At 32.6% G+C, this 115343-nt stretch carries 95 protein-coding genes, 2 tRNA genes and 2 pseudogenes (1 of these 99 running past the window's edge); 35 read left to right on the top strand and 64 right to left on the bottom strand.

Annotation, left to right across the window (positions count from 1 at the left end; translation table 11 throughout):
- Window positions 1-271, bottom strand: partial view of a GH3 auxin-responsive promoter family protein gene (locus DKT72_RS10710; RefSeq protein ID WP_111308735.1) — the 5' portion only. The gene continues 1232 nt to the left of window position 1, outside the view; only the first 271 of its 1503 coding nucleotides appear in the window; it begins with the start codon at window positions 269-271; its stop codon lies beyond the left edge, outside the window.
- Window positions 271-1140, bottom strand: a complete 870-nt coding sequence (locus DKT72_RS10705; protein WP_111308734.1) for a M23 family metallopeptidase — start codon at window positions 1138-1140, stop codon at window positions 271-273. The genes DKT72_RS10710 and DKT72_RS10705 overlap by 1 nt, the downstream gene beginning before the upstream one ends.
- Before the next feature lie 119 nt (window positions 1141-1259).
- On the opposite strand from DKT72_RS10705, the gene tatA reads away from it, so the two are divergent.
- On the top strand, window positions 1260-1445 hold the full coding sequence (gene tatA, locus DKT72_RS10700; protein ID WP_111308733.1) for a twin-arginine translocase TatA/TatE family subunit: 186 nt from the start codon (window positions 1260-1262) through the stop codon (window positions 1443-1445).
- Between the two features lie 62 nt (window positions 1446-1507).
- Here tatA and DKT72_RS10695 read toward each other — a convergent pair whose 3' ends face one another.
- From DKT72_RS10695 to DKT72_RS10685, 3 genes are all read right to left on the bottom strand, one after another.
- The gene (locus DKT72_RS10695) at window positions 1508-2485 is read right to left on the bottom strand and encodes a DUF4837 family protein (protein ID WP_111308732.1); all 978 of its coding nucleotides are present in this window, start codon (window positions 2483-2485) and stop codon (window positions 1508-1510) included.
- A gap of 23 nt (window positions 2486-2508) precedes the next feature.
- Window positions 2509-4041, bottom strand: coding sequence for a lytic transglycosylase domain-containing protein (locus tag DKT72_RS10690; protein ID WP_111308840.1), 1533 nt, complete (start codon window positions 4039-4041; stop codon window positions 2509-2511).
- A 114-nt stretch (window positions 4042-4155) separates the two neighbouring features.
- On the bottom strand, window positions 4156-5343 hold the full coding sequence (locus tag DKT72_RS10685) for a phosphoglycerate kinase (protein ID WP_111308731.1): 1188 nt from the start codon (window positions 5341-5343) through the stop codon (window positions 4156-4158).
- Between the two features lie 305 nt (window positions 5344-5648).
- Between DKT72_RS10685 and DKT72_RS10680 the strand changes: the two genes are divergently transcribed.
- Entirely contained in the window at window positions 5649-6794 is a 1146-nt protein-coding gene (locus tag DKT72_RS10680; RefSeq protein WP_111308730.1) for a DNA polymerase III subunit, read from the top strand.
- 151 nt (window positions 6795-6945) lie between these two features.
- Here the strand turns inward: DKT72_RS10680 and DKT72_RS10675 are convergent, their stop codons facing one another.
- From DKT72_RS10675 to DKT72_RS10645, 7 genes are all read right to left on the bottom strand, one after another.
- Complete coding sequence (locus tag DKT72_RS10675) at window positions 6946-7197, bottom strand: carboxypeptidase-like regulatory domain-containing protein (protein ID WP_111308729.1); 252 nt, start codon at window positions 7195-7197, stop codon at window positions 6946-6948.
- 196 nt (window positions 7198-7393) lie between these two features.
- Complete coding sequence (locus DKT72_RS10670; protein WP_111308728.1) at window positions 7394-8293, bottom strand: LytTR family DNA-binding domain-containing protein; 900 nt, start codon at window positions 8291-8293, stop codon at window positions 7394-7396.
- A gap of 119 nt (window positions 8294-8412) precedes the next feature.
- Window positions 8413-8928: an OmpH/Skp family outer membrane protein gene (locus DKT72_RS10665; protein WP_111308727.1), complete on the bottom strand. Its 516-nt coding sequence runs from the start codon at window positions 8926-8928 to the stop codon at window positions 8413-8415.
- Between the two features lie 224 nt (window positions 8929-9152).
- Window positions 9153-10007: a class I SAM-dependent methyltransferase gene (locus DKT72_RS10660; protein WP_111308726.1), complete on the bottom strand. Its 855-nt coding sequence runs from the start codon at window positions 10005-10007 to the stop codon at window positions 9153-9155.
- 60 nt (window positions 10008-10067) lie between these two features.
- Window positions 10068-11939 (bottom strand): tRNA uridine-5-carboxymethylaminomethyl(34) synthesis enzyme MnmG, encoded by a 1872-nt coding sequence (gene mnmG / locus DKT72_RS10655; RefSeq protein ID WP_111308725.1) that lies wholly within the window; start codon window positions 11937-11939, stop codon window positions 10068-10070.
- Between the two features lie 89 nt (window positions 11940-12028).
- Window positions 12029-12439: an rRNA maturation RNase YbeY gene (gene ybeY / locus DKT72_RS10650; RefSeq protein WP_111308724.1), complete on the bottom strand. Its 411-nt coding sequence runs from the start codon at window positions 12437-12439 to the stop codon at window positions 12029-12031.
- A complete protein-coding gene (locus DKT72_RS10645) occupies window positions 12426-15833 on the bottom strand; it encodes a DUF4175 family protein (RefSeq protein ID WP_111308723.1) in 3408 nt (1135 codons plus the stop codon). The genes ybeY and DKT72_RS10645 overlap by 14 nt, the downstream gene beginning before the upstream one ends.
- Window positions 15834-15936: 103 nt before the next feature.
- On the opposite strand from DKT72_RS10645, the gene gltX reads away from it, so the two are divergent.
- Window positions 15937-17448: a glutamate--tRNA ligase gene (gltX, locus tag DKT72_RS10640; protein ID WP_111308722.1), complete on the top strand. Its 1512-nt coding sequence runs from the start codon at window positions 15937-15939 to the stop codon at window positions 17446-17448.
- A gap of 209 nt (window positions 17449-17657) precedes the next feature.
- A complete protein-coding gene (locus tag DKT72_RS10635; RefSeq protein WP_111308721.1) occupies window positions 17658-18587 on the top strand; it encodes an SPFH domain-containing protein in 930 nt (309 codons plus the stop codon).
- Between the two features lie 39 nt (window positions 18588-18626).
- On the opposite strand, the gene DKT72_RS10630 is transcribed toward DKT72_RS10635, so the two are convergent.
- The 4 genes from DKT72_RS10630 to DKT72_RS10615 form a co-directional block, all read right to left on the bottom strand.
- Window positions 18627-18848 (bottom strand): hypothetical protein, encoded by a 222-nt coding sequence (locus DKT72_RS10630; protein ID WP_111308720.1) that lies wholly within the window; start codon window positions 18846-18848, stop codon window positions 18627-18629.
- Between the two features lie 71 nt (window positions 18849-18919).
- Window positions 18920-20083 (bottom strand): GNAT family N-acetyltransferase, encoded by a 1164-nt coding sequence (locus tag DKT72_RS10625; protein WP_235841693.1) that lies wholly within the window; start codon window positions 20081-20083, stop codon window positions 18920-18922.
- A gap of 66 nt (window positions 20084-20149) precedes the next feature.
- Window positions 20150-20632, bottom strand: coding sequence for a DUF1761 domain-containing protein (locus DKT72_RS10620; RefSeq protein WP_111308718.1), 483 nt, complete (start codon window positions 20630-20632; stop codon window positions 20150-20152).
- A gap of 82 nt (window positions 20633-20714) precedes the next feature.
- Window positions 20715-22712 (bottom strand): glutamine--tRNA ligase/YqeY domain fusion protein, encoded by a 1998-nt coding sequence (locus tag DKT72_RS10615; protein WP_111308717.1) that lies wholly within the window; start codon window positions 22710-22712, stop codon window positions 20715-20717.
- 102 nt (window positions 22713-22814) lie between these two features.
- On the opposite strand from DKT72_RS10615, the gene folB reads away from it, so the two are divergent.
- Window positions 22815-23177, top strand: coding sequence for a dihydroneopterin aldolase (folB, locus tag DKT72_RS10610; RefSeq protein WP_111308716.1), 363 nt, complete (start codon window positions 22815-22817; stop codon window positions 23175-23177).
- Window positions 23178-23227: 50 nt separating this feature from the next.
- A tRNA-Cys gene (locus DKT72_RS10605) sits at window positions 23228-23298 on the top strand.
- Between the two features lie 41 nt (window positions 23299-23339).
- Here DKT72_RS10605 and DKT72_RS18670 read toward each other — a convergent pair.
- Window positions 23340-23459: an Lrp/AsnC ligand binding domain-containing protein gene (locus DKT72_RS18670; RefSeq protein ID WP_317048435.1), complete on the bottom strand. Its 120-nt coding sequence runs from the start codon at window positions 23457-23459 to the stop codon at window positions 23340-23342.
- A 106-nt stretch (window positions 23460-23565) separates the two neighbouring features.
- Here DKT72_RS18670 and DKT72_RS18730 point away from each other — a divergent pair.
- Both DKT72_RS18730 and DKT72_RS10585 read left to right on the top strand, forming a co-directional pair.
- Window positions 23566-23658 (top strand): annotated as a pseudogene (locus DKT72_RS18730) (hypothetical protein); the annotation flags it as partial.
- A 124-nt stretch (window positions 23659-23782) separates the two neighbouring features.
- Window positions 23783-24380, top strand: a pseudogene (locus DKT72_RS10585) (5-methyltetrahydropteroyltriglutamate--homocysteine S-methyltransferase); the annotation flags it as partial.
- A 49-nt stretch (window positions 24381-24429) separates the two neighbouring features.
- Here DKT72_RS10585 and DKT72_RS10580 read toward each other — a convergent pair.
- The 11 genes from DKT72_RS10580 to rnr all read right to left on the bottom strand — a co-directional run bounded on the left by DKT72_RS10580 (window position 24430) and on the right by rnr (window position 42686).
- The gene (locus DKT72_RS10580) at window positions 24430-25110 is read right to left on the bottom strand and encodes a LysE family translocator (RefSeq protein WP_111308713.1); all 681 of its coding nucleotides are present in this window, start codon (window positions 25108-25110) and stop codon (window positions 24430-24432) included.
- Between the two features lie 121 nt (window positions 25111-25231).
- Window positions 25232-27529, bottom strand: coding sequence for a beta-glucosidase BglX (gene bglX, locus DKT72_RS10575; protein ID WP_111308712.1), 2298 nt, complete (start codon window positions 27527-27529; stop codon window positions 25232-25234).
- A gap of 1 nt (window position 27530) precedes the next feature.
- Window positions 27531-28619: a glycoside hydrolase family 16 protein gene (locus DKT72_RS10570; RefSeq protein WP_235841692.1), complete on the bottom strand. Its 1089-nt coding sequence runs from the start codon at window positions 28617-28619 to the stop codon at window positions 27531-27533.
- Between the two features lie 90 nt (window positions 28620-28709).
- The gene (locus DKT72_RS10565; protein WP_111308710.1) at window positions 28710-29600 is read right to left on the bottom strand and encodes a ricin-type beta-trefoil lectin domain protein; all 891 of its coding nucleotides are present in this window, start codon (window positions 29598-29600) and stop codon (window positions 28710-28712) included.
- Window positions 29601-29611: 11 nt separating this feature from the next.
- Window positions 29612-31699 carry a PKD domain protein gene (locus tag DKT72_RS10560; protein ID WP_111308709.1) on the bottom strand — a complete coding sequence of 696 codons (2088 nt, stop codon included), beginning with the start codon at window positions 31697-31699 and terminating at the stop codon, window positions 29612-29614.
- An 11-nt stretch (window positions 31700-31710) separates the two neighbouring features.
- Window positions 31711-33192 carry a RagB/SusD family nutrient uptake outer membrane protein gene (locus DKT72_RS10555; protein WP_111308708.1) on the bottom strand — a complete coding sequence of 494 codons (1482 nt, stop codon included), beginning with the start codon at window positions 33190-33192 and terminating at the stop codon, window positions 31711-31713.
- A 9-nt stretch (window positions 33193-33201) separates the two neighbouring features.
- Window positions 33202-36231 (bottom strand): SusC/RagA family TonB-linked outer membrane protein, encoded by a 3030-nt coding sequence (locus DKT72_RS10550; protein WP_111308707.1) that lies wholly within the window; start codon window positions 36229-36231, stop codon window positions 33202-33204.
- 228 nt (window positions 36232-36459) lie between these two features.
- Window positions 36460-39270 (bottom strand): helix-turn-helix and ligand-binding sensor domain-containing protein, encoded by a 2811-nt coding sequence (locus tag DKT72_RS10545; protein WP_111308706.1) that lies wholly within the window; start codon window positions 39268-39270, stop codon window positions 36460-36462.
- A gap of 146 nt (window positions 39271-39416) precedes the next feature.
- A complete protein-coding gene (locus DKT72_RS10540) occupies window positions 39417-40091 on the bottom strand; it encodes a head GIN domain-containing protein (protein ID WP_111308705.1) in 675 nt (224 codons plus the stop codon).
- A 48-nt stretch (window positions 40092-40139) separates the two neighbouring features.
- Window positions 40140-40448 (bottom strand): YbjQ family protein, encoded by a 309-nt coding sequence (locus DKT72_RS10535; RefSeq protein ID WP_111308704.1) that lies wholly within the window; start codon window positions 40446-40448, stop codon window positions 40140-40142.
- 48 nt (window positions 40449-40496) lie between these two features.
- Window positions 40497-42686 carry a ribonuclease R gene (rnr, locus tag DKT72_RS10530; RefSeq protein ID WP_111308703.1) on the bottom strand — a complete coding sequence of 730 codons (2190 nt, stop codon included), beginning with the start codon at window positions 42684-42686 and terminating at the stop codon, window positions 40497-40499.
- A 680-nt stretch (window positions 42687-43366) separates the two neighbouring features.
- Between rnr and DKT72_RS10525 the strand changes: the two genes are divergently transcribed.
- From DKT72_RS10525 to DKT72_RS10515, 3 genes are all read left to right on the top strand, one after another.
- Complete coding sequence (locus DKT72_RS10525) at window positions 43367-43801, top strand: RpiB/LacA/LacB family sugar-phosphate isomerase (protein WP_111308702.1); 435 nt, start codon at window positions 43367-43369, stop codon at window positions 43799-43801.
- Window positions 43802-44713: a cation diffusion facilitator family transporter gene (locus tag DKT72_RS10520; RefSeq protein ID WP_111308701.1), complete on the top strand. Its 912-nt coding sequence runs from the start codon at window positions 43802-43804 to the stop codon at window positions 44711-44713. It abuts the gene before it with no gap.
- 70 nt (window positions 44714-44783) lie between these two features.
- A complete protein-coding gene (locus tag DKT72_RS10515; RefSeq protein ID WP_111308700.1) occupies window positions 44784-45239 on the top strand; it encodes a GNAT family N-acetyltransferase in 456 nt (151 codons plus the stop codon).
- Here DKT72_RS10515 and DKT72_RS10510 read toward each other — a convergent pair.
- The 9 genes from DKT72_RS10510 to DKT72_RS10470 all read right to left on the bottom strand — a co-directional run bounded on the left by DKT72_RS10510 (window position 45228) and on the right by DKT72_RS10470 (window position 56410).
- Window positions 45228-46571, bottom strand: a complete 1344-nt coding sequence (locus DKT72_RS10510; protein WP_111308699.1) for a T9SS type B sorting domain-containing protein — start codon at window positions 46569-46571, stop codon at window positions 45228-45230. The genes DKT72_RS10515 and DKT72_RS10510 overlap by 12 nt on opposite strands.
- A 6-nt stretch (window positions 46572-46577) precedes the next feature.
- Window positions 46578-47438, bottom strand: a complete 861-nt coding sequence (locus tag DKT72_RS10505) for an OmpA family protein (RefSeq protein WP_111308698.1) — start codon at window positions 47436-47438, stop codon at window positions 46578-46580.
- 45 nt (window positions 47439-47483) lie between these two features.
- The gene (locus DKT72_RS10500; protein ID WP_111308697.1) at window positions 47484-49118 is read right to left on the bottom strand and encodes a S41 family peptidase; all 1635 of its coding nucleotides are present in this window, start codon (window positions 49116-49118) and stop codon (window positions 47484-47486) included.
- 13 nt (window positions 49119-49131) lie between these two features.
- Window positions 49132-49506, bottom strand: a complete 375-nt coding sequence (gene rnpA / locus DKT72_RS10495; RefSeq protein ID WP_111308839.1) for a ribonuclease P protein component — start codon at window positions 49504-49506, stop codon at window positions 49132-49134.
- Between the two features lie 96 nt (window positions 49507-49602).
- Window positions 49603-50601: an SMP-30/gluconolactonase/LRE family protein gene (locus DKT72_RS10490; protein WP_111308696.1), complete on the bottom strand. Its 999-nt coding sequence runs from the start codon at window positions 50599-50601 to the stop codon at window positions 49603-49605.
- A gap of 320 nt (window positions 50602-50921) precedes the next feature.
- Window positions 50922-51824, bottom strand: coding sequence for an NAD-dependent epimerase/dehydratase family protein (locus DKT72_RS10485; protein ID WP_111308695.1), 903 nt, complete (start codon window positions 51822-51824; stop codon window positions 50922-50924).
- Between the two features lie 253 nt (window positions 51825-52077).
- Window positions 52078-53904 (bottom strand): M1 family metallopeptidase, encoded by a 1827-nt coding sequence (locus DKT72_RS10480; RefSeq protein WP_111308694.1) that lies wholly within the window; start codon window positions 53902-53904, stop codon window positions 52078-52080.
- 13 nt (window positions 53905-53917) lie between these two features.
- Window positions 53918-55522: a S8 family peptidase gene (locus DKT72_RS10475; protein ID WP_111308693.1), complete on the bottom strand. Its 1605-nt coding sequence runs from the start codon at window positions 55520-55522 to the stop codon at window positions 53918-53920.
- A gap of 27 nt (window positions 55523-55549) precedes the next feature.
- Window positions 55550-56410: an MBL fold metallo-hydrolase gene (locus tag DKT72_RS10470; protein ID WP_111308692.1), complete on the bottom strand. Its 861-nt coding sequence runs from the start codon at window positions 56408-56410 to the stop codon at window positions 55550-55552.
- A 230-nt stretch (window positions 56411-56640) separates the two neighbouring features.
- Here DKT72_RS10470 and DKT72_RS10465 point away from each other — a divergent pair, with 230 nt between their 5' ends.
- The gene (locus DKT72_RS10465; RefSeq protein ID WP_111308691.1) at window positions 56641-58464 is read left to right on the top strand and encodes a cation:proton antiporter; all 1824 of its coding nucleotides are present in this window, start codon (window positions 56641-56643) and stop codon (window positions 58462-58464) included.
- Window positions 58465-58512: 48 nt separating this feature from the next.
- Here the strand turns inward: DKT72_RS10465 and DKT72_RS10460 are convergent, their stop codons facing one another.
- The 4 genes from DKT72_RS10460 to DKT72_RS10445 all read right to left on the bottom strand — a co-directional run bounded on the left by DKT72_RS10460 (window position 58513) and on the right by DKT72_RS10445 (window position 65647).
- On the bottom strand, window positions 58513-60918 hold the full coding sequence (locus DKT72_RS10460; RefSeq protein WP_111308690.1) for a glycoside hydrolase family 31 protein: 2406 nt from the start codon (window positions 60916-60918) through the stop codon (window positions 58513-58515).
- 136 nt (window positions 60919-61054) lie between these two features.
- Window positions 61055-62965: a 1,4-alpha-glucan branching protein GlgB gene (gene glgB, locus DKT72_RS10455; protein ID WP_111308689.1), complete on the bottom strand. Its 1911-nt coding sequence runs from the start codon at window positions 62963-62965 to the stop codon at window positions 61055-61057.
- A 3-nt stretch (window positions 62966-62968) separates the two neighbouring features.
- Window positions 62969-64234, bottom strand: coding sequence for a glucose-1-phosphate adenylyltransferase (locus DKT72_RS10450; RefSeq protein ID WP_111308688.1), 1266 nt, complete (start codon window positions 64232-64234; stop codon window positions 62969-62971).
- Between the two features lie 6 nt (window positions 64235-64240).
- Window positions 64241-65647, bottom strand: a complete 1407-nt coding sequence (locus DKT72_RS10445; RefSeq protein WP_111308687.1) for a glycogen synthase — start codon at window positions 65645-65647, stop codon at window positions 64241-64243.
- A gap of 295 nt (window positions 65648-65942) precedes the next feature.
- Between DKT72_RS10445 and DKT72_RS10440 the strand changes: the two genes are divergently transcribed.
- Window positions 65943-66230 carry a hypothetical protein gene (locus tag DKT72_RS10440; RefSeq protein WP_111308686.1) on the top strand — a complete coding sequence of 96 codons (288 nt, stop codon included), beginning with the start codon at window positions 65943-65945 and terminating at the stop codon, window positions 66228-66230.
- Between the two features lie 207 nt (window positions 66231-66437).
- Here DKT72_RS10440 and lepA read toward each other — a convergent pair whose 3' ends face one another.
- The 5 genes from lepA to DKT72_RS10415 form a co-directional block, all read right to left on the bottom strand.
- The gene (gene lepA, locus DKT72_RS10435) at window positions 66438-68234 is read right to left on the bottom strand and encodes a translation elongation factor 4 (RefSeq protein ID WP_111308685.1); all 1797 of its coding nucleotides are present in this window, start codon (window positions 68232-68234) and stop codon (window positions 66438-66440) included.
- Between the two features lie 98 nt (window positions 68235-68332).
- On the bottom strand, window positions 68333-68527 hold the full coding sequence (locus DKT72_RS10430) for a hypothetical protein (protein ID WP_111308684.1): 195 nt from the start codon (window positions 68525-68527) through the stop codon (window positions 68333-68335).
- A gap of 10 nt (window positions 68528-68537) precedes the next feature.
- Window positions 68538-68747: a hypothetical protein gene (locus DKT72_RS10425; RefSeq protein WP_111308683.1), complete on the bottom strand. Its 210-nt coding sequence runs from the start codon at window positions 68745-68747 to the stop codon at window positions 68538-68540.
- Complete coding sequence (locus DKT72_RS10420; protein WP_111308837.1) at window positions 68744-70138, bottom strand: radical SAM protein; 1395 nt, start codon at window positions 70136-70138, stop codon at window positions 68744-68746. The genes DKT72_RS10425 and DKT72_RS10420 overlap by 4 nt, the downstream gene beginning before the upstream one ends.
- Window positions 70128-70871 carry a prolipoprotein diacylglyceryl transferase gene (locus DKT72_RS10415; protein ID WP_111308838.1) on the bottom strand — a complete coding sequence of 248 codons (744 nt, stop codon included), beginning with the start codon at window positions 70869-70871 and terminating at the stop codon, window positions 70128-70130. Before DKT72_RS10415 ends, DKT72_RS10420 begins: the two co-directional genes overlap by 11 nt.
- Window positions 70872-70950: 79 nt before the next feature.
- On the opposite strand from DKT72_RS10415, the gene dusB reads away from it, so the two are divergent.
- Window positions 70951-71946: a tRNA dihydrouridine synthase DusB gene (gene dusB, locus DKT72_RS10410; RefSeq protein ID WP_111308682.1), complete on the top strand. Its 996-nt coding sequence runs from the start codon at window positions 70951-70953 to the stop codon at window positions 71944-71946.
- Window positions 71947-71954: 8 nt separating this feature from the next.
- Here dusB and DKT72_RS10405 read toward each other — a convergent pair whose 3' ends face one another.
- Window positions 71955-73169: an ABC transporter permease gene (locus DKT72_RS10405; protein WP_111308681.1), complete on the bottom strand. Its 1215-nt coding sequence runs from the start codon at window positions 73167-73169 to the stop codon at window positions 71955-71957.
- Window positions 73170-73574, bottom strand: a complete 405-nt coding sequence (gene rbfA / locus DKT72_RS10400; RefSeq protein ID WP_111308680.1) for a 30S ribosome-binding factor RbfA — start codon at window positions 73572-73574, stop codon at window positions 73170-73172. It abuts the gene before it with no gap.
- A gap of 103 nt (window positions 73575-73677) precedes the next feature.
- On the opposite strand from rbfA, the gene mce reads away from it, so the two are divergent.
- Together mce and DKT72_RS10390 are read left to right on the top strand one after the other, a co-directional pair.
- Window positions 73678-74079 (top strand): methylmalonyl-CoA epimerase, encoded by a 402-nt coding sequence (mce, locus tag DKT72_RS10395; RefSeq protein WP_111308679.1) that lies wholly within the window; start codon window positions 73678-73680, stop codon window positions 74077-74079.
- Between the two features lie 55 nt (window positions 74080-74134).
- Window positions 74135-74208 (top strand) — tRNA-Ile (locus DKT72_RS10390).
- Between the two features lie 160 nt (window positions 74209-74368).
- Here the strand turns inward: DKT72_RS10390 and DKT72_RS10385 are convergent.
- Window positions 74369-75415 carry a hypothetical protein gene (locus tag DKT72_RS10385; RefSeq protein WP_111308678.1) on the bottom strand — a complete coding sequence of 349 codons (1047 nt, stop codon included), beginning with the start codon at window positions 75413-75415 and terminating at the stop codon, window positions 74369-74371.
- Between the two features lie 220 nt (window positions 75416-75635).
- On the opposite strand from DKT72_RS10385, the gene DKT72_RS10380 reads away from it, so the two are divergent.
- From DKT72_RS10380 to DKT72_RS10335, 10 genes are all read left to right on the top strand, one after another.
- The gene (locus DKT72_RS10380; RefSeq protein ID WP_111308677.1) at window positions 75636-76148 is read left to right on the top strand and encodes a helix-turn-helix domain-containing protein; all 513 of its coding nucleotides are present in this window, start codon (window positions 75636-75638) and stop codon (window positions 76146-76148) included.
- Complete coding sequence (locus DKT72_RS10375; RefSeq protein WP_111308676.1) at window positions 76145-76837, top strand: hypothetical protein; 693 nt, start codon at window positions 76145-76147, stop codon at window positions 76835-76837. The genes DKT72_RS10380 and DKT72_RS10375 overlap by 4 nt, the downstream gene beginning before the upstream one ends.
- A 118-nt stretch (window positions 76838-76955) precedes the next feature.
- A complete protein-coding gene (locus tag DKT72_RS10370) occupies window positions 76956-79748 on the top strand; it encodes a type I restriction endonuclease subunit R (protein WP_111308675.1) in 2793 nt (930 codons plus the stop codon).
- 10 nt (window positions 79749-79758) lie between these two features.
- Complete coding sequence (locus DKT72_RS10365; protein WP_111308674.1) at window positions 79759-80760, top strand: nucleoid-associated protein; 1002 nt, start codon at window positions 79759-79761, stop codon at window positions 80758-80760.
- Window positions 80753-82045: a hypothetical protein gene (locus tag DKT72_RS10360; RefSeq protein WP_111308673.1), complete on the top strand. Its 1293-nt coding sequence runs from the start codon at window positions 80753-80755 to the stop codon at window positions 82043-82045. Before DKT72_RS10365 ends, DKT72_RS10360 begins: the two co-directional genes overlap by 8 nt.
- Window positions 82046-82063: 18 nt before the next feature.
- Entirely contained in the window at window positions 82064-82651 is a 588-nt protein-coding gene (locus tag DKT72_RS10355) for a hypothetical protein (protein ID WP_111308672.1), read from the top strand.
- A 5-nt stretch (window positions 82652-82656) separates the two neighbouring features.
- Window positions 82657-83868 (top strand): restriction endonuclease subunit S, encoded by a 1212-nt coding sequence (locus DKT72_RS10350; protein ID WP_111308671.1) that lies wholly within the window; start codon window positions 82657-82659, stop codon window positions 83866-83868.
- Window positions 83869-83882: 14 nt separating this feature from the next.
- Complete coding sequence (locus DKT72_RS10345; protein ID WP_111308670.1) at window positions 83883-85955, top strand: AAA family ATPase; 2073 nt, start codon at window positions 83883-83885, stop codon at window positions 85953-85955.
- A gap of 14 nt (window positions 85956-85969) precedes the next feature.
- Window positions 85970-86785: a hypothetical protein gene (locus DKT72_RS10340; protein WP_162623294.1), complete on the top strand. Its 816-nt coding sequence runs from the start codon at window positions 85970-85972 to the stop codon at window positions 86783-86785.
- Between the two features lie 30 nt (window positions 86786-86815).
- Window positions 86816-88291 carry a class I SAM-dependent DNA methyltransferase gene (locus DKT72_RS10335; RefSeq protein ID WP_111308668.1) on the top strand — a complete coding sequence of 492 codons (1476 nt, stop codon included), beginning with the start codon at window positions 86816-86818 and terminating at the stop codon, window positions 88289-88291.
- 587 nt (window positions 88292-88878) lie between these two features.
- Here DKT72_RS10335 and DKT72_RS10330 read toward each other — a convergent pair.
- Both DKT72_RS10330 and DKT72_RS10325 read right to left on the bottom strand, forming a co-directional pair.
- Window positions 88879-89232 carry a hypothetical protein gene (locus DKT72_RS10330; RefSeq protein WP_162623293.1) on the bottom strand — a complete coding sequence of 118 codons (354 nt, stop codon included), beginning with the start codon at window positions 89230-89232 and terminating at the stop codon, window positions 88879-88881.
- Between the two features lie 22 nt (window positions 89233-89254).
- Window positions 89255-90127: a hypothetical protein gene (locus DKT72_RS10325; RefSeq protein ID WP_111308666.1), complete on the bottom strand. Its 873-nt coding sequence runs from the start codon at window positions 90125-90127 to the stop codon at window positions 89255-89257.
- Window positions 90128-90243: 116 nt separating this feature from the next.
- Between DKT72_RS10325 and DKT72_RS10320 the strand changes: the two genes are divergently transcribed.
- Window positions 90244-90462, top strand: coding sequence for a helix-turn-helix domain-containing protein (locus DKT72_RS10320; RefSeq protein WP_111308665.1), 219 nt, complete (start codon window positions 90244-90246; stop codon window positions 90460-90462).
- Window positions 90463-90829: 367 nt separating this feature from the next.
- Window positions 90830-91372 carry a BfmA/BtgA family mobilization protein gene (locus tag DKT72_RS10315; RefSeq protein ID WP_111308664.1) on the top strand — a complete coding sequence of 181 codons (543 nt, stop codon included), beginning with the start codon at window positions 90830-90832 and terminating at the stop codon, window positions 91370-91372.
- A 393-nt stretch (window positions 91373-91765) separates the two neighbouring features.
- On the opposite strand, the gene DKT72_RS10310 is transcribed toward DKT72_RS10315, so the two are convergent.
- Window positions 91766-92989, bottom strand: a complete 1224-nt coding sequence (locus DKT72_RS10310) for a site-specific integrase (protein WP_111308663.1) — start codon at window positions 92987-92989, stop codon at window positions 91766-91768.
- Window positions 92990-93079: 90 nt separating this feature from the next.
- On the opposite strand from DKT72_RS10310, the gene DKT72_RS18905 reads away from it, so the two are divergent.
- Both DKT72_RS18905 and DKT72_RS10305 read left to right on the top strand, forming a co-directional pair.
- A complete protein-coding gene (locus DKT72_RS18905; RefSeq protein ID WP_502243703.1) occupies window positions 93080-93184 on the top strand; it encodes a hypothetical protein in 105 nt (34 codons plus the stop codon).
- Between the two features lie 235 nt (window positions 93185-93419).
- Window positions 93420-95003 (top strand): aldehyde dehydrogenase (NADP(+)), encoded by a 1584-nt coding sequence (locus DKT72_RS10305; RefSeq protein WP_220628113.1) that lies wholly within the window; start codon window positions 93420-93422, stop codon window positions 95001-95003.
- 58 nt (window positions 95004-95061) lie between these two features.
- Here the strand turns inward: DKT72_RS10305 and DKT72_RS10300 are convergent, their stop codons facing one another.
- The 7 genes from DKT72_RS10300 to DKT72_RS10270 form a co-directional block, all read right to left on the bottom strand.
- Complete coding sequence (locus DKT72_RS10300) at window positions 95062-96426, bottom strand: GH1 family beta-glucosidase (RefSeq protein ID WP_111308661.1); 1365 nt, start codon at window positions 96424-96426, stop codon at window positions 95062-95064.
- A 66-nt stretch (window positions 96427-96492) separates the two neighbouring features.
- Complete coding sequence (locus tag DKT72_RS10295; protein WP_111308660.1) at window positions 96493-97482, bottom strand: glycosyltransferase family protein; 990 nt, start codon at window positions 97480-97482, stop codon at window positions 96493-96495.
- 8 nt (window positions 97483-97490) lie between these two features.
- Window positions 97491-98363, bottom strand: coding sequence for a UDP-2,3-diacylglucosamine diphosphatase (locus tag DKT72_RS10290; RefSeq protein WP_111308659.1), 873 nt, complete (start codon window positions 98361-98363; stop codon window positions 97491-97493).
- 351 nt (window positions 98364-98714) lie between these two features.
- Complete coding sequence (locus DKT72_RS10285; RefSeq protein ID WP_235841691.1) at window positions 98715-99329, bottom strand: DNA alkylation repair protein; 615 nt, start codon at window positions 99327-99329, stop codon at window positions 98715-98717.
- A gap of 131 nt (window positions 99330-99460) precedes the next feature.
- A complete protein-coding gene (gene cysK / locus DKT72_RS10280; protein ID WP_111308657.1) occupies window positions 99461-100372 on the bottom strand; it encodes a cysteine synthase A in 912 nt (303 codons plus the stop codon).
- Between the two features lie 81 nt (window positions 100373-100453).
- Window positions 100454-101362 carry a sialate O-acetylesterase gene (locus tag DKT72_RS10275; protein ID WP_111308656.1) on the bottom strand — a complete coding sequence of 303 codons (909 nt, stop codon included), beginning with the start codon at window positions 101360-101362 and terminating at the stop codon, window positions 100454-100456.
- Between the two features lie 102 nt (window positions 101363-101464).
- A complete protein-coding gene (locus DKT72_RS10270) occupies window positions 101465-102355 on the bottom strand; it encodes a LysR family transcriptional regulator (RefSeq protein WP_111308655.1) in 891 nt (296 codons plus the stop codon).
- 85 nt (window positions 102356-102440) lie between these two features.
- On the opposite strand from DKT72_RS10270, the gene hutH reads away from it, so the two are divergent.
- From hutH to hutG, 4 genes are read left to right on the top strand one after another with little or no spacing between them, the layout of a single operon-like run.
- Entirely contained in the window at window positions 102441-103931 is a 1491-nt protein-coding gene (hutH, locus tag DKT72_RS10265) for a histidine ammonia-lyase (protein WP_111308654.1), read from the top strand.
- 14 nt (window positions 103932-103945) lie between these two features.
- Window positions 103946-105943, top strand: coding sequence for a urocanate hydratase (hutU, locus tag DKT72_RS10260; RefSeq protein ID WP_111308653.1), 1998 nt, complete (start codon window positions 103946-103948; stop codon window positions 105941-105943).
- On the top strand, window positions 105943-107181 hold the full coding sequence (gene hutI, locus DKT72_RS10255; RefSeq protein ID WP_111308652.1) for an imidazolonepropionase: 1239 nt from the start codon (window positions 105943-105945) through the stop codon (window positions 107179-107181). Before hutU ends, hutI begins: the two co-directional genes overlap by 1 nt.
- Window positions 107182-107193: 12 nt before the next feature.
- Window positions 107194-108189, top strand: a complete 996-nt coding sequence (gene hutG, locus DKT72_RS10250; RefSeq protein ID WP_235841690.1) for a formimidoylglutamase — start codon at window positions 107194-107196, stop codon at window positions 108187-108189.
- 37 nt (window positions 108190-108226) lie between these two features.
- Here the strand turns inward: hutG and nadD are convergent, their stop codons facing one another.
- The 4 genes from nadD to DKT72_RS10230 all read right to left on the bottom strand — a co-directional run bounded on the left by nadD (window position 108227) and on the right by DKT72_RS10230 (window position 112393).
- Window positions 108227-108805, bottom strand: coding sequence for a nicotinate (nicotinamide) nucleotide adenylyltransferase (gene nadD / locus DKT72_RS10245; RefSeq protein ID WP_111308650.1), 579 nt, complete (start codon window positions 108803-108805; stop codon window positions 108227-108229).
- 7 nt (window positions 108806-108812) lie between these two features.
- Window positions 108813-109385 (bottom strand): guanylate kinase, encoded by a 573-nt coding sequence (gene gmk / locus DKT72_RS10240; protein WP_111308836.1) that lies wholly within the window; start codon window positions 109383-109385, stop codon window positions 108813-108815.
- A 75-nt stretch (window positions 109386-109460) separates the two neighbouring features.
- Window positions 109461-110318: a YicC/YloC family endoribonuclease gene (locus tag DKT72_RS10235; RefSeq protein WP_111308649.1), complete on the bottom strand. Its 858-nt coding sequence runs from the start codon at window positions 110316-110318 to the stop codon at window positions 109461-109463.
- A 68-nt stretch (window positions 110319-110386) separates the two neighbouring features.
- A complete protein-coding gene (locus DKT72_RS10230) occupies window positions 110387-112393 on the bottom strand; it encodes a protein-disulfide reductase DsbD family protein (protein ID WP_111308648.1) in 2007 nt (668 codons plus the stop codon).
- 265 nt (window positions 112394-112658) lie between these two features.
- Between DKT72_RS10230 and DKT72_RS10225 the strand changes: the two genes are divergently transcribed.
- Window positions 112659-113453: a universal stress protein gene (locus tag DKT72_RS10225; protein WP_111308647.1), complete on the top strand. Its 795-nt coding sequence runs from the start codon at window positions 112659-112661 to the stop codon at window positions 113451-113453.
- A gap of 166 nt (window positions 113454-113619) precedes the next feature.
- Here DKT72_RS10225 and DKT72_RS10220 read toward each other — a convergent pair whose 3' ends face one another.
- Window positions 113620-115257 (bottom strand): SIR2 family protein, encoded by a 1638-nt coding sequence (locus DKT72_RS10220; protein ID WP_111308646.1) that lies wholly within the window; start codon window positions 115255-115257, stop codon window positions 113620-113622.
- Window positions 115258-115343: the final 86 nt, after the last annotated feature.

Here is a 115343-nt window from a genome sequence, read left to right as displayed (position 1 = left end):
TCCAAAGTATATGCTCCTCTCCCTCAACCACCTTCTCTACATAAGGCTTTAATAATTCATAATCCCTAATAGGAACTCGACTCACAAAATCATCATGCGATTTTATGTTTTCAAAATCATGATCCTTTCCAAATTGGGTGTTTTTAGCTTGATAAATTAAATTTTTAAAAATATTTTCTTGAGTTCCAATGGGGTTGTTTGCCCATTTTTGAACCCTGTTATAAACACGTTTTGCAAACGGTTTTGCTAAAGCAGATTTTATTGATAGCATTATTTAAAATCTATAAAGTTAGTTGGATTTATAGGATACCCATTGTTCCAAAGTTCGAAATGTAAATGGGGTCCTGTGGTGAAATCTCCTGTGTTTCCAGATGTAGCAATTACTTCTCCTGCTTTAACCAAATCGCCTTGCGATTTAGTTAATGATGCATTATGTTTATATACAGACAACAGCCCTTGGCTATGCTCTAAAATAATAACATATCCTGTTTCTGCTGTCCACTCTGCAAAAATAACAGAGCCATCTGCCGTGGCTTTAATGGGCGTGTTTTTAGCAACCACCAAATCTACCGCATAATGCTTTTCCTTTAAATTATAAGGCTCGCTTATTGTCCCATTTACCGGTGGAAATAAAACGAAATTTGTTCCTGATTTAGCAGATTCAAATAAATTATATTTATCTTCTTTATCCACTTTTTCACGTAAAACAGAATCTTCTTGAATGGGTCTTAAATCTACATCATTAACCTCTAATTTTACGGCTTGAATAATGGAGTCTTTATTAAAATCTACTTTACTAACATCGCCTTGCAACACTTTCTTAATAGACGCATAATACTTATCGTTCATGGCTATAACTTGTTGTAATGAATCTGCTTGAAAGGTTAGCTCGGTCGCTTGCTTTTTTAATGCCGTAGAAGAATACCCGGGTATGTATTCGCGCAAAGGTGTAAAAGCTATTAAGAGAAGGGTTGCCAAAACCAATAAGATAGCCGACAAAGAAACCAAAACAAAAACATTTAGCCTTGTAAGTTTTATTGATATACGTTCTTCAAACGTATCTTCATTAAGAACTACTAAACGATATTTATCTAGTAGTTTCCTCTTTAATTTTTTTGGCTTTTTTTTTCTTTCATCCATGTTAAAAACAAAATTAAATAAAATTATATCAAAGCTTAGCCTTTCTTTTTGCTAAAGTTATGTTAGAAACGATATAATTAAAGTTAAATTATTAACTTTGTTCTTTAAATATATTCATTATGAACTTATATATGTTACCATTGGTTATCGGTGCTCCGCAAATTATTTTAATTGTGGTGGTGGTTTTGTTATTATTTGGGGGTAAAAAAATCCCTGAATTAATGAGAGGTCTTGGAAGTGGCATTAAAGAATTTAAAGATGCCAGTAAAGGTGACGATGAAAAAAGTGAGGATAAGAAAAAATAGTATTTAATTTTTTAATACAAAAAACCCAACATACTTCGTGTTGGGTTTTTTGATTAAACATATTACTGAATTTTAATCGAACGTATTATTGCTTCTAGTTCAAACATAAAATCTCGTTTTTCTACAGAAGGTGCAAAAGCAAAACCTTCTGCAATAACCCATCTTTTGTTTGTTTTATCTTCTATCGCATAATTGATAAAAGGACCCGCCATAACCGCATTTTCTACATCCCACATGCCTTTTGTTTCCAAGGTTGGTTTATTATCTAAAATAGTTTCTGTATTAAATGGCGTATAAGCGTTTTCTGTAGTCATATAAGATCCTTCAACGGGACCTTCTATATATTTTTTAGCTATAGAGTCTCTTATTTTGATTATTTGATTTATGATGCTATCGTTTCTTTGAATAGCACTATAAGGTAATTCGTAAAGCATAATATTCAAACTACCCGTATCAGTATCTCTTCTTATCCAAAAAAATTCATTCTCGTTTTTTGCAATTCTATATGCCGTAGTAAAATCTATATTTAATTTCAATTGATCTTGGATAGATTTCGTGTTGAATAATACTTTTCTAATTTGTTGTTGCTTATGAAATATTTCAATGTTTTTAAACGTGCTAATTATTTTAGGCGCATTTTCATTAAGTTGGTCTATAATATCTTGCTTGTTTTTTCCTGAAATAGTAATCACTCGCTGAGGTTTTGCATACACATTATTATCAAAAGAAATGGATGATTCTTTATCCATTTTTATTATTAGAACAGTCCTATTCTTTGTTACAAAACCAGAAAATACTTGTGTTGGTATTTGATTGATATTAAATAAAGGTTCGTCTTGTGGTAATCCATAAACAGGTGCTGCTAATATATTTCTAATGGCTCCTCCAATGGCACCACTCCATAAATCGTTGTCAATAACAACAAATACATCGTTTATTTTTCCTGTGGAATCTAAAAGCATTTTTTCATTGGAAGACTTACCGTCTTTGCAAGACAAAGCGAGTAACAATATACCTGTAACTAAAAGAAATTTTTGCATAATAAATATAAGGTTAGAAGGAATTATCCTTTAGATATTTTAAGTTTCATTCCTGGTTTTAATTTACTACCACTAATATCGTTCCATTCTTTGATATTTTGAACAGAAACTCCAGGAAATTTTTGAGAGATACTCCAAAGAGAGTCTCCGCTTTTTACTATATATGTTATCATGTCACTAGAAATATGGCTTTTTAGTGATGTATTTGCTACCGTTGTTGAAGATGTTGCAGTGGTGGTTGGAGCCACATAATTACTAGGATAAATGGTTAATCGTTGGCCTATTTTTAGTTCATTACTTCTTAAACCATTCCATTGCTTTATTTGGCTCACTCTGACACCAAATTTCCTTGACAATCTACCCAAATAATCTCCTGACCTAACCACATAGGTTGTTTTATCTTTTGCTTCAAAAAACTGAGGCAATGGTTTTTCCCTCTTGTCAAATTCAGCTTTAGCATAGGCATATATAGCATCCTCATTACTTACAAAGTTACCAATAACATCTCTTGGTAAACGAAGCGTATAATCTTCACCCTTAACATAAGGAATGATATCAAGTTTATAAGAAGGGTTTAAAAACTGTAATTCTTCAATATCGACATCGGTTACTTCAGAGACCTGATCGAGCGTAATCATTTGTCTTACTCTAATGGTATCTGTTTCGATATAAGCAAATTCTGGCTTAAGCTTTTTAAAACCATGCTGTTCTGCATATTCAAAAATGTACATATTGGCCAAAAATGCGGGTAAATAACCAGCCGTTTCACGTGGTAAATTATGTCTTATGTTCCAATAATTCTGATATCCACCTGAACGACGAATGGCCTTTGTTACATTGCCTGGACCTGAATTATAGGCAGCTAAAGCCAAATCCCAATCCCCAAATATTTCATATAATTTTGATAAATATTTTGATGCTGCTTCCGTTGATTTAATGGGATCACTTCTTTCGTCTACATAACTGCTTACATCAAGTCCATACAGCTTACCCGTGCTATACATAAACTGCCACAGACCAGTTGCTCCAACTCTTGATTTTGCCCTTGGTTTCAAAGCCGATTCTACAACTGCCAAATATTTAATTTCTAAAGGGATATTGTGGTTATCTAATTCACGCTCAAACATCGGGAAATAATAAGCGCTCAAGGTAATAAGTCTTTGTAAAGTCTCTCGTCTGTTTTTTAAATACGACTTTATTACACTTTCTAAAGCTGGATTATACTCTACATTAAATGGAGTTCTCGCATCGAGTTCTTTTAATCTGGCTTTAAGAGTATCTGTTGGAAGCTCTGGATAGTCTACATTTTCAAATGTAAGTTCTGTAACAGATTCATAAATACTATCAAAAAGTGTATTACTATATAAATCTTCTAACCACTTCTTATCCAACGAAGCGGCATGTTCATTGTCAAAAACAGCTTTGAATATGGTAGAATCTTGAACGGATTTTATATCATTCACAATTTTATTTGTACTATCAACCAATGTATAATTAGAGGTTTGTTCACTAATAGGAATGGGTTTTTGGATTTGTGAGTTACAAATCCAAAACATGAACAAAAAAATTGTTGAAAAAAATTTAGCCATATATATCGTATCTTTAAGTTGATGAACGCTAAATATGGCTAAAATCGTATTTTTTAAGTTAATTTAAAAACTTAATTTAAATTATTCGATGATTGCAGCTATTCCGGGTAATACTTTTCCCTCTAAACTTTCTAACATAGCACCTCCACCTGTACTTACATAGCTTACTTTGTCTTCAAAACCGAATTGTTTAACAGCCGCTACAGAATCTCCTCCCCCTACTAATGAGAATGCGCCGTTTTTAGTCGCCTCTGCAATAGAGTTTCCTAAAGCTATGGTTCCTTTGGCAAAACTTTCCATTTCAAAAACACCTAATGGTCCGTTCCATAATATTGTTTTACATTTCATCACCACATCATGAAATTGTTTTACAGATTTTGGACCAGCATCTACACCTTCCCATCCGTCTGGAATCTTATCTATATCTACAATTTGTGTATTAGCATCATTGCTAAAAGCATCTGCAGCAACAACATCAACAGGAATATGAACTTGCACATTTTTAGCTTTGGCTTGTTTTAATATATCTAAGGCCAAATCCATTTTATCATCTTCACAAATGGAGTTACCAATTTTTCCGCCTTGTGCCTTAATAAACGTGAAAGACATGCCTCCTCCAATTATTAAGTGATCGACTTTATCTAAAATGTTTTCAATAATAGTAATTTTAGAAGATACTTTTGCTCCTCCCAGCACCGCTAAAACTGGCTTTTCACCTGTTTTCATGACTTTGTCTATACTTTCTATTTCTTGAGCCAATAAATCTCCAAAACATTTATTGTTTGGGAAAAAATCGGCAATGATGGTTGTAGAAGCATGAGCTCTATGCGCTGTACCAAAAGCATCATTCACATAAATGTCTCCTAGTTTCGCTAATTTTTCTGAAAAAGCTCTATCACCAGCCTCTTCTTCTTTATGGAAACGTAAATTTTCTAATAACAAAACTTGTCCTGGTTGTAAATCTGAGGCAGCCTTTTCTGCTTTTTCTCCTATGCATTCATCAACAAACTTGACTTCTACACCTAAAATATCTTCAACGTCTTGAACAATATGACGTAAAGAAAACTCATCTTGAACCCCTTTTGGTCTTCCTAAATGGGACATTAAAATACAGCTTCCACCATCTTCTAAAATCTTTATTATAGTTGGTTTCGCAGATACTATTCTAGTAGCGTCTGTCACTTCAAATTTTTCATTTAAAGGCACATTAAAATCCACACGTATTAATGCTTTTTTATTTTTGAAATTAAAATCGTTTAGCGTTTTCATAAAAGCTTTTATTTGTTTTTAAAGGTTATATAGAATCGCTTTTTTACCACTACATTAAAAATAATATAGTTAGCTGCGATTTCATTTTTATAATTTAACGAATTAGATTCACAAATGTAATTAATTAAACACAGCTAAAAAATGAGTTTTTAAACGAAAACGATTGAGCCTAAAAAGAATTATAAAAAAACGATATTTCTATTTGATATATTAGATTTTATTCCATTTGACTAAGGCGACCTACAAACCATCTATACATTCCCATTTCATTCTATTAATAGCAAAAAATTATGTAGGTTTGCGCTATGCTTTTTGAAGATATTTTAGGCCAAGAACACATAAAAAACCATTTAACACAAAGTGTTGACAATGGAAGAATCCCTCACGCTCAATTATTTGTGGGAAATGAAGGTTGTGGAACACTACCGATGGCTATTGCGTATGCTCAGTATATTTTATGCCATACTAAAAATGATATTGATAAAACGGATTGTATTTCAAAATTTACTAATGTTTCACATCCAGACTTACACTTTGCGTTTCCTGTAACAACAAGTGATAAAGCTAAAAGTCACCCAGTATCCAGTCATTATTTAGAAGAATGGCGCCAATTAATAAAAGAACAGCCTTATGGTAATTTGTTTGATTGGTATAATTTATTAGGCGTAGATAACAAGCAAGGCCAAATTGGGGTAGACGAAGCTCAGGATATCGTAAAATCATTATCATTAAAAGCCTATGAGGGCGGTTATAAAGTGATGATTATTTGGATGGCAGAAAAAATGAATACTGCTTGTGCCAACAAACTCCTAAAACTTATTGAAGAACCACCCAGTAAAACGGTTTTTATTCTCATTACAGAAGATGAAGAACAAATTATAAATACTATAAAATCGCGTTGTCAAGTATTACATTTTCCGCCTTTAGCTGAACAAGTCATTAAAGAAGCATTAATTAAAAATTACAGTTTAGATGTATCAGTAGCGACAAAAATTGCGCACCAATCTAATGGGAATTACAATAAAGCCTGCGATTTAGTTTATCAAGATTCTGAAGATTTACAGTTTGAAGAATGGTTTATATTTTGGATTAGAAGTGCGTTTAAAGCAAAAGGAAATAAAACAGCTATCCATGATTTAATTTCTTGGAGTGATGATATTTCAAAAACCGGAAGGGAAACCCAAAAACAGTTTTTAAACTATTGCCTAGATTTTTTTAGACAAGCCCTATTATTGAATTATAAAGCTGAAGATTTAATTTACTTAGAGCCTAAAACCGAATCCTTTAAACTGGAAAAATTTGCACCTTTTGTACACGGCAATAACATTTTAGAAATTAGTGATGAATTACAAGATGCTATTTATCATATTGAGCGTAATGGTAATTCGAAAATCATACTAACAGATTTGTCCATTAAACTTACACGACTTTTACATAAAAAATCTGAATAAAATTATTGAATGGTATAAGTGGCACTTACAACCTCTGTAGCTCTAAAATTCCCTAAAGGATAATTTTCCGCATTCGTTGTATTAATACAATTCCTTTTTATTTTAGCTGGGGTTGATGAAAATGGGTTCCCACCATTATCTTATTGTTCAATTAACTGTCGAATGTAATTGTATAACTAACATATGAAATCACCAAGGTATAAACACCCTTTTTGGCGGTTAAAGAGAAAAAACCGTACTCATTTGTTATTACCCCACTTGGTGTTCCTTTTAAATAAACACTAGCTCCAAATAAGGTCTCTCCATTTTTTTTATCTTTTAATGTGCCCCTAATACTATAGGATTCTTGAGCAATGGTGTGCAGACTAAAGAGCAAACTTAAGGCTATTAAAATATGCTTCATTTTTTGATTTGTTCGTTTTTTAATTGATCTATGCTTTTATTAAGACAACACTAAAACTAAAAGGTTGCACCTATAGAGGATTTAAATGCAAAATAAATTCTAATAATTGTGTAAAAACAAGAAATAGTAAAGTTTGGAGCGAAATTTATGGTCTTTGGAGTGAAAAAAGCGAATCATCAACATTTTTACCAGCATATTAAGCCTTTTGCATGCGCTTTTTTATTGAATCTAGGTACGATTTAGAAACAGGTATATGTACTTCCTTTAATTTATTCATAATTAAAAAAGTCTTTCCTTCTTTTTTAATCAGAGTTTTTACATGTAGCAAATTTACAATAAAAGACCTATGACATTGTTCCACGGGGAACCCTTTAAAAGTTTCTATAATAGTTTTTAAGCGAGCACGTACCAAGTGCTTTTTTATTGCATTAGTCTCTAAATAGTAAATCAAAACATATTGATTGCTCGATTCTGCAAACAGAAAATTGTTAAGACGGAGTTCCAAATCCAAATTTTCATTTTCATTATAAATTAAAAGAGGGGTTTCTCTATGCGGATTTGAAAATTTGTAACTATTTTGAAACCTGTGTATTTCATTTTCAAGAGCCTGTATTTCATGATTTAAGTCTTTTATTAATGAATAAATTATTGTTCCAAAAAACGGAAAAAGCAACACAATTAACGCTCTAAAATAGTTTTTTAGTTGAAATAAAATATTCAATTCATTTTCAAAATCGTTTCCTAGATCAGGAATAAAAAAAGAAAACAGAAAATAGGTTAAAGTAATTACTAAGGTTTCAAATAGCAGAAAAAAAACATATTTACCATTAGAAATGTTGTAAAATTTAAAAATAGGTCTTAAAACAAACTGGGAAAAACTTAAACCTAAAAAGGCGGTTAAAAAAATGGTTAAAAAAAATAAAAATATGTTTTCGTTGGAATTAATAGGATTTGCTATCTCTTCTGAAAGACTATAAGGCTGAAATAAAAAAAGAAAAAGCAAAACAAAAACCGATGACCCTATTATGTATATCCATTTACTTTTTAAACTATCTAAATAAAAAAAGGGCTGATTTAAAAATACTTGAAACTTCATTGGTTTGCGATATTCAATCTTACAAAAACTATATAAAATAACTTTTCTTACAAAATATTATTGCACAAAAAAACCAGCTTAAATTAGCTGGTTTTTATATTATTTCATTGAATTGAATGTTACTTTTTTGCTTCACTATTTAAAGCCTCTAAAATCGTTTTTGTTAAATCATTTTCTTCTGTACCATATAATACGGTTGCTGCAGCATCACTTGTCCCTAAAATGTAAGTGTATCCGTTTTTCTTACCATAATCTTTAACAAATTTCTTTACAGCGACAATTAAAGTATCGATTTCAGTTTGAAACTCTTGTTGAAATTGTTGCGCTTCAACTTGTTTTTGCTGATCGTTTATTTGCTTTTGTTGACCAAGTTGTTGATACTTTTCTTGAGCTTTAGCCTGTCCCATTTTATTGGCTTCAGTTTGAAATTTTTGAACTTCAACCTGAAACGCATTATCAATGCTGTCAAATCTTTTTCTAAAATTTTGTTCTTTTATTTGAAACTTCGCTTCAAGATCTTTCTTTTTTTGATAATCGTTAATTAATGTGCCATTATCCACAAATCCAATTTTAGCTTGTTTTTGACAAGAAGTGAAAGCTACCACTAATACAACGATATAAAATATATTTTTCATTTTTGTTTGGTTTTTTATGATCCGGACAAATGTAAGAAAGTAAACTAAATTTAAAACAGAATTTAGATTGATTTTAATATATCACTAAAAATTATTGATTACCGAGAATTCTATAAGTAATTGCTATTAAAAAAGAATGATTTTCAGCCCATTTAACGCATTAATAAAATTAGGCTAGGTGTTTCTACATTTCTCGCCCTAAAAAGCATCAAAAGCCCTTAAATTTATTTTTTTGTGTTTTTAACGATATAGATTAAGGAAGAAGTCTCTTTTGTTTTTATAGATTTTAAATTTGAAAGAAATCCGATCCAAAATCCTCTAAAAAAATTCATTTTTCCAAATTTATATTTCTCTGAAAGCAGACTTACATAAAACGCATCAAAACACATTGGTTTCACTTTAACAACGTCCATTGAAACGTTTGAAAATAATTTAGAAATAGATTGTTTATTAAAATGCCAAAGATGTCTTGGCACATCATAAGCCGCCCAATACGCTTTATAAAATTTAGCATCATAACTTTTATAATTAGGAACCGCAATTATTAAGGTTCCGTTAGGCTTTAGAAGTTTTTTAAAAAGCGGTATTTGCTCTTCAAGATTTGGTAAATGTTCCAAAACATGCCAAAGTGTAATGACATCAAAACTAGACGGATTAAATTCCAAAAGTTTATCTACATTAAAAACAGAATGCCCGGTTTTTGCGTTGGCTATGCTCCTCGCCTGCTCATTAGGTTCAACACCAAAAACATCCCAATTATTATTTTTTGCTATTTGTAAAAAATCACCCGTTCCGCAACCAATATCTAACAACTTCTTTTCTGAAGAAAAAGAATTAATAAGTTTTAATTTTTTGTTTAAAGAAAAACGTCTTACTAAATGATATATGTTCTCGAAAAGATTTCTCTTGGAATTAGTATGCGAAATATAGTCTTCGCTTTTGTAGTAATCTGGCAATTTTTCTGAAGAAGGTTGAGGATATGTTTCTAAAAAACCGAATTCTGTGTTTTCAATCAAATCAAATTTCTCTCCAGAAACTGTATAATCTGTTGTCGTTATATATAATTTTTGTTTGCTCATTAACGTGATTCAGAATTCAAAAAACACTCTTTTTTTGTTGTTCCACGTGGAACAACAAAATCATCTCCCCATATAGACCAGCAAAACAGAAATATCATTTGGAGACACTCCGCTAATTCTGGAAGCTTGCGAAACTGTTACTGGTTTAATCTTTTTTAGTTTTTCTCTCGCCTCAAAACTCATCGATTTAATTTGGGAATAGTCAAAATTATCAGGGATTTTTACATATTCTAATCTGGTTAGTTTATCTGCGTTATTCTTTTCTTTAGAAATATATCCTGAATATTTAACTTGTATTTCCGCCTGCTCAATAACCTCATCATCCAAATTGTTTTCTTCTATATATTCTTCAACCACCTGAAGCTTCCGCATATCATCTATAGTAACATTTGGTCTTGAAAATATTTTAAAAATCTTATCTGATTGCTTAATCAAGGATGATTCTTTAGACTCCAAAATAGGATTTACATCTTCTGGCTTAACACTTGTAGCCGCAAAAAACTCAACAAATTTTTCAGCATCATTATGTTTTTGTTCCATTCTCCGCAATCGCTTTTCACTCGCTAAACCAATTTCAAAACCTTTTGGGGTTAGCCTTAAATCAGCATTATCTTGACGCAATAACGTTCTGTATTCAGCCCTAGACGTAAACATTCTATATGGCTCTTCTGTGCCTTTGGTAATTAAATCATCTATCAAAACACCTATATACGCTTCGTCTCGTTTTAAAATAAAAGAATCCTTTTCTTGAACCTTCAAGCTAGCGTTTATACCCGCCATTAAACCTTGCGAAGCAGCTTCCTCATACCCTGTAGTTCCATTAATCTGACCTGCAAAATAAAGCCCTTCAATAAGCTTGGTCTCTAAAGTGTGTTTTAGTTGTGTTGGTGGAAAATAATCGTATTCAATCGCATAACCGGGTCTAAAGAATTTCACTTGCTCAAAACCAACAACCGAACGTAATGCTTTAAACTGAACGTCTTCTGGAAGTGATGTTGAAAAGCCGTTTACATAAACTTCAACGGTGTTCCATCCTTCTGGTTCTACGAACAATTGATGCCTATCTTTGTCCGCAAAGCGATTGATCTTATCTTCAATAGACGGACAATACCGCGGTCCCAAACTTTTAATTCTACCATTAAACATAGGCGATCTATCAAAACCTTCTCGAAGCAAATCATGAACCAACTCACTAGTATAAGTCATGTGACAAGACCTTTGTTTTTTTAAAGGCTTAGTAATATCTAAATATGAGAATTTCTCCGGCTTATCATCTCCTGGCTGCTCTACCATCTTAGAATAATCCAACGATCTTCCATCAACTCTTGGAGGTGTTCCCGTCTTCATTCTGCCTGAATCAAATCCTAAACCAACCAATTGTTCTGTGATTCCAGTAGCCGCTTTTTCACCTGCTCTTCCCCCACCAAAACTTTTATCTCCAATATGGATCAATCCATTTAAAAAAGTACCATTCGTTAAGACCACAGATTTAGACTTAATCTCAATTCCAAGAGATGTTTTCACGCCCGCCACTTTACCATTCTTAATTAAAAGACCAGCAACCATTTCCTGATAAAAATCAAGATTCGGCGTGCGCTCTAAAAGCAAACGCCAATCCTCAGCAAAACGCATTCTATCGCTTTGAACCCTCGGGCTCCACATAGCAGGTCCTTTAGACTTGTTAAGCATCTTAAACTGTATAGCGGATGTATCTGAAACGATCCCACTATAGCCTCCAAGCGCATCAATCTCTCTTACAATTTGACCTTTAGCAATACCTCCCATAGCGGGATTGCATGACATTTGCGCGATGTTTTGCAAATTCATGGTAACAAGCAATGTCTTACTCCCCATATTAGCAGCAGCAGCAGCAGCCTCGCTGCCAGCATGGCCAGCACCTACAACAATAACATCATACACCTCGTTAAACATAAATCTAAAAATTAAATGAAACGTTCCACGTGGAACAATAAACTATTTTGATTTTAAAAGTTTGCAAATATACATGGATTTGCTGAATATTAAACAAGTAGCTTTAGATAGTGATTCTCCTTGTCCCTCATTAAAGCTTCATCTTTATCTGTCTTGTCTTTATATCCACAATAGTGCAAAACCCCATGCGCCATAACCCTATGAAGTTCATCGTTAAAAGACACATTAAAATCCTTAGCGTTATCTGCAACTCTTTCAACAGAAATAAAAATATCGCCCTGTATAATTTTTCCGATGGAATAATCAAAGCTAATAATGTCCGTTAACGTATCGTGATCTAAAAACTCAACATTAAGCTTAAAGAGGTAATCGTCGTTACAAAAGATATAATTGATTTCTTCTTCCTTAAACCCTTCTGAAGTTATGATACTAGAAATCCAATTCGCTAATTGTTCTTCGTTATCCAATAAAAACTCGGTTTCATAATTAAATTGAATCATTCTCTTTCTTAAAATATTCTTGAACTTTAGTTTTATAAATCTGCCACAAAGGTAAGGCTTGCTTATTTAATATTTCTGTTGTTTTAAAATATTGCTTGGCTGTTGGAATTTGATTATTCAAATTAGTATCAAATTGCTTTTTGTTAGTTTCAGATTCTCTCTTATTATCTTCTCCCTGCTGGAAAGTGGCATTATCTAGTTTTAATAATTGATGCTGGAGTTCCATCATTTTTTGAAGCGTTTGATTGGTAAACCCTTTATTGATCAAATCCAATTCAACATCTTCCATTTGCTTTAAAAGCTTTTGACCAGAGCCGCCCATACCTTGCTTTTGTAATTGTTTCTCCAAAGATTCACGCAATTCTTGTTGCCGTTGATAAATCTCAAACAACTCACCTTCTAATTCATTATTCAACCCCTCTCCTTCTCCACCAGATTTATTTCCTTGTTTGTTTTTGTTGTGTTCTTTTCCCTGTTGCCCTTGATCTCCTTTACCTTCTCCATCCTGTTTTCCTTCTCCTTCTTTAGATTTGCCAGATTCACCCTTTTTCATACCTTCTTCCATCATTTTATTGAGTTCTTCTTGACTCATAATAATATCTGGTAATTGCATATCGCCCTGCCCCTGGCCTTGGGACATGTTTATGTTTTCTTGCATGTTGTCTAACATGTCACTTAAAAAATCCGCTAAATTATTTGCAGCTGTAATAGAGAATTGCTGATTGGAAACCCCTTGATATACCCTGCCTTCAGCAAACTGACTGATGGCTTTGTCTATATTGAAATAAACATCGGTGATTTCTTTATTCACCGTTTCAGAAAGTTTTGGTTGGCGAAGTGATAAGGCAAACAAACTATCATCAATATGTTCAAAACTTTCCCTAAGGTTGCTTTGTTTTCTTAAGTAAGAGGCGTATTTGTTATGATTGACCTCAATAGATCTAAACTGATCCATTAAAGCTTCTTCATCTATAGAAAACACGACTAAATTATCTAATATTTGTCTAAGCATATCGACATCTTCTTGGAGCTGTTCACCTCCACCAGCCTGCATGGATGCTTGCATTTTCTCGCTCAATAGCTTCATTTTTTGCGCTGCCTTTTTTTGGCTTTGCTGCGCATTTTTCAAACTATTACTGTTGTCTTTATTTGGTTGTGATTTTTGTTCGTCAGAAGCTTGTTCTTTATCTTTCTTTCCTAACTCATTGGCAGCCTTTTGCTGTTCATTTTTAATATCGTTTTCTTGAGATTTATCTTGTGGAATATCAATAGGCTTTTTTAAATTTTGAGATTCCTTTTTTAAATCCTCAATCTCTTTCTTAAATTCATCAAACTGTTTATTAAGCTTTTCTTGGTTTTCTTTAGTATTTTTTTCTTCGGATTCTATAGATAACTTTTCTTGGTCAATCGCCATTTTAAGCAAATCGTCTTTAAGCTTATCTAGCTTTTTCTCTACATAAAACCTTTTGGTTAATTCTAGCAACTGTTCTAAGCTTCGTTTCTTATTCTTATTTTGTTTTGCAAGTTCATCCAGCTTTTGGACTAATTGTTCATTACTTATTTTATCTTGAAGTTTTTCAAGTTGCTCAAGAAGCTTCTCATCTTTCTTAAGCTGCTCTTCGTTTTCTTTTAATCGTTCTTTTAAATCTTCTTTAAAAGCATCTTGCTCTTTATTTTCCTTTTGGAACTCATCCAGATTATCTTTTAATTTTTTGTTGAAATTTTTCATCATCTCATCCTGTTGCTTTTGCCTTTGCAGAAATGATTCTAATTTCTTTTTATCATTAAAATTTAAGGTCGATTTTTCTTTCTGATTTAGTTTTAAATCTTCAAGTTCTTTATCCCGTTCATCAAACTTTTTCAGAGATTTATTCAAATCCTTAATAGTTTCGCTTTGTTCATTAAGTTTCTTTTGCTCCTCTTCTTCTTTGGTACGTTTTCTATATGAAAAGACGGTACTTTTAGAGCTTTTAAACTTATTAAAAGCATCATTGTCAAATACTTGAAAATATAATTCATATGGAATTCCTTCAGAAATATTCAAATTATTAGGAAAAGCTGTTATAAATTCTGAAATATTAGATGCAGAAAAAAATATCGTTTCGTATTGCTTTTTGGTGTCATCGTGGGAGGGATAATACACTAATTGCAATTTAGAAAATCCATAATCGTCACTAACCTGCCCATAGAAATACAGCGTTTGCAAATCTAGGGTATCCGTTTCCATTTTAATATCAATTTCAGGATATTCATCTTTTACAACATCAATCCTAAAAGCTAAATTCTCGTAGTTCATAAGGTTTTTGTTGCTTGTACTAAGTGTATAGTCAAAATTACTGTAAATGGTTTTAAAGGCCTTAAAAACACTTTTCTCGTTAGTTTTAAAAGCCATTGTATCTTTAGAAAACAATGAAACCTGTTCGGTAGATTTTGTTTTAAGTTGCCAAGTAACTTTGGTTCCTTCTGGGACTATAGCATTTCCAGTACCTTTTAAAACTTCAGAACTTTTTTTAATGTATTTTGGATAGTCTAAAACCATATCAAAACCTAATAATGTTGGCACCTCAACAACAGTAATCGTATAAGGCTTTGATGTCACGCCATTAGCGGTCAATTCAAATTCTATGGATTCTTTAAGCTTAGGAAAAACATATTCAAAATCTCCAACACCTTGTTGCTGCAAAAAATATGTTTCACCATTATAAATAATTTGAGCATTTTCTGGAATAAGGTTTCCTAAAGTTTTAACAGATAATGTAAAATCTGAATTTTCAATGGCATTTAAATCGTTGTTAACTACAAAAAATTGAAATGGTGCTGGCGGTTCATAAGCTGTTTTATAATGAACCACACGATCAAAACTATCACTAAACCAATAAATCTTACCAAACAAAAAAGTTATTAAAAGTATAAAAACAGGGATAGCCGCATATTTTAGATATGGAATATTCTTTTTAAAATTAACGGCCATTTTAAATGGAATTGGCGACAACTCTAAAGACTTCTGTTCAATACTGGCTAACAACAATTCAGATGGCGATGTTTCATTTTTTAACTGAAGTATGTTTAACAATTTGTCTTTAACCTCAGAAAAATGTTCTCCAATAATTTTTGAAGCGTCTACATAATTAATCCCTTTTTGAAGTTTAAATAATTTAGCTAGTGGCAAAACAATAAATTTGACCAACAAGACAAGTTCTACAAGAATAAACAGCCAAAACAAAATCAATCTTGCGGTAGTGCTAAGCCAAAGGATGTATTCAATAAATAACGTAAATAAAAAATACAATAAGCCAATGGCAAAAAACAAAATAGCTCCTTTAAGCAATTCATTAGTATAATAACGCTTAATAAATGCCTCCAGCTTATCTTGAATAATATTGAACTGATTCATTCTTTATATTATGCTTTAATTATAACTTACTAAACTACAATTTTTTTGGTACACCCTTAATAATTATGTGTTAATTGTATCTTTGCATTCAAATTTACAAAATATGACCAAAAACGTTCGTGTGCGTTTTGCACCAAGTCCAACGGGACCACTTCATATTGGAGGTGTACGCACTGCTTTATTCAATTATTTATTTGCAAAAAAACATCAGGGCACTTTTATTCTTAGAATTGAAGATACCGATCAAAACCGTTATGTGGAAGGAGCCGAACAATATATAATTGATTCATTAAACTGGTGCGGCATTCCATTTGACGAAGGTCCAGGGAAAAACGAAAAATTTGGTCCCTACAGGCAAAGTGAACGTAAACATTTGTATAAAAAATATGCAGAACAATTAATTGCTTCTGGCAATGCTTATTATGCTTTTGATACTGCCGATGTTCTTGATTTTCACAGAAAAGACCATGAAGAAAAAGGTAAAACCTTTATTTATAATTGGCATAATCGTTTAAAATTAAGTAATTCCTTATCACTAAGCGCCTCTGAGACCAAAGCTAAATTAGATGCTGGTGAAGATTATGTCATTCGTTTTAAATCGCCTCAAGATGAGATTTTATATTTAAAAGATATCATTCGTGGCGACATCCAAATTGATACCAATATTTTAGATGATAAAGTGCTGTTTAAAAGTGATGGCATGCCAACCTATCATTTAGCAAATATTGTTGATGACCATTTAATGGAAATCTCCCATGTTATTCGTGGGGAAGAATGGTTGCCATCCTTAGCATTACATTATCAATTATATAAAGCATTTGGTTGGCAAGCTCCAGAATTTGCTCATTTACCCTTAATTCTAAAACCTACTGGTAGTGGGAAATTAAGCAAGCGTGATGGTGATAAATTAGGCTTTCCGGTGTTTCCTTTACAATGGGAAGACCCAAAAACGCATGATATTTCCAGAGGCTATAAAGAAGACGGTTATTTTCCTGAAGCTATGATAAACTTCTTAGCTTTTTTAGGTTGGAACCCAGGAACAGAGCAAGAGATTTTCAGTCTAGATGCATTGATTTCTGTTTTCGATTTAGAACGCGTTAATAAATCTGGAGCACGGTTTGATCCTGAAAAAATCAAATGGTTTAACCACCATTATATGCAAAAGCAAAATGATTTAGATCTTGCCGAAACCTTTATGTCTGAATATAATCAATTAACAGATATTGATGTCCATTATGTAGCTCTTGTAGTGGGTCTTGTAAAAGAACGCGCAACGTTTATTAGTGATCTGTGGGACTTGAGCTTTTACTTTTTTCAAGCGCCAAAAGCTTATGATGAAAAAGCCATGCAAAAAGCATTTAACGGAGAAACTCCAGAACTAATGATTGAATTGGTTACTATAATACAAAGAGTAAGTGATTTTACAGTGGCAAATCTCCAAACGGATATTAAAGCTTGGATAACTAATAAAAATATTGGTTTTGGAAAAGTAATGATGCCTTTACGACTAGCTTTGGTAGGCTCCTTACAAGGACCAGATCTTTTTGAAATTATGTTCATGATAGGCAAAATTGAAACTGTAGAGAGAATTGAAAGGGCAATAGGAGTCTTGTAATCAATGTACCAATTAGTATAGTTGGTCTTTCAAAAATTCCAATACTATTCTAGTTAAGGGGCTTTTCTTTTGGCAAAACTTATTGTAACAAAACATATTGTTATAGCTACTAATAGTAAAGGGTATTAATAATACATTTTGTATTAAATGCTCAAAATATAAGATAATTTTTGTATCTTAATTTCCTAACTATTATTAATAATATAGACATGTCTGAATTTATTTTTCTTCCGTTTATTTTCTTTGGATTGATTATTCTAATCTCTTCATTTTTTACGGTTAAACAGCAATCTGCTGCTATTATTGAACGCTTTGGCAAGTTCCAAAGTATCCGCCAATCTGGTTTACATTTGAAAATTCCTTTAGTTGATAGAATTGCTGGCAGGCTTAGTTTAAAAATTACACAACTCGATGTTATTGTTGAAACCAAAACTAAAGATGATGTGTTTGTTAAATTAAAAGTCTCTGTTCAATTTAAAGTTATAAAAGATAAAGTTGAGGACGCTTTTTACAAACTAGATTATCCCCACGATCAAATTACAAGTTATGTATTTGATGTGGTGCGTGCTGAAGTACCAAAAATGATTTTAGATGATGTGTTCTTGAAAAAAGATGATATTGCGATAGCAGTAAAATCGGAATTAAATGATGCCATGCTAGATTATGGTTATGACATTATCAAAACATTAGTTACCGATATTGACCCAGATGCCCAAGTAAAAGAAGCGATGAATAGAATTAATGCGGCAGACAGAGAAAAAACAGCTGCCCAATATGAAGGTGATGCGGCACGTATTTTAATCGTGGAAAAGGCAAAAGCTGAAGCTGAAAGCAAACGTTTACAAGGACAAGGTATAGCCGATCAACGCCGTGAAATTGCCCGTGGTTTAGAGGAGTCTGTACAGGTTTTAAATAAAGTGGGTATTAACTCGCAAGAAGCCTCTGCTTTAATTGTGGTAACACAACATTATGATACGCTTCAATCTATAGGTCAACATACTAATAGCAATTTAATTTTATTACCAAATTCACCGCAAGCAGGCAGTAATATGTTAAATGATATGCTTGCAAGTTTTACTGCAAGTAATCAAATTGGTGAAGCCATGAAAGAAGCGAAAGAAAAAAAGAAAGAAGAATAATTACTTTTTTCAGGAAATTTTTATAAAAAACCCTCATAATTATGAGGGTTTTTTATGCTCTTCTTCATAATTATCAATTAAAGAATTCAGACTATTTAAATAATCCTCTAAATCTTTTTTATGTATTTTCGAATCATGATTGTTTTTAGGTAATGTTATTCTGGTTTCATCTAAATACTTCTGAAGTTCAGGATAGTCCTCTTCAATTTCTCTTACTCGATCACTTATTTTAGTCAATAATTTTTGTGTTATTTCATCCATATTAAAAAATGTTTAATCATAAATTTACATTAAATCGGAGACTTATCAAAAATAATGATACTAAAAGCTTGTTAAACTTCGTCTTTAAAAGGATGTCTCACCTCCCACTTTTGGGTTGGATCCATAAACTTAAAAAGTTGCTTTAAGATACTGTTTAAAAAATCATTGCTGTGTTTTACATAAACTTCCATAGGTTTAGGAATGGCACCCACAGAGCTCTTTATTTCCATAGCCGTTCTGGCAAATACTACTGTTTGAAACTTATTTTCAATAGCAAATTTCACCATATCGTACAACATGTTTAAATACAATTGATTTGGGTATTGATGTATCTCATCATAACCTAAAAAATAAGTTTCTAATTCATTTCTGTTTAAAATTAAGGTATAAAAACCAATTAACTCTTCATTTAAATAAAAACCAAAAAGCTTAAAGTTTTCTTTTAATTCTAGTTTTAGATTATAGAAATGGTTGTCTGGTAGAAAAAACGTATTAAACTTGGCATTGTTTGATACATTTAAATATAGTGTATGAAGTCTTTGTGATTGGCTTTTTATCCCTTCTAAATCCAGTTCGATGGGCTTAATGGTATCTAATTTATTCTTAGCCCTTTTATACCTGTCTCTGTACTTTTTATTAAAACTCTTAATATAATCGTTATTTGAAACCCAATTTGCCCTTATAGACATCATCATATTCGGTTGAACAGATACTTTGCTGAATTTATTTTTTTCAAATAGAGCATGCTCATTAAGAATCACATCCTCTTCAAAATAATCCTTAAACATAATGGCTCTTATCTTTTTTTGTTGATTTTCTTTAATTTGTTTTCTTAAATCATCTAAAGCTAAAAAAATCAAGTTCAAACATTCCTGTAGAGGCATTCTATCAGAATTAAAAAAAACACCATGTTGCCCAGTATGTGTTAGATTTCCAACAACTAATATGTTCCCCTTTACCACTTTGGAAATAATATTTTGGAAAAAGTCTTTTAAACAGGATACCTTAGTTAATCTAAACATATCTTTTAAGTACAACTGAACGCGTTGAATAATTGCGACACCTGCTAATTCATTGTCATTAAAAATCCCAACATAAAACAATTGAATGTTATTTGGTGAGGCATTTTCCAAAGCTTTCAAATATGCCGTTTGTAGCAATATATCATGTTTCACAACACGATCCCAAACCATGGGAAGCTCTTTATAAGAATAATAAATGCGATATGTTTTCAATAGAAAAAGAAAAAGACTGAAGTTATAATACCTCAGTCTTTGTTTATGTTAAATAATTACAAAATATTATTTCCAGCCACAAATAATGCCCCCCATGAGTCCTAAAGTAATCATCCAGTATCCTACATTTATAAAAATGTATTTAGCACTTTTATGTTCAAATACGGCATTGGTTCCTAATATTGGTAATATAATAAAAATACCCGCTAAAACACCATGAAACACACCATGTTTAAACGTTCTAAAGGCATCTCCATAAACATCTAGAAACGCATCATAGGCAGGTAATACCCCTAATTCGCCTTGGGCCAAACTATAAACGCCCATTTGATGTACAACAATGGCTGGCATAGCAGATGCCAATATGAAAGCAAACACTATGGCCAGTCCAAATATTTTAAACATATTCCCTGTTTTTAATTTTTCTTCGGTTAAACCAGCTGCATGCATCCAGACAGTTCCAAAAACTTTTGGGTTATACCAAATAAAACCGACAACTAATGGCATTAGTGCGGCCACTATAATTGCCATGGGGTTAATAAAATCCATAATAGTTAGTTATTAAGTAGGCTATAAATATAATAAATTAAAAAATATAACTTACTGTTTTTTAATAGTATATAAATAAAATTTACACTAATTGTGCTTCCTTTTTTAATAAGTCATTTTCATCTACCAAAGCCTTTTCTATAAATTCATTAATCTCAGAATTTGTTTGTAAACCACCTTTAAGTAATACATCTAAAGCAATGGTTACGGCAATTCGTGTTCCTACTTTTTTAGCTGCCGTATTGAACAATGGTTGTAACTCTTCATAACTAATATTTTTAGCTAGTTCTTGAATGTCGGCTTTTGCTTTTTGTTGTTTTTCTTCCGGTAAATTTGTGTATTTTTTACCTAATTGCTGTATAACATCAATCGCTTTTCTTTGGGATTGAGATGAATTATTTTGCGGTTTATTTTGATTTACTTTTTCAACAGGTTTTTGCTTTTCCCAAGAATCTCTCAATCCAACTGTTTTATTAAATATCAATTGTTCTTCAGTGGAATCTTTATCGACACTAAAATATCCAATACGTTGAAACTGAAACCGCTCTCCTACTCTAGCGTCTTTTAAACTTGGCTCAACAAATGCATCAATCAACTTTAATGAATTAGGATTTAAAAATTCCATAAAGTCTTTATCTGGATGGCTATCGGGTGCTTCGTCCATAAACAATCTATCATATTCTCTAACTTTAGCCTTTATAGCATGTTTAATAGATACCCAATGCAGTGTGCCTTTTACTTTTTTGGAAGTGTCTTCCGAATAGGTGCAATGAATTTCAGTAATATTACCTTTTGCATCTTTTGTAACGCTTTCAGCTTTTATAATGTAGGCGTTTTTAAGTCGTACCTCTCCCCCTAGCTTTAATCTAAAAAAATTGTTTGCAGCTTCTTCTTTAAAATCGTCCTTTTCAATATATAATGCTCTAGAAAATGGTACTTTTCTGTATCCTGCAGAATCATCTTCTTGATTATTTTCTGCTTCTAACCATTCTTCTTTATCTTCTGGATAATTAGTAATAATCAGTTTTACTGGGTCTAAAACTGCCATCACTCTGGGTGCTGTTTTGTTTAAATCTTCACGGATACAAAACTCTAACAATGATACTTCAATAACATTATCCCTTTTGGCAACACCTACGGTTTCTACAAACTTTCTTAAAGAGTTTGGGGTATAGCCTCTACGGCGTAATCCAGATATGGTTGGCATACGGGGATCGTCCCAACCTGTTACAATATTATCTTCTACCAACTTGAGCAACTTACGTTTACTCATAATGGTATAACTTAAATTTAAACGGGCAAACTCACGTTGTTTTGGCTTAAGCTTCTTCTCATCAATAATTTGTTCTAAAAACCAATTATAAAGCTCTCGGTGGGCTTTAAATTCTAACGAGCATAGGGAATGTGATATTTGCTCAATATAATCGCTTTCACCATGTGTCCAATCGTACATCGGGTAAATACACCAATCATCTCCTGTTCTATGGTGATGCTTTTTTAAGATACGATACATAATAGGATCGCGCATCAACATATTCGGGTGTTGCATGTCAATTTTTGCGCGTAAAATATGGGCGCCCTCTTCAAACTCACCCTTTTTCATACGTTCAAACAAATCAAGATTTTCTGCTACGCTTCTATTCCTATAAGGCCCATCAACCCCTGGCTGCGTTGGCGTTCCTTTCTGTTCTGCCATAGCTTCACTCGATTGCGAATCGACATAAGCCTTTCCTTGTTTAATAAACATAACAGCCCAATCGTAAAGCTGTTGGAAATAATCTGATGAAAATAATTCTTTATCCCAAGAATACCCTAGCCAAGAAACATCCTCTTTTATGGCATCTACATATTCTTGTTCTTCTTTAGCAGGATTTGTATCATCAAAACGAAGATTTACTGGTGCATTATATTTTTCGCCTAGGCCAAAACTTATCCCAATAGCCTTTGTATGGCCTATATGTAAATAACCGTTTGGCTCAGGTGGAAACCTAAAACGCAGCTTGCTTTTTGGCAACCCGTTTGCTAAATCGTTTTCTATAATTTGCTCTAAAAAATTAAGTGATTTTTTATCTTCAGACATAAATCTTTATAGTGGTTATTTTCTAATTAAAAGAAACTAATCGTATTAAACAAAAAAATATCATGCAAAATTAGGTAATTTTGGTGAGTAAAAAATAGTTATATGGGAATAATAAAAGTTGAAAATATTCGTGTTTTTGCTCACCACGGTTGCTTAAAAGAAGAAACCAAAATAGGCAGTGATTATCGTGTGGATTTAAAAGTTGAAGCCAACTTACAAACTTCTGCAAAAACGGATAAACTTATTGATACGGTTGATTATGTGCTATTAAACCGAATTATTAAAGAAGAAATGAACAAGCCGTCTTATTTACTTGAAACGGTTTGCAGGCGTATATTGGACAGAATTTTTATTGAAGATAGATTGGTTAAAAAAGCAACTGTTTGGGTTAGTAAATTAAATCCTCCTATTGGCGGTGATGTAGAATGTGTGACAATAAAAATGACAGATAAGCGTAAAAAATAATTTTTAGTCTTAAATAGTCTTAATTTTTTTTACATTTGCACCTCAATAAGGGTGTCGTGGCCGAGTGGCTAGGCTCAGCTCTGCAAAAGCTGCTACAGCGGTTCGAATCCGCTCGACACCTCAAAAAGCTTTCAGTTATTCTGGAAGCTTTTTTATTTTAAATCAATCTATTGATATTTTATAGCTTAGTTTGATTTCTCTCATAACGAATGTGGTATGTATGCTTCCAAAGTTTTTAATAGAACCTAGACTATTTAACACGAAGTCTTGATACTGCCTCATATCATTTACCATAACTTTTAATAAAAATTGTAATCTCCAGAGGTATTATAACATTCGGTTACTTCACTTAGCGATTTAATCCTTCAAATGATCTTCTTTATACAATCAAGTATTGGATATGTCATTTAATGTAGGTTGTATTCCAAAGAGATACCATCAAATTAAAGAAACAGAAAACAAATTAGATCTGTATTTTTAGATGGCACGTGGCATTCAAAAAATGGCTTTGATGTGACCATTTAGAAACCATTTCAGAAACTATCTTATTAAAATTAGAAGTAAAAAAATTGCCATACATAACAACGGATTCCTTTACCATCTGACAATGGTCTTGTGTTAGAAATGACCAACCAAGATCTACCATCTGTAAACAAATTGTTTTAGCTATACGAAACGAGGTAATCGATTTAGAAAATGCTGGCTTAAAAATTATACAGATAGATGAACCACTAGAAGGCTTACCACTTAGAAAAGAACAACGGAAAGATTATTTAGACTGAGCTTAGAATCATTTAAAATTTCTTCGTGCGGTGTTCCAGATAGCAGTCAAATTCATACACATATGTGTTATTCTGAATTTAACGATATTATTGAAAGTGTTACCGCTTTAGATGCCGACATTATAACGATTGAAACGTCTCGTTCAGAAATGGAATTATTAAATGCTTTTGTTGATTTTCAATATCCCAATGAAATTGGTCCTGACATATATGATACTCATTCACTAAGAGTTCCTTCTAGGGAGGAAATGGCATTTTTATTAACAAAGGCAAGTAATTTACTTCCTATTTAACATATTTGGGTTAATCCTTATTATGATATAAAACAAGGGGTTGGCCAGAAACAAAAATAGCATTAATCCATTTGGTCCATACTGCTAAAAAACTAAGAGCCTCTTTGAAAGTTTATATTTATAGTTAAAATACCAGACTAACACATGAATTAGTCTGGTATTTGCTTTTAAAATTCATTATCTTCTTGAATTAATTCTCTCAATCCTCTCCTTTAACATTTCTTTTTCCTTAGGAAAAAATCCTTGAGCCAAAAGCAATAGACCAAAACCTAAAATAACCAACGCTATTATTTTTTTTGTTTTAAAAATAAGCCTAGGGGTCAATCTATTTTTCAATTTTTTAGCAATGGTAATTTTAATTAAATCAACTAAAAAATAAACAATTAAAATAGTGCTTAAAAACACCACGACGCCATCTTTAGAGTGGGTTATAGTATTGGCTATTACAATAAAAGCTACCCAGCCTAATAGAACCCCAATATTTATAAAATTGAGTAAAAACCCTTTTAAAAATAGTTTTCCATATTTTTTTTGAATGTCTACCTTATGATATTCTTTAACAATATCTCTAAACGATTTAGATGTTTTTATGAATGAAATAACACCATAAACAAATAATAGAACCCCTCCAAAAATTAAAAAATTTGGATCGTCTTTAATTTTTTCAAGTAGTTTACTGGTACTAAAAAATGCTACCAAAATAAAAATCACATCCGCCAGCATAACGCCACAATCAAAAATTAAGGCACTTTTAAATCCTTTGGTTGCACTTGTTTCTAGAAGAACGAAAAAAACAGGCCCAATAGTAAACGCCAAGATGATACCAAAAGGAACCGCTGATAAAATATCATTAAACATATCTACGAGAGGGTTTATTGCAAAGAAAAGAAAAAAGGCGTGCTAAACCAAAAACACGCCTTTTAAACTCAAACTAAATAAATTACTAAACTAATTTTTACTTTTATTTTTGAAAATGTACCTATTCATTTTTTGCTTCCATTACAAAACCAGATTCTAAAACCGTTTGAGAACTACCGCCAACAAACACTTTAAACTCTCCCGGTTCTAATACAAATTCTCCCGCATTGTCAAAAAATCCTAATGCATCTTTTGTAAGATTGAAATGGATTGTTTTTTCTTGATTGGGTTTTAATTCTACTATTTCAAATCCTTTTAGTTCTTTAACAGGTCTTGTAACATTTGCTAACACATCTCTTATATAGAGTTGTACAACTTCTTTTCCTGTAACTTTTCCAGTGTTCTTTAAAGTAAAAGTAACGTCAACATTTTCTTCTGAAACTTTATTTACAATCAGGTTACTATACATAAAGGAGGTGTAGCTTAAACCATAGCCAAACGGATACAATGGGGTATTGCTTTCATCTGTAAAATGCGACCAAAACACCTCATTTGGTGCGGGTAATACGGGTCTACCCGTATTTTTATAATTGTAATAAATTGGTATTTGACCCACGCTTCTAGGAAATGTCATTGGTAATTTTCCGCTAGGATTATAATCGCCATATAAAACTTGAGCTATAGCATGACCGCTTTGAGTGCCTAATTGCCAAGCTTCAACAATAGCAGGAACGTGTGCATCTGCCCATGTAATTGTTAAAGGCCGCCCATTATTTAATACTAAAACAATGTTTTTATTGACTTTATATATAGCTTCTAAAAGGTCTTGTTGCACGCCAGGTAAACCTAAGTCTGCACGACTACGAGCTTCTCCAGTATGGAAACCGTGTTCACCTAATACCATTACAACAACATCGGCATTTTTTGCTGTTTGAATGGCCTCTGTAAAACCGCTTTTATCTGTTGTATTAATTTGTAATTCTATAGCAAATTCGGTCTTACCAAGGGTTAAATCAGCTCCTTTTGAATACGTAATTGTGTTTCCTGAATACTTTTGAAGTCCTTCTAAAACCGATACGGCAGTACTGTCCTTTGCTGCAATTCTCCAACTTCCTAAAGGACTGTTTTTATCTGAAGCTAACGCACCAATTAAAGCTATTCTTTGACCTTCTTTTTTAAGCGGCAAAAGGTTGTTTTCGTTTTTAAGAAGCACAATGGATTTCTTAGCCATATCTAACACAGCTTCTTGTATTTCCTGACTCCCCGTGACTTCTTTTTCAATGGCTTCGTTGCAATATTTATAGGGATCATCAAATAACCCCAGCTCAAATTTCACTTTTAAAATACGTTTTACTGCATCATCTATTAAAGATTCTTTTACCTTGCCTTCTCTTACTAAATTAGCCAATTCATCTACGTAAGCATACGATTCCATATCCATATCTGAACCTGCAATAATCGATAATTCGGCCGCCTGCTTTTTATCTTTTGCATAACCATGAGCAATCATTTCATTCATAGATCCCCAATCTGAAACTACAAAACCATCATAATTCCATTTGTCTTTTAAAATATCGCGTTGCAAATAAGAGTTTCCTGTTGCAGGAATACCATTTAACTCATTAAACGAATTCATAAAAGTTTTAACTCCAGCTTCAGCTGCTGCTTTAAATGGGGGGAAAACAATATTATTAAGCGTTGATGTTCCCACATCTACGGTATTGTAATCTCTACCCGCTTCTGCAAAACCATATCCTGCCCAATGTTTAGCGCATGCAGCAATGGTTTCCGGTGATGATAAATCGTCTCCTTGAAAGCCTTTAACGCGTGCCGTTGCAATTTTAGATCCCAAATACGGGTCTTCTCCAGCACCTTCCATAACGCGACCCCAACGTGCATCTCTAGAGATATCTACCATGGGTGCAAAGGTCCAGTTAATTCCTGCTGCTGCTGCCTCTTTTGCAGCTACTTGAGCCGATTTTTTTATGGCCTCTAAGTCCCAGCTGGCCGCTTCCGCTAATGGTATAGGGCTTAATGTTTCGTATCCATGGATAACATCAAAACCTATAATTAACGGAATACCTAACCTTGTTTCCTCAACCGCTATTTTTTGAACTGCTCTGACTTCTTTTACACCTCTAACATTAAGCATAGAGCCCACGTATCCTTTTTTTAAATGTTCATATTTCTTTGCCGCATCGCCATCGGAAGGTTTTGGGCCCGTAACATCCCAAAAGCCATTGTATTGATTCATTTGACCTATTTTCTCTTCTAAGGTCATTTTAGAAAGTAATTCGGCTACTTTGGAATCTATTGAATTTGTTGTGTTTTTACCTAAATTATTCTGTGAATTTTCTTTGCAAGACACATTAATAATTAATAAAATAATAAGTAAAAAATATAGGTTCTTTTTCTTCATGTTATTGATATACTTTTATGTAATCTATCTCCATAACAGACTCTGTAAAATTTGGATCTATAGAAAACCAGCTGCCTCCCATGGCAACATTTAATATTAAAAATTGTGGGGCATTGTAAGGCCATGTATTACTGTTTCTAACAGTAGGGTTATAACTATATTTTAAATTTCCATCTATAATAAAGTTTAATTCGCTCTCTGTCCACTCTAAACTATATACATGAAATTCTGAATCATAATCGTTTATTGTCGTTTCTCCAACTTTAGTGTTTGGACACCCTCCTGAACATGACGGCGTGTGTGTAGCACTAGATATAACCGATGGATTATACCCCCAATGCTCCATAATATCTATTTCTCCACATTTTGGCCAACCAACGGCATCAATATTAGCTCCTAACATCCAGATGGCTGGCCATGTACCAGATCCGCTTGGGAGCTTTGCTCTAACGTCTACTCGTCCATAGGTAAAATCGAATTTTCCTTTAGTTAACAGTCTAGCGGATGTGTATTCAGACCCCTCATAGTTTTCCTTTTTAGCTATTATTTTTAACACCCCGTTTTCAACTTTTACATTATCCGATCTGTTGGTATAATATTCTTTCTCTCCATTTCCCCACCCACAATTGTTTGGACAACCGTTTCCTAAATCGTAACCCCATTTTGAAGCATCTGGTGCTCCATCAGTATTGAATTCATCAGACCAAATTAATTGTGGATCACTTTCGGCAACAAAAACAGCTACTTTTTTAAAATCGCTGGTACTATGCCCTGTACTGGAATAGGCAAATACAGTGATAACATAGTCATTCAGCCCTTCGGTTGAGCATGTATAATTAAATTCACCATTCGTACTTGTTATTTCTGAATCACTACCTACTTTAAAACCATAAGAAACAGCATCTACCGCTGTAGCTTTACAGGTGATATTACCAGAACCATCTCCATTTGGATGAGTGCTGTTTGCACCTGAAATATTTATTGTTAACGATAAGTTTTTTGGAATTATGTCTTGTGGTTGTTCAATGATTTCAGGATCATTGCCTCCTCCAGAACATGATAGGAGGAACACAAATACAATATGGAACATATATAGCATCTTTTTTAACATTTTTCTTTTTAATTTTTATTTTGAAATAGGGAGTATGATGTGCGTACCCCCTATTTATATCTTTTTATTCTATTCGGGGATTAACCTAAACCACCAATCAAATTCACCATTGCCATCGGTAGTACGAAGAATCATTTCGTCTGCAGAACGACTAAATATTTGATAACTATGGTTCCCTCCAATATAATACCCAATAAATCCGATACCTGTTAAACTTAAAGTTTCAACACCTCCTGGAGCCGTTAAAGACCATTGGGCAGTATACGAACCAAATGTATATTGTTCTATATCCGCACCATTTGCAGTACCTCCTGATCCACCTAATTCATTTATTAGTGGATCGCGTCCAAATACAAAACCGTCTGCGCCTACATCATGTGTAAATGTTCCATCTACGTTAAACGTATATCTATCATCATACATTCCAGAATTCGCCTTATCTCCTGGTGCTGCTCCATAATATTCAAATTCTGTGGCACCACCTACTGGACCTAAGCCAAAATGTTTGTTTACGTCAGAAGCAATTTTCCAAGTTCTTGAACTATCAGAAGTAAGCATAGTGAGTAAATCTGCTGGTGCTTCATATAATGCCAATACTTCCACTTCAATCGTTTTACTGGATGACGCGCCCCCTGTTCCAAAAGCAACCACAGTAACTGCATAGGTATTGGTACCAAGAGTTGTAAATGTGTGTGATGCACTGCCAGATTTTTGAAGCTTTGTTTGACCTTGAACTACAAATTGGTAAGCTGTAGCATTATCTGCTTTAGCCGATAATTTAATTTCACCACTTCCCAATCCTGGTGCAGGAGATTCTGTATCGTTATCAATATAAGTAACGGTTACTTCTATGTTTGAAGGCGCGACGATATCGCCAATGGACAGATTGTCTTCTTGACAGCTTGTAAATGATAAAACTGCTATTAATAAGACACGTACTATATTAATTGTTTTTTTCATCGTTATAAATTTTAATTATGGAAATAAAAATTATCGATATATACTTTAGCTCCAGAAGATTCAAATATTAACTGTGTGACAGCTGAAACATCTGTGGTATAATTTGCTAAAGGAATATCGACGCTTACCCAGGTTCCTTTCGTAATACTTGATACATATTCAATATCTTCTTTAAGCGGATCTCCATCGCCTTTTGTTGTATTGACTAATTTTAAACCTAATGTGGTGGCATCTGGCGTGAAATAATCAAAATGAGCATATTTGAACCCTGCTAAATTGGTTGGATTGTTATAATCGGTCACAATACCCGTATAATTCAATGACTCATAAAGCCATACATTATTTCCTCCAATTTGAATGGTTGCCAACGTGGTGGATTGTCCCCAATTAGGATTCACTTCATTTAAAGCAACACTTGTATAAGTATCACTAAAAATGGAAACCACTCCACTTTGGTTTATAGTTGGAGACGTTGCTGCAACTGTTGGTGCCGTACCATCACCATTCGTATAAAAATATAAGTTATCGATATATACTTTTGCTGAAGAAGATTCAAAAATTATTTGTGTTATTGCTGAGATATCTGTGGTATAAACAGATAAGGGAATATCAACGCTTACCCAGGTTCCTAAAGTCACACTAGAAACATATTCTATATCTTCTTTAAGCGGATCACCATCGTTTTTTGTTGTGTTAACCAATTTTAAACCAACGGTTGTAGCGTCTGGGGTGAAGTAATCAAAATGAACAAAAGTCATCCCTGATAAATCAGTTGGATTACTATAGTCTGTTACAATGCCAGAATAGTTTAAATCTTCATAAAGCCATGTACTATTTCCTTGAACATTCACGCTTGTTAATGTTGTGGATTGTCCCCAATCTGGATTCAATTCGCTCAAAGTAACATTGGTATAAGCATTACTGAATATAGAAACCACATTCCCTTCTGGGGCTGTTGGTGAAGGAGCAGCAACAACGGGTTCTGTTGGAATAGACGATGGTTTATAAAAATAAATATTATCTAAAAATACCGTTCCTAATTCGCCATCAGGTAATGTGGCACCCACAAACTTAAATTGGAAAATATCTGCCATAGATAGTCCTTGATCTGTAAAATCACTTAAAGGAATATCAAAACTTACCCATTGGTCTGCTATAAGATTTTTTGTAACCGCTTTTTCTCCTGTGGCCACACTTATAGGGAAAATATCTAAAGCAGCTAAATCTGCTGTCCAAACATCTATATGCAAATATTCCATAGAAGAAGCATCTACTGTGCTTCCAAAATCAATACCTTCATAATTTAAGTTACTGTATTGAATAATATTATCGCCATTTACATCAATTTCTGCATATAAAGTAGATTGTCCCCAATTAGGATAAAAATTTACACCAGATATACTTGTGTAAGCATCACTGTATATTGAAATAACATTTGACATATCTCTTCTAGGAGGTGTTGCAGCTTTTACGATAGGCTGTAAAATTGCTGTAACTTCAAATTCTTGAGTGTATTCCGTAGTTTCTATCGCACCGCCCATAGCCACTACTCTAATAGTATAAGTTCCTGCTTCTTCATAGGTGTAACTTACCGCTTCACCAATGTTGCCAATAACAGGGTCATCATGACCTGGTTCCCCAAAATAGACTTCAAAAGACATGGCATAATCTGCCGTTGCAGTAACATTTACCTGTTTAGACAGGGCAGCATCATTTTCAATGTCCACGACTAAATTTTCTGGTGCTTTAAATGACACTACAATATCTTTTGTAACCTCACTTTTTAATCCAGTAATCCCAATGGCTTCTATTTTAACAGTATAAGAGCCTTCGGCATACACGTGTTCCGCACTTAATCCTTGCTTTACTTTAATAGTTTCTGAATTATCCCCAAGTATTATATTATAAGAAACAGCACCCTCTGCGCTTGGTGTTATGGTTACTGAACCCGAATTATCTTGAGTGATTTGAAACAATGCTGAAACGTTTGATGGCGCTACCACATTATCTACAAAGCTTAAATCGTTATCGTCTTGCGTACAATTAATAAAGACGATTAAAACAATGCTTAAGCTAACTATATATTTTAATGTTTTCATATTTTAGTTTTTTAATTTTCGTATCCAGGGTTTTGCTTCCAAGTATTTCCTGATAATTCAATTTCTTGAATAGGAATAGGGAAAAGTTCATTTTTACCAGCTTGGAATCCAGGAATTGTTCCTGCAGCTCTTCCTGTTCTTACTAAATCGAAGAAACGATGTCCTTCACCAACTAATTCTACACGACGTTCTTTGTAAATATCGTTAGTAAGGTTAGCTCCCGTTGTTGTCACATTTCCTAAAGTCGCTCTATTACGTACCCTGTTTAAATAATTTTGAGCTCTAGAATCACTAATACCGCCTCTATTTAAAGCTTCAGCAGCCATTAATAATACATCAGCAAATCGTATAGCTCTCGTATTGTTGGGATTTGTAAGAGCAGCATCTGGACGGTTAGCATCTCCTAATCTTGCTATATATTTTCGATTGAAATAACCTGTTTGCTCATATCCTGCATCTTCATTATAACTAGCTGTTGGATTAGCTTCAATCCATTTTTTAATATCCAATATGGAATAATCCAATCTGATGTCACCATCCTCAAAGGCATCAACCACATCTTGAGTGGGTACGTTAAAACTATATCCAAAATCGAAGACGGGACCCACATATCCTCTTGGTCCATTAAAACCAACAGCGTAATTGCCTTCAAGACATTGAAAACAATCGTAAGAACCTCCATCAACATCTGAATATTGAATTTCAAAAACTGATTCTATATTGTTCTCATAGTCGTTCTCCCACATTAATGGAGCTGTTGCTGAGGGCAATAAATCGTAAGGCCCTTTGTCTATTAAATTTTCTAAAACAACAGCGGCTTCATTAAACTTGTCTTGATACAAATAGGCTTTACCTAACAAGGCTTCAGCAGCCCCTTTTGTAATTCTTCCGGTTTGACTTTGTATATAAGGCAAATTGTCTATAGCAAACTTTAAATCGTTTTCTATTTGTTCGTAAACCTGTGCTTTGGGGGTTCTTTCTAAATCAAACTGATCTCCAAACTGAATACGTTTATCCACCACTAAAGGCACATCGCCAAACCATTTCACTAGTTCAAAATAATAGAAGGCTCTTAAAAATCTTGTTTGAGCAATGACACTGGTTTTGTTTGGAAAATCTATTTTATCTTGAAACTCCATGATGTAATTGGTACGATTAACACCAGTATACATCCATGTCCAAATATTTCTTAATTGGGCATTTACCGGGGTATGAATCATATCATCAATTTCTTGAATTCCAGGGCTATCGGTAGCACTTTCGCCACCTGCCAATGTATTGTCTGAAGCTATTTCTGCAATTTGAAATTGCTGTGCTGTTGCCTGTAAATAATCGTATGCAGCAATTAAGGCCTTTTGGTAATCTTCTTCAGTATTGAAAAAATCACCTGAATTCTTATTTGGTGAATTCACATCAATAAAATCATCAGCACAAGAAAACATGGCTAAAAAAGCTATCAGAAGTAGAATATATATAGTTTTTAAATTTTTCATATCTCTCAATTAAAATTTTAAGTTAATTCCTAATAAAAATGTTTTAGCACTAGGATAAAACCCTTGGTCTATACCTCCTCCAAGAGGGGCACCGCTTGATGCGGTAGGATCGAAACCTTTATATTTTGTGAGTGTTAATAAATTACTTGCAGAAATATAAAGACGTAGTTTACTTATTTTAGAATCTTGAAACGCATTTTCTGAAAACGTGTAACCTAATTGCACATTTTGTAAACGAACAAAAGAGCCATCTTCTACATAAAAATCTGAAAACAATCCGTTTGGCGTTGCTCCGTTTGAAACTCTTGGAAAAGAATTAGTGGTACCTTCTCCTGTCCAACGACCTAAATAAGAATTGGTTCTGTTGGTAAGTTGTTGACCACGTTCATAATTGCGAACAATGTCGTTCCCTAATGATGCGAATGCATAAGCGGCAAAATCGAAATTTTTATAATCTAAAGAGATGTTTAATCCCATGGTAGCGTCTGGTAATGGTTTACCAATCTCTACCCTATCCGCTTCTGTAATTTCACCATCATTATTTTGGTCTACATATTTTATATCTCCTGGTTCGGGAGCAATATTCCCAATAGCGGAAGAATTAATTTCTGCTTGATTTTGAAAAATACCAGCAGTTTTATAACCGTAAAAATAGCCCATTGGAAAACCCGCTTCCATCCTTGATGGTTCTGGTTGGCTTATTCCAAAGCTTCCGCCAACAAGAATACCTGTATTCGTATTTACAGACAAAACTTCATTTTTAATATACGTCACATTATAATTGACACTAAACTTTAAGTCGTCAGTAAAATTATTTGAATAACCTATAGCGAATTCCACGCCTTTATTCTCTACACTACCCCCATTTACAAAAGGTGCTCCACCAGTACCTAATAATCCTGATACTTCAGGAGCCACCAATAAATCATCTGTTGTCTTTTTGAAATAATCAGCGGTTATGTTTATTTTATTATTTAAAAATCGTAGGTCTAAGCCGATGTCTAGAGTTTTTTGTCTTTCCCATTTAATTTCTGGGTTTGCAATGCCACCACTCGCGGCACCAATAAGTTCTTGGTCATTAAAAATATAGGTTCCTTCTCCATTTAATAGTGATACATATCTATAACCTCCTATTCTGTCGTTACCAAGAATTCCATAAGAAGCTCTTATTTTTAATAGGTTTAAAAAACTACTTTCTTTAAGAAAATCTTCATCAGAAACTACCCATCCAATTGAACCAGAAGGAAAATAACCAAATTTATTTTTAGGACCAAACGCTGTAGAACCATCACGCCTAACTACTGCAGATAATAAGTACTTTCCTTTATAATCATATTGAATTCTGGCAAAATAAGACAACAATCTAGAGTCAAAAGTCGCATTTATGCCAGGATTCCCATTGTTTTTTAAGTTAATATTTTCAATCTCTGATGCTTGCTCTAAATTAGCATTTACAATACTATTCCCAATAATATTGAATCCTGTGGCACCAGTATATTCGCCTGTTGTTTTTAATACAGATGTACCTAAAAGAATATTGATATTGTGTATATCATCAAATTTATTATCATATTTAATAAAAGCATCAAATGTGTAGTCCCTAAAATAATTTAAGCCTTCAAAAACACTGCTTTTTAAAACATTGCTATTCTTCCCGCTACCAAAATTAGCTATCGGATTAAATACGTTCGATCTTACCTCTGAATAGTTGAATTGAATATTAGATTGGACTGTAAAATGATTTAGAAAGTTATATGATAATCCCGCATTTCCACTTAATTTCATAACTTTTCCTCTATCAAAAGTATCATCAATTTGAGCTAATGGATTAATAACTTCTCCACCTAAACCTTCGGCTAAAGTATAGCTACCATCTTCATTATAAACCGAGAATGTCGGTGCCATGTTAATAGCATTAAAAAGAACAGATGAATTTGAATTTTCTGGCAGGTTTCTTTTATTCGTTCTCATTAAGGTAAGACCAGAGGTGAATTTAAAATGCTCTAAAAAATCTAAATTATAACTTGCATTATTGGTGAAACGGGTAAAGTTAGATTTGTTTCCGCCTACAATACCATCTTGAGTTAAAAATGAACCACTATAAGAATATGATGATTTTTTACCTCCACCTCTAAACATGATATTATGATTTTGGATTGGAGCATTTTCGAATACCTCATCTTGCCAGTCAGTGCCAACACCCAAACTTGATAAATTAGAAAAAGGAGGTGTGTTGCCACCAGCAGCATATGCTTCGTTAACAATAGCCGCATATTCTGTAGCATTTAAAACAGGTATTTTTCTTGTTGTCGTTTGAAAACCTCCGTAAGCATTATATTCTACGGTAATAGGCATTTCTTTGCGGCCTGTTTTAGTCGTAATAAGAATAACCCCATTGGCCGCTCTTACACCATAAATACCAGCAGTAGCATCTTTAAGAATGTTCATGCTTTCAATATCATTGGGGTTTAGAACACTTAAATCTTCAATGACATTACCATCTACCAAAATTAACGGTCTGCTATCAACATTAGTAGAAACACCTCTAATGCTGATGGTTGAACCTCCACCGGGCGTACCAGATTGTGAGGTAATATTAACACCAGCCACTTGACCTTGAAGTGCCTGCTCAATACGTGTTGGCTTTAAAGCCTCAATCGTTTCTGAACCAATGACACTAACCGCTCCTGTAATTTCTTTTTTGGTTTGTGTGCCATATCCAATAACTACAACTTCATTAAGACTAGCAACATCTTCTTGAAGTATTATGGTTAATTTTGAATTGTTAGTGACAACCACTTCGTGTGTTATATAACCTATATAACTGAATGTTAAAGTTGACCCTATTTTTACATCTGATAGCGTAAAATTACCATCGAAATCCGATATGGTTCCTTTACTGGAGCTCTTTACTATAATGTTTACTCCTGGAATAGATACTCCATTGGCATCCAAAGTTGTTCCGCTTATATTCACATTTTGTGCACTTGAATATGCCACAAAAAATAAAGCAAGAAGCTTAAAAAGATAATATCTCATATAAATTTAGTTTTAGTTATAGTAAAGTTAATTTGATTGATTGACGTTTTGTAATTTTAAACCGCAACAAAAAACATACAAACCAAAAAAACAGCTTGTTTCTTAACAAAACGTTAATAATATTAATGGTTTTTGAGAAAAATGTATTTAAAAAGCCTGTTGCTTTAAATAGTTAAAATTTGTGAATGTTGTGGTTTTGTATAGGTAAAAAGTAAGCTTGTAGTGTAGCTATATATTTAAAATATAATCTGTTAAGCTAGCATCATGCTCTAAATTCATTTTTTTTCTAAGTCTATAGCGCTTAACCTCAACACTTCTTGCCGATATATTTAATAAGGGAGCAATTTCTTTTGAAGATAAATTTAGTCGTAAATATGCACAAAGTCGTAGGTCATTAGATGTTAATGAAGGATGAAATGCTTTTATCTTTTTAAGGAAGTCTTTGTCGGCATTATTAAATGCTTCTTCAAAAGCATGCCAATCATCGGTATTATTTAAATTTTTATCAATTATCTTAATAACTTGCCTTAAGTTTTTATCTTCTTTAGCTCTTAGCAACTCATTTTTAATGTGGTTTAAAAATTCATTCTTTTTAATTAAACTCATCGTAGAGATACCTAGTTCTCTATTTTTATTTTCAATATCTTGTCTTAACTTTTCGTTGTTAAAACTCATTAATTGTTGCTTGTTTTCTAATTCTTTTAGTTCTAATTCACGCTGCGTTTTTTGAAGCAATTTTTCACGTTGTTTTCTGTAATACCTTTTGTAAATATTATGCATTAATATAGAAAAAAACAATATAAATAGAAGATAGCTACCGATAGCCATATCAGAAATATACCAAGGCCGTTCTATTTGGAATGTAAACATTTCTGTGTTTGAAGAAAATTGACTTCCTAGCCTAGCTCTAACAAAAAAGGTATAATCTCCAGAAGGTAAGTTTTCAAATAATGTGGATGAATTGGTAGACCATTCGCTCCATTCATTATAAAAACCACTTAGTTTATATTGGTATTCTGCTACTACATATTTCCTATACTCCGGAATACTAAAACTAAACTCTATATTGTTTTGATTATTTTTAAAATTACCTTTTTCTAACTTATTTATTAAATTGAATTTATAACCCTGTTTGTAAGTACCTAAAGAAATTGAGTTTATGCTGATTTTAAATGATGTTGATATGCTTTTATCTAAATCAATTAAAATATAACCTTGGGTTGTGCCGTATAAATACGTGTTGTCTTTGATATGTGTAATACTTTCAAAACCAGATACATCATTTCTTAATGAACTAGGTAATGACACCTGATTAATCTTTGGAATATTACTTAATTTACTAGGAGAAAGATACGATAGATTATACTTAGAAAAACTCCACAACTTATTGGTTTTAGTGGTATTAACTAGCTTTCCTGTTGTGTAATGTTCTTTGGTAAATAGTTGACTGTAAATAGCGTCTTTTTCAAATTTTTGTTTGATGACATTGTATTTAAAAACACCCTCATTGTACGTATATAGAATATCATTATTATATTTTATTAGGCTAGATTTAGACCCTTTAGAAACTGACGTATCTTTAATAACACGAGTTGTTTTTTGTAAGTTATCGTCTAGTTTAACTTTAAATACACCTTTATACTCGTGACTTACTAAAACCTCACTATCATTAAGTATTTCAAAATATCTACTGGATATATCGAATCCATCAATCTTATTTCTCAATTTCCAAGTGCCATCTATATGTTCTATAATGTTTAAACCATTATAGTTTCCTTGAAGCAATATATTTTTTCTGCCTTTAAACTTTTTAATTCCCCACGTCCCTAAAACATCTAAAATCAATGTCGCTTCTGTACCTTTAATAAGAAATGTTCCAGAATTATGACCACAAAACAAGTCGTCATCAATTTGGGTTAAGCTCCATACAGCACCTTGAGTACCTTCAATAAACGTGAAATTATTGTTGGTGTTTATTTTTTTATAAAATAAGCCTTGGTTGGTTCCTAAATATATATAGTCATTTGTAGTTATGGATGCATTTACAGAACCAATATTCCCTTTTTGATCTTTATAAACAGAAAAAGGTGATTGAATATTAATACAGTTAATCCCATTTTCTAAACCCAACCAAATATTGTTCTCTACGTCTTCAAAAACAGAGAGGACCGTGTTATTGCTTAATCCGTTTATTTGATCTATTTGGTAGCTTATATCGCCTTGAGGCGTAAGGTGTATAATCCCGTTTGAAACCGTTCCTATCAAAAAACTTTTATCTTGTAATTGTTTGCTACTATATGTTCTTACTTTTGATAGAGTTTCGTTTGCAGAAATATTCCATTTTTCGAGTTTATTATTTTTAAATTTATAAAAACCTATATCTTCTGTTTGAAATAAAATAGCATCATTATGATAAAAAATATTAGCCAATAAATTATCCTTTAAAACAGCATGATTTGTAACCATTTTAGGCTTACCGTTTTCAATTTCATATACACCATCTTTTACCTTTTGGAAAAAAATACTTTGATGAACCTTAAACATCTTATAAATAGTTGTTTCAGATCCAATGATGGAATATGTCTCATTGATTTTATTATAAACATAAATTCTGTTTAATGACTGAAATAAAATAAAATCATCAATATCTATTATGCCCCAAATTTCTTCATCATCTAGAAAAGGAATGTTCAATTTTTGTGATAGTGAATTATATTTTAATACACCATAGATATTAGGTTTCCAATAACCAAATTCTCTATAACTTCCTGTGTAAATAAGATTCTCAATAACTTTTACCGATCGAATGGTGGTTTGATTTAATGAGGTATAAAGACTCCATTTAGCCCCATTAAATTCTAAAAGCCCTTTATTGTTCGCCACATAGATATACTTATCCTGAGATTGCGATATAGACCAATTTTGGTTTTCAGCACCATAATCGGTTGGGTTGTAAACCTGTATGGGTGGCCGTTCTTGTGCTTGTAAGTAAAAGCAAAGAAAACCAATAAATAAAAAGGAAAATGGTTTAGTTGGCATGAAAACAAAATAATATTTGTTACATCACTAAGTTAATAAAAATAAGTCGTTAAAATTGTTTTGCTTTTTATTTGTGTTCTTTACTATAAATAAAAAAACCTATGAAATAATTCACAGGTTTTATATGATTAAAAATATTGGTCTCTTTAGTCCATTCGCTTTACTCGACCACCAAATACCTTACTTTCATTAACGGTTTCTGGTTTACCATAAATAAACACATCGCCTCCTGCCCTAATTTTAATATTTACTACTTTTGAAGCATTGATTGCTGCCTCCCCTGCTGCATTGATAGATACATCTGAATTTTCAGATAAAAGTTTTTCACCTTTAAAAACACCTCCTGTTAGTAAAGAAATATTTTCTTTTTTTGCAGTTCCAATTACCTCAACAATACCACCAGTAACGGCTTTAACATTCACATAATTGACATCCACACTCACATTAATGGCACCGCCTTCTTGCGCTTTTAAATCTATTTCAAATTGCTTTATGTCATCTTTGGAATAAATTCTAACCCCTTCGTTGGCATCAATGACATCTAGAGTTGTATAGTAAAGTTTAACTTTTGTGTTTTCGCCATCAAAAATTCTAGAAAATTCCATCTTAATTTTAAGAGTACCGTTTTTATTGTTTATAAGTACGCTATTTGCATTGTCTCCAGTAATAATAACTTTGTTGCTGTCAGACTTTATTAATTCAACTTCAATTAAGTCATATACTTTAAGTTCTTTAAAGTCTCCTACATTTTTTTCTATAGAATTTTGAGAAAAAACTAGTGTTGTAAATGAGAAAACAAGGATTGTTAATAGGTGTTTCATTGTTATTTTATGTTTTGTTTTTATTAGATAACGTAAAGTTATCTATAATTATTCCCTTTTAAAAGCAGTAATAACAGCTGTGCCCGTAGCAGACACCGTAACATAATTACTAGATGTTATCTGAATATCAACTTTTATACCAATAATGGCATTGGCGTTCAATTTTTTAGCATGATCTGTTAATTGTTTAAAAGCTTGTTCTTTTACGTCAGAAATACTTTCTTCAATGGCTTTATAATATTTTTCCATGTTAAAAGTCATTTTCATTTTCTGAATATTTACAGAAACTCCCGAAACAATGCCTTTATATTCAATAATTCGATGCCCTTCAATAGAATTTGTTGTAGTTAAAATCATGATTCAAATTTTTAATGATTAGTATAATTATTGAAAGGTTCGTTACTACTATTCATTATTTTTCCCTATCAAATTAAAATCAAGGTGTTTTTTAACTAAATCGGTGTTTTTAACTTTTACAATAACTTCATCTCCTAGCTGATACATCTCTTTTGAATTTCTGCCAACTAATGCATATTGATCCTTGTCGAAAGCATAGTGATCATCTTTCATGTCGCGAATACTTACCATACCTTCACATTTATTGGCTATGATTTCTACATAAATGCCCCAATCTGTTACTCCTGAAATAACACCAACAAAATTTTCATCCTTATGGTCCTGCATAAATTTAATCTGCATATACTTAATGGAATCCCTTTCTGCTTTTGTTGCTAGATTTTCCATATTACTGGAATGCTGACATTTTTCTTCATAAATATCTTCGTTTACAGATTTTCCACCATCTAAATAATGTTGCAATAACCGATGTGCCATGACATCTGGATATCTACGAATAGGCGAAGTAAAATGACTATAATAATCAAATGCTAAACCATAATGTCCAATATTGTGTGTAGTATATTCAGCTTTACTCATACTTCTTATAGTAAGCGTATCTACTAAATTTTGTTCTTTTTTTCCAACTACATCTTGCAATAGATAATTAAGGGACGCTGTGGTAGTTTTTCGGTCTTTAAAGTTAAGTTTATACCCAAATTTAGAAACAATACCTTGTAAATTAGCTAGTTTACTCTCATCTGGTTCGTCATGTACACGATAGACAAACGTTTTTTTAACGGATTGTTTACCAACAAATTCAGCTACTTTTTTATTAGCTAATAACATGAATTCTTCAATGAGTTTGTTAGCATCTTTACTCGATTTAAAAAATACACCTATTGGATTGGCATTTTCATCTAAATTAAATTTTACTTCTACTTTATCAAAAGAAATAGCCCCATTACTCATCCGTTTGCTACGCATAATTTTAGCAAGTGCATCCATTTTTAAAATGGCATCTGCAATATCTTGTGTTGTTTTATATTCTTTTCCAGTTAAAGAAACATCTTGTGGAATTGTATTCGATTTAGATTCAATAATAGCTTGGGCTTCTTCATAAGCAAAACGAGCATCGCTATATGTTACTGTTCTACCAAACCATTGGTTCTTTATTTCTGTTTTATCATTAATTTGAAATACCGCAGAAAATGTTAATTTTTCTTCATGAGGACGTAATGAGCAAGCATTATTAGATAAAATTTCAGGTAACATTGGTACCACCCTATCAACTAAATAAACAGAGGTTCCACGCTCATAAGCTTCTGCATCTAAAATAGTACCTTCTTGTACATAATGTGATACATCTGCAATATGAATACCTATTTCATATAAACCATTTTCTAAAACTTTAAAAGATAAAGCATCATCAAAATCTTTTGCATCTTTTGGATCTATGGTAAAAGTTAAATCTTTACGCATATCTCTACGATTTGCTATGTCTTCTTCTTTTATAGACGTATCTATTTTATTAGCAAAATCTTCTACTTCATGTGGAAATTCATAAGGTAAACCATATTCAGCAAGAATGGAATGAATTTCAGTATTGTGATCACCTGGTTTACCTAGAACTTGAATCACTTTTCCATTAGGTGAATCGGCTTTTTCTGGCCAATCTTCAAGTTTTACTAGTACTTTATCTCCATCTTCTGCCTTTAATGTTTTATTGATTGGGATAAAAATATCTTTATACATTTTATTACTATCTGCAATCACAAATGCATAATTATTATGAAGCTGGATAACGCCTACATACTCACTTTTCTCCCTTCTGAGAATTTGAGTAATTTCACCTTCCATTTTTCCTTGTTTACGTCGTTTGTAAACATAAAATTCTACTTGATCTCCATTTAAGGCTTTATTTATATTATTTGATGCTATAAATATATCTTCGTCAAAATCATCCGATATAATATAACCATTTCCTTTAGCGGCTAAATCTAAAATACCTGTATGATATTCAGCTGTAAAAATAGCTTTGTATTTACCACGTTCTACCTCTTCAATCTCTTTCTTTCCGTGTAAGTCGTGGAGTTTCTTTATAATTTGATTTCTACTACTTGCATCATTAACACCTAGTTTTGCAGCAATTTGTTTATAATTAAAGGTTTGGTTTCTTTCTTTTTTTAAAATACTTAAAATAGTATTTGTAAGATTGGAAATATTATTATTTGATTTCCTTTTTTTCTTTTTTGTCATGTAATGTTTGTAATCATTTTCTATTTCCTAAGATACTGGAAATTCTGTTATTAAATAGCTCTATTTTAGGAGAAGATTTGCTATTTATTTTTTACAAAGCTACGGTTTAATTTTTAAATCATATTTTTTTAATGTTACGATTAGTTAAAATCGACTTATCCACATTATATATTATATAAATATTTTCTTTTAAAAATTTAAAAAAATAAATGGTGGTTATTATAGTGTGTTAATATGTAGCATAACTTTTTTGTTTTTTATTTTGATTACAATTATTTTACATTCTATTAATAGTTAATTAACATATTATATTATTTTAAATACTTCATATTTAAAGGTTTTATATTTTATATGAACAGTTGTTAACAACTAAATTAAAGAAACTTTTACTAATAACTTTTTTATAAAAGCTGTTTATATCAGACTTATGGATGTCTTATAAAATTTCTAAAAAAAGTGAATTAAATTTTAGGTAATAACCTAGCTGTTTTTGATTGGAAAAATAATTGAATAAACAATATTTTAGTTTTATAAAATTATAAACACTTATTAACAAGTAATGAGTATATAATTGACAGTTGTCATTATTCTTATTTCAAGATAACAATCATTTTAAAAGCTTAATAAATATTTATTCTTGTTATTTCATACCTTTGTTATATAAAAAAAATATAGAAATTATGATAATTTCAATTGGAAATGATCACGCAGGAACCGATTATAAATTCGCTATTAAAGACTACTTAGAATCTAAAGGATATACTGTTATAAATCATGGAACTGATGCTAATAGCAGTGTAGATTATGCAGATTTTGTACATCCGGTAGCAGAAGATGTTGAAAACAAAAAAGCTACTTATGGTATTTTAATTTGCGGGAGTGCTAATGGAGTAGCTATAACAGCTAACAAACATCAAAAAATTCGCGCTGGTTTGGCTTGGAACAAAGAAATTGTTCAACTTATCCGGGCACATAACAATGCTAATATTTTATGTATTCCAGCTCGTTTTACAGCGATTCATCAAGCTATAGAAATGGTAGAAACGTTTTTAAATACAGAATTTGAAGGCGGGCGTCACCAAACACGAATAGATAAAATCCCTTTATCTTGCTAAATGGGTCATTCACATACGCATATACACTCTCATAAAAGCGGAAAGGATAAAAATCTTTTCATTTCTATTTTATTAAACATAGTAATAACTGCTGCACAAATTGTAGGTGGTTTATTATCAGGTAGTTTAGCCTTATTAAGTGATGCGTTGCATAACTTTAGTGATGTTTTATCTTTAGTAGTAAGTTATGGGGCTTCAAAACTATCAAAGAGAAAAGCCTCACCGGAAAAAACATTTGGTTATAAACGTGCTGAAATTTTAGCCGCTTTTGTTAATGCTTCTACATTGGTTATTGTAGCTGTTTTATTAATAATTGAAGCTGTAAAACGTTTTAAAAATCCTGAAGAAATAGAATCTGGATTGGTTATTTGGTTGTCTTTCATAGCCATTATTGCCAATGGTATCAGTGTTTTACTTTTAAAAGCAGATTCCAATAATAACATTAATATTAAATCTGCTTATTTACACTTATTAACAGATATGTTTGCTAGTGTTGCTGTTTTAATTGGCGGTTTATTAATTAAATTTTATGAAGTATATTGGGTAGATAGTGTTTTAACTTTTTTAATTGCTATATATTTAATTTGGGTGGGGGTAGATTTATTAAAAACATCAACTAAAATTTTAATGCTTTTTACTCCAGATCATATTCATATGGAAGATGTTGTTGAAGCCGTAAACAGTATTCCAAAAGTTAATAAACTGCACCACGTCCATATCTGGGGATTGAATGATGATGAATTCCATTTAGAGGCTCATTTAGATTTTACTGAAGATATCACCGTTTCTGAATTTGATATTATTTTAGAAAAAATAGAAACAGTATTACATGATAATTTTAAAATAAACCATGTTACCATCCAACCAGAGTTTAATAAACAAGATCCTAAAGAAATAATCATTCAAGATTAGTAATATTCATTGGCAATTTAACTGCTAAGCCCTAATAATTGTATTGAAAATGATTTAAATTAGCTGTTTTATGCTGCATATCATTATTAAAAGTTTTGATGACTTATCTACCCAAGAATTGTATGATATTTTACAATTACGCAGTGCCGTTTTTGTGGTTGAGCAAAACTGTGTATACCAAGATTTAGACGGAAAGGATCAAATGGCCATTCATGTTTTAGGAATAAAAAATAATAAAATTATTGCTTATACCCGTATTTTTAAACCAGGTGATTATTTTGAAGAAGCCAGTATAGGCCGAGTCGTTGTTTCAAGAAACGAGCGTCAGTATAAACACGGATATGATATAATGAATGCTTCTATTGAAGCTATTGAAAAGGAATTTAAAGAGCATACTATAAAAATTTCAGCTCAAGCGTATTTAAAAATATTTTATAAGAACCTTGGTTTTAAAGAAATAGGCGAGGAGTATCTGGAAGATGGTATTCCTCATATTGCCATGATAAAAGAATCGTCATCTTTTTAAAGTAAAATGTCCTTTTAAAATGCCCCCAGAATTTAAAGTAATCGCATACCAATAATCATCATTTTCCAATAAACGCCCTCTATACATACCGTTCCAACCTTCAGAATGGGATGCAAAGGATTTTAATAATTTTCCGTAGCGATCAAAAACACGAATATCTTTAATAGCATTTGTAAAATCTTGAACATTCCAAACGTCGTGATTGCCGTCATTGTTAGGGGTAAAATACTTAGGTATGTAATAGTCTTCATCAGTAATTAAAACATAAAAATGACTTTCATTACTAGCACACAGCGATTCATTATAAATATAAATAGTTTGAGAAGAAGTAATACGATCTCCAGAAAAAAGAGGCATTCCGTTGGCTTCAGATTCGGTATAGTAATTTCCGTAAGTAATAGCAGGTAATGTATAAGAAGAATTTGTAACAACGTTAGCTAATGTATCGACATTTACAAAATTACTGCAATCGTTTTGCGAGGATACATAATTTGAAAAATTGGTTGGATTCCATCCAGTGTGGTTCTCTGTAGGACTATCTACTACTACACAATTTAAGTTAAGATTGAAACCAAAATTTACATCGGCATTAAGATTATTTCCATTTTTAAGATTTAATTTACATAAGTTATTGTTACTACAATCTATGGTTAATAAACCTGGATTATTGGAAATATCGAGTTCTGATAGTTGATTGAAACTACAATTTAAAGTATTCAAGTTAGTATTATACCTTAAATCTAGTGTTGATAACTGATTATTTTCACAAGTAAAAATTGATAAATCAGGGCTTTTCGTAAGATTTATGTTTGGTATTAAATTATTACCACATTCTAATCTAATTAAAGAGGTGTTTTTTGTAACATCTATAACAGATATTGTATTGTTTTTAAATACCAATACAGTTAAATTAATATTTGTTGTAACATCTAAATTGCTTAAAAAATTGTTATTACACACCAAAGAAATTAATTGGGTGTTTTGTGAAACATCTAAATGGATAAGTTGATTAGAAAAGCACCATAAGATTTTTAAAGAACTTAAAGCTGATACATCGATGCTTGTTAATAGATTCCCTGAACAATCAAGTTGTGTTAAGGACGTAAAATCTTCTATGCCAGTTAAATCTGAAATATTAGCATTTGGAATATCTAAGTTTGTGATACCGCTAATGTTTGCAGTAGGGACAAAATCATTTAAAGGTCCAGAATCATAACCTAAATCAATTAAAGCTTGTTCAAAATTATCATCTGGAACAAAGGTGTCTTGAGAGGCACTAACAAAGCATGTTAGCGTAGTTAACGTGAGAGTTATAAGAGTTTTTATGTTCAAGCAAACTTATTTAACACTTAACGATGTATCTATATAGTTTATGAGTATTTCCACGCGTCTATCTAACTCTGGTTCTCCGCCTAAAGGGAATTTTCTACGCATGCCAACATATTTCATTCTTTTTTTATTCACACCTTTTTTTGCAAAATAGTCGTAAACAAACTTTGCCCTAGCTTCTGATAGGTTTTGTTTCTTGGTTTTTCTATCCACGGCATCTCTACTATATTGGGTACAGCATACATGACCTTGAATGGTAAAATAAATATCTTCTCTTTCAACTAAAGATTTAGCGATATTGTCTAAAACTTTTTTAGATTCTGGCATTAAAATAGTGTAACCTGTTTTGAATAAAAGGTTTTCAAAAAGAATTTTATCACCCACTTTTATATCGCCTTTAATAAGCTCTGCGGCATCTTTCTTTTTCTCTTCAATAATTTTGGGTTCTTCTTCAACCACAGGCACTTTTTCTTTGACAATAATTTCAACCTTTCTATTAAGTCCTCTTATTTTTACAACGTCTTTTTCTTCGACTATTTTTAATAAAATTTCTCCTTTTCCATCCACGTTTGAAATTAAAGACTCGCTGATTTCGTTATTGGCAAAAACCGCTTTAATAGCATTGGCCCGTTGTTGGGATAATTTTAAATTATAAGCAGGCGCTCCCACATCGTCACAAAAACCATATATGGAAATGGACTCTATATTAAAGTCAGAAAGACTAGAAATAAAAAGGAGCAGGCGGCTTTCTTCAGTCGTTGGAATATCATATTTATCGGTCTCAAAATAAACTTCTTGTTTAAGCTCTTTTTGAGAGAAAACAAACAAACAGTTAAATAACGATAATATAAAAAAAATATGCCTATTCATTACTGGGAGTAGTATATCTTTATAAAGATAGTGTTTTTTATAAATCTACCTTAAATAATTTAAGTAAGTCGTTGAATTACTAAGAATTTCGTTGGCTTTTTTTATTTCTGGGTCGTGTATTTTGTAGTATTCATACAATCCTTCTCTATAGGCATACCGCTTAACAATTTCTTCTGTTAATAAGCCAAGTAAGTAGTCTTTATTTTTGTCTATTGCATTATTTTTAGATAGTTTTAAATTCGAAATAAGCGTGTTATAATCTGAATTAATATCATCATCTAAACTTTCTTTTTTGGCTTCATCAAACGCTTTAAAAAGAGCTTTTTCGGTGTTTGTTTCAAACGAAAAATGATTGGTTTTTAAATAGTTTTTAAAGTTCGAAAAATCTGCTGAAGTCAGCTTAAACGAGTTAATATCATCTATGTTATGACTGTAATAATAATTTGTTGCATAATCAAAAATCATATTGTCATTTACAAGCGCATTTGTAATGGTCGAATTTTTAATCACATTTAAACTTTCGTCGGGTAAAATACCACCACCATCAAATACTTTTCTACCATTTTTTGTTTTAAACTCGTTATAATTTTCTTGTTTAACACGAACGGCTTCACCTTTCTCATCTCTATGCCAATAATCTAAAGCCTGAATACATCTACCAGAAGGCGTGTAATATCTAGAAATAGTAATTTTTACCTGTGTCCCATAAGTCAATTCCTTTGGGCGTTGCACCAAACCTTTTCCAAAACTTCTAGAACCCACAATAACAGCTCTATCTAAATCTTGTAATGAACCAGCAACTATTTCGCTTGCCGAAGCACTGCCGCCATCAATTAGAACGATTAAAGGCATATCGGTATCGATAGGATCTTTTTGTGTATAGTAGGTTTTATTATATTTTTCTACTTTAGATTTTGTGGTTACTACTAATTGCCCTTTTGGAACAAATAAATTTACAATGTTAATCGCTTCATTAAGCAAGCCGCCTGGGTTTCCTCTTAAATCCAATATAATGCGTTGTGCACCTTGAGCTTTTAAGTCTCTTAGTGCATAATTGGTTTCTGAAGAGGCTTTTTGGTTAAACTGACTCAATACTATATAGCCTGTCTTAGCATCAATCATAGAAAAATGGGGCACGGCTTTAAGTTCAACTTCGGCTCTTTTTATACTGGTGGTTAAGGTTTTTCCTTGACGTACATAGGTAACCTCTACAGATGTGTCTGGAGCACCTTTAAGTAAATCTCCGGAATCTTCTTTATAATCCGACACCAATGCATTGCCAACTTTAATAATTTCATCACCGGCCTTTAAACCAGCTTTATCTGCTGGGTAATCTTTATAAGGTTCTATAATTACTAATTTATCTTTTAGGGTTTTTACTTTAGCACCAATACCTGTATAGTCTCCTGTATTGTTGATTCTGGCAGCTTCTACATCTTGTTCGTTCATAAAATTTGTGTAGGGGTCTAAATCTGCCAACATACTTTTAATGGCTTTATCCATTAAATCACCAGGGTTGGTTTCATCAACATAATTCATGTTAAGTTCCTTAAACAGCGTAGTAAAAATTTCTATTTGTTTGGCTATTTCAAAAAAGTCGTTTTTAAAAGCCGTGGTTGTTAAAAACAAGCCACAAGCCAAAACGGGAATTATGATTCTTTTTTTTAGTAATTGCTTCATCATACGTTATATTTTATTGTGAAACTTTGCTTAAAAATTTTTCAAACAACAAGTTCATTTTAGATTCTATTTCGGGTAATGTTGTTTTTTCTTTGCCAATGTACAAAATCATGAACGCGTATGGTGTTGTTAAGTTGTTAAAATAAACACATTTGTTTAATCGATAAGATTCTCTTAATAAGCGTTTTATTCTATTTCTATCTACCGCTTTTTTAAAATGACGCTTGCTAACAGAAACCCCCGTTTTAATTAAAACATCATCATCAAACAAGGCATTTTTATAAACCAAGCGCAATGGATATGCAGAAACCGATTGTCCTTCAGAAAACAAGAGTTCTATCAGTTTTTTGCTTTTAAGCTTATCTTTTTTACTAAACGTGAATTTCAAGACATTTATTTTAAACCAGCCAAAGGTAAGAAAATAAAAAACCACATATTAATATGTGGTTTTTGTTAATAACATTTACAATATGCTACGCTGTTATTAGTTGAATTTTTCAACTCCTTTAACATTCATTTTTATAGACTGCACGGTTGATGTTGGTCCTGTAATAAATAAAGTTTTTTCATTTTTACCAGCGAAAACATTATTTGTGGCACCACCACCGGTATCAATATTAAGAACTTCATTTCCATATTTATCAAAAGCGGTAACTCCAAAGCCATTGCTTATGTATATATCTCCTAGCTCATCCATAGACATCCCATCGCCTCCCATATCAATGAATTTTTGGATATTTTTAAGTTCTCCATTAGGTTTAATGTCAAAAACCCATGTGCCACCCATGTTGTCTCCAGCCCATTTGTTTACGTATAATTTTTTTCCATCAGGTGTTCCAACAACACCATTTGGCCAAGAATCTGCATCCCAACCCTCCATAGTGGTTACTCTTTTTAAAGTATGACTTCCAGGAGCTAAGTAATAAACATGTCCTCCTTTACCCGTTTCGGCCTGCTCAGAATGTGTAGGAGGCCAACCTTGATTTCGTGGATCTGATGCATCCCAATAGTTTCTTGGGAATATGGGGTCGGTAATATACATACCTCCAGTTTTAGGATTTATCCAAACATCATTCGGGCCATTTAAAAGTTTACCTTCATAGTTATCAACAAGTACTTCATGTGTACCATCTGGAAAAATTTTCCACACTTCACCATACATGTCTGCACAGGCAATAATATTTCCATCTCTATCGAAAGCCATACCATTCGATCGGCCTGTTCCTTCTAAAAACAAAGATATGTTTCCGCTCTGTGCGTCCCATCTAAAAATTTTGTCATTGGGTTGGTCTGTAAAAAAAACATTTCCCCATTTGTCTACAGCTGGGCCTTCTACAAAACTAAAGCCTGTTTGAATCTCTTCGAGATCACCTTTAGGCAATGGCGTGGTGGGTTTGTCTGGTTTGCCTTCAGTAGGATTAGTACATGAATAAAAAAACAAGGAGAACAGTACTCCTGTCAATAAAAACACCTTTTTTTTCATAATAATTAAGTTTAGTGGTTATAAAAATGTGAATTAGTTTAGTTTATTATTAAAAAATTAATAATACATCAAATATAAAATTATTATTTTAAAAATGACAGAAATTACCAATTATTAGTTTTTAAATGTTTAATAATCAGTAAGTAAATAGTATTTACAAACCTTTTAGTCGTTTAAGCTCTTTTTTGAGAAGCGAAGGATTTTTAAACAAAAAATCCCTTTTACATTTTGTGAAAGGGATTTAAAATAACGTGGGTTAATTATGAAACGGTTGTTTATATTTTAAATGCTGTTGCCAAATTATCTAAGCTTTTTGGCCATCAATAGCCTTTTACATAGTTTCTCCAGTGATGTTGTTCTTTGAAACCTAACACCTCGCGTATTTTACGATTTGAAAACAAGGCTTCATGTTCGCCCAATTCACGAGATATTGGTACATCTGGAAAAAACTGTTCCGCTAATTCTTTGCTAGGGATAATGGCACCATTATGATCGTTTCCAGCATTGAAAACCTGAAAACCCAGATTATCTTTTTGCAAACACAAATCAACTATCTGCCCTAAGTCACGGGCGTCAATATAGCAGAACGCATTCCTTCTGCGTACTTCAGGATGTTTGAAAAAATGTGGAAACAATGTTTCATATTCGTGAGGCTCAATAACGTTCCCAATACGAAGGGCATAGATATCAAAACTTGAGCGACGTTGGAAACTACGTGCTGTTTTTTCATTCACCACCTTTGATAAACCATAGCTATCCATAGGATCTACATCATAATCTTCCTCCAATGGTAATACATGCGGGTTGGTGATGCCATCGGAAAAACAAATACCATAGGTCGTTTCCGAAGACGCTATGATAATCTTTTTAATGCCGAGCTTCACAGCTGCTTCAATGACGTTGTAGGTGCCTATGGTGTTTACCCGAAACGTTTCGTTATCAGGTTTTATTAAGATTCTGGGTACGGCAGCAAAATGGACTACCGCATCAAATTTTGGTATGCCATTTCCTGGTTCCAATTCATCTAAACCAGCGTAAGAACTCATGGCATTGAATACTTGTCCAGAATCTGTAATATCAACTATCAGATTATCCACTTTTGGATTATTCAAAGGCGTGAGATCTACATTCATCACACGGTGTCCTTGGTCTAGTAGATAAGATATGGCGTGCTTACCTGCTTTTCCAGACCCACCCGTAAAAAAAATCCGTTTTTTGGTCATGTGGTGTTTTATATTAAGCATCAAAGTTACTAAAATAAAAAATCAAGGTCAGAGGTGGTTTTTTGAATCTCGTTTAACTATGCAGATATTAAATCGTTTTAATGTTTTATATCAGGGGCTAAACGAATTTATCATTTTTTTGTTATAACTTCAACAAGTTATAAAGCATAAAAAACCCCATTTTATTTTTAAAATGAGGTTTAAATTTTTAGATACAGTTTCAACGCGAAGCAAAAACCAATCGAAACAATGTTTATTTCTTATTATTCTCTCTATTAATATCTGCCATACCTTGTTTTGGGTCTATTTCAACAGATTTTACTTGTTTACTTGTTTCAAAAGTATAGGTTGGATATGCCCAAGCCCAATCTGGTTTTAAGGTGGCTGTGGTTGGTTTCTCTCCACGCATCATTTGTAAAGGAATATAAATATCTTCGGTAGAACCGTCAGCGTAAGTTATGGTAGCATCTATCGGCATGGGCATTAAGCCAATACGCTCTAAAGTAACTTGGTTGCCCTCAATAGATTTTACACCATAATCAATGGTGTTGGTGGTTTGCGCAAAATCTGTTAAATACCAATCCAATTCTAATCCAGACACTTTTTCGGCTACACGAATAAAATCGTTAGGTTTTGGGTGTTTAAATGACCACTCGTTAAAATAGGTTTTAATGGTTTGTTTTAAAGCATCTTCACCCATAACATAGCCCAACTGCGATAAAAACACTAAGCCTTTATAATAAGCCGAAATGCTATAAGATCGATTATAATTAAACCTATCGGCTTGTGTGGTAAGTGGTTGTTCTTTGCCAGAAACGGCCAAAGAAGCATATACAGCATAATAACTCTCCAGGGCTTTATTGAAATCTTTGTTTAAAATGTAGCTTTCTGCCATTACTCCAAAATATTGTGCAAAACCTTCGTCCATCCAATAGTCTTTGGTTTCGTTGGTTGCCAATAAAAATTGAAACCAGGTATGCGCCATTTCATGGGAAACAGTACCAAAGATACCGTCTAAAGTGCCTTCGCCTAAAACAAGGGTACACATGGCGTATTCCATGCCGCCATCACCTCCTTGAATAATAGAGTATTGTTTATATGGGTATTTGCCAATATGCTCACTAAAAAATTGCATTAATTGAACCGCTCTAGGTTGTAGGTTTTTCCAATTATCCAGTTTATTTTGCGGCATGGTACCTTTATAAAAGAAGTTAAGCAGGGGGCCATTTGGAACTTGAACACTGTCATGAATGTAATCTGGGTCTGCCGCCCATGTAAAGTCGTGAACGTTTGGCGCTATAAAATGCCATGTAAGTTTTTCTGTTTTAGGGATGTTTAGTTTGCCTGTTTCATAACCATGACCAATCTCGTTGGGGTTTTGTAAATAGCCAGTACCACCCACGGTGTAGTTTTTATCTATGGATATTTTTACATCAAAATTGCCCCAAACGCCATAAAACTCACGACCAATATAAGGGTCGGTATGCCAACCATCTACATCATATTCCGCCAATTTTGGGTACCATTGCGACATAGACAAGGCAACACCTTCTGAATTGTTTCTACCTGAACGTCGAATTTGAAGGGGTAATTGAGCATTAAAATCCATATCAAAGGAGACACTTTGGCCAGGCAATATGGGTTTCTCTAAATTAACTTCTAAAATGGTGCCCACGGTTTTGTATGTGATGTCGGTTCCATTTTGTTTTAAAGAATGAACGTTGATATAACCAATTTCGTTAGGATTTAATTTGCTAATTCGGTCACCCACTCTACGGTCTGGATCTGGAATGGTTCTAGAACGCACATCCATTTCGCTGCCTGGTTGAAAGGCGTTTAAGTATAAATGGTAAAACACCCGATGTAATACATCGGGTGAGTTATTAGTATAAATTAATTGTTGTGTTCCTTTATATTGATAGGTTTTTACATCCATATCAATCACCATTTTATAATCTACATGCTGCTGCCAATAATAAGACTTTACAGGAGCAGAGTTATTTGAGGAAGTTTGTGAAACCCCTTTACATGAGATAAATAAGAAGGTTAAACCTAAAGTATATAAAAATAATCTCTTCATTAAAATAGCTGTTTTATAGTTTTGAAGCCATAATCAGCGCATTATAGGCATTAACCATTTTACCAGATTTTGACAGGTCTCCAAAAGGTTTTACATTGCCTTTATCACCACCAACAACCACGTTGGTTTTAATTGCTAAGCCAGAATCCATAAGGATTTTTTTAACTTGAGCAGCCGATAATTTTGGATAATACGAACGAATTAATGCAGCTACACCAGCAACAGCAGGTGCTGCCATAGAAGTACCTCCTTTAGTGTCGTACTCGTTTTCTGGAGTGGTTGAATATATTTTTGCTCCAGGAGCAAATACATCAGCGTTAATTTTTCCATAGTTTGAAAAACTAGCTACCATGTTAGCGCCATATTTTGGTTCTAAAGCACCTACAGTAATAAAAGTTTCTGAGACTTCAGGGCCATTATTAACTTGATCGTTAGGATAAACAGCTTTTTTATCTAGATCTTCCCCTTCATTTCCCGCAGCTTTTACAACCAATACATCATGTTTTGATGCATAAGCTAAAGCATCTCTTACCCAATCACTATGAGGAGAGTAATATTTTCCAAAACTTCCGTTAATTACTTTTGCGCCATTATCAACAGCATATCTAATAGCTAAAGCGATATCTTTATCATATTCGTCTCCGTTTGGAACGGTACGTACAGACATGATTTTTACATTATTGGCTACACCATTTACGCCTTTACCATTGTTGCGTTCTGCTGCAATGATACCTGCAACATGCGTTCCATGACTTTCATCTTTTTTACTTGGTTTCACATTACCATTTCCATAGTATTTAGTAGACATATCGTCTGGATTATCACCATTTAAACGGCCTTTAAATGTTAGATTTAAATTATAGTTTAAGCGATCATTAAATTGCTCGATGCCTTCATTTAATTGTTTTCTAAAATCAGAAACACTGTCCATATCTAAGCTATACACATATTTTAAAAGCGCAACAGATTGTTTAAGTTTTTCATCCTCATCTTTAATGTTATTAACATCTTCTTGCGTGTAGTCTTTTTTGTTTAAATGTTTTGAAACAATTTCGTCGGCTGCATTTAATTGTTGTAAAAATTGTTCGTAATTGGTTTTAAGGCCTGTATATTTTTCATATTCTTCATCATATTCTGCTTTAGCTCTGGCATAATCAGGATTACTGGTGTCTTTACTGGCTAGAATACGCACAAATTCCAATTGCTCATTATAGGCATCGCCTAAAAAATTCCAACCGTGTACATCATCTACATAACCATTTTTATCATCATCAATACCATTGTTTGGAATTTCTTTTTTGTTGGTCCAAATCACATCGCTTAAGTCTTCATGGTCAATATCGATACCCGTGTCAATTACAGCAACGATAACGGTTTCACCCTTGTTGTTTTTAATAATTTCAGAGTAAGCTTTATCGACACTCATCCCTGGAATGGTGTCTTTTACTAAATCTAAATGGCCCCATGTGTGTTTTTCTTTTTGTGTTAATTCAGAAACTTTTATTGGAGAAGAATCAATATTCTCAATTGGGGTTGATATTATTGGCGCAGTACTTCCACAGCCAGAAATTAGTACCGCTAAAACAGCCGATACAGTTAATGATTTAAATGTGTTCATGTTATTATATTTGAATTAGTCTATTTTTTAAAGGAATATGTCTTTTGCAGAAAATACGTTTTTTAATCTAACCCCTTTTTCGGTATGTTGTACAGTAATAATTTCATTGTGGGCATCGTGTTCTAAAAATAAAAAATAATTATTTTCTGCCGCGATGTTAAGAAACTTTTCTTTTTCAGTTAAGGTTAATAAAGGTCGTGTATCATAACCCATAACAAAGGGTAATGGCAAATGCCCTGCGGTGGGCAATAAATCTGCCATAAAAGCAATGGTTTTATCTTTATATGTAAGGATCGGAATCATTTGTTTATCGGTGTGCCCATTAGCAAAAAAAACATCAAAACCCATTTCAGAGTTTTTGAGCAAATCCTCTTCGGGAAGCGTTATAAATTTTAATTGTCCACTGTCTTCAATAGGAAGAATATTTTCTTTTAAAAACGATGCTTTTTCTCGTTTATTGGGTTGTATTGCCCATTCCCAATGATTTTTATTAGTCCAAAAATGGGCGTTTTTAAAGGCAGGTTCATAACCTGTTCGATTTTTATTCCAATTTATAGCACCACCGCAATGGTCAAAATGTAAGTGGGTTAAAAACACATCCGTTATATCGTCGCGCTGAAATCCGTATGATTTCAGTGAACTATCTAGAGAATCATTTCCCCATAAATAATAATAACCAAAAAATTTATCAGATTGCTTATTGCCCATGCCCGTATCGATTAATATAAGCTTATCGCCATCTTCAATAAGTAAACACCTTGCAGTAAGGTCTATCATATTATTGGCATCTGCAGGATTGGTTTTTTGCCAAATGGATTTAGGAACAACGCCAAACATAGCGCCACCATCTAACTTAAAATTTCCAGCATTTATTGGGTATAAATTCATAGAAATGTAAAATTAATAAAACAATTGATAATGCTTAGAAATGTTAAGAATATATTATGAAATAAGATGCTTTTTTAATTGAATTAACGGAAAATATATTCTTAGCTCTTAAATTTTTTTAATATTAAGGGATTGCTACTTTTTCAACTTAAATATAAAAGATATTATTTAAAAAACGATAAATCGCCTCTTTTGCTTAAATTAGTCTTTTTTAAGAATTAATATATTATATGGTAGAGTTAGCAGGAATTGTTATTATAGGAATATTGGCGCAGTGGGTAGCATGGAAATTTAAAATACCGGCCATTTTACCTTTAATTCTTATAGGGTTGTTAGTAGGCCCTGTTGCTTCTGAGTTTATTACAGAAGATGGCTCAAAATGGATTCAACCTATCTGGAACGGAAAAGAAGGTCTTTTTCCAGGGGAAAGTTTATTTTATTTTGTATCGCTTGCTATTAGTATTATTTTATTTGAAGGCGGATTAACATTACGTATAGGTGAAATTAAAAACGTAGGACCTATTATTAGTAAATTAATCACCATAGGGTCTTTAGTCACGTTTTTTGGTGCGGCCATTTCAGCTCATTATGTATTTTATTTAAGCTGGGAGATATCTTATTTATTTTCGGCTTTAATAATAGTAACCGGCCCAACAGTCATTACACCTATTTTAAGAAATATACCTCTAAAAAAAGATGTCTCGGCAGTATTAAAATGGGAAGGCATATTAATTGACCCCATAGGTGCTTTGGTTGCAGTATTGGTTTTTGAATTTATTAGTGTGGAAGCAGGAGGTGCTTTTACAAAAATGGCGTTAATAGAATTCGGAAAAATTGTTTTATTTGGTTCAACATTTGGCTTTACTTTTGCCCACACCCTCAATTTTTTAATAAACAAAAAATGGGTGCCTCATTATTTATTAAACGTATTTGCTTTAGCTTCTGTTTTAGGTGTTTTCGTTTTGTCGGATGTATTTGCCCATGAATCTGGTTTATTGGCCGTAGTTGTTATGGGAATGGTGTTAGGGAACTCTAAATCTCCTTATTTAAAAGAGCTGCTGTATTTTAAAGAGTCCTTAAGCGTCCTATTAATTTCTATTTTATTCATTTTGCTTGCGGCCAATATTAATATTGAAGATTTATTATTAATATATAATTGGAATGCCGTTATACTATTTGCATTGGTTGTTTTTATAATACGCCCATTAGGAGTGTTTCTAAGCACTTATGGGTCTACCTTAAAGTTTAATGAAAAACTATTTATTAGTTGGGTAGGCCCTAGAGGAATCGTGGCGGCTGGTATTGCCTCTTTATTTGGTTTAACTCTTGCTAAAAAAGGTATTGTAGATGCTCAATATATTACACCTTTGGTATTTATGATTGTTTTAGGAACGGTTTTATTAAATGCCACTACAGCAAGGCCTTTTGCTAAATTAATAGGCGTATTTCTTAAAAGATCTGAAGGGATATTAATTATTGGAGCTTCTCAAATATCTCGTTTAATTGGTCATTATCTTGAGAATAATGGCAGGCATGTGGTGCTCATTGATAGCAATCAAAACAATATAAAATTAGCCCGCGAATTAGGGCTTGAAGCTATTAATGTCGATATTTATTCGGAAACATTGGACGATAATATAGAACTTAACGATGTTGGGTTTTTAATGGCATTGACAGCAAGTTCAGATATAAATAAATATGCGATTGAAAAATTTAAGGAACAATTTGGAGAAAACGGTGCTTTCAGACTAGTTACTATAGATGAAATGACAAATCCAGAAAACAGTCCTAAAGAAGGCTTGTTTTCTGTTAACGATGATTTTATTAAACTATCTGAAGTCTCTCGTAAATATCCAAAGATACACGAGATTGAAATTAACAGCAAAGCTCATTTTGATGAATTGATAGCAATAACCCAAAAAGATGATGATATTATTCCTTTACTTGTTAAAGACAAAAAAGGTGTACTGGAAATTATATCATCTAACAATAAAGCTATGGAAAATATTGAAAAAGGCTATAAGCTTGTGTATTTAGGTAAGCGTATGTCATAAAAAAGCATCCATTCTTTGGATGCCTTTTTAATATTTTTTTAATAAGGTCTAATAGCCTGTTATAATAATTTCTCTAAAGTTTTTATCAACGATAATAGAGGTTTCTCCATCAATTATAATGTTTTCACATAAAAACCCTTCTTTATCCATTTGAACCTTGGAAATTTTAAAAGGCAAACCATGGAGTTCTAATTTAAATGTTTGATAAGGGGCATCAAATTTTCCTGATTTATATTGTTGAATAATAAGTTCTTTTTCTTTTCCAATTAAATTAAAATCTCTTAAACTATATCTACCTTTAATATAATCATAACCATCATGGGCATCTTCAAATAGTTGCGAAGATTCCTTACCTGGTTTATAATACACATCAAATTTTAATTCGTCAATAACTTTTTCGCCAACATATTGCTGCACCGGATATTTAGGTATCATAGAACCCTCTTTAATAAAGATGGGCATGCTATCTAAATCGGCATCCACCCAGAGTTCTTGCCCGCCTTCAACTAATTCATCGGTCCACATATTATACCAATTTCCTCTAGGGAAATACATACGTCTTCCTCTAGAATTTGGAGCATTAACGGGGCAAGCAAGTATTTTTTCACCAAAAATGAACTCGTCATTTCTATGATGTGTATGTCTATCTTCTTGGTCAAACAACACTAAGGACTTTAAAATGGGTACGCCTTCACTAACATATCTCCAAAAAGACGTATATAAATAAGGTAATAATTGATATCTTAATTCAATAAATTTCCTAACAATATCTGTGATGTTTTTACCAAATGCCCAAGGCTCTTGGTCTCCATGATCTCCAGAAGAGTGTGTTCTACAAAACGGATGGAAAATCCCTAGCTGTATCCAACGAGCGTATAATTCCCCATTGGGTTGTTCTGCAAAACCACCGATGTCTGAACCAACAAATGAAAAACCAGACATACACATCCGTTGTGCTTGCACGTTAGCAATTGTAAGATGTTCCCATGAAGCGACATTATCGCCTGTCCATGTCGAGGTATAACGTTGTGTCCCAGAATAAGCCGATCTAGTTATTACAAAAGGGCGTTTAGGATAAGAGAATTTTTTAAGGCCTTGATAGGTAGCACGAGCCATTTGCATCCCATAAATGTTGTGCGCTTTTCTATGGCTACAATGGTTGCCTTCATAATCATGTCTCACATCATCTGGAAATGATTTTCCGGGCACGTCCATAACGGCAGGTTCGTTCATGTCGTTCCAAACACCTTTTACGCCAATATCTTCAACAAGTTCTTTAAACAAATCAGACCACCATTCGCGTACTTCGGGATTTGTAAAATCTGGAAAATAACATTCTCCTGGCCAAACTTTACCTTTCATATAAGGCCCATCGGCACGTTTGCAGAAATAATCTTTTTCTAAACCTTCTTTAAAAATGGAGTAATCTTTGTCTATTTTAATGCCAGGATCAATAATAACAATGGTTTTAAAACCTTGGTCCGCCAACTCTTTAACCATTCTTTTTGGGTCGGGAAAATATTCTTTACTCCAAGTAAAACATCTAAAGCCTTCCATATAATCAATGTCCAGATATATGGCATCACAAGGAATTTGTAATTCCCTAAACGTATTGGTGATTTCTTTTACTTTAGATTCTGGATAATAACTCCATTTGCATTGGTGATATCCTAATGTCCAAAGGGCTGGCATTTCATGGGGCTTACCAGTTAAATCGGTATAATTTGCTACCACATCGGACATGGATGGGCCATAAATGAAATAATAATTCATTTCGCCACCATGAGCCCAAAAACTGGTAATGTTCCTTCTTTCTTGACAAAAATCGAATTGTGATTTAAAGCTGTTATCAAAAAAAATCCCATAGGATTTGTCATGATGTAACGCGGTATAAAAAGGGATGGCTTTGTATATAGGGTCTGTATATTTACCAAACGCATACGAATCTGTTACCCAGTTTTCAAAACGTTTGCCTTTCAGGTTGTTGTCGGTAGGTTTATCACCCAAACCATAATAACTTTCACCTTCTTGAGCTGTTTTAGACATTTTAACGATGTTACCACCAAAGTGGTAGCTTTCTTCCCAATGAAACCCTAATTCGTCTTCACATAAAAGGGTTTTATCTTTAGCGTCATAAATAAAACTCCTTAAATCTGTTTTTGAAATGTTACAGATGAGTTTAGAGGTTGTAATAATATAAAAAGCGTCATCTTCTGTGACTTCAAGAAAATTATAGCCTCTGCTGGCATATTTGGTTATGGCATATGAGAAATCTTTTTCAAAAACAGATGTTGTTGTAAAACGGAATCTTAATACACTATCTCTAACGATTGTAACTTGCAATGCCACACCGTTTTCTGAAGTAAAAGTTAAGGTGTCTCGATTTTTTATGTAAGATGTTATTTTGGTAGGAAATAGGTTCCCTTTATATTCTAATTCAGTGTTTAATATCATATATAAAATATATTAATTAATTATCGAAATTAATAAATTTAATAGGCTTTTGTTGTCAATATTTATTAAAAATACCGCTGATAATTTGTGTCTTGCATAAATTATCAGCAGTATAATTATATAAATCTCAAATGTTTTAAGCTTTTATAACGAAAGCAACAAAGCCCAACGGAGGTAATGTTATTGGTGCTGAGTAATTTTTGCCATTCCATGGCTCTTTTTTTATTGTAATTCTCTTTTTATTTGAAATACCACTGCCTCCAAACTCAGCGGCATCGCTATTAAATATTTCTTCCAGTTTGCCTTTTTTAGGAAGACCTAGTCTATAATTTTCATGAACGGTAGGCGTTAAGTTGCACGACACTACAATATCATTTTCTGGATTATTTCCTTTTCGTATGTAGCTTATAACACAATTTTGGTGGTCATCATAACTAATCCATTCAAAACCATCATGGCTGAATTGTTTTTCAAATAAGCCAGGATGCGATTTGTAAAAAGCGTTTAAGGCTTTATAATAATTTTGAAATTGTTTATGTGGAATAAAATCCAATAAATTCCAGTCTAAACTGCCTTGAAAATCCCATTCGTTATATTGTCCGAATTCTGTTCCCATAAATACCAGTTTGGTTCCTGGATGTGTGAACATGTACCCAAAAAGCAGTCTAAGATTTGCGAAACGTTGCCATTCGTCGCCAGGCATTCGTCCTAAAATAGAGTTTTTGCCATATACCACCTCGTCATGAGATAGCGGAAGCATAAAATTTTCTGTAAAGGCGTAGGCTAAACTAAAAGTGATATCGTTTTGGTGGTATTGCCTGTAAATCGGGTCTTTTGAAAAATAATCAAGGGTATCGTGCATCCAACCCATCATCCATTTCATGCCGAAACCTAAGCCACCTAAAAATACAGGTTTTGAAACGCCTGTAAAAGCTGTGGATTCTTCGGCAATGGTTTGCACATCGGGGAACGATTTATAAACTTCTTCATTTAGTTCTTTAAGAAATGCGATAGCTTCTAAATTTTCCCTTCCTCCAAAAATATTTGGCTCCCATTCGCCTTCTTCACGAGAATAGTCTAAAAACAACATAGAAGCAACGGCATCTACACGTAAAGCATCTGTATGGTATTGTTCTAACCAAAAAATAGCGTTACTGATTAAAAATGATTTTACCTCGTTTCTACCATAATTAAAAATTAAACTTTTCCAATCTTGATGATAGCCCTTTCTTTTATCGGGATGCTCATATAAGCAAGATCCATCAAAGAAACCTAACCCATGCGCATCTTCAGGAAAATGAGAAGGTACCCAATCTAAAATAATACCAATATCGTTTTGATGTAGCTTGTCTACCAAATATTTAAATTCTTCTGGATAACCAAAGCGTGAGGATGGTGCAAAATAGCCCGTTACTTGGTAACCCCATGAGGGGTCGTAGGGAAATTCCATAATGGGCATGAGCTCTACGTGTGTAAAATTCATGTCTTTTACATAGTTTACCAAATCGTCGGCTAACTCAAAATAAGATAAAAAGCGATCTTCTTCTACTTGTTTTTTCCAGGAGCCTAAATGGACTTCATAAACCGAGTAAGGAGCATTTAACGCATTGTGTTTTTTACGTTTTTTCATCCAATCGGTATCCTTCCATTTATAAGAGTCTTCCCAAATAATCGATGCTGTTTTAGGTGGATGCTCGCAACGTCTGGCGTAAGGGTCGGCCTTTTCTGTTTTTATACCGTTATTGTGACTTTCAATTTTATACTTATATAAATTGCCTTTTCCCACAAGAGGGATAAAACCCTCCCATATACCACTAGCATCCCAACGTACATTTAATTGGTGTTCACCTTCTGTCCAAAAGTTAAAGTCACCAATCACGGAAACGTGTTTAGCACTAGGTGCCCAAACAGCAAAATAAGTACCTTCAATACCATCAACTGTGACAATATGCGAACCAAATTTCTCAAAAAGCCTATAGTGTTTACCTGCTTTAAAAAGGTTAATGTCGAAGTCTGTAAATAGACTATAAACTTTTACTTGTGCCATATATTAAATTACAAATCCGTTAGGTATCGTTGCTCCGTTTTTAATGACTACAATGCCATCTCTAACCACATAGTTGTCTGTTTCTGTGTTTTCTAAATGAGGGCCGCCATTAATAGTTACATCATCACCAATACGGCAGTTCTTATCGAGAATAGCATTTTTAATAAAACATCTTTCCCCAATCCCCATTAATATTTTTATTTGTTTTTCTTGTATTTCAAGTAATGTTTCATAATAATCGCTACCCATCATATAGGTTCTTATGACTGTAGAATCAACGCCTATTCTAGATCTAATGCCTATTACAGATTGTTCTATTTTTGCAGCACTAATGATGCATCCTTCAGCTATTACGGTCCTATCTAATCTTGTGCCTGCCATTTTGGTAGTTGGTAACATTCTAGCATGCGTGTAAATGCGCCTGTTTTTGTCGTATAAGTCGAACTTTGGAATACTATCTGTTAGGCCAAGATTAGCTTCAAAAAAGGAATCAATATTACCAATGTCTGTCCAATAGCCCTCGTATTGGTAACTTAATGTTTTATGTTTTTGAATAGATTGAGGTATAATTTCTTTACCAAAATCAATTGTCGACGTATCGTTCATTAACTCAATCAAAAGGTCTCTATTAAATATATAAATACCCATAGAAGCTAGATAATTACGACCTTCGCGTTTCATCTCATCACTAACTTCTGAAGTCCAATCGGGTAATAAGCTAGCGTCTGGTTTTTCAATAAAAGAAGTTATTACACTTTCATCATTGGATTTTAATATACCAAAAGAAGTTGCGTCTTTTGCATTAACAGGTATCGTTGCAATTGAGATTTTAGCCTGACTTTTCTCATGAGCTTCAATCATTTTATCATAGTCCATTTGGTATAATTGATCACCAGAAAGGATTAAAGCATATTCAAAATCATGTCTTAAGAAATGATGCATACTTTGTCTTACTGCATCAGCTGTTCCTTGAAACCAACCTTTATTTCCAGGGGTTTGTTCTGCAGCAAGTACATCAACAAAAGCACTACTAAAAAAACTAAAATGATACGTATCCTTTATATGGCGGTTTAAAGAAGCCGAGTTAAACTGTGTTAAAACAAACATACGTTTAATATCAGCATTAATACAGTTAGATATAGGAATATCTACCAATCTATATTTTCCAGCGATAGGAACCGCTGGTTTAGATCTTTCCTGTGTTAATGGGTGAAGTCTGGAACCTTGACCGCCGCCTAATATGATGGCTAAAACCTTATTGTTTATCATATCTAATTAGTTTATGGAGTTGTATAAATTTATATATTCTTTTGCTGAAACATCCCAAGAATGGTCTATTTCCATGATTTTGGTTCTTATTTTTTTATATTTAGATGGTTCTTTATATAGTGCAATTGCCCGATCTATAGCATGGATTATTTCTGAAACGGAAACATCTTCATGACAGATACCAAATCCGTTTGTTTCTGAAATATCTATCACCGTATCTTTTAAACCACCAATGCTTCTCACAATAGGAATGGTTCCATATCTTAAAGCATACATTTGGTTTAAACCACAGGGTTCAACACGAGATGGCATTAGTAAAAAATCGGCACCAGCATAGATAATATGCGACAGCTTTTCATCATATCCAATAAAGGCATTATAGGTTCCAATATAATCATTTTTTAGGGCGTCTAATTGGTTTTCTACAAACTTATTTCCAGAGCCTAATAATAATATGGTGGCATTGTTTTTTTCAAGTGCTAGTTTGAATGTCTCGGGAAACAAATCAGAGCCTTTTTCTTCAACCAGCCTTCCAATAAATGCAAATAGCGGTTTTTCAAAATCTAAGTTAAAGGTATCACACAAGTATTTTTTATTAGCGGAAGCCCCAGATGCTACCGTTTTAATATTATAGTTTTCAATAATATAGGTGTCGGTTTCAGGATTCCATACATTCCAATCAATTCCATTTAAGATACCGACACATTTTGCACTTTCACTACTTAATAAACTTTCTAAACCATTGGCCGCCATTTTTAATTCATTCATATAGCTTGGAGACACAGTGGTTACTTTCCAGGCACATTTTATAGCTGCTGCCAATGGGTTAATTTCACTTCCCCAATCTAATAAGCCAACATGGTCAAAATTAAACGGAGGGATTAGCCCAACTTTTATATGGGAAAACCAACCTTGATATTGTGCATTATGTATCGTTAAAATATTTGGTATTTTTCTAAATACCTCATATTTATAGCTTTCTTGGAGCATAAAAGGAATAAGCCCCGTATGGTGATCGTGGCAATGGATAATATCTGGAACTGTTTCCCAAGATAACATCCAATCTAAAGTGGCAATTTGAAATGCCAAAAACCGTTCGGTATCATTATGTGAATATACATACTCTTTATAAAGTAGTTCGGGAACATCTACAAAAAAAACATCAAAATCCAGTGTTTTTTCTTTTAGAGTTAAAATTCTGAACACATGAGACGTGTCGCCTAAATTTAAGGTTGCTTCATAAATGGCAGAAAACAGATTTTCTTTGGTGAATGTATTATCATAAAAAGGCATGATAACTTGTGAGGACACTTTAGAACTGTTTTGATATTTTGGTAATGCGCCAACAACATCAGCAAGACCTCCAACTTTTGCTATGGGGTAGCATTCTGCGCTTACGTGAATAATCTTCATTTGTAGCTTTAGGTTAGTTTATAAACATACAAAATTATTATACATTTTTTAAGCTAAACTTTATTTTTAAAGAAAATATTGTAGAATTAAGTTTAATCAAAATTTTCAATAATAATATCACATTAAAAGTGAAAAGCATTAAGAAATCTTAATCATTTCGATGTTTAAATATTTTTTCATTCAAGACTTATAATATTATCTAGTGAAGATTTGATACTATTAAAGTATCAATGCCATTTTTAAAAGATTAAATCCAGAAGGCTTTTTAATAAAAAACGATTTAAATCCTAAAGAATTGGTTTTAGCTATTGAATCCATAATTGAAGACAAGCCTTATTATAGTAAATCGGTCATTGAATTAATGCGTAAGCTCACCGCAAATGATTTTTTAATAGATACTATTGATAGAAAATTACTATACGAGTTGTCCAAAGGCACAAAAATGAGTCAGTTACCCCATATTATACCTTCATCTATTTCTGCATTAGAAAAAAGAAAACGTGTGCTGAAAGAAATTTTTAATTTATCCGATAAAGAGGATCGGGATCTTATTAGAATTGCAGAGGAAAAAGGTTTTATTTAACTATTCAATATTTTAACAACATAATTACGCGATTGCCTTACTTATTTTGAGGAAAAACCTTTGATGTTATAACTGTGGACCATTTATATTTAACCGCTATTAATAATCGGGAGTATAAGACTCTCAAATATATTGCTTATCAACTAATGATGAGGGAGATTTCAAAAAGCGGCATGGATTATAAGTATCATGCCGCTTCATTATTTTTTAATCATTCAATTTTAAAACAGCCATAAATGCTTGTTGGGGAATTTCCACATTTCCTACTTGTCTCATACGTTTTTTACCTTTTTTCTGTTTTTCAAGAAGTTTACGTTTACGCGAAATATCACCACCATAACATTTTGCCGTAACATCTTTACGCAAGGCTTTTATGGTTTCTCTAGAGATAATTTTGGCTCCCACCGCCGCTTGAATAGGAATGTCGAATTGTTGGCGGGGAATTAATTCTTTTAGTTTCTCACACATTTTTTTACCAATATTTTGGGCATTATCAGCATGAATCAATGCAGAAAGCGCATCAACTGGTTGTGCATTGAGTAAAATATCCAATCGCACTAACTTAGAAACCTTCATTCCAATTGGGTGATAATCAAAAGATGCATAGCCTTTGGAAACGGTTTTTAATCTATCATAAAAATCAAAAACAATTTCTGCTAAAGGCATTTCAAAGGTTAATTCAACCCGCTCTGGTGTTAAATAGGTTTGACCCGCAACAATGCCTCTTTTTTCAATGCAAAGCGACATAACGTTACCTACAAAATCAGATTTAGTGATGATGGTTGCTTTAATATAGGGTTCCTCAACACGATTTACAGTAGAAGGATCAGGTAAATCGGAAGGGTTATTTACAATAAAAGGTTTATCAGGATTTTTATTAGTGTAAGCGTTATAAGATACGTTGGGAACGGTTGTAATTACCGTCATGTCAAACTCACGTTCTAAACGTTCTTGGATGATTTCCATATGTAGCATGCCTAAGAATCCACAACGGAAACCAAAGCCTAAAGCCGCAGAACTTTCTGGAATAAATACCAACGATGCATCGTTTAGTTGCAGTTTTTCCATAGAACTGCGTAATTCTTCATAATCCTCGGTGTCAACGGGATAAATACCCGCAAAAACCATGGGCTTTACATCTTCAAAACCTTCAACAATATTTTTTGTAGGGTTGTCAAAATCGGTAATGGTATCACCAACTTTTACTTCTTTTGCCGTTTTAATACCTGTAATTAAATACCCAACATCGCCTGTTTTAACACTTTGTTTAGCGACTTGGGTTAGTTTTAAGGTACCAACTTCGTCGGCATAATATTCATTATCTGTAGCAACAAATTTAATTTTTTGGCCTTTTTTAATTTCACCATGAAATACCCTAAAATAGGTTTCAATGCCTCTAAAGGTGTTATAAACAGAATCGAAAATCAGCGCTTGAAGCGGTGCATTCGGGTCGCCTTTTGGGGCGGGAATACGTTCTATAATGGCTGCTAAAATATTATCGACTCCAAAACCCGTTTTCCCACTGGCGTGAATCACATCTTCGGGTTTACAGCCTAATAAATCTACAATATCATCGGTTACTTCTTCAGGGTTGGCACTAGGTAAATCTACTTTATTAAGAATAGGAATAATTTCCAAATCATTTTCTAAAGCTAAATATAAATTAGAAATAGTTTGTGCCTGAATACTTTGTGCAGCATCCACAATCAACAAAGCACCTTCACAAGCGGCAATAGAGCGGGATACTTCATAAGAGAAATCCACATGGCCAGGTGTGTCGATAAGGTTTAAAATATATTGTTCACCTTTATAAGTATAGTCCATTTGAATGGCGTGCGATTTGATGGTAATACCACGTTCGCGCTCCAAATCCATATTGTCAAGCAATTGGTTTTGCTTTTCTCTTTCTGTTACAGAGCCGGTAAAATCCAATAAACGGTCTGCAAGCGTACTTTTTCCGTGATCTATATGTGCAATGATGCAAAAATTTCTAATGTTCTTCATAAAGTAATCTATACCTAGATTTAATTTGCAAATATAGAAGTTTTAAATGAGGTTTATAGTGATTTTAATTTATTGGAATGGAAGGTAAATATTATTAATTACATCATCATGCTTCCACATATTCCAAAACTTATTATTGCATAGGCAACAGCTAAAATAAAAAAAACTTTAGCTGCTTTTTTATTATTTTTCAAAAGTAAAAATCCAATGATTGCCAATAAAATTGCCGGTCCTAGCATAATGGCTAATATCAAATAGATAATACCATCATAATTTCCTTCTAAAAATATCATTTCTAATTTTTTAAATATTAGTTAATAAGACACCACAAACACCTAATCCTATTAAAACATATACAACGGCAGCGATGAATAGCTTTTTAGAAGTGCTTTTATTTTTATTTCTTAATGCAATTCCAGTTATTATTAAAATAAGAGGGACTCCAAAGGCTAGAAAAAGCATTAACAAGATAAGCCACCCCAAATCATTTACCTCAATTAATAAAGTATTCATATAACTTCGTTTCTAAGTTCTTTTAATCTAGCTTTTTTGTCATCCCTATAAAACAAATTCATAGTTTCAAAAGGGATGATTTTATAATCTTTATCTACAATATGGACACACGATTTTTTAATGGCGCGCACATCAAAATTATAAGCATCAATGAATTGCATGATAATAATTCTGAATAAATTGTCGTAACCCAAATTAGGTGCATCAATATTTGGTAAACAACACATGATGGATTTTAGATTTTCTTCGGCAACTTCAACAGAGTTTCCTGTACTAAAAAGTTCTATCATTTTGCCATGCAGCATCTCATCTTGCTCATAGACAATAGTGTTTTTACTATTATCCAATAAATCATTTGGATTGATATATCTAGTTAAAGGAAATACCTCACCACCTAATTTTAAAGCATAACCCATCACCAAGGCATCTGGATTGCAAGGAACGGGCAGTAAATCATCTGGATTAAAAATCTGAGTTTGCTCCAGTATTTTTCTACGGACTTCTGTAAGCGTCATTCTATCGGTTTCCGGATTAAAATGTTCTAATCGTCCAGCAATTTGTGTCGGTTGAAACGTCACACCTCGCACACATTTTTGCTTTAATGCAAAATCTATAATTTTACCAATTTCATGATCATTCAAACCTTTTTGGAGTGTGACGACTAAGGTTGTTGAAAGATTTAAGGCATTAAGATGCTCAAGGGCTTTCATTCGAATATCGCTTAAATCAGCACCACGAAGCTCTCGTAACACACGATCTTCAAACGAGTCAAATTGTAAATAAATTTCAAAGTCTGGAGCGTAGGTTTTAAGCTTTTCCGCAAAAGCGGCATCTTTGGCAATTTTAATACCGTTGGTATTCAGCATTAAATGCCTTATAGGAAGTGTTTTTGCATAATCTAAAATTTCAAAAAACTGTGGATGTATGGTGGGTTCGCCACCAGAAATTTGAACCACATCAGGCTCTTTTTCATTTTTAACAATAGTGTCCAGCATTTTTTTAATTTCATCGAGGGTTCGATGTCTGCCATAAGTTGGCGATGAACCCGCATAACAAGTGGGACAGGTTAAGTTGCATCTATCGGTAACTTCTACAATACTTAAACAAGAATGTTGCTCGTGGTCTGGGCACAAACCGCAATCGTACGGGCAGCCATAATGCGTTTGGGTATTAAAGGTGTAAGGCGTTTCGCTTGGTTTATTGTAGTTGCGAATATTTTTGTAATATTCAATATCGTCTGCAATTAACACTTTACTATGTCCATGTTCGTTGCAGCGTTTAAGCATATAAACCTTGCCGTCTTCAAACACTATTTTAGCATCCACACGCTTTAAGCATTCTGGGCATAGGCTTAAAGTAAAATCGTAATAAGTATATTTTCTAACCGGCATTTTTAAGTTTTTGAAAGATAAATTTATAATAATATAGCCAACAAATAACACATAATAATTGAATACTGCTTAAGCCAAATACATAAAACACATTAGGCTTCAAGAATTCAATGAAAAACCTGAATGTGAAATAGGATAACATGAACCATTTAAAAAGTTCACCATGATTTAACGAAGCATTTTTTTGAATGTATTTGAATGTAAAAAACAATATAATTAAAAAAAACAACTCATACAATGCTGTAGGATGTCTTAAAACACCATCGCCCAGATCCATGCCAAAAAAGGAAGTTGTTTCCTTGCCATAAGTAAATTCATTTATACCCGAAAGAAAACAACCAATTCTACCAATAAAAATGCCTAAGATAATAGGGAAGACAAACAAATCACCTGAAGATTGGGTTTCACCAATAATTTTCTTTGAAATCTCAACCCCAAGTAGTCCACCAAATAAACCACCCATTATGGTTTTGGTGTTTAGTAATTGAATAATATTTCCTTTGAAAATGTTTACAATTGGGTTTTCTAAAAACCCAACCAATCTAGAACCAATTAATGCTCCTAAAGCGGCACCTAAAATAATGGACAATCTGTTTAAAGATGAAATAGTATCTATTTTTCCTTTTCTTAAATAGAGATAATATCTATAACCAATAAAAAAAGCTAAATATTCCAACACCAAGTGAATATTAACCGAATAACCAAAAACAGTAGTTTCAAATGGAATATTCAAAAAGCCATAGATTAGAGTTTGATATGATGAAGATACACATTTAGTTAAAAAGATGTAATTTTGCCCTAAAATTAATTGCTTGGTAAAAATACATAACATAGAACTTCCTGATTTTCCGTTGCTTTTAGCACCTATGGAAGATGTGAGCGATCCGCCATTTCGCGCCTTGTGCAAAGAGCAAGGTGCCGATGTCGTTTATACAGAGTTTGTTTCTAGTGAAGGTTTAATTCGTAATGCTGCCAAAAGCGTTATGAAGCTAGATATTTATGAAAGGGAACGCCCAGTTGGAATTCAAATATTTGGGGCCAATTTGGAAAGCATGCTTCAAACCATTGATATTGTTGAAAAATCGAACCCAGATATCATAGATATTAATTTTGGTTGTCCGGTTAAAAAAGTGGTGAGTAAAGGCGCTGGTGCTGGGATTTTAAAAGATGTCTGCTTAATGGAGCAATTGACTGCTGAAATGGTAAAACGGACCAATATTCCTATTACCGTAAAAACACGTTTGGGTTGGGATCATGATTCCATTAGGATAGTTGAGGTTGCCGAACGCTTGCAAGATGTAGGCTGCAAAGCCATTGCCATTCATGGACGTACCAGAGCACAAATGTACAAAGGTAATGCCGATTGGAGGCCGATTGCTGAGGTAAAGAATAACCCCAGAATGCACATTCCTGTATTTGGAAATGGCGATGTAGATTCCCCCGAAAAAGCTATGGAAATGCGTGATAGTTATGGACTTGATGGTGCCATGATAGGTCGTGCCAGTATAGGCAATCCATGGTTTTTTAAACAAGTAAAGCACTTTTTTAAAACGGGAGAACATTTAGTGCCTATTTCTATTGAAGAACGTGTTGAAGCCGCTCGTAGGCATTTGCAAATGGCGATCGATTGGAAAGGAGAAACATTAGGTGTTTTTGAAACCCGTCGGCATTATACAAACTACTTTAAAAACATTCCTCACTTCAAGGAATTAAGAACCAAAATGGTAACTAGCGACCAATCCCAAGATGTATTTGACGCATTTGATGAAGTTTTAGAGCAGTTTTCAGATTTTCAGTTTACAGAGTAAATATCTAATTAATAGTTTTCTACTAAAGCTTTCGTGATTCTTACCGATGCTATTTTAGACGCTATGATGCCTAATACTGAAATCGTAATAAACACCACAAATAAGTTGATGGCTTTAATTGTTATGGGGTAAGGAAGACTTGGCGTGATATATACTTTCAGGAAATCTGGTCCGTAAAGTTGATTAACGGTTAATAATAAGCCTATTAAAATACCAATAATACCTCCAATAACACTCATTAAACTGCCTTGGAAAAAGAAAATTCGTCGGATATCTGCTAGGGTAGCACCCATATTGAAAAGCGTGCTTAAAGTTTTCTTTTTATCTAAAATCATCATGATAATAGAACCAATTACATTAAATAGAGCAATGATTAAAACCAAGGTAAATATTAAGTAAACAGCTAAATTTTCGGTGTTTAGCATTTTATAAAGCTTGTCATTTAATTGCTCTCTTGTTTTCATAACAACTTTATCACCTAAAGCCGATTGTATGTTTGCGATGGCATCCGTTCTATCAGCACCATCTTTCAGTTTAAATTCTATGGCCGATATTTGATTTGGTTTATAACTAAGTAGGTATTCAACTAAACTAATCGGGGCATATACATAGGTATCATTCATAGTTTCATTAATGTCAAAAATTCCAACATTAATAGCGTTAATAGAACTATAGGCGTTTTTTATAGACGTTATTTGACCTTTTCCAGGCTTAGGAACATAAATATTTACAGACTTTGCATAATCTAAAACCCCAAGAGATAAGTTGCTTGAAATGCCCCAGCCTACCACAATTTGATTGCTGTCTTGTTCAAACCATTCGCCTTGTACAACAACAGAATCGATGGCATTAACACGCTGAAAATTTTCATCAACACCTTTAATGGTTGCTAAATAGTTTTTTTCATCAAAGGCCACTATTACACGCTCTTCAATAATTTTAGAGTAAGAAGCAATGGCATTTATATCATTTAGTTTTGAAACCTCTTCGTCTGTCAATATAAACGATTTACCTGAAGCCGTTTCAGCTTTTAAATCGGGGTCTACAATGGTTGAAAACTGAAGCGTAAAATCTTTTAAACCAGCAAAACCAGAGAGAACGATAAATAAAGAAGCAGCACCTAAAATAACCCCAACAGCCGCGATAATGGTTATAAAATTAATAGCATTGTTACTGCTTTTAGAGTGCAGATACCGTTTTGCTATGTATAAGGAGACATTCAATTAAGATTTTTTTCTTTTTTCTAAAATAGTAGGATCTTTAATAGGGTTTTCCTGGCCTTTTAAAGACTTTTCAATTTGGTCAATATATTCTAAAGAGTCATCTATAAAGAATTCTAAATTAGGCATACGTCGTAATTGATGTTTTGTGCGTTGTGCTAACTCGTGTCTAATTAATGGTGTGTTCGATTTTATGCCAACAAGTAATTCTTTAGCTTTATCATTAGGAAAAATACTTAAATATACTTTAGCAACCGATAAATCTACCGTTACTTTTACTTTAGATACAGATATTAATATGCCTTGCATACCACCTTGTGTGGCTGCACTTTGCAATACATCAACCAAATCGCGCTGTAATACAGATCCTATTTTTTTTTGTCTTTGACTTTCCTCTATGTCGCTCATTTTTATTACCTATTTATAGGTTTATAGGGCAAAAATACAGCATATTTAAAGATAAGCTTACTTTTAGCAACAAAATTTGTATCTTCCTTTAAATGAATTTGAAATGAAAAATATAGAACATATAGGAATTGCGGTAAGAAATCTAGAAGACGCTAATGAATTATATGCCAAACTATTTGGAAAACCCCATTATAAAACAGAAGAGGTAGAAAGTGAAGGGGTAAAAACATCTTTTTTTAAAGTAGGAAACCATAAAATAGAACTCTTACAAGCGATAAAACAGAACAGCCCCATTACTAAATTTATTGAAAATAGAGGAGAAGGGGTGCACCATATCGCTTTTGAAGTTGAAAATATTAGTGCAGAAATAAAACGATTAAAATCTGTGGGCTTTATCGTTTTAAATGACATACCTAGAAAAGGAGCTGATAATAAGCTAGTTGTTTTTTTACACCCTAAAAGTACCAGTGGCGTATTGATAGAGCTTTGCCAAGAAATTATTTAAACAAATTATTTTCTTGTAGAGTTATAAAAATAGTATTAAATTCGCAGCCAATTTCGGTCCTATAGCTCAGTTGGTTAGAGCACCTGACTCATAATCAGGTGGTCCCTGGTTCGAGCCCAGGTGGGACCACTAATAAAATCAAGGCTTCACAGAGTTTTTGCTCTTTGAGGCTTTTTTATTTGCAAACAATTTGCAAACACACCTATATTTTAACATTTTTTAACAAAATTTCGTGTTTTTTGTTTGATTTTACGTTTGATTATTCTTTTTTAAATAAAACATCAATTTATCATTTGTAATCGTCATAGTCTCCTAAAATATCATCCTTTTTTGAGATTATTGGATCAAGCCAGTCTGCTTTAGCATTTGCCCATTCAATCCAGTTTTCTATTGCTTTGTCTAATGTATTAGTTTTTATGGCATATTCTTTTTTTGCATTAACAAAAGCCCTTAGATTAACGGCTTTTCTATATCGCTTGGTATTTTCATAAAAATGATTAAATTTCTCGATTTCATTTTCTCTTAATTGCTTTATATCATCTTCTATTTTTTGTTGGCGTTCTTGTTCTTTTCTTCTTATTTCTCGTTTAATTTCATCTGCTTTTTCTTTGATTGCCTGTTCTTCAAAATATTTTAAAATATCTGGAATTTTAGCCTCTAATTTTATGTTCTTAGAATCGTGCCATTCCATACGAGGATAATCATCCCTTTTAAGGACTAATTCTCCAATAGGAACTAATTTTGTTTCATTCCAACCACTATTATTTTTTACTACAACTCTTTTGTTTTTCTCTCGCAAATATATTGGTGAATCTATTCCTTGAATTGAAATAACTGTTCCATAGTAATTTTTAAACCAAATTTTAAAACCACGTTCCTTTGCCAATTTTATAAATATATCCATAAAAATTAAGGCTCTTGTAACAAGCTTTGGTGTTACGGTAATATTTAAGACTCCTTTAGAGGTTGTGACCATGCCCTTGGCTCTGTGCCAATGAGATATTTCTTTGCCGGATAAATCTTTTTTAGCTATTGCGACCAGTTCATCTGGTTTTAAAAGTTTTTCAGGCACTTTCAGCGCAATTTTATTTATTGCTTTTTTGACAACATCTAATTTAATGGCTATATTAAAATCTCCTTGTAATAATGATTTTTCAGTATTTTTTCCGTGTTTAAGTTTTGACCAATACCCAATGCTAGGTGTGGGAATATCAAAATCAACACATAATTTTTTCAAATATGCTGAATTCACATTTAATTGCTTTGATAAAGTAATCATTGGTGCAGACCAAACAAGATCATAAAGCTGTTTGCGAGTTATCTCCTTGTATTCCATTAGTTTTTAAATAAAGATTTGTGATAATTATTAAAATTCATAAAAGTTCTTAGAAATTTAATAATATTCAGTTTTCTGGATGAGGTGAAAACTGTTTGTTTTCACCGCTAAGCTCAAATCATGTTAGTTTAACATTAAAATTATTGATTATAATTCTTGCACAAGTATAATAAAAAAATTAAATTCGTGTTTTGCGAATCGCGAAATAAAAATTAAGAAGATGAAGAAGCATAATGGAATGCGCCCTCACGATATTGTTATCTTATTAAAAATAGTGGCAAAGGGTGATCAGGATTGGTTGATGAAAGATATAGCCAACGAGCTTTTTATTAGTAATAGCGAAGTAAGCGAATCTTTAAATCGCAGTGTATTGGCAGGTCTTATTGCCAGTGATAAAAAGCGGGTCATGAAGCAAGCTTTGGCTGAGTTTATAACTTCAGGATTAAAATATGTATATCCACAAAAACCAAGTGGAATGGTAAGAGGTGTTGCAACAGCACATAGTGCGCCACCACTTTCTGAAATCATACAAAGTGATGAAGTATATGTATGGCCATATGCAGAAGGAAATGTGAGAGGGTTTTCTATTGAACCTTTGCATCCAAACGTTCCTAAAGCAGCATTAAATGATTATGTTTTGCATGAACTATTGGCCTTAGTAGATGCTATACGTTTAGGAAATGTTAGAGAACAAAAGCTAGCAACAGTTGAACTTGAAAAGCATTTCAATTGAAAAACACACTAATAAATAGAATTATCATTCAGAGAGTCGCTCAAGCCTTGGGAGAGCTCAACAATGAGGTTATATATGTTGGAGGGGCAACCGTAAGCTTGTACATCAATGACCCTGCTGCAGATGATGTAAGACCCACAAAAGATATTGATATCAGTATTAAAATTGTGTCTATAACACATTTAGAAGAAATTAGAGAGGAGTTAGTATCAAAAGGGTTTAAACAATCAGCAGACTTAGGTGTAATTTGCAGATTCAAACTAGATGATATTTTGGTTGATGTAATGGGGACTACGCCAGTGGGTTGGGCTCCAGCAAATCCATGGTTTGAATTAGGCTTTGAACATAAAGAACAAATTCAAATTGAAGACTATACTATTCATATCATGCCATTGCCTTACTTTTTAGCTAGTAAATTTGTCGCGCATTCAGAACGTGGAGGAAATGATCCTAGAATGAGTCATGATTTTGAAGATGTTATTTATATTTTAGATAATCGCACAGATTGGCATGAAATAGTTAGTAGTTCCGATAATAAAGTAAAAACGTATTTACTAGAACAATTTCAAAATATTTTAGAATCAAAAAGAATGCAAGAAGCCATTTTGGGAAATCTCTATTACGAAACGCAAGAAGCGAGGTATAAAATGATAATCGAAAAAATTCAATCACTATTTTTTACCGAATAGGCATTCATTTTTTTAAAAGTTGTTATATTTACTTTCAATTCTTCCCTAAGAGAATTTTTTAACAATTATCAATTCGCCTTTATTTATAAGGTTAGTTGTTGATACTCTGAATCAGTATATGGAAGCTAACCAAAATCCGGAACAGAAAGCACGTGATTTAATTGATTCAATGCTTGTAGAAGCGGGGTGGATAATTCAGTCTAAAAAAGAAATTTATTTAAATGCCAATTTAGGAATTGCAATTAAAGAATACCAGACTGAAGTTGGTCCAGTTGATTATGCGCTCTTTGTAGAAGGTAAACCTGTTGGCGTAATAGAAGCCAAAAGAGAAGAAGAAGGTCACAGATTAACAACTGTAGAAGAGCAATCAGGCGATTATGCAAAAGCAAAATTAAAATATCTTGATAATGATCCTTTACCTTATGTTTATGAAAGTACAGGAACGCTAACACGTTTTACAAATTACAGAGATACTAAACCAAGAGGGCGATGCGTATTTTCTTTTCACAGACCAGAAACATTTTCTGATTGGTTAAAAAAAGATGAATCGCTTCGTAACAGACTTCAAAATATACCTGAACTTATTGAAGATGGTTTAAGACCTGCGCAAATTAGGGCCATTAAAAACCTTGAAACTTCCTTTAAGAATAATAGACCCAAAGCTTTAATACAAATGGCTACTGGAGCGGGAAAAACATTTACGGCCGCAACCTTTGTGTATAGATTGCTCAAACATGCAGATGCAAAACGGATTCTATTCTTGGTTGACACAAAAAATTTAGGCGAACAAGCTGAACAAGAATTTATGAAGTATCAGCCTAAAGATGACAATAGAAAGTTTACTGAATTATATAATGTGCAGCGTTTAAGCTCTAGTTTTATTGCCTCAGATAGTCAAGTTTGTATTTCTACAATACAGCGTTTATACTCTATTTTAAAAGATGAAGAATTAGACGAAACAGCTGAACTAGAAAACCCAAATGAGTCGACTTGGATGGAAAACCAAGTAAAAAAGAAAGAAGCTGCTCCAGTAGTTTATAATGAAAGAAACCCTATTGAGCAATTTGACTTTATTGTTATTGATGAATGTCACCGTTCTATTTATAACCTTTGGAGACAAGTTTTAGAGTATTACGATGCTTTTTTAATTGGTTTGACTGCAACACCAGACAAGCGTACTTTTGGTTTCTTTAATGAAAATGTGGTTAGTGAATATACGTATGAAGAGTCTGTAGCAGATGGTGTAAACGTTCCTTATGATGTATATACAATTGAAACAGAAATCTCTAAAGCTGGAGCAGAAATTAAAGCCAAAGAGTTTGTAGATAAACGAGAAAAATTGACACGTAAAACCCGTTGGGAACAATTAGATGAAGACGTCAATTATACTGCAAATAAGTTAGATAAAGATGTTGTTAATCCAAGTCAGATTAGAAACATAATTAAAGCTTATAAAAAGGCGTTGCGAACTGAAATATATCCAAATCGTTTTGATGCTAATGGAGATTATGAAGTACCTAAAACATTAGTTTTCGCAAAAACAGATAGTCATGCAGATGATATCATAAAAATCATAAGAGAAGAGTTTGATGAAGGTAACGACTTCTGTAAAAAGGTCACCTATAAAATTGAAGAAGACCCCAAATCGGTATTAAACCGTTTCCGTAATTCATATCATCCACGTATTGCAGTAACTGTAGATATGATTGCCACAGGAACAGACGTAAAACCTTTGGAAGTATTATTGTTCATGCGCGATGTAAAAAGCATCAATTACTTTGAGCAAATGAAAGGGAGAGGTACAAGAACCATTAATAAAGATGATTTACAATTAGTATCGCGTACAGCAAAAACCAAAACACATTTTGTCATTGTGGATGCAGTTGGTGCTATCAAATCTAAAAAAACAGATAGCCGACCTTTAGAACGGAAGAAAACGGTTCCTATGAAAGATTTATTAGGAGCTATTACAGTTGGTGTTGCAGATGAAGATTTATTCTTATCTCTTGCCAACCGATTAATACGTTTAGAAAAGCAAATTACAGAAAGCGAAAAGACAAAAGTATTAGAATATGCGAATGGTAAAAACCTAAAGCAAATTACTAAAGAGCTTTTAGACGCCTACAATCCAGACACCATAGAGCAAAAAGCTTTAGTATTAAAAGAAGAACAACATATACCAAGTTTAAATAAAGCTATTGAGATTGTACAAGCCAATTTAATTAAAATGGCAACTTCCACGTTTAACGGAACATTAAATGATTATTTAGAAAATGTTCGTAAAGTACATGAGCAAATTATTGATGCAGTAAATATTGATACGGTTACCAAATCGGAATGGGACACTTCTTCAATGGAAAAGGCAGAAGTGATTGTAAACGATTTTAGTTCGTATCTCCAAGCCAATAAAGACGAAATAAAAGCATTAAGCATATACTACAATCAACCTTATAAAAGGAAAGAAGTAACCTTTAAAATGATTAAAGAAGTTTTAGAAAAGTTACGCTTTGACAAACCAGTAATGGCTCCGGATTATGTTTGGGATGCCTATAGTACTTTAGATAATACCAAAAGCAATAAACCAGAAAATGAGTTAACTGTTTTGGTTTCCTTAATTCGGCGTGCCTGCGGTATTGACAAAACAATACAACCCTTTGACAAAACAATTGATGAGAATTTTAAAACCTGGATTTTTAAACAGAATGCAGGACAACATAACCGATTTACAACAGAACAAATGCAATGGTTACGCATGATAAAAGACCACATAGTTAATAGTTTCCATATAGATATGGATGACCTAGATTATACACCTTTTGATGCGCAAGGTGGACGAGGCAAAATGTATCAGCTTTTTGAGAATGAAATGGATGTGATTATAAACGAATTAAATGAAATATTAGTTGCTTAAATAATTTAATATGAAAATAAAAAGATTAACTATTCATCAGATTGAGAAAAATCAAGGTGTTCTTGAAGCTCATTTAACGACTTCTGATGGTCTAATTTCAGTTGATGAGGAAGTCATTTTTTTATCTGAAAGATTAAATGATACATTTCGAAAAGACGAAAAAGTAATAAGAACGGAATTTTTAGAAGATGAGGATTTGTTTCAAAAATCCCTAAAGGATTTTGCGTCTAAAAAAAATGACAAATCTTTTTACGAGTTTTCGAAATCTTCAATTTTACGTGTAAAGAAGCTTTTGCAATCATCTAATTTTGCCACTGGTGGCTATTTTGTGTTTATTAATTATGAGTATAGAAAATCAGAATACGTTGGGGTATTTATTGTTAGAGATAGTGAAGAAGTAATTTTTAATAAAAAAGGTCAAAATACATTTGTTGTTAATAAGACTACGGTAATTAATACAGATAAACTTGCAATGGCTGTGAGGGTTGATATTGGGCGTTTGAGTAATAAAGAAGATAGATATCTTCAATTTACACACAAGCTGGCGAGTACATCTAATTATTTTTCTGATTGGATTGAAGCTAATTTATTAGACAGGAGTGCTGATGACACAAAAGCATTAATAAAATTGATAGATGATTTAACTGAGTTCCCAATTGATCCAGAAACAGGTGTTGAATTTGATAGTGAAATGTTTAGGGAAAAAGTATTTAATTATATAAATTCTTCTGGAAGAGTAGTAAGATTACGTGAATTAGGCAAGACATTTTGGGACAACTCTGATTTCTTAACTACTTACATAGATGAACATGGTATAAACATGAATCATGAATTTCAAGCTGTAAATGTAATCTTAAGTCGTTTAAAAAAATACGAAATTAAATCCGGTAAAATTAAGTTAACTTTTTCTAGAGCTGACATTGAAAGTGGTAGAGTTGATATAGGTAACAATAATCAAATTATTATTACTAATGAAACATTAAGAGCTAAGTTTGATGAATTAAATGATTGAGAATTTAGATATATACAGAGCTACTTTTCATAATCATTCTGAAATCATAGAATACGATTCTGAAAGCACAAAGGAAATTCGATTTCCAAATCTTCAAGAATATGAAGACTTGTTAAATCAAAACAAAATTGAATTTACTCAAAAAGCAGGTAAATATTGTATTGAGAAACAAAGTCTACCTTTTTCTTTTTTTATTAATGAAGTTGAGTTTAAAAAGGAGGCGCGCCATAAGCATTTTCAAAAAAATTGTGTTATACATAATTTTCAAAAGGATTCTTTTCTTTTTTATGATAAAAGCAATGGGTTAACTTATTTAAATGGGACTGATATCACTGAAAATTATTTATTTAGTAATGCTTTACTTTTTTTTGAGGCCAAGGATTTTTTTGAAAAAAATGCAGAATACTTCCAAGGTAAATTTGAATTCACAGATTTTTATTCTTTAGCATCACGTAAAATAATCTTTTCATCATTATCTCAAAAAAGAAGAATTACATTAACTTTTCCCAAAACAGGAATTCCAGAATTAGATTTCACTACTAATTATTCTGATGCTTACAAAGAATTTATAGAATTGTTTAATGAGAACAAACATTATCCTTCTTTTTTAAAAAACTCAATGATATCAAATTTGCTTCAGGAGCATGATGATTTATTTGTGGGTTTTTTTAAAAGATTAGATAAAATAAATCTTGATGCAAAACTCAATTTTAATGTGTATTTACATGAACTATCTTTAGATAAAATTAAAACAGAGTATAAAGAATATAAAAAAAAATATTATGGAAGTCAAAATGATATTCTTAATAAAATATCATCACAAGTTTTAGCCCTTCCTATTTCAGTTGCTGGTTCTGCTTTTGCATTTTATAAATTAAAAGATTCACCTCCAGCAATTATTCTAATATGTTTAGCTCTTTTAGCCTTTGTTAGTTATGTAAGTTATATTGTATCTATTTATTGGAGCGATATCAAAACAATGAAAAATCTAATGGATTATGACTTTTCAATATTAGAAGAACAAGATTTTTTTAAAGAAAACAAATCTGAATTAAAACACTTTGAAGACATAAATAGTGATTTAAAACAAAGAGTCAATAAATTGAAAATAAGTTTAAAGTTTATAAATTCACTTGTATGGATTCTAAATATATGTTTAATAATTTATGGTATTAATATCATTGGAAATTTTAACTCTACACAGTTGCTTTTTATCTTATTATTTGGCTTGATTATTTTTGCGATAGTTACACAATTTTTCATTTTTAAAGACCCTAAAGATTAATATTATTTTCCTCAAAATATGAACGACAACAAACTTTGGAATTATATACTAATAGCATTTGCAATAGCTGGCTTTCTTTGGGCCAATGATGAAAAAACAAAACGCTTGGTATTAGAAGAAAAACTACAACAAAAGGAAGATGATTATTTACATCTTTTATCAGGTTATTTGGAAACAAAAAAGGACATTCCAGATAGTATCAAAAATCAATTAATTCATTTGCGTGAAGAATATGTTGGTATAAATGATGCTGTAGCAAATAAATTAAAAGTGGTTATTGAATTGATAGAAGAAAATAAATCTGAAATAGCTATTGAAAAACTTGCATTAATAATTGAAAATATTCTCAAAGAGAGATATATAGAGGAAGGAAATGTTAAAGACAAAATATCGTGTCCAACATTTTATAAACTGCTAGAAAAAGCCAAAGAATTAAATTGGATAGATAAATATCAATTTAATTTTTCATTATTTATTAAAGATAAACGTAATGAAGAAGCTCATGAATTGGAAGCGCGATTTACACCAAACGATACCTTTATCGCGTTTCTTTGTGGTATTCAAATTATTTATAATTTAAAGGGAATTAAAAGAAAGACTGCTTAAGTAAAATGAGGGAAGATTGGGTTGAGTGCAAGTTCGAAGATTTGTTGGATTATGAACAACCAACAAAATACCTTGTGAAAAGTACAAAATATGGTGAAAGATATGAAACTCCTGTTTTAACAGCAGGTAAATCATTTATTAAGGGTTACACCAATGAAACGGATGGGATTTTTAATAATCTTCCAGCTATTATTTTTGATGATTTCACAACTGCATCACAATGGGTAAACTTTAAATTTAAAGTTAAATCTTCAGCAATGAAGATTTTAGTTCCAACAAATAAACTTGTAAATATGGCTTTTGCTTTTTATTGTATGCAAGTCAATCAAGTAAGAAGTGATACCCACAAACGATATTGGATTTCTGTCGTTTCACAAAAAAAGATAAATCTACCATCTTTACTAGAACAAAAAGCCATAGTCTCAAAAATAGAGCAATTATTTAGTGAGTTAGATAATGGTATTGCTAATTTAAAAACAGCACAAAAGCAACTTAAAGTGTATAGGCAATCTATTCTTCAAAAGGCTTTTGAGGGTGAATATGATGTTGTGAAAATTATTGATGTTGCAGATGTGAAAACTGGTTCAACACCAAAACGAGGTCATAGAGATTATTGGGAAAATGGGACGACTCCTTGGATTACAAGTGGAGCACTAAATAAATTATTTGTAAATGAAGCATTTGAGCTGATTACAGAAACAGCGCTAAAGGAAACTAATTGTAAAATAATAAAAAAAGGCTCTCTTTTAGTGGCGATGTATGGAGAAGGTAAGACAAGAGGAAAATGTTCTGAACTTAATATTGATGCAGCAACTAATCAGGCAATAGCTACTATTACTCTAAAAGAAGAGTTTGAATATTCTAAGCCATTCTTAAAATTGTTTTTACTTAAAAACTATGAAGATATTCGTTTATTATCTAGTGGAGGAGTACAACCTAATCTGAATTTGACAATAGTTAAAAACACAAAATTACCTTTTCCTTCTAAAGATGAACAACACCAAATCGTACGAGAAATAAAAAGTAGATTATCTGTTTGCGACAATGTAGAACAAACTATAAAAGAAAGTTTAGATAAGGCAGATGCCTTACGCCAAAGCATCCTTAAAAAAGCTTTTGAGGGCAAACTATTGACCCAGAAAGAAATAGAGGCTTGTAAACAAGCACCAGATTATGAACCTGCTAGCATGTTGTTGGAGAAGATTAAAAAAAGATAAAGAAGTAGAGGTGTATGTTTGATTTAGTTAAAAGAGAAGATATTTTAAAAGCTATTCAATTCTTTGATGAAAATGATAAATTGAAAAAGGATTGGACAACCTACTCTTTAATGCATAATAAAAGTTTTTATTCAGCTAGAGATATTGCAACAAAGGCTTTAAGCTTTGTATACAAAGATTTTGAATATTTATATGATATTAGAGATGCCGTTAAGTTATTTGAAAAATATAATTTTAGAATTGAGCGTAAAAATGATATTTGGAAATTAGGTTGTAACTGGGGAAGTGGTGAACCAAGTTTTTATGAATTACTAAAAACAGAAAAAGTAGTAATTGGATTTACTGATAAAGGTTATTATGAGGAAAACGATTTAATTCTTATTACTGAGGGTTTTACTGTAAGGGCAATTGGCCAGATAAAAAAAGGCAAACCTAAACCATTAAATGGTTCACTTCTAGAAAAATTCAAAAACTATAATGTTTACGGTGGTCAAAAAGTGTTTTACTCTAAGATTGAATTTTATGAGTTAAGCCCATCAAACATATTTTATTATGAATTACAACAAGGAATAATAAAAGTTCGCAGTTTTCCAATTCTAACAAAAGCAGATAATTTATGGAATAATCGTAAAAATTCAATTAACGATATATATTTTAAAAGACTTCCTGTGGTTAATAGTAATTTAGACTACAGTATTAAATATCCAGTTATTGTTTTCTACAAAAATACTTGGGATGATTATGGTTACGAGACTATTTTCAATTTATCCCTTTTTTTTAGTCCAAATTCTAAAATTGAATTGGGAGATCTGAAAATTGGAAATAATAAAGATGACAACACTAAAATTCCTGAGCAATTCAAAAAATTGAGTGCAAATTATTTTTCTTTAGGTATTACTACAAATTATTATGAAAAATTAGTAGAACTATTTCCTAACATCTTCTTGAATATACTAAACAATTTAAACGATGTAGCTAAGGACAAGAATTTATTAAATAAATATCTTGAATTGGATATTTTTCAAAAATCATTCTTAAGAAGTTCAGAAGCAGATTATATTCTGAATAATTTTGAAGATATTATTAAATCACAAACTAAAGAATGGAATTACGAATTTAATTTTAAATGTAGAATTGGTAATGCATTAAAAGATCATGACGTAAAATTTGTATTCGAAAATTTCACATCTAATTATTATAGATTTTATTGTATTGTAGGAAAAAATGCGACAGGAAAAACTAGATACTTGTCACAATTTGTAAATAAATTAATAGATAATTCTGAAGTTGGAATATTTGAACCAAAGAGACCTTACTTTACAAAAGTAATTGCTGCCTCATTTAGTTTTTTTGATAAATTTAAGTTTCCCACGAAGCAAGATACAAACTATGAGTTTATTGGAATAAAAGACACAAAAGGTTCAATAAGTGAAGAGATTAATTCATCCAAGATATGGAAATCATATAAAAGAATTGCGAATGATCATATTAAAAGTGAGTTATGGTTTAAATGCATTGAAAGTTCATTAGAAACCGAATATTTAAATTTCTCTCTAAACGAATTGAAAAATGTTAGTTATCGCAAAAAGTTCATTGAACAAACAGAAAATATATTTAGTTCAGGACAAAATATTATATTTCAATTTATTACCAGACTAATAGAAACAATTGAAGAGAATTCTATTATCATATTTGATGAACCTGAAACACATTTACATCCAAATATTACTGGAAGATTAATTCGTACAATTCATGTTATTCTAAATACATATAAGTCATTTTGTATACTTGCAACTCATTCACCAATAGTTGTTCAAGAAATCCCATCCAAGTATATTCGAATATTTGACAGACAAGAGAATATACCTTTAATTTACTCTCCAATTATTGAATGTTTTGGTGAAAATTTATCTGAAATAAGTAATACTATTTTTAAAGTTGATGAAGAAAAAGAATTGTACAAAACTCAATTAGATGAATTAATAAGTCAAGGTAAATCTTTTGATGAAATAAATAATTTTTTTGAGCATGGATTGAGTTTAAATGCTCGCATATATTTACTTTCTAAATTTAATCAAAACTTATGATAAAATGTAATTATGTGGGAGTAAATGAATTTGAGACTTTTGAAACCATAGTTGAAGAAAAATATAATCCCGGAAAAACAATATTAACAAATATTAAGTCTCGTGTCGAAACTTCGTATAATCAATATTTAACTCGATTTGATGAATTAGAAGCTAAATTGTCATCAGAGTTTACAGAAAAGGAAGTTGAAGAAAAAAATCACCTTCAAGGATGTTATTCAAGTCTAACAAAAACGGGAATTGCTTTAAAGGCTTCTATATTTGAGAATCAACCAGATACTTTAAAGGCGTTCTGCCCATTTTGTTTACTGGATAAGCCTCGTACTTTGGATCATTATGTTGGCCAAAATGAATTTCCAGAGTATTCATTTTTAGCTAAAAATTTAATTCCGTGTTGTTATGATTGTAATCAAGTAAAAAATGATAAATGGAGACGAAACAACAGAAGAAGATTTATTCATTTTTATTATGATAATTTTTTCGATTATCAATTTTTATTTGCAGAATTAACTATTGCTCAAGAAACGCCAATGATAAATTTACTACTACAAAAACCTATTGAAATCAATGAAAGAGATTTTCAAATAATCCAATGGCACTTTGAAGATTTGAAACTTTTGAACCAATATAATGGAAGATGTAACACGTTGCTTTCTACAGAAATAAAAATTTTAAAACAATCAAGAGTTAATGGAATGTCTGAACAACAAATAGAGAATCAACTTTTAACAAGTGAAAAAAATTATGCAGATGACTTTGGAATTAACTATTGGAAATCTGTCATGTTTAATTGTATGTCTCAAAATGTACATTCAATTTTATCTCTTTAACTTTAGGACAATATATTTTTAAAAGGAATTATGACAGAATCAACTATAATATCAAAAGTATGGAATTTCGCTAATGTGTTACGAGATGATGGCGTAGGTTATGGTGATTATTTAGAACAAATTACCTTTCTATTATTTCTGAAAATGGCAGATGAGTATGCCAAACCACCACATAATAGAGTTACCAATATTCCAGACGAATATAATTGGGATAGTTTAGTGTCTAAACGTGGTGCAGACTTAGAGTTTCATTATACACAACTATTACGTGAATTAGGGACTGCGACAGGTACTTTGGGGCAAATATTTACAAAAGCTCAAAACAAAATACAAGACCCTTCAAAACTCTTAAAAATCATAGACATGATAGACAAAGAGAAATGGACAACAATGGGAGCGGATTTAAAAGGCACTATTTATGAAGGTCTTTTGGAGAAAAATGCAGAAGACACCAAAAGTGGAGCTGGTCAATATTTTACACCACGTGCTTTAATACAAGCTATGGTGGCGTGTATTAAACCAAAACCAAAGAAAACCATTATTGATCCAGCATGTGGTACGGGAGGTTTCTTTTTAGCGTCTTACGATTATATTAAAGAACACAATAATTTAGATAAAGAAGAAAAAGCATTTTTAAAAAACAGCACCTTTTTTGGAAACGAGATTGTAGCTTCCACACGCAGGATGTGTTTAATGAATATGTTTCTACATAACATTGGCGAAATTGATGGGGAGTCTTTCATTTCCGCTGCGGATGCTTTGATTTCAGATGATGGTAAACGTTACGATTATGTATTGGCAAACCCACCTTTTGGTAAAAAGAGCAGTATGACAATTACTAATGAAGAGGGTTTGCAGGAAAAACAAGATTTAAGTTATAACCGACAGGACTTTTGGGCAACCACATCTAACAAACAGCTTAACTTTTTACAGCACATAAAAACCTTGATGAAAATTAATGGGCAAGCAGCTGTAGTGTTACCAGATAATATTTTATTTGAAGGAGGTGCTGGCGAAAGTGTTAGAAAGGAATTATTAAAGACCGCGAATCTGCATACCATTCTACGTTTGCCAACAGGTATTTTTTACGCCAATGGTGTCAAAGCCAATATTTTGTTTTTTGATAACAAACCTGCCTCTAAGCATCCGTGGACGAAAGACATTTGGTTTTATGATTACAGAACCAATATTCACCATACACTTAAAAAGAAACCATTACAGTTAGAGGATTTAATGGAGTTTATCGATTTATACAACACAGAGAATATTGATAAACGTAAAGAAACTTGGAGTGAAGACAACCCAGAAGGAAGATGGAGAAAATATACTTATGATGAGATTATTGCAAGAGATAAAATCAACTTAGATATCTTTTGGCTTAAAGATAAAAGCTTGACTGATTTAGACAATCTTCCAGATCCAGACATTCTGGCTAATGAAATTATAGAGAATATTGAAGCTAGTTTAGATAGTTTTAGAGAGATTATGAATACATTAAATAGTTGATGTTAAAATATTATAGGGATCAGAAATTATTATATAATGTTCATTTGGACTAAAGAAAATAGCCTATATTCTAAATCCCCACTTCCAGCACATATCTTCTCCTTCGTTCCGAAAGTTGCACTCACACAAAAATAAGAGCTTACAGTTCCGCGCAATATTAGTTATGGCATTTTAGAACACTTTAATTTGTGAAAATCTAAAATGCCAAAACCAATATTTTAAGCCACCGCTCAGTTTTGGTTTCAATTGCAATTTAGAAATGGCATCTTAAATTATTTCAATTAGCTGGTGACTTTTCCAAAGAAAGATATAAAATTTGGTTCTCAACAGATTGCATAATCAGGCTCATGCTTCGCCCTTTTATAAATCTTTATGAGTTCCAAATTTTAAGTTATATCAGTTTGGAAAAGGTAACAGCGATGGCGCTATGGGAAGTAAATGAAATTGAAAGGATCCTATTATGCCTTTTTTTAAGAACCTTTTTTGTTTAATTATATTTTCTACTGGTATATTAAAGAGAAAAGGAAAACGCTCAAGATATAATAAGTAAATGATTTAATGTTTTATGAAACGGATAATGAATCCTTTTAAACTAGTTTACGTGGTTTATTGTTTGCCTTTTCAGAGAGAAGCTCCTCTATCCTATTCAAGCAATGCATTTGGTCATGTGGTAATAGGTCTATAATTATTTCCAAAACTTTTGTTACGCTGGATATCTGGGTTTTGTTTTCATGCTTCGGAGATATAAAACTACCATTCCCGTCCAATGCGAAATAGCACACTTCTAACAGAGCTGAAATAGAGCTTGTGATATCTTCTTGATCTAATACTTCAAAACGGATTGTTTTCCTTGTTCTGGTCCCATATGCTTCTGTTTGCATACTAGAACAGCGATCCATAAATTTTTTTATTGTTTTTAATTTGTTTTTTTTGTTTTTCATGAGCTTTAAATTTTTTGGGTTATCATGATTCAACGGTTTCACAATGAAGTTCCTTAAGATATTCCATGCGCTTGTCTCCTAATGATTTTGCCTCTTCATAAAACAGTTCACATCGGTTATAGGCTTTGTCTGCATCCCTGTCTGAGAATTCATTTTGGGCTTTAAAACGTATGATATGGTGAGCATTACACAACATATATTTTATTCGGTGTAGGCCATAGGTCTCATTTGGAAATATGGTCTGCGGCAATTGGGTAAAGTGATTGCACAGATGCAACATATAGGGCAATGAATAGTGTTGTGGCTTGAATTCCCAGAACACATACAAAAGACCTAAACATATTTGTTCTAGGGCATAGTGCATGGTCGATAACCTTGAAATAGTATCTTCTTTGTGTTCTATGCTATCTAAAATGGATAGAAGATATTCTGCACGGTTCATCCTATTCCTCCAGATTTCCTCTATCTCCAAATAAACGCTTTCATGAGTAAAATTTCTGCAGTTTTTAAACTCTATTAAAACTTTGTTTTCTTTGTAAAGGCATGGTGTTTTGTTTATGATCTGATTCAAAAAATTGTCTCCATAATCTAGTCTCTTCTTTACTTTTGATAGGGTATACATAATGGCATAGACCTTACAACGCTGTTGCATCTTATTGCAAATGTCATCCATAAAACCCGCTAAGCCTTTAGATGGAAATTTATGGCAAATGATGAGTAGTGTATAGGTTACAACTTTTTGTGTGGTTGCATTTGATGGAGGTAAATAAACATCCTGTTTCCGTTTTTCCGTATTGACGCTAATGACATAAATAGAGTGTAATGGTAATAAGTCTTTTAATAAACCTATCACTTCTTTCTCTAAGGGGTGTTTTTTATTAATTTTTGTTCTCATGAGTTACTATTATGTTGATTGAATTTACTTTGAAGCATAGTTGAAATCAAATATAAACAAAGGTTATGATATATCATAACCTTTGTTACTGTTTTTTTATAGAAATTGAACTTTATATGAGCATAGAAGAAAAAAAATTTCTTAAAAAAATTGGAGCAAACGTGGCCAAACAAAGAAAAGCGAAAGGATTTAGTCAATTAGATCTGTGTTCCATAATTAAAATGGAGAAATCTAACTTATCTAGTATAGAAAATGGGAGACAGAACGTAACTTCTCTTACCTTGTTAAAAATTTCTAAAGCTATTGGAGTGGAAGTAAATTCATTCTTTGAATAATTATGCATAGAGTAAAAAATAGCGTTTAATTTCAACGTTAATTGCAAAATCATAAAATATAATCCCAAAACTGGCTTTTTGATAACATTTCAGGTTTTCATTTCATAACATAAACCCATAACTTTAAAAAGGAATAATTTAGATTAGGGCAACTGACTTTTATGTTAGTTTGTTTGAAAATTTATGTCCTTTAGGGACGGAAATTTGTAAAGCAAGAGGGTAACGCGCTAAAGCGTCGTTACAATAAATTTTTATTCATATATATCTGATTATCAAGCAAATAAATAAATTGTAATAATATTATAAAAAGGGCATTTACAGTAAATAGTGCCGAAAGCCTTATAAACAGGTGATTTTTTACAGTAAAATGATTGACGACTATAGAAAATATAAGTTTTCTGCTATCAGCATCAAAAAGGAAATAGCTTCAAGATTCAGGAGATTTTCCAAAGAGATTTCTAAATCCAATACCGAAGCTTTGGAATCCATGCTTAACTTTTTTGAGATGAATGACCTGTCTCCTGAAGATAATTTAGGTGTTAAAAGTGAACGAACGAATAAGCGCATTAATGCAGTCATAGCCATTTTAAAGAACATTGAGAAACATCAAACCAAGCCCACTACGGTTATGTTGCAAAGTTTGTTTGAAGAAACCATAAAGGTTGAAAAGGAAGAAGAAACTGAAATTCTTGATTTTGGTACACCTAAATTGATAACTGAAAACGAAGAATTGGTTTATTACAAACAGAAATATGATCAGATTAACGAACAACATTTCTGTTTGCGAAATGAAATAACAGGTTTTTTGAATAAGGTTAAAATAGAGAAACGAGCTTTTGGAAAAAACTATTTATTACTAAATCTGAGTATAAAAGATTTTGAAAAATTTAGAAAAAAGAATGATGTTTAACTTTTCAAGAAAGCACAAAACATCACAAGAAATATTACAATTAACATGGCCAAAATTGGAACAAGCTCTGGCCAACTTGTGTACCGATGTCGTACCAAAATAGAGACAAGCAGTGGACAAGCACTGGTACGTATAATAAAACATATACAAACTATATAAAACTATAAAAACAAAACAAAAAAAATATTATTTTAAAAATCAATTTCAATTTTTACAAAAAAACTCAAAAAGTGTTATACACTAAATCGATGCAAATTTTATTAGGAGCAAATATTCAAAACAAAAGTGAGGTTGACCAAAATCGGGACTACTATGTGGGCTTTGTTTAGTTAAAAGAACATGGATTTTTGTAATCTGATTTTTTAGCTGTTACTGGTAGTTCAAATTGTTTATTTACAATGAAAGACTTAATCTTTCATTGTACCGGTCTAAAATTTCATTTGGAAGTGATTTAAGATAAATTTGAGTTGTATTCAATTTACTGTGACCTAGCATTGCAGAAATTGCTTGCAAAGGGATATCTTGAAGCATGGCGTTAGTGGCAAAGCTATGTCGAGAAACGTAAGAGGAGAGGCTTTGATCAATGTTGCATAAAACAGCTATTTTTTTAAGTTTATCATTATACATTGCTCTTAACCTTATAACATCTTGATATTGCTGTTCTGGTTTTTCTCTTTTAATAATTGGCAATATAAAATCTTGTTTTAATTTATCTTTTTTATAAAACTTTAGAATTTCATAAAGTTTATCTGATATTTTAATATCGTAATTTTTTAAGGTTTTTTTTCTCTGGTATACCACTCTGCCATTCTTTATATCAGCTACTTTTAAAAATGCCATGTCCATAAAAGGCATACCATAGAGCATATAAGATATTAAAAAGTAATTCCTTGTATGGAATAATTCATGTTCTATTGGGAGTTGTAAATCCAATATTTTTTTAATGTAAGTAATGTCTAATGCTCTTTTTTTGGTAGGAGTAGTTCTGATTTTATATTCTGTAAAGGGGTATGCTTCCTTATCAATGCAACCATCTTTAATGCCTTTATTGTAAATGGCTCTTATTGTTCTTAAATAAAAAGCTAAACCATTTAAATTATTATCCTCTTTTGACAAATGGAATTTTTCGAACTTCATTAAGAAGTCATAGTTAACTTCATTGAATTTTATATCTTTTTTATTCGCAAAGGTTTTCATGATCTTTAACGTAAATTCATAAGTGCGAGCAGTCCCGAAACGACGAACAGATATCAATTCTTCTACTAAATGGTTGCCATATTCCAAAAAGGAGCTGTAATTTACTTTTCTTGTCACGTGTTGCTTTACTTGATTAATAGATAGGTATTGCAATTCTCCTTTATCATAAAGTTTATTGATCACTTCATTTATTCTAGCTTTTTCCTTAAGAAGTATGGTGTTTAAAAAGCGAACAGATTCCACTTCTTTGTAATTTGACTTAATTTCTTTTTTCTTTTCATCCCAATAAGTAGTTAGAATAGAGTATCCAGTAGATATCGAGGTGGTTTTTCTATTGTGAGTAATACGAAAAATGATGGGATATTTGCCATCTTTCTTCATTCTTCTTTGGTCTAACATTAAGGTTATCAGTGTATTCATAACTCTAAGTTAGTAAAAAAATTTGCAAACAATTTGCAAACATTTCTTTGATATCAAGTGATACCAATTGATATTAAAAATTATTAAAATATTGAAAATCAATATGTTAAAATTTTTGTTGTATTGATTTTTCTCTGTTTTTGCCTGCTCATAATCAGGTGGTCCCTGGTTCGAGCCCAGGTGGGACCACGTTAAACGATTGTTAAGCCTTGCATATTTGCAAGGCTTTTTTATTAAATGATATATATGTGACTCATTATTAAATATTTATATGTAAATTTATTTGATTGCAATAAAAGTAATTAAGAACATAAATACATATTTTATGATTAATTTAAAACTAAATATTTGGTTTTGAAACATATATTAAGGAATTTTGAAAAAACTAAGAAAGGCCAATTAAAATAACTTAATATTTAAACAAATGGACATGATAACAGATAATTATGTAGGATTCAGTACAAGTGCCAAAGGAAATTCGTCTTTTCAGGCATTTTCTCCTTTAAACAATCAAAATATACCAGGTGACTTTACCAGAGCTACAGCAGAAGAATTTGAAACTGCGTTAACCTTAGCTCAAAAAGCCTTCCCCGTTTATAGTGCATTACCAGTGGAAGATCGCGCTAAATTTTTAGATGCTATTGCAGATGAAATCATGAATTTAGGGGACACATTATTAGAACGTTGTGTTCTGGAATCGGGATTACCATTAGGAAGAATCACTGGAGAACGCGGAAGAACTTGCGGCCAATTAAAATTATTTGCTCAAGTGTTACGAGAAGGTTCTTGGGTAGATGCTAGAATAGATAAAGCGCAACCAGACCGTCAACCTATTCCAAAATCAGATATTAGAAGAATGTTGGTGCCCATTGGTCCCGTAGCTGTGTATGGAGCGAGCAACTTCCCTTTAGCATTTTCTACTGCAGGTGGAGATACGGCTTCGGCATTGGCTTCAGGTTGCCCCGTTATTGTAAAATCACATTCATCCCACCCAGGTACCAATGCTTTGGTAACGACCGCTATAATAACTGCCGCTAAAAAAACAGGTATGCCAGACGGTGTATTTTCATCTTTATATTTAGATCATGAGCATGCTATTAAATTAGTAGAACACCCAGCTATAAAAGCGGTTGGTTTTACGGGTTCTCAATCTATTGGAATGACTTTATTTAATGCAGCTGTTAATAGACCAGAACCAATTCCTGTATATGCCGAAATGAGTTCCATAAATCCAGTAGTATTAATGGAGAACATTTTGAAAAGTAAAAAAGACACGATTGCTACCGCATTAACAGGGTCTGTCAACTTAGGTGTTGGTCAGTTTTGTACGAATCCAGGTTTGATTTTGTTGGAAGACAATGAAACAAGTAAAAACTTTTTAAGTGCTTTTGCCGAAGAATTTAAAAAATCGGTGCCTGCTACCATGTTGAATAAAAGCATTCACAAAGCATGTATAAGCGGTGTGAAAGAACTTTTTGAAAAAGACAATGTATCACTTGTTGCAACAGCAGATCTATCAGCCAATCAAGAAAAGACAGAAGCGCAACCAGTAGCTTTTAGTATAAGTGCAGACGATTTTATGAAGGATAAATCACTATCTGAAGAAGTTTTTGGGCCTGTTACTTTGTTTGTGCTTTGTAAAGGTATTTCCCAAATAGTAGAAGTTTTAGAATCTTTACAAGGCCAATTAACAGCTACAATTCATGCAGAAAAAGAAGATGAAAGAAATCTTCAGCCTATTGTAAATGTCATTAGCCAAAAAGCAGGTAGACTAATTTATGGAGGTTACCCAACAGGTGTTGAGGTGTGCCATTCTATGGTTCATGGCGGTCCATTCCCTGCAACATCTAACGCTAATTCTACATCGGTGGGCACAGCAGCTATTTTACGTTTTGTAAGACCTTTGGCGTATCAAGATTTTCCTGAAGCGTTTTTACCAGAAGCCTTGAAAAATAGCAATCCGTTAGGAATTATGAGATTAGTTGATGGTGTTTTAACTAGAGATAAAATCTAAAGTTCTTTTAAAAAAAACTGAATATAAAAAGCTTAATGAAAGTAATTCATTAAGCTTTTTAATTTTTTAAAAACCCTTGATACCATTTTCCCGAAGATTTTACAATACGCTCTTGTGTTTTAAAATCGGTATAAACCAATCCAAATCTGGGATGATAGCCTTCCGCCCATTCAAAATTATCAGTAAAAGTCCAAACAAAATAGCCTTCTACATTGAGTCCATCATTTTTGGCTTTATAAACTTGCCGGAGATGAGATTGTAAATAGTTGAGTCGTTCGGTATCATGTATCTGTCCACTACTTACCATATCTGGAAAAGCAGCACCGTTTTCGGTTATGATTATTTTTTTTACACCTTTATAGGCATTGAATTGTTTAATCATATGGTAAATGCTAGGGGGGTAGACTTCCCAATCCATTAAAGTCGTTTTTACATGGCGTTTGGAGGCTTTCACTATTTTGGCCTGTAAATAAGGCACAAAATAACTGTGTGTAACCATTTCTCGGGTATAATTTTGTACGCCAATAAAATCATAATCGAATATCATGTTTTTTACATCTTCAGGCTGTATATAACGTTCAATACGGTTAAGAACAGGAACATATTCTGTTGGATACCCCAAACCTAAAGATGGTTCAATAAAAAGCCTATTCAATAAGGCATCTGCTTTTTTTGCAGCCAAAACATCTCTAGGAGTATTTCTATAAGGTGTTATTTGAGAGCATGAAAACGTGGTGCCAATAAAAGCGTTATCTACCAAAGCTCGTAATATGCTGCCTCCTGAAGCTTGACATAACACCGCATGATGAATGGCTGGCAAAAAGTTTTTCAAGCCTCTGTTTCCTGGGGCATGAACGCCAAGAAAATAACCAGCACCTGTAAAAACCATAGGTTCGTTTAATACCATCCAGTTTTTTACGCGGTCGCCAAAATGTGTGGCACAGACGTTTACATAATTTTCGAACCAAGAGACTATAGCTCTATTTGTCCATCCTCCTTTATTTTGTAAGACTTGTGGCAAATCCCAATGATATAATGTTACCCAGGGTGTAATCCCACATTCTAAGCAAAAATCAATCACGCGATTGTAATAATCGATTCCCGTAGTGCTTACGTCTCCAGTTCCATTTGGAATAATACGCGACCACGATAATGAAAACCTGAAATGTTTAATATTCATGGATTTCATCAATAAAATATCTGCTTCAAACTTGTTATAGAAATCGCAAGCTATTTGTCCGTGATGATTATTAAATATATTGCCTTTTTTTGAAGTGAAATGATCCCAAATAGAAGCGCCTTTATCATGAATATTATGAGCACCTTCAATTTGATAAGCAGCAGTTGAAACGCCAAAAACAAAGTCTTTTCCAAAATCTTGAGATTGTAAATTAAAATTATTTTGGGGATGGTTTAAATCCATATAGGTTGTTTCGTGAAAGTTCTTGATACAATTTGTCAACGACAAATCACTTGAACTGACATTATTTTATAGGTTTTCTTTTAATAGTTGATCTATAATTTGTTCAGTAATATCTGGATAGTTCACCTCAATAATGGTGTCAGATGCTATCCAATCAACAATGGTTTTAAGATATTTTTTTTTTAAAGTTTTTATGACGGGAACGCCCATTTCTTTTAAAGCGGCTGCATTGCATTGTTGTTCATATTGTCCCTTCATGGGTATTACCAATAATTTCTTTTTCATAAATAGAGCTTCTGCAGGGGTTTCAAAACCGGCTCCACATAAAATGCCTTTACTTGTTGCCATACTGCTTACAAAAGCGTCGTTTGTAATAGGCCGTATAGTGATATTTTTATTAACAACTGTTTTTTTATTGTGTTTAGAGAACACTTCCCAAGTTACATTTTTAATCTTAGATAGTATATTCAGTATTTTTTCATCATCGTAAGAAGGTAAATATACGGTGTAATGTTCCCCATTTCTACAATTTGTTTGTCTTATATCTTGCCTAATTACGGGCGTAAATATGTTGTCTTGATAGGCTTTAAAATGAAAGCCATATTGCTTGGATGTCGGGGCATATTTTTTAAGAATAAGTTTACCTACAGGATCTTTTTTCTTAGGTTTTGGTGCATTAGGAGATAGAACAGCCGATTGATGACTTAAACTAACACAAGGTATTTTTTTCAACTTGCAAGCCCATGCTGATACGGGTTCAAAATCGTTGATAACCAAATCGTAATTTTCAACAGGTAGATTGCTTATTTCTTTGTGCAAACGCATGGTTTTGGCTTTAAAATAAGTTTTCCAAATATCAACTCCACCTTTTTTTCCAAAGATAAAACTAAGTCCTTTTAAGTGATATTTAATTTCGAAAGGCAAATTAATATCGGCTTGTGTGCCGCTTACCAGAATGTCCAACTCAATACCTTTTTTTTGTAGAATAGGAATAATATCGCGCGCTCTACTTAAATGTCCGTTGCCAGTGCCTTGAATGGCGTAAAGTATTTTCATTGCGTTTTTTATGGTAAAATATCTGTTTTAGGTTGTTTTATATCTGTTTGAAACTCTTTCATTAAATTTTGAAAAAGCACATTGGTTTCAAGCACTTCTTCTTCCTCGGTTTCAATATCTGTTTCGTCTTCAACCAAAATGTTATCTCTAAAATGATACAGGTGCCACGTATTATTATAGTATTCTAGGGCGGTTAAATTTTCGACCCAATCTCCAGAATTCAAATAGGTTACAGAACCATTTTCATTTTCAATTTTCTTGATTTCTGGTTGATGGATATGCCCGCAAACTACATAATCGTAATTGTTTTCTATGGCAATATCAGCAGCAATTTTTTCAAAATTATTAATGAATTTCACAGCAGATTTCACACTATTTTTTATTTTTTTGGACATTGAAATGGGGCCTTTTCCAAATTTTGAAGCAAAAAAGTTGATAGCACTATTCAGCAGAATTAAAAAATCGTAACCTACAGCTCCTAATTTTGCTATGTATTTAGAATGTTGCATGGTAACATCGAATACGTCGCCATGAAATATCCATGCTTTTTTGTTATCAATTTCCAAAAGCACTTTATTAGAAATACTGAACTTACCCATTTGAAACCCCACAAATTTGCGCAGCATTTCATCATGGTTGCCCGTAATATAATCTACCGTAACGCCCTTAGATATTAGCGAAGTAATGTACTTGACGATTTTCATGTGAGACTTTGGCCAGTAGCGTTTGCTAAATTGCCAAATGTCTATAATGTCGCCATTTAAAATGACACGTTCTGGTTTAATGGACTTTAGATATTTTAATAATTCTTTGGCATGGCAGCCATAGGTACCTAAATGCACATCGGAAATGACAACAATATCAACAGCTCTTTTTTTCATGTGTTGTAATGTAGATTTGGTTGTTATATGTTTTAAATTTTAGAGGAAGAAGGTCGCTACTTAAATAAGTAGTTATAACATTTACTACCAAGGTAGAAAGATGATTTATACCAATCATCATTTGCTTAAAAATTGTATTTCGCAAATAGTCGTTTATAAAACAACAAAGGTGATACCTATATTTAAAATTTAGGTTAACAGATTGTTATTAAGGGGTTAAGGTTGTGGTTTGGAAAAAGTGAGCTATTGAGTAGTCATTTAATGGTTTTATGAATATGTATTGGCAGATTTTATAATGTTTACACTTTTTAGTTGGTTATTTAAACAAAATATTAAAGCTGTGTTATTTAACTATTTTTTATTTCTGTTTTTAATCACGTATTTATAGGTGAAATATATTTTTTTATCTGTCAAATCCCAACTTGATATTTCTTTTTCTATCAGTTCATTGTGTTTTTTTGAAATATCCCGAAGCGCATTACCAACAGATTTTCTTAAATATTCGCTATCATTACCTTTATGTTTGCTAATCAAGTTGATAGCAACTTCCGGATTATCTTTGAAATATGGACGACCTGTCCAAATTCGTAATCCTTCTGTAACAGCTCGACACACATTTGCATGTCTATCGTTTAGCCAATCGGTTATTGTAGGCAATGATTTTTCATATTCATTGTCTTTACAATATTGGTCAAATGCTTTTGCTAATATTTCCTGAACTTGCCAACTGGTGTCTTTACTAACTTCTGTTCTCAATATATGTAAAGCTTCCAAATCTTTAGAGGCGATAAATCCTAAAATGAAAACGGCTAAACTTCTTATTTGATATTTTTCATGTTTTAACAACTCACAAGATAAAATCTTGGCACTATCGGCGGTTTCAGATTTAAAAATTTTAAGTGCTTCTGTTTCTATCGGTTTAAATCCATTTTCTATTCTTGATAGACTTTCAATTATATCTTTCATTCTCAAGCAAAGTTTTGCTTACTTTATAGTATCGTGATTATATCATATTATAATTTATATCTAGCATTCAACGAAGTTAATTCAAGCCTTAAAATCAGGTAAAAGAAAAGCTTAGTTGAAGCGTCAATTTATTATGATAGCAATCCTTCAATAGACAGGTAACGTTCGCCTGTATCATAATTCATGGTCAGAACGATTGCTTCCTTGTTAATGTTTTCTAGTTGTTTTCTAACCGCCGCCAATGATGCACCGGTAGAAATACCGACTAAAATACCTTCTGTTTTTGCTATATTTTTAACTTCTGAAAACGCTTCTTCTTTGGTTATTTTAATAACGCCATCTAATATTTTGGTGTTTAATACTTCAGGAATAAAACCTGCACCAATGCCTTGTAATGGATGTGGTCCTGGGTCTCCTCCAGAAATCACAGGAGAGTCATTTGGTTCTACAGCAATGACTTTTAAGTTGGAAAATTTCTCTTTTAAAATGTCTGCCATGCCTGTGATGTGCCCGCCAGTACCAACGCCTGTAATTAAATAATCGATACCATCTGGAAAGTCTTTAATAACTTCTAAAGCCGTTGTTTTACGGTGTATGTCTGGGTTGGATGGGTTTGTAAATTGGGAAGGCATCCAGGCATTTTTAGCATTGGTAACCAATTCGGTGGCTTTGGCTATAGCACCTTTCATACCTAATTCTTTTGGGGTTAATACCAGATTGGCCCCATAGGCCGCCATTAAGGTTCTTCTTTCAACCGACATAGATTCTGGCATGACAAGAGTTAACTTGTAATTTTTTACCGCAGCAACCATGGCTAAACCAATGCCTGTATTTCCAGAAGTAGGCTCAATAATTTCTGTTTCAGGTGTTAAAAGATGCTTTCTTTCAGCATCTTCAATCATGGATAAAGCAATCCTATCTTTAATGCTTCCTCCTGGATTGGCTTTTTCAAGTTTCATCCACACATTGGCATTTGGAAATAACTTAGCTAATCGTATTACTGGTGTATTACCAATGTTTTCTAATATGTTATTGAATTTCATAATATTTAAATGGTCTTATTGTTGGATAGACTAAATTAGTTGAAAAGTGCAACACGATCAAGTGTTTTATATGAATAAAAGTTATTTAACCATCAGCTTATGTAATGCTTCAGCAAATTGCTCCCCAAAATCAATAAATCCAGCACTATCATAATGCCATTTATCTGAGTATTTATAATATTTTGTAGTTCTAACAATCCCAGCATTGCCATCGGTTTTGGCAAATTTTTCTTGGGCATATTGTACCAAATCGCCATAATCCCAAACTTTGCCATCGGCATCATTAAACGAATCGGAAATTTTACCGATAACTACTGGTAAATCGTCTGTTAGAAAGCTGGCACGCATTAAGTCCATCAAACGTTTTAAGTTACTATAGTAGCGCAGAGCAATTTCTTCGGTTTTATCGCCATCTGATTCGCCTTGCATCCACAAAATGCCCGAAGGAACCAAGACGTCTTCTTTACCATCCTTATTAATATCTTTTACACTAAAAGCATTTTTAATGGTTTTTAAAAAATGATCGTATTGGTTAATGCCACCTTTTCCGTTAAAATCCGCTTCCCATGACCCAAAAGAACTGGCCGCCAAACTGTCGATGCTAGAACCATTTCTGGAGTATTTAATAATGGCAATTTTATCATTGGGATATAATTCCTGCATGCGTTTGGCAAATGATAATTCAATACCAAACCTGTCGGAAAACGTGTTTGTTTTTCCATCTGTTTGAAAACCGATGCCATGACCTGGTTTTAATACATCCCAATATCCCAAACCGCCAGAAGTATCGCCATCTACAGCCGAATTTCCATGGAAAATATAAATATCTTTAAACTCTTTGTTCAGTGTTTTTGGTAACTCTTTATTATAACCGAAACCTTCCATATTAGATTGTCCGCCCAAATAAAAAACCCGGATAGTGTCTTTTGCTTTTTGCCCAAAAATAGCAATTGGTAAAATGAATAGAAATGTTAATAATGCATGTTTCATGGTATTTGGTTTAGTGGTGAATGTGTGATTTCTTAAAAACGTTTAAATGTTTTATTCAATCATGGAACTAATTTACCTGTTTTTCTTTCAAACTCGAGACCTTTACTCTTGATTTTTTATTAAACTCAAAAAATAATTTAACATCGGGTTTATATTGTTCTTATCCCAAACAGCAGATAACACGGTACGTTGTGAAATTTTATTCAACTCAATAAATTTTATGGCATCATTATTTGCCGTTTGCAGTGATTTAGGTACAATAGACACTCCAAATTTATGTTCTACCAATTTATAAATGGAATCGGCGTGAATGGTATTGTGCGACACCAAAGGACTAAAGCCACTATCATCAAAAATCTCCATGACTTTTTCGTAATAAGAGGCACTGTATTCGGGATCAAATAAAATGAATGGCTCGTCTTTTAATTGAGATATATTCTTAAAATTGGAACGGTTTATAGCATGATCTTTAGGCAATACTAAACAAAAGGTTTCTTTTAAAAGCGGATATATTTCTAAGCCTCTTGGTACACGTTCTAATCTCACAAAACCCATATCAATATCTTGAGACAATAAGCCTTCTATTTGTTTTTGGTTGTCCATTTCCTTTAAACTAAATAAAACACTGGGATGATTTTTTGTAAATTTCAGCAATAATTCTGGTATAATATGTTGCATGGCCGAACCAACATAACCAAAACTCAATTGTCCATCTTTGCCTGCTTGTAATAATTTAGCGTGATTTAAAACAGCCTCTAAACTTTTAAGATTATTCGATAATTCCTGCTTTAAATATAAACCAGCATTGGTTAATAGCACTTGTCGGTTATGGCGATCAAATAAGGTGATGCCTAAATGGTCTTCCATATCTTTTATTTGTCGGCTCAATCCGGGCTGAGAGATAAAAAGTTTTTCAGCGGCTTTTCTAAAGTGCAAGGTGTCTGCCACCGCTAAGAAATAACGGATATGTCTAAATTCTATTTGATAACTCATGGTTATTGATGCTTGCTTAATAAGGTCTTATTAAGCATCAAATTTATTAATAAATTTGAATTTAAATTTATTATAAATTAAAGATATGTTTGTATACGGAACCGACCGACTAGACGTAGGTAAAGTTATGGCTATAGCAAAGGGCAGCTTAAAAGCATCGTTGTCTAACTATACCGTTTCCAAGATAAATGAATGCAGGGATAAGGTGGAAAAAATGGCAAATGATACTAAGGCTGTGTATGGCATCAATACCGGTTTTGGTCCTTTATGTGATGTGAAGATTACACCAAAAGAGACTAGCTTACTGCAAAAAAATTTATTAATAACCCATGCTGTTGGTGTGGGTAATCCTATTGATAAAGAATTATCAAAAATTATGATGATTTGTAAAGTACATGCTTTAAGTCGAGGCTTTTCGGGCATTCGTTTAAAGGTCATAGAACGTATCATTTACTTTATAGAACATGATTTGTTGCCCGTAGTACCTGAACAAGGATCGGTTGGCGCATCGGGTGATTTGGCACCATTATCGCATCTCTTTTTACCATTAATTGGGGAAGGCGATTTTTGGGTTGGTGACACAATTTTTCCAGCGAAAGAAGTCTTAGAACGACACCATTTAGAGCCAATTGAATTATTAGCCAAAGAAGGTTTAGCCCTTATAAATGGAACACAGTTTATATTAGCGCATACCATTATTGGCTTAAGCAAAATGAAATATCTACTTGATTTAGCCGATCTTGCCGGAGCCATGAGTCTGGAAGGATATCAAGGTAGCGAATCGCCATTTAAAGAGTTGTTGCATAGTATTCGTCCTTTTAAGGGTAATATGGAAGTTGCCGAACGCATGCGTATGTTGTTTAAAGATTCTAATAATATTAAATCGCATGAAAACTGTGAACGTGTTCAAGATCCGTATTCCATGCGTTGCATCCCTCAAGTGCATGGTGCTTCTAGAAATGCATATTATCATCTAAATGAATTGGCAGACATTGAAATGAATTCTGTAACAGATAATCCTATTGTGTTAAGTGAAACGGAAGCGATTTCAGGTGGAAATTTTCACGGACAACCACTCGCTATGGCATTAGATTATTGTTCGATTGCTGCTTCAGAATTAGGTAATATTTCCGATAGAAGATGCTATTTACTAATGGAAGGTAAATACGGGTTACCAAGATTGTTAACGGCAAGTGGCGGATTGAATTCAGGATTTATGATTCCGCAATACACCACAGCTGCATTAGTGACAGAAAATAAATCGTTGTGTTTTCCGCCTTCGGCAGATAGTATTCCCACCTCTTTAGGGCAAGAAGATCATGTGTCCATGGGAAGTATATCGGGACGTAAATTCAATCAAATATTAGGAAATATTGAAAAAATATTAGCGATCGAACTCATGTATGCGGCACAAGCTATGGAGTTTAGAAGACCAAATACGTTTTCTGAAATTATAGAAAAAAACTTCAGTATTATAAGATGTAAAGTAGCTAAATTGGAAGAAGACCGCATGCTTAAAGATGACATTAACGCACTCATTACTATGGTTAAAAACCAGGCTTTTATAGTAAAATAATTAAAAAAATAGTTATGACGTTTCAAGAACTTATACTTCAAGGTATTCCAGCAGAATTACCACCAAAACATCACTATCCGTTAGATATTAATAGAGCACCTAAGCGTAAAGATATTTTATCAAAAGAAGAAAAGCAGTTGGCTGTTAGAAATGCGTTAAGGTATTTTCCTAAAAACTGGCATCAGGAATTAGCATCAGAATTTGCTCAAGAATTGCAAGATTTCGGTAGAATTTATATGTATCGTTTCAAGCCAGCGTATAATATATATGCCAGACCCATTTCAGAATATCCAGCAGAAAGTTCACAAGCGGCAGCCATCATGCTCATGATTCAGAATAATCTGGATCCTGCAGTGGCACAGCATCCAGAAGAATTAATAACCTACGGTGGTAACGGAGCCGTATTTCAAAATTGGGTGCAATACTTACTTACCATGCAGTATTTGGCGACCATGACGGAAGAGCAAACCTTGCATATGTATTCAGGGCATCCAATGGGATTATTTCCATCTTCAAAAAATGCGCCACGTGTTATTGTTACCAATGGTATGATGATTCCCAATTATTCTAAACCAGATGATTGGGAAAAATTTAATGCCCTTGGCGTGACGCAATATGGTCAAATGACAGCAGGTTCTTTTATGTATATTGGTCCACAAGGGATTGTACATGGAACGACCATTACTGTCATGAATGCGTTTAGAAAAGTCTTGAATAAGGAAGATACGGCAGCGGGTAAAATATTTTTAACCGCCGGTTTGGGTGGTATGAGTGGTGCACAACCAAAAGCTGGAAATATAGCAGGTTGTATTACTATTTGTGCAGAGGTAAATAAAAAAGCCGCTACCAAACGTTACAATCAGGGTTGGGTAGATGTGCTTATGGAAACGATGGACGATTTGGTGGTTCGTGTAAAACAAGCACAAAAAGATAAGGAGGTTGTATCGATAGCGTTTATTGGAAATGTGGTTGATGTATGGGAGCGTTTTGATGAAGAAGGTATTTTTATTCATATAGGTTCAGATCAAACCTCATTGCATATTCCGTGGACAGGGGGTTATTATCCTGTTGGTTTATCTTATGAAGCATCAAATCAATTAATCAGGGAAAATCCGACTTATTTTAAAGAAAAAGTGCAAGCATCGTTACGCAGACATGCAGCTGCTATAAATAAACATGCAGCAAAAGGCACCTATTTTTTTGATTATGGAAATGCTTTTTTACTGGAAGCATCTCGTGCCGGCGCAGATGTGATGGCTGAAAATAATATAGACTTTAAATACCCTTCGTATGTTCAAGATATTTTGGGTCCTATGTGTTTCGATTATGGTTTTGGACCATTTCGTTGGGTTTGCACCTCTGGAAAACCAGAAGATTTAGAGAAAACCGATGAGATAGCCATGAAAGTCTTGCAGTCTATTATGAAAGAAGCTCCAGAAGAAATTCAGTTACAAATGCAAGACAACATCACTTGGATTAAAAATGCAAAAAACAATAAGTTGGTAGTTGGCTCGCAAGCTCGTATCTTGTATGCTGATGCTGAAGGGCGATTAAAAATAGCGGAAGCTTTTAATAATGCGATTTCTGAAGGACTTATTGGCCCTGTTGTTTTAGGACGTGATCATCATGATGTAAGTGGAACAGATTCTCCCTATAGAGAAACTTCTAATATTTATGATGGTAGTAAATTTACAGCAGATATGGCTATTCATAACGTTATTGGTGATAGCTTTAGAGGCGCCACTTGGGTTTCCATTCATAATGGCGGCGGCGTAGGTTGGGGAGAAGTGATGAATGGCGGATTTGGGATGTTGCTTGATGGCACGAAAGAAGCCGAAGTCAGATTAAAAAGCATGTTGTTTTTTGATGTGAATAATGGTATAGCCAGAAGAAGTTGGGCTAGAAATGAAGAAGCTTTATTCGCTATTAAAAGAGAAATGGACAGAACACCAAATTTAAAGATAACAATTGCTAACGTAGTAGACAATCAACTTATTGAAAATTTATTTTAATGCGTATTTTATTTAAAAATATTAAGGAATTACTTCAGGTAAGAAATAAGACAGTTTCGTTTGTTTCTGGTAAAGACATGGATGAATTGCCAACCATAAAAAAAGCTTATTTGTTGGTGGTAGATGGTCTCATCTCAGATTTCGGAACGATGAAGCATTGTCCAAGTATTGAAGTAGATAAGGTTATAGATGCCACAGGAAAAATGCTATTACCAACCTGGTGCGATTCCCATACACACTTGGTGTATGCGGGTCACAGAGAACATGAGTTTGTAGATAAAATAAAAGGCTTGTCTTATCAAGACATTGCTAATAAAGGTGGAGGCATTTTAAATTCTGCTAAAAAACTTTTAGAAACGTCTGAAGACCAATTATACCAACAAAGCAAAATACGTTTAGAAGAAGTGATCGCTTCAGGAACTGGTGCCATAGAAATTAAATCGGGTTACGGGTTAACCGTAGAATCAGAATTAAAAATACTAAGTGTTATCAAACGCTTAAAAAAAAATTATACCATTCCGATTAAAGCCACGTTTTTAGGCGCACATGCCATTCCTAATAACCACAAAAACAATAAAGAGGGCTATGTAAAGCTTATTATTAATGAGATGATGCCTTTAGTTGCCGAAGCTTCTTTGGCAGAATATGTGGATGTATTTTGTGAAGCAGGTTATTTTTCTGTTGAAGATACCGAGGTTATTTTAGAGGCAGGAAAAAAGTATGGATTAATACCTAAAATCCATGTCAATCAATTTAGCTCTTTCGGAGGTGTTCAAGCTGGTGTGAAATATAATGCGCTTTCTGTTGACCATTTAGAAACCATGCGGGATGAAGATATCGAGGTGCTTAAAAACTCTAAAACGATGCCTGTGGCTTTACCAGGATGTTCTTATTTTTTGAGTATTCCGTATACACCAGCTCGTAAAATGATTGATGCAGGATTACCTTTAGCCTTGGCAACCGATTATAATCCAGGGTCTTCACCTTCTGGAAACATGAATTTTGTGGTCTCTACGGCGTGTATAAAAATGAAAATGACCCCAGAAGAAGCTATAAATGCAGCAACCATAAATGGTGCCTATGCCATGGGTTTAGAAAAAGAAGTTGGTTCTATTACCGTTGGTAAAAAAGCGAATTTAATTTTAACCAAGACCATAAGTTCCTATAGTTTTATTCCGTATGCGTTTGGTGCTTCTCAGATAGAAAGCGTGTTTTTAAATGGAATAGAAATAATCTAAATAGTAAAGATTTTGAAAGTAGATTTATATCATCAAATGAATGTTACCTACCAATCTGGACAAAAAACACATTGGTCTGGACGCGCTTCTCATCCAGATTTAGGAATTTTATATTGGCACCAAAAAATAGCGTTGTTTCATATTAATGAGTTGAATGAAGATAACAAAATAGATATCGCATTATTAGGTTATGTGTGTGATGAAGGCGTTAAAAGAAACCAAGGTAGGATAGGCGCAGCGCAAGGTCCTAAAGTGTTAAGAGAACGACTTGGCAAACTTGCTGTGCATGATAATAAACATATCGCAGATATTGGTGATGTTATTTGTGTTGAAAATGATATGGAATCCTGTCAGGGAGCCTTATCCAAAACGGTAAGTCAATTACTATCACAAAACATATTTCCTATCGTTATTGGAGGTGGACATGATATGGCTTACGGTCATTTTATGGGGATTTGGGATGCCGTAAAAAACACCTCTAAAAAAAGAATTGGAATTATAAATTTTGATGCTCATTTTGATTTACGTCCTATTGAAACCCTGCCTAATTCGGGAACACCCTTTAATCAAATTATTTCTGAATTAGAAAATGTAAATGAAACTGTTGATTATTTTGCTATTGGCATTCAGCAGCCATCGAATACTAACCAATTATTCAACATCGCGGAAAGCAAGCATGTAAATTATATGGTTAATTATGATTGTGATGAATCTATTGAAAGTATAAAAAAATTACAAGACCGATTAAAACCATTCATTGAAAAAAATGATCACATATATATTACCATCGACTTAGATGGATTTTCATCAGCATATACGCCAGGTGTTAGCGCACCATCTCCTTTAGGATTTTCACCTTTCTTTTTGTTTAAACTACTGCCCTTTTTGTTTGAAACCAACAAAGTAATAGCTTGTGATATTGCAGAACTAAACCCAACATTTGATATTGATAATCGCACGTCTAGTTTAGCCGCTATACTGGTAGATTTTATTGTGAGATTAAAATAAAAAAGACTTCTAAAATTTTAATAAAGACTCTGGCTGGCTATTTATAGAAATTCATTTGTTCTAAATATATCCAAGCCTCCTGTGGCACCATAGGTTTCACATTAATGCCTTTTTTTATGGCACTGCGAATGTAGGTAGAAGACAATTCCATGATGGGCGCATTAATTTGGTGTATCTTTTTATGATTATCAAATTGGGTTTCTATAGGTCCTTCGGATATTCTTGGGTACACATAAATATGATGATTTTCTAAAATAACCTCATAGTTTTTCCATTTGTGAAAGCTCTTTAAATTATCTTCTCCCATGATCAAGCAAAAATCATGTTGCGGATATTTTTCCTGTAAATAAGCCAACGTATTGATGGTATAATTAGGTTGAGGTAAGTTGAACTCAATATCGCAAGGTTTTAGTTTTGGATACTCTTTTGTTGCCAGATATACCATTTCCAAACGTTGGTAATTATCTAATAAGGTATCCTTTTTTTTGAATGGATTATGCGGTGTTACCACAAACCAAACTTGATCTAAATCACTTTGTTCAGCCAAGTAATTACCAATAACCAAGTGGCCAATATTTATGGGATTAAAAGAACCAAAATATAAACCAACCTTCATAATGTCGTTAAGAATTTATAAAATTATCCACTAAGTTTTCTGCTTTTTTTAAGGCATTTTCTAAAACATCGTTTTCAATAATAACATCAAATAAAGGAGCTGTAGCGAGTTCGGCAGAAGCCTTAGCAACACGCATGTTTATTTTGTCGGCACTTTCGGTGCTACGCTTTTTTAAGCGTATTTTGAGTTCGTCGATACTTGGCGGCTTTACAAAAATAGCTAACGTTTGTTCTGGAAATTTTCTTTTAATGCGTAACCCACCAGATACATCAATATCAAAAATAACATGTTTTCCATGAGACCAAATACGTTCCACCTCTGTTTTTAAAGTGCCATAAAAATTATCACGATAGACTTCTTCCCACTCCAAAAAAGCTTCACTTTTAATTTTCGATTTGAATTCTTCTGTAGATAGAAAATAATAATCTTTTCCATCAACTTCTTCACCACGTTTTTCCCTAGATGTTGCCGAAATAGAGAACTCTAAATTTAAGTCCTTTTGACCTAATAAATGCCTCACAATGGTTGTTTTTCCTGAGCCAGAGGGCGCTGAAAAAACAATTAGTTTGCCTTGTTTTATGTTTTTAATTTCTTCTATTGCCACGAATGCACAAATATTTTTTATTGATTAATGATACTGAATACGGCGACTTATTTAAAGCACATTTAACAATTGTTCTTTTATTTTCTCTAGTTCATCTTTCATTTGAACCACCAGTTGTTGCATAGGTGCATAATTACTTTTAGAGCCAATGGTATTTATTTCTCGCCCCATTTCTTGGCTAATAAACCCTAATTTTTTCCCATTAGAATCCACAGAATTTATAGATTCTAGAAAATAATTTAAATGGTTTTTTAAACGGACTTTTTCTTCGGTAATATCAAACTTTTCAATGTAGTAAACCAATTCTTGTTCAAATCGGTTTTCGTCGTACTTCTCTTTTAGTTCTTCAACGCCTTTAAGCAAACGCTCCCTTACCCCTTCAATACGTTCTGGATCCATAGCAATAACTTTCTCTAATAAATCACTAATTATAGTTACGCGATTATTAAAGTCTTGCTCAAGCACTTTGCCTTCGTTAAGTCTGTAGTCCTTTATCAAATCTATGGCTTTTGTTATTTCTGTTTGAATAGCTTTCCATTCGTCTTCGTCAATTTCTTCACGAACGGTATTTAAAGCGTCCGGGAAACGAACGGCCATTTTTAGAAGTTCCATCTCGTCACCATCAACCACTTTTTTCAATTGTTCGATATATTGTTTTACTACAGGCGTATTTATTTGAGTAGAGGTATCTTCCGCAGTTAATTCAATAAAAATGGAGAAATCTATTTTACCACGTTCTAGTTTGTCGGCTAGAACTTTTCTAATATCTAGTTCTTTTTCTCTATATATAGAGGGCATTCTGGTATTTAAATCTAGACTTTTGCTGTTTAATGATTTTAACTCGATAGTTATTTTTTTTGTTGGTAACTGCAAAACAGATTTTCCGTAACCCGTCATTGAATATATCATATACGCATGTATTAAGTTACACAAAGGTAATTAAAACCTTAAGTTTATTACATATTTAGCGCAGACTTCTATTGGTTTTTGCCAACAGCATCCAATCCACATTGTAAAAATTGTTCATAATCCTCTTCGTTAGGTGTGTAACCTACGGGAGAATTCAATACATGTTTACCATCGGGACTTAAAAGCACATAGTAAGGTTGCGAGTTTGATTGAAAGAATTGCGTTTGAAAATTAGCCCATTTGTGACCATAATTCTCTAATTTTCTGGTACCGCCATTGATGCGGTTTACAAGAATTTGCTGGTCTTCTGGAAGTTCTTTTTTATCATCAACATACAACGAAATCAACACATAATCATTTCTTAGATAGTTGTCGATTTTCTTTTTTGGCCATACATGTTCTTCCATTTTTCTACAGTTCACACAAGCGTATCCTGTAAAATCTAGCATAATGGGTTTATTCACTTTTTTGGCATAAGCAATACCTTCTTTTAAATCTTTAAAGCAATTCAAATTATTTGGACATTCATTAGGGAGAAAAAAGCTATACCCAACAGGAGGTGCTAAACCACTCAAAACAGTTAGAGGGGTATAGGTATTAGTGTCTTTATTCACTCTAAAACCGGAAGCTAAGTATACTACAAATGAAGTCACTAGCACACCTGAAGCAACTCTTAAAAAAGATAATTTTTTTAAAGGGGAATCGTGAGGAAATCTGAGTTTACCAAAAGCATAAAGAGCTAATCCAGCAAAAATAATAATCCATAATCCTAAAAACAGTTCAATTTTTAAGACGCCCCAATGTTGCACTAAATCAGCATTCGATAAAAATTTGAATGCTAAAGCCAATTCTAAAAACCCTAAAATCACTTTAGTTGTATTTAACCAACCACCAGATTTTGGCAAGGCATTCATCATATTTGGGAACATCGCAAACAAGGCAAACGGTAATCCTAAAGCCAATCCGAAACCACCCATGCCAGCAGTTAATTGCCACGCACCACCATCAGCGGTTAATGAACCAGCTAACAGTGACCCCAGAATGGGGCCGGTACAAGAGAAAGACACCAATGCTAAAGTCAATGCCATAAAAAAGATCCCCAATATACCACCAACACTTTCACCTTTAGTTGTTTTGTTGGTCCAACTTGCAGGAAGTGTCAATTCATAATATCCAAAGAATGAAAACGCAAAGAACACAAAAACCAAGAAGAAAATAATGTTTAGGGTAACATTAGTCGAGATTTCATTTAATATATCTGGATTTATAGAATCTAATAGATGAAACGGAATACTCAATATTAAATATACAGCCAGAATAAAGAAACCATATAAAATAGCCTTAGAAATGCCAGCGCTTTTATTGCTACCACTTCTTTTAGTGAAAAAGCTAACGGTTAACGGAATCATAGGGAATACGCAAGGTGTTAAGAGTGCTAAGAGACCGCCTAGAAAACCAAGTCCAAAAATACTCCAAAGCGATTTTTCACCTGCTGAATCTGTTGGCGTTATACCCCCATCATTATCACAGTTTTGATTGGATTTATCAAGATTAATTTCTGTTAATCCATACAGAAATTGGTTTGTAGATTCATTGTCAACATTACCGACATTAGTAGTTTCTGCTAAACTGTCTTCGTTTAATTCAAAAGTAAAATCCTCATCAATTTGCAAACAAGCTTCTTTACAAACCTGTCCTGTTATATTCAGACTTACTGCTGAAACATCGTTGTTTTTTAAATTAATTCGTTGTTTTAAAACAGCTTTATGCTCAAAAAAAGTCTCGTATACTTCAAAAATCTCGTTGTATTTTTTTATAGTGTCACTTTCTACGGCTTTTCCTATAAGCTCAAAATCATCTCCTTCTTTTTTCGATATTTCGATGGGCAAAGAGCCACCCTCGTCTGTATACTGGGAATATAAATGCCAGTTGTTTTCAATGTCTGCAGAAATTATTAAGTTGTATTCTGTGTCAGATATTTTTTCTACAGAAGTTGACCATTTTACAGGGTCTAAAATTTGAGAAAATCCATTAAGGGTAAAAATGAAAATTAATAATACGATAAATTGCTTCATTATATTGGAAAATTTTATTCAAATTAAAGCCTTGTTTTGTTAAACCAAAAGCATTTAACATGCTTGTAATATTTAATTTTTCGTTATTTTTTTAATCACCTAAATTATAAATTGAAAATTGTTTAAAAGCAATAAAAGTTACATTAGCAAAACAAGGCAATAATAATATTTTGAATTAAAAAAGATGTAATCATTTTTTTAGTGTCTTTACAATTCATATAAATGATTACTTTTGCATGTATAATATTTTAAACTCTGTTTAAAAATGAAAAATATTTTAGTTCCAATAGGTACCTCTGAAAACTCATTGAGTCATTTACAATATGCTATAGATTTTGCTAAAAATTTTGGCGCAAAATTATTTATTGTACAAACATACAATGTGTATACAAAGGCAGGAACTATGGTGAATGTTGACGCTATATTAGCCCGTGAAAGTAAGGTGTATTTAGATGATTTAGTGTCTAAAATTGATACAAAGGGAGTTGATTATATCGTAAAAAGTTTAAAAGGAGATTTAATTGATACCTTAGAATTAGTTAGTAAGGCTGCCGATATTGATTTAATATTAATTGAGCCGAGAACGAATTCAATTAAGGAAGAAGTGTTTTTAGGAAAAACCTCTGGAAAAATTATTAAACGTACCCAAATTCCAGCACTTATTGTTCCAGAGTCTAGCGTTTTTAAACCAGTTAATACTATTTTAATGGCTGTAAAGTCTGCTATTATTAAAAAGGAAGGTGTGTTAGAGCCTTTAAAATATGTGAAAGAACACTTTAAAGCCACAGTTGATTTGTTGTTAGTAAAAACACATTATTATAATGAAGGCGATTTCGATGTAAATGATGATTTAAAATCTTTAATATCTAATACTATTTATTCAGAAAATGCGACTACTTTTCAAGGTGTTTTAGAACATTATAGAGAACATAATCCGGATATGTTATGTGTTGTGAGAAGAAAACGTGGGTTTTTTAGCAAATTATGGGAAAATAACGAAATACTTAAAAAGGATTTTAGCAGTAATATTCCTGTTTTAGTTTTAAGTGAATTAAAATAATTAATGGGGATGTAGCTCAGTTGGCTAGAGCGCTTGGCTGGCAGAAAAAAACGTAGGATTCTTTAATCTCTCGTATCCCTTTAATATCAATACTTTCCAGAGGTTGTTAAAATCAAAAGTTGATGGTGGTGGAGTGTTGTGGTGGGTTTTTTAACTCAGTTCTTTGTTATGCACCGTATTTGTCTATATATTCTTTTATTAATAAGTCATCGAAATCAGTTCTTTCTAATTTTTTATAAATAGCAATTGATTTTTTCAACCTTTTAATTCCTACTTTAATATTTCCAATTTTACAATTAACCATTCCAGTTCGTCTATAGTAATAAGCTATTTGTGGCAAAACATCATTTTCATATTTAACAAATAAAAAAAATAATCTATCAATAACTATTTTCTTCTCTTTTTTTAGGAAATATAAATCATTAACACATAGGTTACATAATGTTATGATTTCGGACAATAAATCGCCATTTTCTCTCTTCGATGTAATTGCATCTTCAAAATATTTTTGCGATTGAGAAAATGATTTTAATTCCATATAACATAATCCGATATTATTGAATAATCGACCTTTGAATGATTTTATTTGAATTTCATCCTTAAAAGCCAATTTCCATTCTTCTTCATTAGTTAACAACTCTAAATCTAAAAATGTTTTTAATGCATCTTTTGGTGAACTTCTTTTCTTTTCTAAAAATATAAGACCTTTTAAATTTAAGGACATTATATATTCAAATTTAGAATAACCACTAAGGTTATATAATTTAATAGCTTGGTTCGCATAATATGATGCTGAAGAAAATGATGAACCAATGGCTCTTTGTGCTGCACATAAACAATTTAATAAATATTGTTGTTGTGATACAGAAACTATTTTATTTTTAAATTTAGAGCATATCTCTATAACAGATTCATAAGCACCAATTGAATTATAGACAGCTATCAAAAATTTCAATTGGTCGATAGTTGCATAATTAAATGATTTTATAATCTGTTTTTTATTAATTGAGATTTTCCTTTTGGAAATTACATCTTCTAAGTTATGTTTTAAATTAAAAAGTGACTTTAAATCTTTATCAAAACGAATTAAATCTCCCTCAAATAAGATTATTTTTTTATTAATATTGGATATATTTTGAAGTTCCCATTCATTTTTAATATCATAAATCATCCAATAGATATTTTTAAAACTTGATTCATTAATTAATTCGATTACATCTTTATCATTACCAGAGTAACCAATTACTAATAGACTTTTGTTCAGGCTTTTTTCTTTAAATTCTCTATAATGCTTTAAACTAATACCTTTAGCTATAGTTCTAAGAGTTACTGATAGGCTTGACTTATCCTCTAAACTCCCGTGAATATGAATAACATCATCTTTAGAGTTACAAAATATATCTACTAAAAGGTCAAAGTTTGTAGTGTAAAAATTAAAATAATTAGAGTTTATGAATTCTGAGAGAGTTTTATGCAGGCTGTTTGGATTTGCATATTTTAAAATATCGAAAAATGATAAGAAGTCATTGCCAAAATTTTGAATAATTAATTCAAAAACATTTTCAGGGGTAAGTTTTTGGAAACTTTTTTTTTGTTTTAACTTTGTTCTATATCGTTTTAGATTTGAATCTTTCAATACAGAATTTATACCTGAATCTAAAAGTTCCTTTCCTAATGGTAAATTACTTCCAAGTATTGATGAAATTGCCGCGCCAGATAGAATTGAGCCATTTTTTAACTCATTATTTTCAAAAAGTCTTTCAAAAACATATTTATAACTCTTAATTTTGTATTTATTCAGCATTGTTTGTTATATGGTGCAGAACGGGAGTTTGCGCACAAACCCCATTTATTTCTATAAATCTATAGATTTTCTACAAATTAATGACA

The organism is Confluentibacter sediminis (genome assembly GCF_003258355.1).
Classification (GTDB): domain Bacteria; phylum Bacteroidota; class Bacteroidia; order Flavobacteriales; family Flavobacteriaceae; genus Confluentibacter; species Confluentibacter sediminis.
This window is presented reverse-complemented; position numbering and strand designations above follow the sequence as displayed.

Bases quoted from the DNA above. Each gene is read 5' to 3' on its own strand.
- DKT72_RS18670 (WP_317048435.1), bottom strand. From the start codon at position 23,459: ATGAGGCAGTATCAAGACTTCGTGTTAAATAGTCTAGGTTCTATTAAA.
- hutH (WP_111308654.1), top strand. From the start codon at position 102,441: ATGTTTGTATACGGAACCGACCGACTAGACGTAGGTAAAGTTATGGCT.
- tatA (WP_111308733.1), top strand. From the start codon at position 1,260: ATGAACTTATATATGTTACCATTGGTTATCGGTGCTCCGCAAATTATT.
- folB (WP_111308716.1), top strand. From the start codon at position 22,815: ATGGGAATAATAAAAGTTGAAAATATTCGTGTTTTTGCTCACCACGGT.
- DKT72_RS10285 (WP_235841691.1), bottom strand. From the start codon at position 99,329: ATGAAAGATATAATTGAAAGTCTATCAAGAATAGAAAATGGATTTAAA.
- DKT72_RS10535 (WP_111308704.1), bottom strand. From the start codon at position 40,448: ATGATTTTAACTACAACAAATTCTATTGAAGGGCATCGAATTATTGAA.
- DKT72_RS10270 (WP_111308655.1), bottom strand. From the start codon at position 102,355: ATGAGTTATCAAATAGAATTTAGACATATCCGTTATTTCTTAGCGGTG.
- DKT72_RS10465 (WP_111308691.1), top strand. From the start codon at position 56,641: ATGGTAGAGTTAGCAGGAATTGTTATTATAGGAATATTGGCGCAGTGG.
- DKT72_RS10460 (WP_111308690.1), bottom strand. From the start codon at position 60,918: ATGATATTAAACACTGAATTAGAATATAAAGGGAACCTATTTCCTACC.
- DKT72_RS10665 (WP_111308727.1), bottom strand. From the start codon at position 8,928: ATGAAAAATATATTTTATATCGTTGTATTAGTGGTAGCTTTCACTTCT.
- mce (WP_111308679.1), top strand. From the start codon at position 73,678: ATGAAAAATATAGAACATATAGGAATTGCGGTAAGAAATCTAGAAGAC.
- DKT72_RS10670 (WP_111308728.1), bottom strand. From the start codon at position 8,293: ATGAAGTTTCAAGTATTTTTAAATCAGCCCTTTTTTTATTTAGATAGT.
- DKT72_RS10445 (WP_111308687.1), bottom strand. From the start codon at position 65,647: ATGAAGATTATTCACGTAAGCGCAGAATGCTACCCCATAGCAAAAGTT.
- DKT72_RS10550 (WP_111308707.1), bottom strand. From the start codon at position 36,231: ATGAGATATTATCTTTTTAAGCTTCTTGCTTTATTTTTTGTGGCATAT.
- DKT72_RS10290 (WP_111308659.1), bottom strand. From the start codon at position 98,363: ATGAAAAAAAGAGCTGTTGATATTGTTGTCATTTCCGATGTGCATTTA.
- DKT72_RS10230 (WP_111308648.1), bottom strand. From the start codon at position 112,393: ATGAAGCAATTTATCGTATTATTAATTTTCATTTTTACCCTTAATGGA.
- DKT72_RS10235 (WP_111308649.1), bottom strand. From the start codon at position 110,318: ATGATATATTCAATGACGGGTTACGGAAAATCTGTTTTGCAGTTACCA.
- DKT72_RS10630 (WP_111308720.1), bottom strand. From the start codon at position 18,848: ATGGATGAAATAACACAAAAATTATTGACTAAAATAAGTGATCGAGTA.
- ybeY (WP_111308724.1), bottom strand. From the start codon at position 12,439: ATGATTCAATTTAATTATGAAACCGAGTTTTTATTGGATAACGAAGAA.
- mnmG (WP_111308725.1), bottom strand. From the start codon at position 11,939: ATGTTTAACGAGGTGTATGATGTTATTGTTGTAGGTGCTGGCCATGCT.
- DKT72_RS10485 (WP_111308695.1), bottom strand. From the start codon at position 51,824: ATGACCAAAAAACGGATTTTTTTTACGGGTGGGTCTGGAAAAGCAGGT.
- DKT72_RS10450 (WP_111308688.1), bottom strand. From the start codon at position 64,234: ATGATAAACAATAAGGTTTTAGCCATCATATTAGGCGGCGGTCAAGGT.
- DKT72_RS10315 (WP_111308664.1), top strand. From the start codon at position 90,830: ATGATTGACGACTATAGAAAATATAAGTTTTCTGCTATCAGCATCAAA.
- DKT72_RS10350 (WP_111308671.1), top strand. From the start codon at position 82,657: ATGAGGGAAGATTGGGTTGAGTGCAAGTTCGAAGATTTGTTGGATTAT.
- DKT72_RS10500 (WP_111308697.1), bottom strand. From the start codon at position 49,118: ATGAAGCAATTACTAAAAAAAAGAATCATAATTCCCGTTTTGGCTTGT.
- DKT72_RS10320 (WP_111308665.1), top strand. From the start codon at position 90,244: ATGAGCATAGAAGAAAAAAAATTTCTTAAAAAAATTGGAGCAAACGTG.
- DKT72_RS10225 (WP_111308647.1), top strand. From the start codon at position 112,659: ATGAAAAATATTTTAGTTCCAATAGGTACCTCTGAAAACTCATTGAGT.
- bglX (WP_111308712.1), bottom strand. From the start codon at position 27,529: ATGAAGAAAAAGAACCTATATTTTTTACTTATTATTTTATTAATTATT.
- DKT72_RS10275 (WP_111308656.1), bottom strand. From the start codon at position 101,362: ATGAAACATGCATTATTAACATTTCTATTCATTTTACCAATTGCTATT.
- DKT72_RS10690 (WP_111308840.1), bottom strand. From the start codon at position 4,041: ATGTTTTGGATTTGTAACTCACAAATCCAAAAACCCATTCCTATTAGT.
- DKT72_RS10300 (WP_111308661.1), bottom strand. From the start codon at position 96,426: ATGGATTTAAACCATCCCCAAAATAATTTTAATTTACAATCTCAAGAT.
- DKT72_RS10505 (WP_111308698.1), bottom strand. From the start codon at position 47,438: ATGAATAGGCATATTTTTTTTATATTATCGTTATTTAACTGTTTGTTT.
- hutI (WP_111308652.1), top strand. From the start codon at position 105,943: ATGCGTATTTTATTTAAAAATATTAAGGAATTACTTCAGGTAAGAAAT.
- DKT72_RS10325 (WP_111308666.1), bottom strand. From the start codon at position 90,127: ATGAGAACAAAAATTAATAAAAAACACCCCTTAGAGAAAGAAGTGATA.
- DKT72_RS10565 (WP_111308710.1), bottom strand. From the start codon at position 29,600: ATGAAAAAAACAATTAATATAGTACGTGTCTTATTAATAGCAGTTTTA.
- DKT72_RS10470 (WP_111308692.1), bottom strand. From the start codon at position 56,410: ATGAATTTATACCCAATAAATGCTGGAAATTTTAAGTTAGATGGTGGC.
- DKT72_RS10560 (WP_111308709.1), bottom strand. From the start codon at position 31,699: ATGAAAACATTAAAATATATAGTTAGCTTAAGCATTGTTTTAATCGTC.
- DKT72_RS10360 (WP_111308673.1), top strand. From the start codon at position 80,753: ATGATTGAGAATTTAGATATATACAGAGCTACTTTTCATAATCATTCT.
- DKT72_RS10480 (WP_111308694.1), bottom strand. From the start codon at position 53,904: ATGAAGAGATTATTTTTATATACTTTAGGTTTAACCTTCTTATTTATC.
- DKT72_RS10685 (WP_111308731.1), bottom strand. From the start codon at position 5,343: ATGAAAACGCTAAACGATTTTAATTTCAAAAATAAAAAAGCATTAATA.
- DKT72_RS10220 (WP_111308646.1), bottom strand. From the start codon at position 115,257: ATGCTGAATAAATACAAAATTAAGAGTTATAAATATGTTTTTGAAAGA.
- DKT72_RS10345 (WP_111308670.1), top strand. From the start codon at position 83,883: ATGTTTGATTTAGTTAAAAGAGAAGATATTTTAAAAGCTATTCAATTC.
- DKT72_RS10515 (WP_111308700.1), top strand. From the start codon at position 44,784: ATGCTGCATATCATTATTAAAAGTTTTGATGACTTATCTACCCAAGAA.
- DKT72_RS10355 (WP_111308672.1), top strand. From the start codon at position 82,064: ATGAACGACAACAAACTTTGGAATTATATACTAATAGCATTTGCAATA.
- DKT72_RS10680 (WP_111308730.1), top strand. From the start codon at position 5,649: ATGCTTTTTGAAGATATTTTAGGCCAAGAACACATAAAAAACCATTTA.
- DKT72_RS10420 (WP_111308837.1), bottom strand. From the start codon at position 70,138: ATGCCGGTTAGAAAATATACTTATTACGATTTTACTTTAAGCCTATGC.
- gltX (WP_111308722.1), top strand. From the start codon at position 15,937: ATGACCAAAAACGTTCGTGTGCGTTTTGCACCAAGTCCAACGGGACCA.
- DKT72_RS10660 (WP_111308726.1), bottom strand. From the start codon at position 10,007: ATGAGCAAACAAAAATTATATATAACGACAACAGATTATACAGTTTCT.
- DKT72_RS10295 (WP_111308660.1), bottom strand. From the start codon at position 97,482: ATGAAAATACTTTACGCCATTCAAGGCACTGGCAACGGACATTTAAGT.
- DKT72_RS10380 (WP_111308677.1), top strand. From the start codon at position 75,636: ATGAAGAAGCATAATGGAATGCGCCCTCACGATATTGTTATCTTATTA.
- nadD (WP_111308650.1), bottom strand. From the start codon at position 108,805: ATGAAGGTTGGTTTATATTTTGGTTCTTTTAATCCCATAAATATTGGC.
- DKT72_RS10525 (WP_111308702.1), top strand. From the start codon at position 43,367: ATGATAATTTCAATTGGAAATGATCACGCAGGAACCGATTATAAATTC.
- DKT72_RS10520 (WP_111308701.1), top strand. From the start codon at position 43,802: ATGGGTCATTCACATACGCATATACACTCTCATAAAAGCGGAAAGGAT.
- DKT72_RS10475 (WP_111308693.1), bottom strand. From the start codon at position 55,522: ATGAACACATTTAAATCATTAACTGTATCGGCTGTTTTAGCGGTACTA.
- DKT72_RS10705 (WP_111308734.1), bottom strand. From the start codon at position 1,140: ATGGATGAAAGAAAAAAAAAGCCAAAAAAATTAAAGAGGAAACTACTA.
- hutU (WP_111308653.1), top strand. From the start codon at position 103,946: ATGACGTTTCAAGAACTTATACTTCAAGGTATTCCAGCAGAATTACCA.
- DKT72_RS10425 (WP_111308683.1), bottom strand. From the start codon at position 68,747: ATGAATACTTTATTAATTGAGGTAAATGATTTGGGGTGGCTTATCTTG.
- DKT72_RS10545 (WP_111308706.1), bottom strand. From the start codon at position 39,270: ATGCCAACTAAACCATTTTCCTTTTTATTTATTGGTTTTCTTTGCTTT.
- DKT72_RS10430 (WP_111308684.1), bottom strand. From the start codon at position 68,527: ATGATATTTTTAGAAGGAAATTATGATGGTATTATCTATTTGATATTA.
- rbfA (WP_111308680.1), bottom strand. From the start codon at position 73,574: ATGAGCGACATAGAGGAAAGTCAAAGACAAAAAAAAATAGGATCTGTA.
- DKT72_RS10305 (WP_220628113.1), top strand. From the start codon at position 93,420: ATGATAACAGATAATTATGTAGGATTCAGTACAAGTGCCAAAGGAAAT.
- DKT72_RS10675 (WP_111308729.1), bottom strand. From the start codon at position 7,197: ATGAAGCATATTTTAATAGCCTTAAGTTTGCTCTTTAGTCTGCACACC.
- DKT72_RS10695 (WP_111308732.1), bottom strand. From the start codon at position 2,485: ATGCAAAAATTTCTTTTAGTTACAGGTATATTGTTACTCGCTTTGTCT.
- DKT72_RS10645 (WP_111308723.1), bottom strand. From the start codon at position 15,833: ATGAATCAGTTCAATATTATTCAAGATAAGCTGGAGGCATTTATTAAG.
- DKT72_RS10490 (WP_111308696.1), bottom strand. From the start codon at position 50,601: ATGAAAAAAAAGGTGTTTTTATTGACAGGAGTACTGTTCTCCTTGTTT.
- DKT72_RS10555 (WP_111308708.1), bottom strand. From the start codon at position 33,192: ATGAAAAATTTAAAAACTATATATATTCTACTTCTGATAGCTTTTTTA.
- DKT72_RS10615 (WP_111308717.1), bottom strand. From the start codon at position 22,712: ATGTCTGAAGATAAAAAATCACTTAATTTTTTAGAGCAAATTATAGAA.
- DKT72_RS10540 (WP_111308705.1), bottom strand. From the start codon at position 40,091: ATGAAACACCTATTAACAATCCTTGTTTTCTCATTTACAACACTAGTT.
- DKT72_RS10580 (WP_111308713.1), bottom strand. From the start codon at position 25,110: ATGTTTAATGATATTTTATCAGCGGTTCCTTTTGGTATCATCTTGGCG.
- DKT72_RS10570 (WP_235841692.1), bottom strand. From the start codon at position 28,619: ATGTTCCATATTGTATTTGTGTTCCTCCTATCATGTTCTGGAGGAGGC.
- DKT72_RS10620 (WP_111308718.1), bottom strand. From the start codon at position 20,632: ATGGATTTTATTAACCCCATGGCAATTATAGTGGCCGCACTAATGCCA.
- glgB (WP_111308689.1), bottom strand. From the start codon at position 62,965: ATGGCACAAGTAAAAGTTTATAGTCTATTTACAGACTTCGACATTAAC.
- rnr (WP_111308703.1), bottom strand. From the start codon at position 42,686: ATGACAAAAAAGAAAAAAAGGAAATCAAATAATAATATTTCCAATCTT.
- cysK (WP_111308657.1), bottom strand. From the start codon at position 100,372: ATGAAATTCAATAACATATTAGAAAACATTGGTAATACACCAGTAATA.
- DKT72_RS10635 (WP_111308721.1), top strand. From the start codon at position 17,658: ATGTCTGAATTTATTTTTCTTCCGTTTATTTTCTTTGGATTGATTATT.
- DKT72_RS10385 (WP_111308678.1), bottom strand. From the start codon at position 75,415: ATGGAATACAAGGAGATAACTCGCAAACAGCTTTATGATCTTGTTTGG.
- DKT72_RS10330 (WP_162623293.1), bottom strand. From the start codon at position 89,232: ATGAAAAACAAAAAAAACAAATTAAAAACAATAAAAAAATTTATGGAT.
- DKT72_RS10365 (WP_111308674.1), top strand. From the start codon at position 79,759: ATGAAAATAAAAAGATTAACTATTCATCAGATTGAGAAAAATCAAGGT.
- DKT72_RS10310 (WP_111308663.1), bottom strand. From the start codon at position 92,989: ATGAATACACTGATAACCTTAATGTTAGACCAAAGAAGAATGAAGAAA.
- DKT72_RS10370 (WP_111308675.1), top strand. From the start codon at position 76,956: ATGGAAGCTAACCAAAATCCGGAACAGAAAGCACGTGATTTAATTGAT.
- lepA (WP_111308685.1), bottom strand. From the start codon at position 68,234: ATGAAGAACATTAGAAATTTTTGCATCATTGCACATATAGATCACGGA.
- DKT72_RS10335 (WP_111308668.1), top strand. From the start codon at position 86,816: ATGACAGAATCAACTATAATATCAAAAGTATGGAATTTCGCTAATGTG.